At 47.9% G+C, this 115,343-nt stretch carries 88 protein-coding genes and 1 pseudogene (2 of these 89 running past the window's edge); 58 read left to right on the top strand and 31 right to left on the bottom strand.

Features of this window, described 5'->3' with window-relative positions:
* Together kdsR and ACPYIV_RS04085 are read right to left on the bottom strand one after the other, a co-directional pair.
* Window positions 1-153, bottom strand: partial view of a 3-ketodihydrosphingosine reductase gene (kdsR, locus tag ACPYIV_RS04080; protein WP_301704727.1) — the 5' end (the start) only. 663 nt of this gene lie to the left of the window's left edge; 153 of the gene's 816 nt are visible here — the first part of the coding sequence; its start codon is at window positions 151-153; its stop codon lies beyond the left edge, outside the window.
* A gap of 407 nt (window positions 154-560) precedes the next feature.
* Window positions 561-785 carry a hypothetical protein gene (locus ACPYIV_RS04085; protein WP_293733439.1) on the bottom strand — a complete coding sequence of 75 codons (225 nt, stop codon included), beginning with the start codon at window positions 783-785 and terminating at the stop codon, window positions 561-563.
* 243 nt (window positions 786-1,028) lie between these two features.
* On the opposite strand from ACPYIV_RS04085, the gene ACPYIV_RS04090 reads away from it, so the two are divergent.
* The 7 genes from ACPYIV_RS04090 to ACPYIV_RS04120 all read left to right on the top strand — a co-directional run bounded on the left by ACPYIV_RS04090 (window position 1,029) and on the right by ACPYIV_RS04120 (window position 9,202).
* On the top strand, window positions 1,029-1,286 hold the full coding sequence (locus tag ACPYIV_RS04090; protein ID WP_293733438.1) for a hypothetical protein: 258 nt from the start codon (window positions 1,029-1,031) through the stop codon (window positions 1,284-1,286).
* 146 nt (window positions 1,287-1,432) lie between these two features.
* Entirely contained in the window at window positions 1,433-2,734 is a 1,302-nt protein-coding gene (locus ACPYIV_RS04095; protein WP_301704729.1) for a phenylacetate--CoA ligase family protein, read from the top strand.
* Window positions 2,735-2,754: 20 nt separating this feature from the next.
* The gene (locus ACPYIV_RS04100) at window positions 2,755-3,180 is read left to right on the top strand and encodes a hypothetical protein (protein ID WP_005639303.1); all 426 of its coding nucleotides are present in this window, start codon (window positions 2,755-2,757) and stop codon (window positions 3,178-3,180) included.
* Window positions 3,181-3,246: 66 nt separating this feature from the next.
* Window positions 3,247-4,056: an outer membrane protein assembly factor BamD gene (locus ACPYIV_RS04105; RefSeq protein ID WP_293733436.1), complete on the top strand. Its 810-nt coding sequence runs from the start codon at window positions 3,247-3,249 to the stop codon at window positions 4,054-4,056.
* Between the two features lie 27 nt (window positions 4,057-4,083).
* Window positions 4,084-4,416: a DNA-directed RNA polymerase subunit omega gene (locus tag ACPYIV_RS04110; protein ID WP_005643800.1), complete on the top strand. Its 333-nt coding sequence runs from the start codon at window positions 4,084-4,086 to the stop codon at window positions 4,414-4,416.
* 98 nt (window positions 4,417-4,514) lie between these two features.
* The gene (locus ACPYIV_RS04115; protein ID WP_293733435.1) at window positions 4,515-4,976 is read left to right on the top strand and encodes a DUF4293 domain-containing protein; all 462 of its coding nucleotides are present in this window, start codon (window positions 4,515-4,517) and stop codon (window positions 4,974-4,976) included.
* A gap of 314 nt (window positions 4,977-5,290) precedes the next feature.
* On the top strand, window positions 5,291-9,202 hold the full coding sequence (locus ACPYIV_RS04120) for a hybrid sensor histidine kinase/response regulator transcription factor (RefSeq protein ID WP_425885679.1): 3,912 nt from the start codon (window positions 5,291-5,293) through the stop codon (window positions 9,200-9,202).
* Here the strand turns inward: ACPYIV_RS04120 and ACPYIV_RS04125 are convergent, their stop codons facing one another.
* The 3 genes from ACPYIV_RS04125 to ACPYIV_RS04135 all read right to left on the bottom strand — a co-directional run bounded on the left by ACPYIV_RS04125 (window position 9,203) and on the right by ACPYIV_RS04135 (window position 12,049).
* Window positions 9,203-9,865, bottom strand: a complete 663-nt coding sequence (locus ACPYIV_RS04125; protein ID WP_293740450.1) for a porin family protein — start codon at window positions 9,863-9,865, stop codon at window positions 9,203-9,205.
* The gene (locus ACPYIV_RS04130) at window positions 9,862-11,670 is read right to left on the bottom strand and encodes a PBP1 and LysM peptidoglycan-binding domain-containing protein (RefSeq protein WP_293733432.1); all 1,809 of its coding nucleotides are present in this window, start codon (window positions 11,668-11,670) and stop codon (window positions 9,862-9,864) included. Before ACPYIV_RS04130 ends, ACPYIV_RS04125 begins: the two co-directional genes overlap by 4 nt.
* A gap of 97 nt (window positions 11,671-11,767) precedes the next feature.
* The gene (locus ACPYIV_RS04135) at window positions 11,768-12,049 is read right to left on the bottom strand and encodes a hypothetical protein (RefSeq protein ID WP_293733431.1); all 282 of its coding nucleotides are present in this window, start codon (window positions 12,047-12,049) and stop codon (window positions 11,768-11,770) included.
* Between the two features lie 314 nt (window positions 12,050-12,363).
* Between ACPYIV_RS04135 and ACPYIV_RS04140 the strand changes: the two are divergent.
* The 20 genes and pseudogenes from ACPYIV_RS04140 to ACPYIV_RS04235 form a co-directional block, all read left to right on the top strand.
* Window positions 12,364-13,482, top strand: a pseudogene (locus tag ACPYIV_RS04140) (AAA family ATPase); the annotation flags it as partial.
* 158 nt (window positions 13,483-13,640) lie between these two features.
* Complete coding sequence (locus tag ACPYIV_RS04145) at window positions 13,641-15,722, top strand: tetratricopeptide repeat protein (RefSeq protein ID WP_425885682.1); 2,082 nt, start codon at window positions 13,641-13,643, stop codon at window positions 15,720-15,722.
* A 174-nt stretch (window positions 15,723-15,896) separates the two neighbouring features.
* The gene (locus ACPYIV_RS04150; RefSeq protein WP_300762033.1) at window positions 15,897-16,268 is read left to right on the top strand and encodes a DUF3244 domain-containing protein; all 372 of its coding nucleotides are present in this window, start codon (window positions 15,897-15,899) and stop codon (window positions 16,266-16,268) included.
* A gap of 52 nt (window positions 16,269-16,320) precedes the next feature.
* Complete coding sequence (locus tag ACPYIV_RS04155; RefSeq protein WP_301705615.1) at window positions 16,321-16,515, top strand: TIGR04149 family rSAM-modified RiPP; 195 nt, start codon at window positions 16,321-16,323, stop codon at window positions 16,513-16,515.
* Window positions 16,516-16,614: 99 nt separating this feature from the next.
* Window positions 16,615-17,778, top strand: a complete 1,164-nt coding sequence (locus tag ACPYIV_RS04160) for a 6-bladed beta-propeller (protein WP_300762032.1) — start codon at window positions 16,615-16,617, stop codon at window positions 17,776-17,778.
* A gap of 15 nt (window positions 17,779-17,793) precedes the next feature.
* Window positions 17,794-19,344 (top strand): vitamin K epoxide reductase family protein, encoded by a 1,551-nt coding sequence (locus ACPYIV_RS04165; protein WP_300762030.1) that lies wholly within the window; start codon window positions 17,794-17,796, stop codon window positions 19,342-19,344.
* Window positions 19,344-21,536, top strand: coding sequence for a peptidase domain-containing ABC transporter (locus ACPYIV_RS04170; RefSeq protein ID WP_425885685.1), 2,193 nt, complete (start codon window positions 19,344-19,346; stop codon window positions 21,534-21,536). The genes ACPYIV_RS04165 and ACPYIV_RS04170 overlap by 1 nt, the downstream gene beginning before the upstream one ends.
* A complete protein-coding gene (locus ACPYIV_RS04175; protein WP_425885687.1) occupies window positions 21,533-22,477 on the top strand; it encodes an HlyD family efflux transporter periplasmic adaptor subunit in 945 nt (314 codons plus the stop codon). Before ACPYIV_RS04170 ends, ACPYIV_RS04175 begins: the two co-directional genes overlap by 4 nt.
* A gap of 50 nt (window positions 22,478-22,527) precedes the next feature.
* Window positions 22,528-22,992, top strand: a complete 465-nt coding sequence (locus tag ACPYIV_RS04180) for a hypothetical protein (protein WP_293732533.1) — start codon at window positions 22,528-22,530, stop codon at window positions 22,990-22,992.
* A 165-nt stretch (window positions 22,993-23,157) separates the two neighbouring features.
* Entirely contained in the window at window positions 23,158-23,646 is a 489-nt protein-coding gene (locus ACPYIV_RS04185; protein WP_425885689.1) for an HU family DNA-binding protein, read from the top strand.
* A gap of 24 nt (window positions 23,647-23,670) precedes the next feature.
* A complete protein-coding gene (locus ACPYIV_RS04190; RefSeq protein WP_005647236.1) occupies window positions 23,671-23,868 on the top strand; it encodes a hypothetical protein in 198 nt (65 codons plus the stop codon).
* 22 nt (window positions 23,869-23,890) lie between these two features.
* Complete coding sequence (locus ACPYIV_RS04195) at window positions 23,891-24,730, top strand: D-Ala-D-Ala carboxypeptidase family metallohydrolase (protein ID WP_425885691.1); 840 nt, start codon at window positions 23,891-23,893, stop codon at window positions 24,728-24,730.
* Window positions 24,731-24,798: 68 nt separating this feature from the next.
* On the top strand, window positions 24,799-26,157 hold the full coding sequence (locus ACPYIV_RS04200; protein WP_425885693.1) for a gliding motility-associated C-terminal domain-containing protein: 1,359 nt from the start codon (window positions 24,799-24,801) through the stop codon (window positions 26,155-26,157).
* Window positions 26,135-27,112: a lytic transglycosylase domain-containing protein gene (locus ACPYIV_RS04205; RefSeq protein WP_293732537.1), complete on the top strand. Its 978-nt coding sequence runs from the start codon at window positions 26,135-26,137 to the stop codon at window positions 27,110-27,112. The genes ACPYIV_RS04200 and ACPYIV_RS04205 overlap by 23 nt, the downstream gene beginning before the upstream one ends.
* Window positions 27,113-27,123: 11 nt before the next feature.
* A complete protein-coding gene (gene uvrA, locus ACPYIV_RS04210) occupies window positions 27,124-29,976 on the top strand; it encodes an excinuclease ABC subunit UvrA (protein ID WP_293732538.1) in 2,853 nt (950 codons plus the stop codon).
* A complete protein-coding gene (locus ACPYIV_RS04215; protein ID WP_293732539.1) occupies window positions 29,973-30,191 on the top strand; it encodes a hypothetical protein in 219 nt (72 codons plus the stop codon). The genes uvrA and ACPYIV_RS04215 overlap by 4 nt, the downstream gene beginning before the upstream one ends.
* A 3-nt stretch (window positions 30,192-30,194) precedes the next feature.
* Window positions 30,195-30,803 carry an IMPACT family protein gene (locus ACPYIV_RS04220; RefSeq protein ID WP_293732540.1) on the top strand — a complete coding sequence of 203 codons (609 nt, stop codon included), beginning with the start codon at window positions 30,195-30,197 and terminating at the stop codon, window positions 30,801-30,803.
* A gap of 48 nt (window positions 30,804-30,851) precedes the next feature.
* Window positions 30,852-32,045, top strand: a complete 1,194-nt coding sequence (locus ACPYIV_RS04225) for a sodium:proton antiporter (protein WP_293732541.1) — start codon at window positions 30,852-30,854, stop codon at window positions 32,043-32,045.
* A gap of 70 nt (window positions 32,046-32,115) precedes the next feature.
* Entirely contained in the window at window positions 32,116-33,465 is a 1,350-nt protein-coding gene (nhaA, locus tag ACPYIV_RS04230; RefSeq protein ID WP_425885698.1) for a Na+/H+ antiporter NhaA, read from the top strand.
* A gap of 2 nt (window positions 33,466-33,467) precedes the next feature.
* On the top strand, window positions 33,468-34,355 hold the full coding sequence (locus ACPYIV_RS04235; protein ID WP_425885700.1) for an aldo/keto reductase: 888 nt from the start codon (window positions 33,468-33,470) through the stop codon (window positions 34,353-34,355).
* 5 nt (window positions 34,356-34,360) lie between these two features.
* Here ACPYIV_RS04235 and ACPYIV_RS04240 read toward each other — a convergent pair whose 3' ends face one another.
* Window positions 34,361-35,722, bottom strand: a complete 1,362-nt coding sequence (locus ACPYIV_RS04240) for an MATE family efflux transporter (protein ID WP_425885702.1) — start codon at window positions 35,720-35,722, stop codon at window positions 34,361-34,363.
* A 157-nt stretch (window positions 35,723-35,879) separates the two neighbouring features.
* Here ACPYIV_RS04240 and ACPYIV_RS04245 point away from each other — a divergent pair, with 157 nt between their 5' ends.
* On the top strand, window positions 35,880-41,414 hold the full coding sequence (locus tag ACPYIV_RS04245) for an alpha-2-macroglobulin family protein (RefSeq protein WP_425885705.1): 5,535 nt from the start codon (window positions 35,880-35,882) through the stop codon (window positions 41,412-41,414).
* Window positions 41,415-41,558: 144 nt separating this feature from the next.
* On the opposite strand, the gene ACPYIV_RS04250 is transcribed toward ACPYIV_RS04245, so the two are convergent.
* Both ACPYIV_RS04250 and ACPYIV_RS04255 read right to left on the bottom strand, forming a co-directional pair.
* Entirely contained in the window at window positions 41,559-42,032 is a 474-nt protein-coding gene (locus ACPYIV_RS04250) for a GAF domain-containing protein (RefSeq protein ID WP_293732546.1), read from the bottom strand.
* Window positions 42,033-42,043: 11 nt separating this feature from the next.
* Window positions 42,044-42,166, bottom strand: a complete 123-nt coding sequence (locus ACPYIV_RS04255; protein ID WP_293732547.1) for a hypothetical protein — start codon at window positions 42,164-42,166, stop codon at window positions 42,044-42,046.
* A gap of 283 nt (window positions 42,167-42,449) precedes the next feature.
* Here ACPYIV_RS04255 and ACPYIV_RS04260 point away from each other — a divergent pair, with 283 nt between their 5' ends.
* From ACPYIV_RS04260 to ACPYIV_RS04305, 10 genes are all read left to right on the top strand, one after another.
* Window positions 42,450-43,091, top strand: coding sequence for an AAA family ATPase (locus tag ACPYIV_RS04260; protein ID WP_425885708.1), 642 nt, complete (start codon window positions 42,450-42,452; stop codon window positions 43,089-43,091).
* A gap of 172 nt (window positions 43,092-43,263) precedes the next feature.
* A complete protein-coding gene (locus ACPYIV_RS04265; RefSeq protein WP_005644098.1) occupies window positions 43,264-44,034 on the top strand; it encodes a sulfide-dependent adenosine diphosphate thiazole synthase in 771 nt (256 codons plus the stop codon).
* A 153-nt stretch (window positions 44,035-44,187) separates the two neighbouring features.
* On the top strand, window positions 44,188-44,592 hold the full coding sequence (locus ACPYIV_RS04270) for a DUF6769 family protein (protein WP_425885711.1): 405 nt from the start codon (window positions 44,188-44,190) through the stop codon (window positions 44,590-44,592).
* Between the two features lie 104 nt (window positions 44,593-44,696).
* Window positions 44,697-45,887, top strand: coding sequence for an efflux RND transporter periplasmic adaptor subunit (locus ACPYIV_RS04275; protein ID WP_425885713.1), 1,191 nt, complete (start codon window positions 44,697-44,699; stop codon window positions 45,885-45,887).
* Between the two features lie 102 nt (window positions 45,888-45,989).
* On the top strand, window positions 45,990-49,121 hold the full coding sequence (locus ACPYIV_RS04280) for an efflux RND transporter permease subunit (protein WP_425885715.1): 3,132 nt from the start codon (window positions 45,990-45,992) through the stop codon (window positions 49,119-49,121).
* A gap of 48 nt (window positions 49,122-49,169) precedes the next feature.
* A complete protein-coding gene (locus tag ACPYIV_RS04285) occupies window positions 49,170-50,351 on the top strand; it encodes a TolC family protein (RefSeq protein ID WP_425885717.1) in 1,182 nt (393 codons plus the stop codon).
* Window positions 50,352-50,575: 224 nt separating this feature from the next.
* Window positions 50,576-51,121, top strand: coding sequence for an RNA polymerase sigma factor (locus tag ACPYIV_RS04290; RefSeq protein WP_293732563.1), 546 nt, complete (start codon window positions 50,576-50,578; stop codon window positions 51,119-51,121).
* A 6-nt stretch (window positions 51,122-51,127) separates the two neighbouring features.
* Window positions 51,128-52,393: an outer membrane beta-barrel protein gene (locus tag ACPYIV_RS04295; protein WP_425885719.1), complete on the top strand. Its 1,266-nt coding sequence runs from the start codon at window positions 51,128-51,130 to the stop codon at window positions 52,391-52,393.
* 163 nt (window positions 52,394-52,556) lie between these two features.
* Entirely contained in the window at window positions 52,557-54,860 is a 2,304-nt protein-coding gene (locus ACPYIV_RS04300; protein WP_425885721.1) for a GH92 family glycosyl hydrolase, read from the top strand.
* 3 nt (window positions 54,861-54,863) lie between these two features.
* Window positions 54,864-57,158 (top strand): GH92 family glycosyl hydrolase, encoded by a 2,295-nt coding sequence (locus ACPYIV_RS04305; protein ID WP_425885723.1) that lies wholly within the window; start codon window positions 54,864-54,866, stop codon window positions 57,156-57,158.
* A gap of 262 nt (window positions 57,159-57,420) precedes the next feature.
* Here the strand turns inward: ACPYIV_RS04305 and ACPYIV_RS04310 are convergent, their stop codons facing one another.
* Entirely contained in the window at window positions 57,421-59,166 is a 1,746-nt protein-coding gene (locus ACPYIV_RS04310; RefSeq protein ID WP_293732556.1) for a GAF domain-containing sensor histidine kinase, read from the bottom strand.
* A gap of 41 nt (window positions 59,167-59,207) precedes the next feature.
* On the opposite strand from ACPYIV_RS04310, the gene ACPYIV_RS04315 reads away from it, so the two are divergent.
* Window positions 59,208-59,750: a UpxY family transcription antiterminator gene (locus ACPYIV_RS04315; RefSeq protein WP_301842504.1), complete on the top strand. Its 543-nt coding sequence runs from the start codon at window positions 59,208-59,210 to the stop codon at window positions 59,748-59,750.
* On the opposite strand, the gene ACPYIV_RS04320 is transcribed toward ACPYIV_RS04315, so the two are convergent.
* A complete protein-coding gene (locus ACPYIV_RS04320) occupies window positions 59,742-61,229 on the bottom strand; it encodes a cobyric acid synthase (protein ID WP_425885726.1) in 1,488 nt (495 codons plus the stop codon). The two genes, ACPYIV_RS04315 and ACPYIV_RS04320, sit on opposite strands and share 9 nt — an antisense overlap.
* 908 nt (window positions 61,230-62,137) lie before the next feature.
* Window positions 62,138-62,650 (bottom strand): GNAT family N-acetyltransferase, encoded by a 513-nt coding sequence (locus ACPYIV_RS04325; protein ID WP_425885728.1) that lies wholly within the window; start codon window positions 62,648-62,650, stop codon window positions 62,138-62,140.
* 167 nt (window positions 62,651-62,817) lie between these two features.
* Here ACPYIV_RS04325 and ACPYIV_RS04330 point away from each other — a divergent pair, with 167 nt between their 5' ends.
* From ACPYIV_RS04330 to ACPYIV_RS04365, 8 genes are all read left to right on the top strand, one after another.
* Window positions 62,818-63,408, top strand: a complete 591-nt coding sequence (locus ACPYIV_RS04330; RefSeq protein WP_293732560.1) for a hypothetical protein — start codon at window positions 62,818-62,820, stop codon at window positions 63,406-63,408.
* 1 nt (window position 63,409) lies between these two features.
* Window positions 63,410-64,279 (top strand): DUF2764 domain-containing protein, encoded by an 870-nt coding sequence (locus ACPYIV_RS04335; protein ID WP_293732561.1) that lies wholly within the window; start codon window positions 63,410-63,412, stop codon window positions 64,277-64,279.
* Between the two features lie 3 nt (window positions 64,280-64,282).
* Window positions 64,283-66,040 (top strand): V-type ATP synthase subunit A, encoded by a 1,758-nt coding sequence (locus tag ACPYIV_RS04340; RefSeq protein WP_293740275.1) that lies wholly within the window; start codon window positions 64,283-64,285, stop codon window positions 66,038-66,040.
* A gap of 16 nt (window positions 66,041-66,056) precedes the next feature.
* Window positions 66,057-67,370, top strand: coding sequence for a V-type ATP synthase subunit B (locus tag ACPYIV_RS04345; RefSeq protein ID WP_293734733.1), 1,314 nt, complete (start codon window positions 66,057-66,059; stop codon window positions 67,368-67,370).
* Window positions 67,371-67,453: 83 nt separating this feature from the next.
* The gene (locus tag ACPYIV_RS04350; protein ID WP_293734732.1) at window positions 67,454-68,077 is read left to right on the top strand and encodes a V-type ATP synthase subunit D; all 624 of its coding nucleotides are present in this window, start codon (window positions 67,454-67,456) and stop codon (window positions 68,075-68,077) included.
* On the top strand, window positions 68,074-69,894 hold the full coding sequence (locus ACPYIV_RS04355; RefSeq protein WP_293734731.1) for a V-type ATP synthase subunit I: 1,821 nt from the start codon (window positions 68,074-68,076) through the stop codon (window positions 69,892-69,894). The genes ACPYIV_RS04350 and ACPYIV_RS04355 overlap by 4 nt, the downstream gene beginning before the upstream one ends.
* Before the next feature lie 77 nt (window positions 69,895-69,971).
* Window positions 69,972-70,424, top strand: a complete 453-nt coding sequence (locus ACPYIV_RS04360; RefSeq protein ID WP_115501072.1) for an ATPase — start codon at window positions 69,972-69,974, stop codon at window positions 70,422-70,424.
* A 135-nt stretch (window positions 70,425-70,559) separates the two neighbouring features.
* The gene (locus tag ACPYIV_RS04365) at window positions 70,560-72,998 is read left to right on the top strand and encodes a DPP IV N-terminal domain-containing protein (protein ID WP_425885732.1); all 2,439 of its coding nucleotides are present in this window, start codon (window positions 70,560-70,562) and stop codon (window positions 72,996-72,998) included.
* A gap of 80 nt (window positions 72,999-73,078) precedes the next feature.
* Here the strand turns inward: ACPYIV_RS04365 and ACPYIV_RS04370 are convergent, their stop codons facing one another.
* Window positions 73,079-73,363, bottom strand: a complete 285-nt coding sequence (locus ACPYIV_RS04370) for an HU family DNA-binding protein (protein ID WP_293734729.1) — start codon at window positions 73,361-73,363, stop codon at window positions 73,079-73,081.
* A gap of 1,859 nt (window positions 73,364-75,222) precedes the next feature.
* Between ACPYIV_RS04370 and ACPYIV_RS04375 the strand changes: the two genes are divergently transcribed.
* From ACPYIV_RS04375 to ACPYIV_RS04385, 3 genes are read left to right on the top strand one after another with little or no spacing between them, the layout of a single operon-like run.
* A complete protein-coding gene (locus ACPYIV_RS04375; protein WP_293739383.1) occupies window positions 75,223-75,609 on the top strand; it encodes a BlaI/MecI/CopY family transcriptional regulator in 387 nt (128 codons plus the stop codon).
* Window positions 75,610-75,653: 44 nt separating this feature from the next.
* Entirely contained in the window at window positions 75,654-77,141 is a 1,488-nt protein-coding gene (locus tag ACPYIV_RS04380) for a M56 family metallopeptidase (RefSeq protein WP_425885735.1), read from the top strand.
* An 8-nt stretch (window positions 77,142-77,149) separates the two neighbouring features.
* On the top strand, window positions 77,150-78,391 hold the full coding sequence (locus ACPYIV_RS04385) for a DUF4934 domain-containing protein (protein ID WP_425885737.1): 1,242 nt from the start codon (window positions 77,150-77,152) through the stop codon (window positions 78,389-78,391).
* Between the two features lie 54 nt (window positions 78,392-78,445).
* Here the strand turns inward: ACPYIV_RS04385 and ACPYIV_RS04390 are convergent, their stop codons facing one another.
* Complete coding sequence (locus ACPYIV_RS04390) at window positions 78,446-78,694, bottom strand: hypothetical protein (protein WP_425885739.1); 249 nt, start codon at window positions 78,692-78,694, stop codon at window positions 78,446-78,448.
* Between the two features lie 230 nt (window positions 78,695-78,924).
* On the opposite strand from ACPYIV_RS04390, the gene ACPYIV_RS04395 reads away from it, so the two are divergent.
* Complete coding sequence (locus tag ACPYIV_RS04395) at window positions 78,925-79,905, top strand: Gfo/Idh/MocA family protein (RefSeq protein WP_293731634.1); 981 nt, start codon at window positions 78,925-78,927, stop codon at window positions 79,903-79,905.
* A 158-nt stretch (window positions 79,906-80,063) separates the two neighbouring features.
* On the opposite strand, the gene ACPYIV_RS04400 is transcribed toward ACPYIV_RS04395, so the two are convergent.
* The 9 genes from ACPYIV_RS04400 to ACPYIV_RS04440 form a co-directional block, all read right to left on the bottom strand.
* The gene (locus ACPYIV_RS04400) at window positions 80,064-82,565 is read right to left on the bottom strand and encodes a beta-N-acetylglucosaminidase domain-containing protein (protein ID WP_425885741.1); all 2,502 of its coding nucleotides are present in this window, start codon (window positions 82,563-82,565) and stop codon (window positions 80,064-80,066) included.
* 343 nt (window positions 82,566-82,908) lie between these two features.
* Window positions 82,909-84,606, bottom strand: coding sequence for a DUF3857 domain-containing protein (locus ACPYIV_RS04405; RefSeq protein WP_425885743.1), 1,698 nt, complete (start codon window positions 84,604-84,606; stop codon window positions 82,909-82,911).
* Window positions 84,607-84,765: 159 nt separating this feature from the next.
* The gene (locus ACPYIV_RS04410; protein ID WP_425885745.1) at window positions 84,766-86,733 is read right to left on the bottom strand and encodes a DUF3857 domain-containing protein; all 1,968 of its coding nucleotides are present in this window, start codon (window positions 86,731-86,733) and stop codon (window positions 84,766-84,768) included.
* A gap of 188 nt (window positions 86,734-86,921) precedes the next feature.
* On the bottom strand, window positions 86,922-88,013 hold the full coding sequence (locus ACPYIV_RS04415) for an AMP-binding protein (protein ID WP_425885747.1): 1,092 nt from the start codon (window positions 88,011-88,013) through the stop codon (window positions 86,922-86,924).
* A 12-nt stretch (window positions 88,014-88,025) separates the two neighbouring features.
* Complete coding sequence (locus tag ACPYIV_RS04420; RefSeq protein ID WP_293731639.1) at window positions 88,026-89,054, bottom strand: o-succinylbenzoate synthase; 1,029 nt, start codon at window positions 89,052-89,054, stop codon at window positions 88,026-88,028.
* A 6-nt stretch (window positions 89,055-89,060) separates the two neighbouring features.
* Window positions 89,061-90,125: a PDDEXK nuclease domain-containing protein gene (locus tag ACPYIV_RS04425; protein ID WP_425885749.1), complete on the bottom strand. Its 1,065-nt coding sequence runs from the start codon at window positions 90,123-90,125 to the stop codon at window positions 89,061-89,063.
* A gap of 35 nt (window positions 90,126-90,160) precedes the next feature.
* Entirely contained in the window at window positions 90,161-90,985 is an 825-nt protein-coding gene (gene menB / locus ACPYIV_RS04430) for a 1,4-dihydroxy-2-naphthoyl-CoA synthase (protein ID WP_293731641.1), read from the bottom strand.
* An 80-nt stretch (window positions 90,986-91,065) separates the two neighbouring features.
* Window positions 91,066-92,730, bottom strand: a complete 1,665-nt coding sequence (gene menD / locus ACPYIV_RS04435) for a 2-succinyl-5-enolpyruvyl-6-hydroxy-3-cyclohexene-1-carboxylic-acid synthase (RefSeq protein ID WP_425885752.1) — start codon at window positions 92,728-92,730, stop codon at window positions 91,066-91,068.
* A 375-nt stretch (window positions 92,731-93,105) separates the two neighbouring features.
* Window positions 93,106-96,969, bottom strand: a complete 3,864-nt coding sequence (locus ACPYIV_RS04440; RefSeq protein WP_425885754.1) for a TIM-barrel domain-containing protein — start codon at window positions 96,967-96,969, stop codon at window positions 93,106-93,108.
* 218 nt (window positions 96,970-97,187) lie between these two features.
* Between ACPYIV_RS04440 and ACPYIV_RS04445 the strand changes: the two genes are divergently transcribed.
* From ACPYIV_RS04445 to ACPYIV_RS04465, 5 genes are all read left to right on the top strand, one after another.
* Window positions 97,188-98,732, top strand: coding sequence for an acyl-CoA carboxylase subunit beta (locus ACPYIV_RS04445; RefSeq protein ID WP_293731648.1), 1,545 nt, complete (start codon window positions 97,188-97,190; stop codon window positions 98,730-98,732).
* A gap of 12 nt (window positions 98,733-98,744) precedes the next feature.
* The gene (accC, locus tag ACPYIV_RS04450) at window positions 98,745-100,256 is read left to right on the top strand and encodes an acetyl-CoA carboxylase biotin carboxylase subunit (RefSeq protein ID WP_425885756.1); all 1,512 of its coding nucleotides are present in this window, start codon (window positions 98,745-98,747) and stop codon (window positions 100,254-100,256) included.
* A 115-nt stretch (window positions 100,257-100,371) separates the two neighbouring features.
* The gene (locus ACPYIV_RS04455) at window positions 100,372-100,899 is read left to right on the top strand and encodes a biotin/lipoyl-containing protein (protein ID WP_293731738.1); all 528 of its coding nucleotides are present in this window, start codon (window positions 100,372-100,374) and stop codon (window positions 100,897-100,899) included.
* A 148-nt stretch (window positions 100,900-101,047) separates the two neighbouring features.
* Window positions 101,048-102,109: a DUF4925 domain-containing protein gene (locus tag ACPYIV_RS04460; RefSeq protein WP_425885758.1), complete on the top strand. Its 1,062-nt coding sequence runs from the start codon at window positions 101,048-101,050 to the stop codon at window positions 102,107-102,109.
* Between the two features lie 159 nt (window positions 102,110-102,268).
* Window positions 102,269-103,306 carry a DUF4925 domain-containing protein gene (locus ACPYIV_RS04465; RefSeq protein WP_301705608.1) on the top strand — a complete coding sequence of 346 codons (1,038 nt, stop codon included), beginning with the start codon at window positions 102,269-102,271 and terminating at the stop codon, window positions 103,304-103,306.
* A 561-nt stretch (window positions 103,307-103,867) separates the two neighbouring features.
* Here the strand turns inward: ACPYIV_RS04465 and ACPYIV_RS04470 are convergent.
* From ACPYIV_RS04470 to ACPYIV_RS04485, 4 genes are all read right to left on the bottom strand, one after another.
* A complete protein-coding gene (locus tag ACPYIV_RS04470; protein ID WP_293731652.1) occupies window positions 103,868-104,953 on the bottom strand; it encodes an LptF/LptG family permease in 1,086 nt (361 codons plus the stop codon).
* A 12-nt stretch (window positions 104,954-104,965) separates the two neighbouring features.
* A complete protein-coding gene (gene tgt / locus ACPYIV_RS04475) occupies window positions 104,966-106,096 on the bottom strand; it encodes a tRNA guanosine(34) transglycosylase Tgt (RefSeq protein WP_425885761.1) in 1,131 nt (376 codons plus the stop codon).
* A gap of 73 nt (window positions 106,097-106,169) precedes the next feature.
* Complete coding sequence (locus ACPYIV_RS04480; RefSeq protein WP_293731654.1) at window positions 106,170-107,765, bottom strand: 4Fe-4S dicluster domain-containing protein; 1,596 nt, start codon at window positions 107,763-107,765, stop codon at window positions 106,170-106,172.
* Complete coding sequence (locus ACPYIV_RS04485) at window positions 107,765-108,697, bottom strand: DUF362 domain-containing protein (RefSeq protein ID WP_293731655.1); 933 nt, start codon at window positions 108,695-108,697, stop codon at window positions 107,765-107,767. The genes ACPYIV_RS04480 and ACPYIV_RS04485 overlap by 1 nt, the downstream gene beginning before the upstream one ends.
* Before the next feature lie 98 nt (window positions 108,698-108,795).
* Here ACPYIV_RS04485 and ACPYIV_RS04490 point away from each other — a divergent pair, with 98 nt between their 5' ends.
* Window positions 108,796-109,590 carry a hypothetical protein gene (locus tag ACPYIV_RS04490; RefSeq protein ID WP_293731656.1) on the top strand — a complete coding sequence of 265 codons (795 nt, stop codon included), beginning with the start codon at window positions 108,796-108,798 and terminating at the stop codon, window positions 109,588-109,590.
* A gap of 152 nt (window positions 109,591-109,742) precedes the next feature.
* Window positions 109,743-109,967 (top strand): winged helix-turn-helix domain-containing protein, encoded by a 225-nt coding sequence (locus ACPYIV_RS04495; RefSeq protein ID WP_008148574.1) that lies wholly within the window; start codon window positions 109,743-109,745, stop codon window positions 109,965-109,967.
* A gap of 542 nt (window positions 109,968-110,509) precedes the next feature.
* Here ACPYIV_RS04495 and ACPYIV_RS04500 read toward each other — a convergent pair.
* The 5 genes from ACPYIV_RS04500 to ACPYIV_RS04520 all read right to left on the bottom strand — a co-directional run.
* The gene (locus tag ACPYIV_RS04500) at window positions 110,510-111,511 is read right to left on the bottom strand and encodes an IS3 family transposase (RefSeq protein WP_425886495.1); all 1,002 of its coding nucleotides are present in this window, start codon (window positions 111,509-111,511) and stop codon (window positions 110,510-110,512) included.
* On the bottom strand, window positions 111,496-111,873 hold the full coding sequence (locus ACPYIV_RS04505; RefSeq protein WP_425883291.1) for a transposase: 378 nt from the start codon (window positions 111,871-111,873) through the stop codon (window positions 111,496-111,498). The genes ACPYIV_RS04500 and ACPYIV_RS04505 overlap by 16 nt, the downstream gene beginning before the upstream one ends.
* Window positions 111,874-111,975: 102 nt before the next feature.
* Window positions 111,976-113,619, bottom strand: a complete 1,644-nt coding sequence (locus ACPYIV_RS04510; protein WP_425885765.1) for an efflux RND transporter periplasmic adaptor subunit — start codon at window positions 113,617-113,619, stop codon at window positions 111,976-111,978.
* A gap of 4 nt (window positions 113,620-113,623) precedes the next feature.
* A complete protein-coding gene (locus ACPYIV_RS04515; protein ID WP_370648548.1) occupies window positions 113,624-115,039 on the bottom strand; it encodes a TolC family protein in 1,416 nt (471 codons plus the stop codon).
* A gap of 55 nt (window positions 115,040-115,094) precedes the next feature.
* Window positions 115,095-115,343: the 3' portion of an efflux RND transporter permease subunit gene (locus tag ACPYIV_RS04520; protein ID WP_303024387.1), read on the bottom strand. 3,498 nt of this gene lie beyond the right edge of the window; 249 of the gene's 3,747 nt are visible here — the last part of the coding sequence; the start codon falls outside the window, past its right edge; it ends in the stop codon at window positions 115,095-115,097.

The following is a 115,343-nucleotide window of genomic DNA, read 5'->3' on the forward strand; positions in this document are numbered from 1 at the left end:
CATCCGGATCATCCGGATGCCTTCAGGGGTATTATCCGTTTCTTTACGGCTTGTCCCGTAAACGGTATAGCCTTGTTTCGCCAATAGGGTAGCTGTTATCTGGCCAAAACCGGAAGAAGCGCCGGTTACCAGTATGATGTCTGTATTCGCCATACTCAGGATTGGTTTGGACTATGATGAACTAGTTTAATATCGATAAGGTCATCAAGAATTGATGCGTGTAAAGATAGGCCGGTTAAAAACCGGGTTAGTCCGGACAGTATACCGGATAAAATGTGTAAGTGTTTCATGTATGAACTTTATGCTTACAAATATACTGCTTAATTATATATAGTAGGGTCCGTGTCATCCTTTTTTAATGCCTTATCGATATACTCAACTAGTTTTCTGTTTTTAAATCTTACGGTGTATTTATATTTCATTATCAATAAAAATATGATATCGATCAATATAAGGATGATGATGACAAGTAGAAGTATCACTGCCGGATTCACACCTATTACTTCTGCATTAAGCATATCCTCGTATATGGAAAGAATGGATATCATATCATTTATCTATTAGTTTGTTTTATGTTCTACGTTGGCCGGATTTGGAAACTGGACTATTTTCACATTCTTGTTATTCTTGAATGAATCCGTTTTTGTTAAATCCGGAGACTGCACGTATCCCTGCGGTACGTTTTCCATTAAGACAGCTTCACATGCATCTATTACTTTCTTTATAATATTTGTATCTACAGATGTCTTATCTGCTATTGCCTGAATAAATTCTACTTTGTTCATGTTGTAAATTTTGAGTCGTCTATCTTATTACACACAAAGGAAAAGATGTTATGGTGGATATGCAACTATTTTCCCGGGTAACATGTCTCAATTTGTCACAAAGGTGTGACAAATAGTCCCCGCAAAAAGGTTTATGCCCTGTTTTACAAGTTCAGGGACTATTTGTCATAGGTTAAAACTTTTTGTCATCTTATTTTGTTTTGGATTTGTTTTATTTGTAATGCATATAAAAAATTGGAAATAATGAATACGTATTATTTATCTTCGGGGCAACTCCTGGAACCGTCCGAATCATCTTTGTCCATACCTGCTAAAATCGGAGCGAATGTAGAGATATGGATATATAATCGTTTCGGATGCCTGATTTTCCATATTGTGGAAAGATGCTTGTCTGATAAGTGCGTTTGCTTCTGTGAAGGTCAAAACTGGAAGGAAGTGGCTTCGATTGCCGTAGTCAGCATAGACAAAGTAAACTATGTTTATAAGATTAAAAAGGCCTGAACCAATCAGGCTTTTTTTATTTGAAAGTCGAAGCAATAAACAAGATGTGCGCAAAAGGAGAACCAAAAAGAAGGTTTCTTTGCAAAAAAGTTATTACTTTGCAACTGATTTAGACTACTAACATTAAAAGATAACGAACTGATACCATGATTTGGAACGAAACTATCGAATGTATGAACCGCGAGGAAATGCGGAAATTACAGAGTATCCGCTTAAGGCGGGTTGTTGAACACGCTTATCATAACTCTCCTTTCTACCGTAAAAAAATGCAGGAAATGGGGATAACGCCGGAAGACATTCATTCTATTGACGATATAGTGAAGCTCCCGTTTACCGTTAAACAGGACTTGCGCGACAATTATCCTTTCGGATTGATGGCCGTGCCGATGTCGGAGATTGTCCGGTTGCACGCTTCTTCCGGAACGACGGGAAAACCGATCGTCGTCGGCTATACCCGGAAAGATTTATCTATCTGGGCTGAAGTGGTGGCACGATGCCTGACTGCTTATGGCCTGACAAAGAACGATTCCGTACAGGTCTCATACGGTTACGGCTTGTTTACCGGAGGCTTGGGAGCACATGCCGGAGTCGAGAACATCGGTGGGACGGTAATTCCGATGAGTAGCGGTAACACCCAGAAACAGATTCAGTTGATGCATGACTTCGGGGCTAAGGGCTTGGCTTGTACTCCTTCTTATGCGTTGTATCTGGCCGAAACGATCCATTCGTCCGGCATTCCTTTGGAAGAATTCAAATTGCGCGTCGGTGCTTTCGGTGCTGAACCTTGGACGGAAAATATGCGTAAAGAATTGGAAAACAAATTGAATATCAAGGCGTATGATATCTATGGCCTGACGGAAATCTGCGGTCCGGGTGTCGGAGGCGAGTGCGAGTGCCAGAACGGTACGCACTTATGGGAAGACCATTTCTTTCCTGAAATAGTAGATCCGGTTACCCTGAAACCTGTAGAACCGGGACAGCATGGAGAATTGGTTTTCACGACATTGACGAAAGAAGGCATGCCGATGATCCGTTACCGTACGCGTGACCTGACGCATCTGATTTATGAGAAATGCGAATGCGGACGTACGGCTGTGCGTATGGGACGTATCCTCGGACGTAGTGACGATATGTTGATTATAAGGGGTGTGAACGTATTCCCGTCTCAGGTGGAATCGGTTATTCTCGAAATGCCGGAATTCGAACCCCATTATCTGATTGTGGTCGACCGTGTGAACAATACAGACACATTCCAGATTCAAGTGGAAGTGCGCCAGGAATGTTATTCGGACGAAATGAACAAGATGATTGCCCTGAAGAAGAAAATCGCAAACCGCATGCAGAGCGTGATCGGTTTGCAACCCGATATAAAGATTGTCGAGCCACGCAGCATCGAGCGGAGTATGGGTAAAGCCAAACATGTGATCGATAATCGTAAATTAGTATAAACCCCTAAAGTTTAAATGCTATGTTAATTAAACAGTTATCTATCTTTCTGGAGAATAAGAAAGGCCGTTTCACGGAAGTTGCAAAAATATTAGGCGAAGCCGGCGTAAACATGTCCGCTTTTACGGTTGCCGAAAATTCAGACTTCGGCATCTTGCGTCTGATTGTGTCGGATACGGATACAGCTATCAAGGTTTTGCGCGACCGTCTATATGCGGTGAGTGTGGCCGATGTCGTTTGCCTGCATTGTCCCAATCAGCCGGGAGCATTGGCTAAAGCAATGGATATTATTACTTCAGCTGGAATATTTATTGAATATATGTATGCTTTTTCTCAGGGCGAAGCGGCCAATGTGATCATTCGTCCCGACAATGTAGAGAAGTGTGCGGAGGTTCTGAAGGCCAATAAACTGGAGCTTATTGCGGCCAGTGACTTATATAAGTTGTAAATATTAACGTTAAGCGCTTCGTTTATTTGTCGGAAAACTTTAACTTTGCGCGCTAAAAGTATGTGAATGAAAAAGGTTGTATATTTATTGATGATGATCACAGTACTGTTATCTTCCTGCGGGGAGTATAATAAGATACTGAAAAGTACGGACTACGAGCTGAAATATTCGTATGCAAAGAAGTATTTCAATGCAAAACAATATTCGAAGTCTGCCACTTTATTAGATGAATTGGTACCTGTATTCAAAGGTTCCGCTAAAGCTGAAGAATCTTTGTATTTGCTGGCACAAAGCTATTACGGCCAAAAAGACTATCAGACTGCTTCGCAATACTTTAATACCTATTATACGACTTATCCGAAAGGCGAATACACCGAGTTGGCCCGCTATTATTCGGGTTATGGATTGTATCTGGATTCACCGGACCCCCGCTTGGACCAGACACAAACGTATGAGGCTATTAATCAGTTGCAGTTGTATCTGGAGTATTATCCGCAAAGCGAACGGGCCAAGGAAGCCCAGAACATTATGTTCGAATTGCAGGAAAAGCTCGCCTACAAGGAACTACTGGCAGTCCGGTTGTATTTCAACCTGGGTACCTATATGGGAAACAACTATCTTTCATGTGTGATTACCGCGCAGAACGCACTTAAGAACTATCCGTATTCCAAATACAGGGAAGAGTTTATGTTCTATACCATTCGTGCCAAATATGAACTGGCCATAGTAAGTGTGGAAGAAAAGTTGCAGGGACGTTATCGCGAAGTTGTGGATGAATATTACAACTACATGAACGAATATCCCGAAGGCAAGTATGTAAAACAAGTTCAGAAGTTCTACGACTATGCCAGCAAGCGAATAACAGATACGTATTAACGAAAACAACTAATCAATAAAGTAAGTATGGATTACAGAAAGACTAACGCTCCGTCGAATACGGTTACCCGCGACATGATGAAACTTTCGTCAGACACGGGCAATGTGTATGAAACCGTTGCAATCATTGGTAAACGTGCTAATCAGATTTCTGTTGAGATGAAACAGGATCTGGAAAAGAAACTTCAGGAATTTGCTTCCTATAATGATAACCTGGAAGAAGTTTTTGAAAACAGGGAACAGATCGAGATTTCACGTTACTATGAAAAGCTCCCGAAACCGACTTTGATCGCAGCTAAGGAGTATGAAGATGGCAAGGTGTATTATAAGAACCCTGCAAAAGAAAAGAATAACCTTTAATAAATTGAAAATTGAGAATTGAGAATTGAAAATTATCGGGTGGTCAGTCGCTCTGTATTTTTCAATTTCCAATTTTCAATTTTTAATTTTCAATTATCATGTTACAGAGAATACAGACTGTTTATTTACTTATTATAGTGGCATTGACGATTGCCATTCTGTTTTTACCGCTTGCCGTGTTGCAGTCGGGCGACCAGTTGTTTACGTTTGATGCAACAGGCATCAGCACGATGGCGGCTCAACCGGAGCTTGTTTATCCTACATGGGGGCTGTTTGCTTTGGCAATCGTAATCTCTTTGTTGGCGCTATTGACTATCTTCCTGTTTAAGAAAAGAATCCTTCAGATACGTCTATGCGTGTTTAATGCGATTTTAATGTTGGGCTTTTATGGTCTCTTTGCTTTCTTTTGCTGGAACCTGGATAATCAGAAGGAGATTTTTTCGTTGAACCTGAAGATTGCTCTTTCTTTTCCTCTGGTTAGCCTGATCCTGGATTACCTGGCTATACGCAATATCGGGGCGGATGAGGCATTGGTACGTTCTTTGGACCGCCTGAGATAATAATTTTTTGATTAAAGTATAAGAGAAGAGGATGTCTCATCACTGGGACATCCTCTTTTTTTGGCCTAAATCTGATAGCCTAAAGACTATATCTACCTCTATTTGTAATGATAAATTCTAATGTTCCTGAAACAAAACTTGTTTTGTAGAGTTAAGCCTCAGGTTTTATGGGAAAAAGCGACGTTTTTGTTTTGGGAGGAGCCTGCTGCCCATTCTTAGCTTATCTTCTTTGCAAAGGTATTAGGAAGCCTTGATCTCTATGTTTGATATCGTCTAAGATTGTTCAAGAATCATCTTTTTATTATATTTGCTACATGAAAAAGCTGCTTGTCATATTATTCAGTCTATTCTTATGTATATTTTCTACACGAGCGGAATCTCCTGATTATTATTTTAAGCAAATATCCTTGAAAGACGGCCTTTCACAGTCGACTGTCAATTGTGTGCTGAGTGACCACCAGGGCGTGATCTGGATCGGGACGAGCTTTGGCCTGAACCGTTTCGACCGCGAAAGGATCATGTCTTATTATAATGATAAGGACAATCTTTTTTCTATTCCCGGGAATGATATTATTTTCTTGACAGAAGACCTTCAGCATAATATCTGGATCGGGACCGATAGAGGACTGGCACGCTATGACCGCAGCAAAGACAGGTTTGTACGCATCACATTTGCCGGTTTGCCTTTGCATGTCCACAGTTCGGTAGTGACGGATAGCGGAGTCCTGCTTTTTGGAGCGGGAACAGCTTTCGGATATTCTTATGCCGATAACCGGATTACATTTCTACCGGTAAATGGACCGGAAAGAGTTACCTCTTCTTTTACGCACGCCTGTATGTACGACCAACAAAAGCAGATCGTGCTGCTTGCCTGCCGCCGTAACGGATTGTGGTGGTATCATCTCACTACAGGCAAGCTGGAACGGGTCCCCTTTATTCCTGCAAAAGAAATCACGAGCGTATGCCTGGCTTCTTCGGGGGATATCTGGCTGTCGGTATATGCAGACGGCGTATATGGATATACCCGTGACGGCCAGGAACGTTATCATCTGAATACGGGCAATCTGTTGAACAACGATGTCGTCCTGGATATAAAGGAAAGAGACGGCGAACTGTGGTTGGCTACTGATGGAGGGGGAATAAATATCTATGACCCGGAGAAACAAACCGTCTGTGTGATTGCACATATTCCCGGTGATAATAATTCGTTGCCGGTCAATTCATTCGGTTGCCTGTATGATGACCAGGAGAAAAATATGTGGGCAGGCAGTATCAGGGGAGGCCTGATTGGCATGAAGGAGATTTATTTTTATACGTATGGAGATGTTCCCCTGAACTCGGCTGATGGCTTGAGCTACAAGACCGTGACGAGCCTATATGAAGACCGTGACCATATATTGTGGTTTGGAACTGACGGTGACGGCATCAACCGGTTTGATCCGCAAAAAGAGGAATTCCGGCACTATCCTGCGACATTTGATAAAAAGGTGGTTTCGATTATTGAATATAATGAAGAGGAGCTATTGCTTTCGATATTCAGCCAGGGGCTGTATCGCTTTCATAAAAAGACCGGAGAACTTCGGGAATATGTGGTTGCCGATGCCGGAAAATCCCGCCGTCTGTTCCGTGTCGGACTGGCTATTCATTTGGATCGCTTGGATAAAGAGCATTTCTATATTTACTCCGATAGTGTCTATTTGTATAATCAATCGAAGGGACGATTGGAGGCAATCGGATGTAAAGAGGAAGGTATTGTGCTTTCCGCTCTTATGAAAGTACCCGGAGATCAGCCTGTCACCTATTTGCGCAGTTTATCCAATCTGTTGGTTTTGGATCACCAAGAACGTTCCATACATGTTTTTTATACTCCGCCTGACTCTATCGGGACGATTGGAGCCGCGTGCCTGGATAAAGAGGGTTGTTTCTGGCTGGGGACGTCTTCCGGCCTGTACCGGTATGATCCGGTTACAAAGTATACTTCAGCTATAGAGGGGAACCGTTTTGCCGGTACCAGTTCGTTAGGCTTTGACAAGCAAGGAAGGCTTTGGATCGGAACCCATAACGGTTTGTATGCCTATATTCCCGAAGAGAAGAAAACAGTCGTTTTCGGTGAGTCGGATGGCGTTTATGCCAATGAATATCTTTTCAAACCTCCTTTGCTGGCAGCATCGGGCGATTTGTATATGGCGGGTGTGAATGGTTTGGTCTATATACGGAATAATGTGCCTTTCCCTGAGGAAGCGGATCCCTCGATCAATTTGCTGGATGTGGAACTCAATGGGGTCTCTGTCGGTTCGGATGTGATAGGGGATGGGGACAAACTATCGGTTCCCTGGAATTATACCTCTTTGAATGCCCGGATTATCGTGAAAGAAAATGACCTGATGCGGAAGAAACTGCTCCGTTATTACATAAAAGGCAGCCTGAATGAAATGATCGAACGGTCCAGTCATACGATTTCTTTCCATGCCCTTTCTGTCGGTGAATATCATATTTGGGTGTCCTGCAATAAAAGGAATGGCGACTGGAGCACTCCGGTCCAGTTATTGTCAATTACTGTGACGCCACCCTGGTGGAAAACAACCGGGTTCCTGATTTTGCTGATCTTCTGTATTTTGGGCGGATCGGCACTGGTAGCCTGGTTGGTGGTATTGAAAAAGGAACGTAAGATGGTCTGGGCGATCAAGGAACATGAACGGAAAACGTATGAAGACCGGGTCCGCTTTCTTATCAATATCAGCCATGAACTCCGTACGCCTCTTACCCTTATATATGCACCACTGAAACGCTTGCTTGCTTCGGGAGAAGTGAAGGATGATAAGTTGTTGCATTTGCTGACCGGTATTTTCAGACAGACGCGCCGGATTAAAGACAATATCAATATGGTGTTGGATGTCCGGAAAATGGAGATCGGAGGCGAATCGTTGACTCTGACTAAGCAGCCCGTCAACGACTGGCTGCAGGAAGTATCCGGAGATTTTAAACTTGAATTCCAGGTTCGGAATATCCGGTTGGTCTATGATCTTGACGAGTCGCTGGGTGAAGTGCCTTTCGATGTCTCCAAATGTGAGATCGTTTTGTCTAATCTGTTAATGAATGCGCTGAAGTTCAGTGAACCGGACACCGTTGTCGTCTTGTCTACACGCCGGAAGCCGGATTATGTCCGTATCTCCCTCTCGGATGAAGGCATCGGGTTGGACCATTTGGAGATCGACCGCCTGTTTACCCGTTTCTATCAAGGCGAGCATGACCGGAAAGGGAGCGGGATCGGATTGTCGTATGCACGGATGCTGGTGGAAATGCACGGCGGAAATATCGGTGCCCAGGCAAATGAAAGGAAGGGGGCAACCTTCTTTTTTGAGCTGCCTTTGGAGAACACCTCCGTCCCTATCGAGGCAAAGCCCTATATGGATCGGTTGCTTCAAACATCCGATGTCGAGATACCTGAAACCGTATATCCGGTTGCCGGATATACGGTTCTGGTCGTGGAGGATGAACCGGAACTGCGTAGTTACCTGAAAGATGAATTAAGCGGATATTTTAAAAAAGTTTTTGTTGCGGAAGACGGACGGCAGGCGCTTGAAAAGATCCGGGCGAATCTTCCCGACCTGGTAGTCAGTGATGTCATGATGCCTTATATGAACGGGTTCGAATTATGCCGCCGTATAAAGAGTGATGTGGAAATCAGCCATATTCCGGTCATCCTGTTGACGGCACGTACCGATAACGAAAGTACCGTGCAGGGATATAAGTTAGGAGCCGATATGTACGTCCCGAAACCTTTCGATCTCGCTTTCCTTCTTACGGTCCTGCGCAATCAGTTGAAGAGCCGTGAAATTATCCGGAACCGTTATAAGGAAGCCGAACAGGTCGTATCGCCCAAGGCCGATACGATCAGCAATGCCGACGAGCAATTCATGCGCAAACTGAATGAACTGATCAGCAGCAACCTCACCAATCCGGACCTGGATGTACAGTTCGTTGCCTCCCGGATGGCGATGAGCCGTGCTTCGCTTTACAACAAGCTGAAACTGCTTGCCGGCATCAGCATTGGCGATTATATCAACAAGTTCAGGATGGCCGAAGCAGTCCGCCTCCTTGCCGATAAGGATATGAGCATACAGGAAGTATCGGAGAAAACCGGTTTCTCCCACCAACGTTATTTCAGTACTGTCTTTAAACAGATATATGGCGAGACGCCTTCCCAGTTCAGGCAAGAGTTATGATTAAAAAGCAGGAATCATATACGTGATCTTAGCCGATATCACCTGCGAAGACGATTTGGAGAAGTAATCCTCTTTGCGGCTGTTGAATATGTCTCCGAGGGCATAGTAGTAGCGGCCTTCCAGCAGGAAGGAACCGATACCCGTATGAAGCTCGATACCCGGTCCGCCGCATAACCCCCAGTCGAATTTCTTTTCGACGGGCATATCATGCTGCGCGTTCTCCGTGTTAGGACTCGCCCCGTTCAGGTTCTCATCCGTTTTCTCTCCGAAGGCATACCCGATTTTAGGCCCTAAGTTGACAAACACCCTGAAGCGCTTGCTACCGAAATAGATATGTGTCAAGATCGGAAGTTCGATATAATTGATCGTCCGGCTATATTTATATTGTGGTTGGTCTTCAAATTTCTCATCCCATCCATGTTGGGTGAAATTCAACTCGGCCTGCAATCCGAGGTTTTTCTCCGTTATCCACCGGAGCGAAAGGCCGCCTGTATAGCCCATCTTCATTTTCTGCTGCACCTTGGTCTGGGCAAAACTGACTTTGGAAAAAGTAGTACCGAAGGAAGCGCCGAGAGACAATTCCTGCTTGAACTTATCCTGCGCCCGGACACCGCTCAGGGCAACAAGGCTTATCATTGCTGCTGTAATAACTTTTCTGATCATCTTACTTCATTCCGGGTTACATTAAAATCACTCTGATAATGGACAATGAAGATATTTGTGTTGATGAAGCCTCCCCAGTTGTTTACGCGATGAAAATCGAAACCGGTCTGTACGCCCTGGTAATGGATTTTGTCCAGATTGTTCTCGAAGTTGGAGCCGTATTTGTTGATTGCCCCAATGAAGAACATACCCGTGTCGAATCCTAAAATGCCATATTTAGGAAATATATTGATCAAACTCTTGCTGTACCAGTTTTTATATTTTGTATAGAAGTTTGCCACCTCTCTCGACAGGTTGTCTGCATAGAAGTTGCTGTATATGTAGGTGTTCAACGCATAGAAATCTTCCAGGCACTCGCGAGTGTACGTCTGCCATTCGGGATATCCGAACAAAGTCAATCCGAATTCAGGCTTTGTTTCCGCCAGCATACGCAACGGAGATTTGATCTTGTTCAGAGCTTCCAGCGTACCCGAAGTCGGCACGATCACGTTTCGTTTATCAGCCTTGAGAAGGGCTTCGACATCGGCTGTCAGGGTTTCACCGTTGTAATTGATTTCACTGAACGGTATGTTCCGCTGCTTCATCTCGGCTTTGAATGTTTTGATAAATTCGGTTTTGTCCTTGCCGTCATTGATGTTCAGCAAGATTATGTTGTCTTCGGCAAACAGGTCGCATCCGCCTTGTGCCGCTTTGGCATACAAGTAGGAGTGAGGCGTATTTACCTGATAAACGTATGCATTCGACAGCACATCGTCGTTCTTCGACGTAAAAGGAATCACATATTTGATGTTATTCTTCTGGGCGAATTCCGCAACCGGTCCGATTTGGTCGTTTTGTACGGCTCCGATAATGAGGTTGGCATTCTTCAAGGCGTCCTCTTTCAGGATCTCTTTCAGTTTCTTCGTCCCGTTACCCGTATCATAGACCGACAGGTCGACGGAGCAGCCCGTATTTTTAAGACTGTCCACCGCCAGCAACAAACCTTCATAATATTCGATGAAACGCTGCGTCTCCGTAGAAGGAACCGCTTCGTTCGTCATAAACGGCAATAGCAGAGCCACTTTGACGCTGTTGACGTGTTCGATGCTTTTCGGTTCCGAAAGCAATGCGTTCACGTCCCTCTCCGAAAGCGTGGCGGTTGCCGGTCCGGTCGTCACATGTTCTTCGGCCTGCACGGGGATTTTAATAACCATACCCGCTTTAACCCCTTCTTTCAGTTTCGGGTTAAGCTTGAGCAACTCGTAACTGGAAATATTGAATTTCCGGCAGATCCGGTACATGGTTTCTTTTTTCTGGACGGTATATTCGATCTCTTTGGTAACGGTCTTGGCTTCTGTTACCGGCAAGTCTTCCACCTGTGTCGCCGGAATACGGATCGTCTTGCCGATCGTAAAGGTGGAAGTAGACAGGCCGGGGTTCGCTTTCACGATGGCGGTAGCCGGGACTGTGTACCGGATGGATAATGAATACAAGGTTTCTTTGGGCTGGATCGTATGGAATATATAGTTTTCTTCCTGCTTTTTAGCAGTGCCTCCAACCATGTCTCGCTGCGGAATTTTAAGGGTGGCGCCAGCCTTGATCCCTTCTTTGCTACCCGGATTCAGCCGGTAGATATCATCAGGCGCAACCCCGTACATAGTAGCGATTGCATAAACGGTTTGCCCCCTCTCTATCGTATGGAAAAATACATCGTTGTTGTCCTGCCCGTTCGTAATAACCACTTGCGACCTGTTGTTTTGTGCATAAACAGTAACACCGGCCAGGCTCAGAAAGAACGTCAATACGTATATGTTAATCTTATTCATTTGCTGATTTGGATTATTTAGGGGCAAAGATAACAACAAAAAACGAGAGTAATAAAAGATAAATTGCTAAAGTGTTTTATCCGGCATTCCCGACATCCTACTTATTGTAAAAAACGCCATTAAAACAGCCCGTAGTTCCCTTGTCAAGTGTCTTTCTTACGATTGTTCCCGGAACGGAAAAAGTAGTTTTGGGGACGTCTTGCCCATGAGTTGCGCAGAAAATTTCCATGACGACCGTCTTCATCGCCATGAAGTCAATGTTCATACATAGTGAACACGGCAGCTCACGGCAACGAAGACGGTCGTCGTGGCGATGAAGACGGTCGTCATGGAAATCCGCTACCGGAATCCCGGAAAAAAGCCTTGTTCTCCTTGCCATATTCCCGTGTCCTTGTCTTGTTTTCTCAAATATTCGATTCTCCGGGAGTTTAGCTTTTCCGGAATGCAAGGAATCGGGGAGAATCAATAGACAGATGCAACGTCGTTTGGGTGAACCAGGCAACGGATTAGTCCGTGTGTTAGTAAAAATGCCAGATCGGTAGATAAAAGACAGATCGGAACTGCAATTGTTTTCTCTTGAAATAGGAAAATGGAGGGTTATTGTAGAAAATGATATAATCACCCCGGATGTTTCGGATATCCATAAAAAAACGTATCTTTGTGTGTGAAGTGTTTTAATTAAAATCCGTAATCATGAGCAACAAGATTTATCCTATCGGCATCCAAAACTTCGAGAAGATTCGGAGAGACGGCTATTTCTATGTGGACAAGACCGCCCTCGTCTACCAACTGGCAAAAAGTGGAAGTTACTATTTCCTTAGCCGCCCGCGCCGTTTCGGGAAGAGCTTGTTGCTATCTACTTTGGAAGCCTATTTCGAGGGTAAGAAAGAATTATTTGCCGGATTAGCCATCGAGGAGTTGGAAAAAGATTGGGAACGATACCCGGTCCTGCATCTTGATCTGAATGCCCGTCAATATGAAAATATAGGATCACTCTTGGAAGAATTGAATAAATACCTTGAAATATGGGAACAGTTATATGATAGCCCATTCGGAGATCGTAAACCGGAGGAACGTTTCTACCAGGTGATTCGCCGGGCTTATGAGAAAACGGGACAACGCGTTGTGATTTTGATAGATGAATATGATAAACCATTGTTGCAGGCAATCGGAAACCCTGAATTGCAGGAAGCCTACCGCAGTTTGTTGAAAGCATTCTATGGTGTAATGAAAAGTGCGGACGGTTATATCCGTTTTGCGATGCTGACAGGTGTGACCAAGTTCAGCAAAGTGAGTGTTTTCAGTGACCTGAATAATTTGAAGGACATTTCGATGCGCAGGGAGTTTGTTGATTTATGCGGCATTACAGAGAATGAGTTGCATGAAAACTTAGAATCGGAATTGCATGAACTGAGCGACTCTCTAAATATGGATTACAACCAGGTTTGCCAAGAGATGAAACGGCGTTACGATGGTTATCACTTTGCTGCTGATACGGAGGGACTTTATAATCCTTTCAGCCTGTTGAATACTTTTGATGCGAAGCAATTTGGCAGCTATTGGTTTGCAACCGGCACCCCTTCCTATTTAGTAGAACTCCTGAAACGCACCCATTACGATTTGGATCGTATGGCGCATGAGGAGGTTGATGTTGAAATGTTTGGCGGTGCGGAATCGTTTGATTCTGATCCGCTTTCTGCTTTTTATCAGAGCGGCTATCTGACGATCAAAGGGTATGACTCCCGTTTTCGGATTTACCGGTTAGGTTTTCCTAATTTGGAAGTAGAGGAGGGTTTTGTCAAATACCTTCTTCGATCGTCAAAATCGGTGTGAATTTCTCATCCGAAACCCGTAATATCGAGAGGTGGGTGGTGGAAAGCTGATATTGTCACCAAAATGTCACCAAAAAAATAAGACGATATGAGTGGGTATTGGTAATTTTGCATTTGTAACATAACAAACGCAGTACGATGAAAAAACTCATATGCTCAATTTTTCTATTGTTGATTTTAAGCCTGGTCGCTTGCCGGCAGCATCCCCATGTTCTCCCTCTTTTGCATGAGGCAGAAACGCTCATGCCGGATCATCCGGACAGTTCGTTAATATTGCTGGAATCCGTCCCATCTCCGGAAAAACTTTCCGCGGAAGACTATGCTACGTGGTGTTTGTTGATTACACAGGCACGGGATAAAAATTATGTGGAGCATACATCGGATTCGCTGATCGATGTGGCGGTACGCTATTTTGAGAAGCGAAAGGATCCGCATCGGAAGGCGCAGGCTTATTATTGCCAGGGGCGGGTGTTGTCGGATCTGAATGCTTCGGAAGAGGCGTTAGATGCTTATCTGAAAGCAAAAGAACAGGTTGAGAAAACAATGGATTTTGATTTGAAAGCCCGTATCTGTAACCATTTGGGTTCATTATATTGGGATAATCGAAGTGACAGGAAAAGTTTGGCTTGTTATAAAGAAGCGTATCAAGTTTATGAACAGATACAACATATGGTTGGAGCTGTAAGTGCTTTGCAAAATATAGGAGCATGTATGCGTAGTTTGGGGCAATTAGACAGTGCTTTCTTTTATTTGGATAAAGCCTTAAACATAGCAGAACAAAAACATTTAATTACTCAACTGGCTTATCTGTATTCTTCTTTAGGCAATCTTTATGAAGAGCAAGGCAATTATAGAAAAGCGTTGACTTATAACCAAGAGTCATTGAAGTACCCGAGAACGGAAGATTCGTCATCATCGTGGTATTATGCGATCGGGCAACTTTATAAAAAGCTGCAAATGCCGGACTCCGCCTTGTTTTATGCTGAAAAGTCGCTTGTGAGTACCAACTTGTATGTAAAATGCAGTGCAAATCGCTTGTTGTACGATTTGTCTGTCGAGGGGCATCGCTATGAACAAGCTTGTCAGTATAACGAATCTTATTTATCACTCCGAGATTCTATAGAACATCTGTATCAACCTCAAAAATTAGCCAAAGCAGAGGCATTGTATAATAAAGAGCGGTTGGTCAACAAGCAAAATCAGCAAATACAAAAAGTTCGTGATGTCCGTAATCTTTTATTAATCTGTTTCCTGTGTGCCAGTCTTGCTTCAGTCTGCATTTATATGGTTTGGGAACGGAAAAACAGGAAGCAAAAGCTTAGGCTTGAAGAATTTCGGAAGCGATTACAAGAAACCGTCGAACAGTTGGCGAATAATCAGCAAAAAATTCAGGGAAAAGATATTTTATTGGAAGATATTCGTGGACAATTGAACAAAAATGAAAAAGAGACGAAAGAGTATAATGAGAAAATCGTAAGTTTAAAGAATGAAAATTCCGTTTTTCAGGCAGAATATCAAGATAAACTGGAAAAAAAGAAAGAAGAAAATAAAGAGCTGCGGGGACGGCTGGAAGCTGCATTAAAAGAGAAACAAACACTGGTAGAAAAGGAAAACCAGTTGCTATCTGATAGGCATGAGCAATTGGCTGCTTGGCAGAAGGAGAAAGGCAATTTGGAAAACGAAATTGGTTGTATCACGGGTAAGTATAACAGTTTACAGGAAGAATTTGGTTTGTTATCCCGAGAATTGGGAGAAAACAAGCGGAATGCAGAGCAGCTTAGTCTGGAATTGGAAGAACTGCGTGGATTGAGGGAAAAGCAGGCATTGCGTGAAAGCGAAATTGTGAAGGGACTTTCGTTAAGGTGTGAAATGTATGAAAAATGGAGAAGTGCGTTGATTGCACAGAACCCTTATTTGGTTAAGTTTGTCAGAAAATCCCATCATCACGAATTTGATTCAAAGGACTGGGAGGAATTTTTCTTAAACTTTGAAAAGGTATTTCCTGAATTTGTCGATCATTTGGACGATTTGTATCCTATGGAGCCTCGTTGGCGTCAGATATGCTGTTTGGTCAAATTGGGCATAAAGAATGGTCTAATTTCTGAAATATATGATTTGAAGCCTGATACGATTACAAGTATAAAAGCGGAGATTAAAAAAGCTCACTTTTCTGTGTTTGGCAAACAGTCTTTAGATAATATAATGAAAAGGTGGTATTGATAATCGGGTTTTTATAGTGAAAACCCCGATTGTGTATAGGGCATAACGATTTGGTGCGCTTTTATTTTGTTGATATTTATATAGATAAGAAAAACTGTTATTATTTTATCTAATCGGGTTTTTATTGTTTTGCTTCCCTTAAATTTGCTCCTGTTGAATTAAAAAAGATGTACCATGAATAATTTGAAAAAATTGATATTGATTTTTATTTATGTATTGTTGGCAACATGGACATTGCCTGACTTGACGTTTGCAAAGATAATGGATTCCCGCGAAATAGAGATACGGGCGAAAGAAAAAAAGAATGATCCTCGTAGTCTTCTTCCTGTGCGGGCTTGGGTTGACGGCCAAATGATTTATGTGTCGTTTTGGGATTTGCCAAGTACGGCAACAGTAATTATTACAAATGTAGAGAGTGGTGAAAGCATAACGAAATCTTTTTTATCTCCGGAAACGGTTTCTGTTCCAATAAATAATGAAAATGGAACTTATGAGATTCAGATTAGTTATGAAGAAAAGGTTTTTACAGGAGAATATAAATTGTAGTGAATGAAAATGGGCTTTAAGCTCTATTTTGTTAATTAAATATTATACGATCATGAGAAAGTTATCTAAAATGAATCTGAAAGCAAATGCAATTCTTTCAGATAGTGAGATGAAGAGAGTTAAGGGGGGCATTGAATGTTACAGATCAGGTAGCAATAGCTCCTTTACAACTGACAGCAGAGCAGTTGCAGCTGCTTGGATGGATGCTTGGTATTCATTAGGGCATGATGTGAGATGTTACTATTAGAGTAATTTGTAAAAAGCTTCAGATTTACCAATATGAATTTAATATAATTTCTCATTGGTGAGTTTGAAGCTAAATTGTTGTTGATTTTAGTAGTAAGGTATGAAAATATTTTTTTGTTTGTGTAGTTTATTATATTCACTTTTGGGTTTAGCTCAAAATAAACCTTTTATTGTTGATCTTAAAAATAGTAATGAAGATGCATCTTTAAACGTTTTATTTGATAAAATAGAGTATGTTTCATTGGAAACAACACCGGAATGTTTATTGAAGCCCGGAGCTTATTATTATGTGACAAATAAGTATATTGTCGCGATGAATGCTTTTTGGCAAACTTATCTATTTGATAGAAAAACCGGAAAGTTTATTCGAGGATTGGATCGTGAAGGTGGTGGTCCGGATGAATATCGTCGTTGGATTGTTTATTTAAATGGGTTGAATGAAAAACGTAATATTCTTTATGCTAATGATATTGATAAATGGAAAGGCTATGATATAGAGACTGGTGAGATGGTAGATATTATAAAGAAGCCAAGTATAAACAATGACATTGTTACAGCATTTAGTCCGTGGGCAATAAATTCAAATCAATATATTGGAAATGTTTCAGTTGAGTTTTGTGAGAAAGGATATAGGCTTGTTGTCTTTAATAAACAGGGGGTTATCTCTAAAGTGTATAAAAATGAAAACATTCTTGGAACGGATGTTTTGTCAGGTGGTGGACTCTTGATATTTTATAATTATAAGGGAAAGCTTTATTTTTCACGAATAGGTTTTAATGCTATGACTTACGAGGTTCGGGATAAGCGGATATTACCTCATATTATTTTTCGGACTGGGAATAAAGAGATTCCAGATTTACAACTTGATGGCTTTCCTTCATCTGTTGCCAGTGACCAAATTAATATATTGTGGGTTGGTGAAAGTGATCGTTTTATCTTCTTTAAATATGCTAAAGGATATTCGGAAATGACAACTTATAATTGTGCTTTTGATAAAAAAAATAAAAAAATATATATTCCTCATAGCAAAAAAGCTAATGAGTTTCATTATGGATATACAAATGACACAGATGGATTAACTTCTGTTATTTTACGTGGTATGAATGAAAATGGAGAAGTTTATGGTGTTTTGGATGTACAAGCATTAAGTGAGTATGTTAAACTAAATGGAGAGAGAGGAATGAGCGAGAGAGGTAAACGCCTTGTTTCAAATCTTATGGAAGATGATAATCCTATAGTTGTAATAGCTACCCCTAAAAAATGATATATAAAATAAACGATGATTAGTCAAGAAAAATATTTATATAAAACTATTGATCTGTTTCTAAATATACTGAATGTTAGGCATACTAATTATTTTTTAAAACATTTTATATTACAGTATCCATATGCTAACAGCTTGTATGGAATTTCAGCACTCTTATCAAGATATAATATGTATAATGAGTGTTTCGAAGTTGATAATAATGATCTTATTTCTGATTTAACTTGTCCATTTATTACATGTAATGAAAATGATTTAGTTCTTGTACTGGAATTTTTAGATCATGGAAAAATAAAAATATTTACTAAAGGTTGTTTTGAAATTGTATCTATAGAATCTTTTTGTAAAAAGTGGAATTCCATATGTTTGACAGCACAGGTATCTTCTAATTCTATTGAACCACGTTATCGTTCAAATAGAATTAAAGATTTGAAATTTAGAATATTTGTGATTTTATCTCTTCTTTTTTTAATATGTGCCTCTTTTTATTTGATAGGAAAAGGTGTAGAGCTATTTTTGCTGTTCGTAACTAATTTTTTAGGATTGTTGGCGTCTTTTTATTCAATTTTAAAAGAGGAGAATTTAGATAATAAAATAGCAAATAAAATATGTTCTTTGTTTAAAGAAAATAATTGCTTATTGATTCTTAACTCAAAATTTGCAAAACTATTTGGTCTTTTTGATTGGAGTAAAATAGGTTTGTCTTATTTTTTATTGAATATTTTTTTGCTGTTTTTTGGAAGTGATATTGTTGCGAGTATGACTTCTTTATCAATTCCTGTTACTTGTTATTCTATGTGGAGTATAGGATATCAAATATTAAAAAAAGTATGGTGTCCATTTTGTTTGATTGTAGTATTGTCTTTATGGTTATCTTTTGGGATTATTATTTATTTTCATACATATATAAATGGAATTAATGTTGGCAATTATTTGTTTATAACAGGATTGTATGTGTTTTTGTATTTTTGTGTGGATGTAGGTTTTGAAAAGTATTCAGATAATACTCTTATAAGTAGCTATAATTTATACTTAAATAAATTTAAAATGAATGATGATATTTTCAAAACATTGTTGATGAAAGAAAAAGAATATACAGATATTTTGAATGTGACTAATATTGTCCAAGGTGATATAAAAGGAAAACATTGTATTTCTATTCTGATTAATCCATATTGCCAATCTTGTATTCATATGCCGTCTATTATTGACATGATATTGCAAAAATATAAAGAAGGTGTTTTTATACAATTTATATACTACCCTTTTAATCAGCAACATGCTTTTGTGTGTAAATTTTTTATGTATTTGTATTTTGATTTAAAAATGAAAATGAGTGATATTTTGTTGAAATGGCTAAATGAAGGGATCGGAAATGAAAAAAGGTTTTTTTTAAAGTATGTATTTGATTTGAATCAAAACAAATTTAATATAGAATTAAGTAGACATATGGAATGGATTCAGGCGAATAAAATTAATCATACCCCGATGGTTGTATTAGATGGACGTGCTTTGCCGGAATATTATGGTTTAGATAATCTGCTGGATTTAGAATTGGATATGTGATGAAAAGTTTTCCTTTTTATAATCAACCGGATTTGATGGATTGTGGTCCGACTTGTTTACGTATGATCTCAATGTATTATGGAAAAAATTATTCTGTCCGATATTTACGTGAACATGCTTTCATTACTCGTGAAGGTGTTTCGATGAAAGGAATTAGTGATGCTGCCGAGTTAATAGGCTTTAGGACAATGGGAGTAAAAATTTCATTGGGACAATTACGGGATGAAGCTCCGCTACCTTGTATATTATATTGGAATCAACGTCATTTTGTTGTTTGTTATACAGTGAAAAGAGGAAAATTCTATATTGCTGATCCTGCAAATAAGAAGTTGTCTTATAATGAAGTTGAATTAAAAAAGTGTTGGTGTGACAGTATGTTAGAAGGAGAGGAAGTGGGAGCAGCTTTATTGTTAGAGCCGGGCCCTGACTTTTACGATCGCGAAGAGGAGGATATGCGGACAGGGAAAGGCTTGTCTTTTTTCTTCCGTTATCTGACACCTTACCGGCGTGAACTGTTTCAATTGGTATTGGGAATGCTGACGGCCAGCATCCTGCAACTGATCCTGCCGTTCCTGATGCAAAGCATGGTGGATACGGGTATCCGGGATAGCAATCTAACCTTTATCACCTTGATACTGATTGCTCAGTTGGTGATCTTCGTGGCTAAACTTTCTGTGGATTTTATCCGTAGTTGGATTCTGCTGCATGTCAATACCCGGATCAATATCGCGTTGATCTCCGACTTTCTTGCCAAGCTGATGCGGTTACCCTTGCATTTTTTCGATACGAAAATGGTGGGCGACATCATGCAGCGCATCGGCGACCATAACCGTATCGAGACGTTTATGACAGGTTCGTCCATCTCGACGCTTTTTTCGTTTGTCAATTTTATCGTGTTCGGCTTTGTATTGGCCTATTATGACCTGACGATATTGGGCCTGTTCTTAGTCGGCAACGGGTTGTATGTGGCATGGATATTGGCTTTTATGAAGTACCGGCGCGAATTGGACATCAAGCGGTTCGCTCAGGCTGCGGGCGAACAGAGCAACCTTTTCCAGCTGGTGACCGGCATGCAGGAGATCAAGCTGAACAACTGCGAGACGGAGAAGCGGTGGGAATGGGAACGCATCCAGGTGAAACTGTTCAAGATAAGCATCAAAGGTCTGGCCTTGGAACAATATCAACAGCTCGGATCGGTGTTTTTTAACCAAACCACCAATATCCTGATCTCCTTTTTAGCCGCCCGGGCTGTTGTTTCGGGAGAAATGACGTTAGGTATGATGATGTCGTTGACCTATATCGTGGGGCAACTGACGGCTCCGATCGAGCAGTTCATCGGCTTTGCGCGTGCGTTCCAGGATGCGAAGATCAGCTTGGAACGGCTTGGCGAGATCCATCAGAAGGAGGATGAGGAACAGACGCTTGCTTTGAAAACGAACAGGATCCCGGAAGACCGGACGCTACGGATCGGGGATGTGTGCTTCAGCTATGACGGGGCTGACCGGGACTATGTGCTGGAACATGTGAGCCTCGCGATCCCGGAACATAAAGTGACGGCTATCGTAGGGGCGAGCGGCAGCGGGAAGACGACGCTTGTCAAGTTGCTGCTTGGTTTCTATGAGCCTAACAAAGGGGAAATCCGGGTGGGGAATGTCTTGCTGAAGGATTTGAACCCGCATGTGTGGCGTGCGCATACGGGTTGCGTGATGCAGGACGGTTTCATTTTTTCGGACACGATCGCGCGTAACATTGCGGTCGGGGCGGAATCGATCGATAAGGATCGTTTGCTGCATGCCGTTACGGTGGCGAATATCCGGGAGTTTATCGACTCGTTGCCGTTGGGCTACAACACGAAGATCGGTATGGAAGGAAACGGCGTGAGCCAGGGACAACGGCAGCGTATTTTGATTGCCCGTGCGGTGTACAAGAATCCGGAGTTTATCTTCTTGGACGAAGCGACGAATGCCTTGGATGCCAATAACGAGAAAGAGATCATGGAGCACCTGCACCAGTTTTACCGGGGCCGCACGGTGGTCGTGGTGGCGCACCGGTTGAGTACGGTACGGGATGCGGACAACATCGTTGTCTTGGACAAAGGCCGCGTAACCGAAGAGGGAACGCATGAGGAACTGACGGCGAAACGCGGGATATATTACAAATTAGTCAAGAACCAATTGGAATTAGGCAATTGAAAGAAGGTAAAGACATAGAGCTGCGCAGTGAAGCGGTGCAGGAAGTGATGGGGCATGTGCCGGCCTGGATCGTGAGGTGGGGGATCACGGTGTTGGCTCTTGTGGTGCTTGCGCTTGTCGTGGGGAGTTTTTTCTTCCGTTATCCGGATGTGATCGAGGCGGAGATGAGGTTGACAAGCCGGAACCCGGTGACGGAGGTCGTGGCGCGCACTTCGGGGAAGGTGAGTAGCCTGTATGTTGTCGACGGCCAGGAGGTGAAAGAGGGTTTGCCGCTGGCGGTGGTGGAGAACACGGCGGTGACGGAAGATGTGCTGCGGTTGAAGAAGCTGTTGGTGCGTTATGCCGGGGAGCCGGAGCGGCTGAGTTATTACTTGTTGCAGGATGTATGGCAGTTGGGGGATATCCAGTCTGCTTATACGATTTTGGCGTCGAAAGATCCGGCGTCACGGGATTACCGGGCTGCGTTGGGGCAGTTGTTGGCGGCGGTACGGCGTTGGGAAATGGATTATTGCATAGAGGCTTCGGCTTCGGGACGGGTGCAGCTGCTGCGGCAAGGATATCCGAACCTGTATGTGCAGGGTGGCGACCTGTTTGCGCGGATCGTGCCGGAGGAACCCGGCGAATGGATCGGCCTGGCGTCGATGCCGGTCGCGAGTTCGGGAAAGGTGCGGAAGGGGCAGCGTGTGATCGTGCGGTTCAGTAATTTTCCGGACCAGGAGTTCGGGATCGTGGAGGGTCGTGTGTTGTCTGTCTCGATGGTTCCGCTGGAAGACAATTACAGGGTGGAGATTGTTTTCCCCGGCGGACTGACCACCAATTACGGAATCTGTCTTCCTGTAGCCCAGGAAATGAAAGCCACGGCTGGAATCGTAACAGAAGATATTCGTTTGATAGAGCGATTCTTCCAGCCACTGAAAAAGATCTTGCGGGAAGGTATGTAAGTGGCTTTCCGGGCGTGAGGGATCAATTTTCCCCCTCCCGGAAGTTATTTATGAAAGAACAATTGATTGCGCTGTTTGGTGGCGCAAAGCCTACCGTTCGTCTGTATCATGAGTTATTGAAGTGTATGCCTCTTGAAGAAAGAGGCATTTTTTTTGACCGGACGTTCGGGCTTGCCCTGTCGGGTTGGACGGATCTGGCAACGCCTTACCGGTTGTTTTTGGTGCGCCTGATCAAGGCGAACCGCCAGCGTTTTGTGGATTATGTCCGGAAACAGACGGTGCTCGGTGAGTTTCTGCATGGGATGGACGAGTTAAATCTATTCCTGAAGGTACTTAATTTATTGGTGGATCCGTATAAAAATCATAAATCTTCGTATACGGAAATTTCTTTTTCTCTTTTGCTGGCTTTTGATATGGATGTGTCCGTCAAGTATTTGGCCGACAAAATCCGGTATGCCCGGATGGATTCGTTCGATTTTGCCGACCTGATGGAGAAAAGCAGTGAGATGGAATAGTTGAAAGGTGAAAGTTGAAAGGTGAAAGGTGAAATACCGCTTGTCGCACCTTTCACCTTTCACCTTTCACCTGCCTTGTCTCACTGCTTTTTTAACGGTTTGCGGGTACTCTATCTTTGCAGTGTGATCAAAAACAAATTATTAATCATTTAAAAATTAAAGATTATGGCATTGAAGTACAAATTGGTTCAGAAAAGAAATTTAGGTAAGGATCAGGCAGAAACTCCTGAAAAGGTGTATGCACAGATGGTCAGTGGTGACTTGGTGACGTTTGAAGAACTTATCGAAGAAGTGGGTGACAGTACTGTTGCCGGGAGTGCCGGTGTAAAGGCTGTATTGGATCGTCTGAATGTGGTTTTGGGGCGTCATTTGCGTAATGGGCGTCGCGTGAATGTGGGCGAATTGGGAACTTTTCGTCTGAACTTCGGATCGCAGGGTGTAGTTGGTTCCGGTGATTTTAATACGGGGCTTATCCGTGAACCTCGTGTGCGTTTCCTGCCGGGTAAGGCGTTACGTACCATGAAAAGCCGTACAAGTTTCGAACGAATCATGCCGGAAACGGCCGGGTCGGCTTCAGGCGGGGGGAGAGGAAGAAAGACCGGGAGAACTCTGAAATTTATGATTTATGATTTATGCGTTGGTAGTAATGTATAAATCATAAATCTCAAATCATAAATTATGAAGAGGTTGACGGTTCAGTTGACGATGGCAATCCTGCTCACAATGAGCGGGATTGTTTTGCTCTTCTGCGGATTTTGGATCGATCCGCAGGGGAAGGTGGATAACAGCGTGTTGGTGGCTTTCGGGGAGATCAGCACGTTTGCGGGGGCACTGTTCGGGGTGGATTACTCTTATAAATTGAGAATTAAAAATTGAAAAATAAAAAATGAAGATTGAGATGAAAAAGGGAGAGAGGTTGAGTGAGCATTTCAGGTTGGAAGAGATGTGTTATAGCAGGACCGGGATGGAAAAAGGGATTGATAATACACCGGGAAGGGAGGCGCTTGCGGCGTTGAAGTATTTGGTTACGGGGTTATTGGAGCCGCTGCGGAAGTTGTATGGCAAGCCGGTTGTGGTGACAAGCGGGTTTCGTAGCGAGGAGGTTAACCGGTTGGTGGGAGGTGTACCCGGTAGCCAGCATACGAGGGGGGAGGCTGCCGATTGCTACGTGCCGGACACAGCGGAATTGTTAGCTGTTTTACGGCAGTCGGGGCTTGAATTCGACCAGGCGATTCATTACCGGAAGCGTAATTTCCTGCATTTGTCGCTAAAGAAAACCGGTAAAAACCGGATGCAGGTGCTTTTACGTCTCTTTGCGCTGGTTTTCCTGTTGTCGGGATGCGGCCTGAGCCGGCAGAACCATCGACAGGAGTCGGCTGTCCGTCTGGATAGCATCCGTTCTTCAAACGCGGAGACGGAGGTGCTGAAAAAAGATATCCGCCTGATCGATACGGTTGCCTGGAATTTGCAACGGATTGTTTATTTCGCTCCCGACAGTGCCGGTAAGCAATATCCGAAATCCGTTACAACGTTGCAAATGGATCGCAGCAGGCAGTTAACCGATACCGGAAAAATTGTGGCATACCGGCAAACGGACTATGCCGGTCGGCATACGGCGGAAACATTTAGCCGGGCGGAGGCCTGCCGGACAAGCCGTTCACCGGGTTATTTGTTCTGTGGCGTTGCTCTTTTATTAGCCTTGAGTTTCTTTCTTTATAAAAGATTGAAGTCCGGATAATACAATAAAAAGCTATATATCTCCGTATAAATCCGTATAAAATAGTAATTTTGTAAGCTAATTAGGTTATGTATATGCTAAGAATTAAAATTAGGAAACTGGGTGGATTGATTTGTTTCTTGTTTGTGGTGTTGGCCATTCAGGCACAGCAATATACGGTGACAGGAGGAAGCGGGACCCCTTATTTGCTGGAAAATCAAGGGAATCGTATATGGGTTTATCTGGTGTATGGAATGGATAATGTGGAGGTTAGCTATACATCTTCGTCCCCCAGTCATCAGTGGTATCGGTATAAGCAAAAAGCATTGGACCGGGAGCCTGTTCCGTGTGAACAGAATGGATCGACATCTGTTATCAGAAATATAGAGGAAGGAACCGGTTATTATGTAGAGGATCCGGCTTCCGGTTTAAACGGTTGGTACGTGTGGATTATCGATTATAGTAAATATGCTTTTAATGTCGAAAGTATTACAGTCAAAGGGGATTGTAACGGTTTCTGGCTGGAAGGTTCTCCGGCTATCCCGGTCATGTATTATTACACTCCTTCGGGAAGCCGGATGACGGTGAAGCGGGAGTTCGAAGTTTCTTATCAGACATTAGAGTGGTCTGAGGACAATAAATTATTCTCTCCTAAAAATGTGCAAAGAACATTGTCGGAAGGACCTTATTCGGCTCTGATTAATAATAATGAAGCACCTTTGCCATTATGCGATACGGAAGTCACGCTTTCCGGTGATCAATTTGCAAAACATTTCGGAGTGGAGAAATCGATCACTTCGGATACTTATCAGGCGATAGCGGTCGAGCTGCACGTAGATACGACTTTCATAATGGATAATGCAGAGAATATGACAGCGGGAGAGGGGGAATATCTTTCCGCTCCGGCAACGGTCACTTTCAGAGCATATGCAAATGATCCGGTAGTAGCCCTTTATAGTTGGAAAATATATAGAAGCGATGTGGAGAACGGAGCTGCGAACCCATTGCTGGAGGACAGGAGCGATGAGACCGATTTTACTTTTACGGAGAAAGGGGAATATACGGCGGTAGCGACTGTCAGTAATGCGACAGGCGAATGTGAAGCGGTTTCCAACTCGATTGAAATCAAGATAGCAGAATCCGATCTGCAAATTCCGAACGCATTCTCGCCCGGAACTACACCCGGTATCAACGATGAGTTTCGCGTCGCCTACAAGTCGCTCGTGACCTTCAAGTGCTGGATATTCAACCGGTGGGGTGTGCAGATGTATCATTCTACCAATCCGGCTGAAGGCTGGGATGGAAAAAAAGGAGGAAAGTATGTCGCTCCCGGTGTCTATTTTTATGTGATAGAGGCAGTGGGATCGGATGGTATTAAATATAATAAAAAAGGTTCTATAAATATTCTTAGACCTAAGAAGATTGATGATGAAATTATTGAGCAATAATAGTATAGCAGGTTTTGTGGTGGGAAGTGCTGTCTGTTTGACAGCCTGTCTCTCCATCGGTTCGAATGATTCGGAAAAAGTGAAGGACCAGCGTCCGGTCGTTTCTTCGGTGACCATGTCGCCGGATATTCCTTCTTCCGCCTCTTTTTGCGGAAAGGATATCGATTTGACACGTTATAATATGCATGAAGGTTTTGACCGGGAATTGAGTAGTTTCACCTATTTCCATTCAACTACCATGTTGCTGGTTAAGCGGGCAAACCGCTATTTCCCGATAATCGAACCGATCCTGAAAGCCAATGGGATTCCGGACGATTTCAAGTACCTGGCGGTGATCGAGAGCCATCTCGATCCGCGTGTCTCGTCACCGGCAAGGGCGGTAGGGACCTGGCAATTGCTGGAAGGTACGGCCAGACAGTACGGGCTGACGATAACGCCTACTGTCGACGAACGTTGCGACGTGGCGAAAGCAACCGAAGCGGCTTGCCGTTATCTGAAAGCGGCTTATGAGAAATATGGAGACTGGGCGATGGTAGCCGCTTCCTATAATGCCGGTATGGGGCGTATATCCGGAGAACTTGTCAAGCAGGAGGCCGATAGTTCGTTCGATCTTTGGCTGGTGGAAGAGACTACACGCTACGTTTATCGTATCATGGCTATCAAGCAGATCTTCGAAGCTCCCTATAAATATGGGTTCGTCTTGAGGGCGCAGGATTTGTATAAACCGATCGCATGCGAGAATATTGCTGTCTCGGCTGATATTCAGGAACTGTCCGACTTTGCCAAAAAGCATGGTGTCACGTATGCCGACCTGAAACGTTTCAATCCCTGGTTGCGCGATCGTAAATTGCTGACGGCGGGAAAAACATATACTATCCAGATACCGAAAGAATCCGATATGTATTATAAAACGCCTAACACCTATGTGCATAATCCGGCCTGGGTGGTGAAATAAGTAAACTGAAAATGATGAACGATAAGAATGCTTTGGAAGGCGGCCGCATTTCCGTTTTAGGCGCGCGCGTCCATAATTTGAAGAATATAGATGTCGATATACCTCGTAATAAGCTCTCTGTGATTACCGGTATGAGCGGTAGTGGTAAATCGTCCTTGGCTTTCGATACGATTTTTGCGGAAGGACAACGCCGTTATGTGGAGACTTTCTCCGCTTATGCGCGCAATTTTCTCGGAAATATGGAACGGCCGGATGTCGATAAGATCACCGGACTGAGTCCTGTTATCTCGATCGAGCAGAAAACAACAAACAAGAATCCGCGATCCACGGTAGGGACGACTACCGAGATTTATGACTTTTTCCGTCTGCTTTATGCAAGGGCGGGAGAGGCTTATTCTTACCTGAGCGGCGAGAAGATGGTGAAGTACACCGAGGAGCAGACGTTGGAATTGATCCTGAACCAATACAGAGGAAAAAAGACCTATCTGCTTGCTCCGCTTGTCCGTAACCGTAAAGGACATTATAAGGAACTTTTCGAGCAGATGCGAAAGAAAGGATATCTGAATGTCCGGGTAGACGGTGAGATGAAGGAGATATTTCATGGCATGAAGCTCGATCGGTATAAGATGCATAGTATCGAAGTCGTAATCGATAAACTGATCGTTTCGGAATCGGACGAACGCCGTTTGAAAGAAAGCCTGCGTATCGCAATGAAGCAGGGGGATGGATTGGTGCTCGTGCTGGATGCCGGGACAAACGAAGTACGCCATTTCAGCCGCCGCTTGATGGATCCGGTGACAGGTTTGTCTTACAGTGAACCGGCTCCTCATAATTTCTCGTTCAACTCTCCGCAGGGTGCTTGCCCGAAATGTAAAGGATTGGGACAGGTTAATTTGTTGGACATGAACAAGATTGTGCCCGATGCGTCGCTCAGTATTTATAGTGGTGGTATCGTGGCGCTGGGAAAATATAAAAATTCCCTGATATTCTGGCAGATCGAAGCAATTTGCGAGAAATATGGCGCAACACTGAAAACTCCGATCAAGGACATCCCGGAAGAAGCGATCGATGAGATTATGAACGGGACGGACGAACGCCTGCAAATTAAAAACGATTCGCTGGGTACTTCCAACTATTTCTTGTCGTATGAAGGGGTTGCCAAATATATCCTGATGCAACAGGAGAGCGAGGCTTCCGCTTCCGCACAGAAATGGGCGGGACAGTTTATTCGTATGGCAACCTGTCCGGAATGTAACGGGCAGCGGTTGAACAAGGAAGCGTTGCACTATAAGATCGCCGGAAAGAACATCGCCGAACTTTCGGCAATGGATATTTCCGAACTGTATGAGTGGTTGGACGGCATCGAAGATAAGTTGAATCCTAAACAGAGGCAGATCGCTGTCGAGATATTGAAGGAGATCCGTTCCCGTCTGAAGTTCCTGTTGGATGTCGGATTGGATTATCTCGCGTTGAACCGTGCTTCGGCTACTTTGTCGGGGGGAGAGAGCCAGCGCATCCGTTTGGCAACTCAGATCGGTAGCCAGCTGGTCAATGTGCTTTATATCTTGGATGAACCGAGTATCGGGCTGCACCAGCGGGATAACGTCCGTTTGATCAACTCGTTGAAAGAATTGCGTGATACGGGTAACTCTGTTGTCGTAGTCGAGCATGACAAGGATATGATGCTGAATGCGGACTATGTGGTCGATATGGGACCGAAGGCTGGCCGTCTGGGAGGAGAAGTGGTATTTGCCGGAACTCCCGGCGAGATGCTGAAAGCCGATACGCTTACTTCCGCCTACTTGAACGGAAAGACCGAGATTGCCGTTCCGAAAGAGCGGCGGAAAGGAAACGGACAGTTTATCACGATAAAAGGGGCGAGCGGGAATAATCTGCGGAATGTGGATGTGACGTTCCCGTTGGGTACATTGATTTGTGTGACGGGTGTATCCGGTAGTGGAAAGTCTTCTTTGATCAACCGGACTCTGCAACCGATCTTAAGTCAGCATTTTTATCGTTCCCTGGAAGACCCGTTGCCTTACAAGTCGATTGAGGGGATAGACAATGTCGATAAGATAGTTAATGTGGACCAATCACCGATCGGACGTTCGCCGAGAAGCAATCCGGCTACTTATACGGGAGTCTTTTCGGATATCCGTAATCTGTTTGTAGACCTGCCTGAATCGAAAGTGCGTGGCTACAAGCCCGGACGTTTCTCGTTCAACGTATCCGGTGGCCGTTGCGAGACGTGCAAGGGAAACGGGTACAAGACGATCGAGATGAATTTCCTGCCTGACGTGCTGGTCCCCTGTGAAGAATGTCATGGTAAACGGTATAACCGGGAAACGTTGGAAGTTCGTTTCCGCGGAAAATCCATTGCGGATGTTTTGGATATGACAATCAATATGGCGGTGGAGTTTTTTGAGAATATCCCGTCGATCCTGTCGAAAGTAAAGGTGTTGCAGGATGTCGGCCTGGGTTATATCAAGTTGGGGCAACCTTCCACGACTCTTTCCGGTGGTGAGAGCCAGCGCGTCAAACTGGCGACCGAGCTGGCAAAAAAAGATACGGGCAAGACGCTTTATGTGCTGGACGAGCCGACGACCGGTCTTCATTTCGAAGATATACGTGTCTTGTTGGGGGTTTTGAACAAGTTGGTGGATAAAGGTAATACGATCATCGTTATCGAACATAACCTCGATGTCATCAAATGTGCCGACTACCTGATCGATATGGGGCCTGAAGGCGGCCGTAACGGCGGACAGGTCCTTTTCACCGGAACTCCCGAAGAAATGGTAAAAACGAAAACAAAGAGCTATACGGCTCCATTTTTGAAAGACGAATTAAAAAGTTATAAGAAATGAAGAATCCTATTCAAATGATTAAACAATGCGTGGAGAAGGAAGAACCTTACTTTCTGCTGCGTGGACAGGATATATGTGCGTTAAAAGCTATCGAAACCTATTATGAGGAGGTGAAGAAGCAGGTAAAAGATCCTTACTTTATTGAGGAGATAGAAGAGATTATGAAAGATTTCCGGGCTTTCCGGGAAGAACAGGAAACCCATATACCGGATTAAAATATGGCGGACGACAGTTACAAGACCATTAAACAAGTAGCTGAAGGATATTATACGGAGAAGCGCAGCCGCTTTATTTCCTATGCGATTCCTGTGCGTACGGTGGAGGAGGTGAAAGAGCAACTGAACAAATACCGTAAACAATATTATGACGCCCGGCATGTCTGCTGGGCCTATATGTTAGGGTCCGAACGCCTTACTTTTCGTGCGAACGATGATGGCGAACCGTCATCTACTGCGGGTAAACCGATTCTGGGGCAGATCAATTCGAACGAGTTGACGGATATCCTGGTCGTCGTGATCCGCTATTTCGGGGGGATCGAATTAGGGACGAGCGGCTTGATTGTCGCTTACCGGACAGCTGCCGCCGAAGCGATTGCAGCTGCCGGGATAGAAGAGCGCACTGTTGATGAAGATATCACCATTGCATTCGAATATCCTTATCTGAACGGGATCATGCGCATTGTTAAAGAAGAGAACCCGATGATTGTCTCTCAAAAGTTTGAAATGGATTGCGAAATGACCCTTCGCATCCGCAAAGGAGAGGCTGAACGATTGAAAACACGGTTATTAAAGGTGGAAAGTGCCTATATTCCCAGAACCGAATTTTAATCAAGTTGTTATATTATTATAATTCTAAACAAAAATAATTGGTAAATAATGAAGAAGATTCTCTTATTTTCTTTTTTCCTGATGTTGGGGTTGGTTGTATCTCAATTCCTGCCGGCGATGGTAGGTGAGAACTATTCGTCGGTGAAGACGGCATCCAACACCCTTCTGTATGTGTGCCTTGCCTTTATCATGATCAATGTCGGGCGGGAGTTTGAAATGGATAAAAGTCGTTGGCGGTCCTATACAGAGGACTATTTTATTGCAATGGCGACAGCCGCTTTCCCTTGGATCTTCGTGGCGTTATATTATATGTTCGTGCTGCTTCCCGATATCTATTGGAACAGCGGAGAAGCCTGGAAAGAAAACCTGTTGTTGAGCCGGTTTGCAGCTCCGACTTCGGCGGGAATCCTGTTTACGATGTTGGCGGCGGCAGGATTGAAATCTTCCTGGGTATATAAGAAGGTGCAGGTGTTGGCGATCTTCGACGACCTGGACACGATCCTGTTGATGATCCCTTTGCAGATCATGATGGTGGGTTTGCGCTGGCAATTGGGTGTTATCATCCTGATTGTGATGGTTCTGCTGATCATCGGATGGAGAAAGATGGGTAGTTATAATATGCGGCAGGATTGGAAGGCGATTCTTTTTTATGCCGTCTTGACCTGTGGAATTACACAGGCGGTTTATTTGGTGTCCAAATATTTCTATGGCGAGGATGCAAGCATCCATATCGAGGTTTTGTTGCCGGCGTTTGTATTAGGAATGGTGATGAGGCATAAGCATATCGATACGAAGATAGAGCATAATGTCGCAACATCCGTATCTTTTCTCTTTATGTTCCTGGTGGGTGTCAGTATGCCGGTCTTTTTCGGTGTGGACTTTGCCGCACAGTCTGCAGAGGCGACAACGATAACCGGAGCGCAGCCGATGATGTCCTGGCCGATGATTATCCTGCACGTCGTGATTGTTTCGTTCCTGTCCAATATAGGAAAACTGTTTCCGTTGTTTTTTTATAGGGAGAGACGGAAACGTGAACGTTTGGCGCTGTCTATCGGTATGTTTACACGCGGTGAAGTAGGGGCTGGAATCATCTTTATCGCGCTTGGTTATAATTTAGGCGGTCCGGCGCTTATGATTTCTGTGCTTACCATAGTGTTTAATTTAATTTTAACCGGTATATTTGTCGTGTGGGTTGAAAAACTGACCCGCAGTGCTTACGAACTGGAGCAAGCTGGTAAGTAAGAGATCAGTCGTTAGGAAAAACTCAAAGGAAGCGGTAAGCAAGCCGCTTCCTGTAATATATTAAACCAATATGGATAGAACCATTAACGTTATCCTTAAACCTTTGCGTCGCTTTGCTATGCAAAAAGCGAACGCGAGTATCTTGTTATTCATGGCTACGATCCTTGCCATGCTATTTGCCAATTCCCCCTGGGCAGAGTCGTATCACCACATCTTATCTCATCCGATCGATTTGAAGATAGGCAATTTCACTCCTTTCATGCATCATGGAGAGGCTATGCCGATGCTGGCTTTTGTGAACGATGCTTTGATGGCGGTGTTCTTTTTCGTGATCGGACTGGAAATCAAGCAGGAAATTTTGATCGGAGAGTTGAGTTCGATACGGAAAGCGCTGCTTCCGATTATTGCGGCCTGCGGCGGGATGATCGTTCCGGTATTGTTTTATTTTCTGATTTGCCATTCGGCACCTGAAGTGCGGGGTGTGGCCATCCCGATGGCGACCGATATCGCCTTTGCCTTGGCTGTCTTAGGTCTGCTGGGGAAACGGGTCCCACTCAGTATGCGTATCTTTTTGACGGCATTGGCGGTGGTGGACGATATCGGCGGTATTATTATTATCGCATTGTTTTATAGCGGGGAGATTGCATTCGAGCCGCTTCTGATCTCGCTTGCTCTGTTGGTGTTGCTGTATTTAGGAGGGAAGATGAGGGTGAATAACATCATCTTTTATTATATAGTGGGCTTTTTCGTGTGGATGCTGTTCCTTGAATCGGGTATTCATCCGACGATTGCAGGCGTATTGGTCGCATTCACCGTTCCAGCCCGTCCGGTTGTCAAGCTGGATGATTTTACCTGTGAAATGACTGGCTATCTGAATATGTTGGATTATACCGAAGTGCGCCATTCCCGGCAGGCGGCGGTTCTTTCGCCGACACAGATACAGGTGCTTAATAATATCCACTCATTGGCGGATAAAACGATCAGCCCGTTGCAGAGCATTGCAGACAAGCTCCATCCGTTAGTCAATTATCTGATCTTGCCGCTCTTCGCTTTTGTTAATGCCGGCGTCACTTTTGGAGATATACAGATTAATTCGTTGCCCGGTATTCCGTTGGCAGTGTTTGCCGGCCTGTTTGTCGGGAAATCGCTGGGCATTTTCCTGTTCACGTATCTTTTTGTCCGTTTGCGTCTTGCAACGATGCCGGAAGGTGTGAGCAAAAGGAATCTTTTCGGGGTGTCGATGTTGGGGGGTATCGGTTTCACGGTAGCTCTTTTTATCGCCAACCTCTCTTTTGCCGGAATGTCCGGTGTAGGAGCGGAGTTGTTGAACCAGGCGAAGCTGGGCGTATTTGCCGGTTCGTTCATTTCAGGTCTCTGCGGTTATTTGATCTTAAAGAAAGTATTACCTAAACAAGTATAAAGATGGACAGACGCAAATTTATTCAGACAGGAGTAGCCGGAGTAGCCGGTTTATCTTTAGCACGCACGGGATTTGCCAATATACAGTTGGCTGTACCTTCGAATGTATCGGTCGACAGGGTTAAACTCGGAAAGACCGGATTGAAAGTCTCCCGCATTGCCATGGGAACCGGGACGAAAGGCTGGAACTACCAGTCCAACCAAACCCGGCTGGGGATGGATAACTTTGTGAAGATGGCCCGTCATGGCTACGAACGCGGCATCCGCTTCTTCGATATGGCCGATATGTACGGTTCGCAACCGTTCGTCGGAAAAGCCCTGAAAGAGTTACCCCGCGAAAAACTCACCCTGATGACGAAAATGTGGACTTACGACGAGGGATCGGAAAAACGCGAACCGGTCATCAAAACCCTCGACCGCTTCCGTCAGGAAGCCGGTACGGACTATTTCGACATCCTCTTGCTGCACTGCATGACGAAAGGCGACTGGGCGGAAACCCGTAAGTTTTATATGGACGGCCTGGCGAAAGCCAAACAGGATGGGATCGTGAAAGCTGTCGGCGTCTCCTGCCACAACTGGGATGCGATGGCCGAAGCCGTCGACAATCCGTGGTGCGACGTTATCCTCGCCCGCCTGAACCCGTTCCAGAGCCACATGGACGGCACGACCGTAGCCGTCAACGAACTACTGGGCAAGGCCCGCAAGAAAGGCAAAGGACTTATCGGTATGAAAATTTTCGGTGAAGGCAAACATATCTCCGATGCCGAACGCGAACGCTCCATCCGTTTTGCCGTCACCGAAAGTAACCTGCACTGCATGACCTTGGGGCTGGAATCCATCGCACAGATGGATGACGCGATCGAGCGGGTGATGCGGAACGCCAAAGGGTAGTTACCTCATTCCACCGTCCTGCATACCTTGTGCCGATACTGATAATCTACCGTCAACGCGATGAAGATGATCAGTTCGGCACACGGGACTGCCAGCCATAACCCCTTTACTCCCAGTAAATAAGGGAGGGTCAGGAAGCATATGCTCATCAGGATAATCCCTCTTAACAGCATGAAAAACATCGCTTTTTTAGCCAATTTGATACTCTGGTAGTACCCGATCCACACAATATTCAAAGCAAAACAGATGAATCCCGAAGCAAAGTAGGGGATTCCCTTCGTTGCAATCTCATAAGCCGGGCAGCCGGGTTCCAGAAACATCGCGACGATATACGGACAAAGCGCATACATCACGACAAAGACCAGCAACCCCGATATAAAAGCCGTCTTCAACGATAACCGGAAGGTCGTGTGCACCCGTGCCGCATCACCCATGCCATAATTGTAGCTGATGATCGGCTGTGCCGACTGTGCGATCGCGTTCGCGATCATAAAAACGATCGGCAGGCAATAGCACGCGACGCTGTAGGCCGCCACGCCATCCTCTTTCAGCATCCGGATAAAGGCATAGTTGCCGACCAGCATCATGCAGGCGATCGCCAATTCTCCCAGCATGGCCGAGGCCCCCAACCGGATCATGTAGCCTGTGTTCCGACAGGTCAGGCGCAGGCTTTTCATGCTCATTTTCAATTTGTATAAATGCAACGTCCTGGAAAAGCCGAACAAGTAGGCCAACACCATCAGCCCGCCGGCCACCTGTGCCAGCGCGGTTGCCAGCGCCGCCCCCGTCAATCCCATCTGCATCGGAAAGACGAAAATATAGTCGAGCACGACATTGATCAGAGCCGGGACAACATTGCACAACATCGCAAACTTGGGCGATCCGTCCAATCGGATGACAAACATCCCGATGTTAGCCAACATGCTGAATATCAAGAATGGTACGATCCAATTCATATACTCGAGCACAGGCGGAAGCAATTGGTCGGAACTCCCTAACATATAAGCCGTCTGTTTATTGAACAGCATCACCAATAACGCTCCCACCGCCATCAGCAGGAGGGAGACTAACAATGCCTGCGTGATATTAATATTAGCCGCCTTAACCTTCCTCTGCGACAAATGAACGGAGGCTACCACCGACGAGCCCACCCCGAAGAGCAGCCCGACTCCGGTTGTCACCATAAAAAGCGGCGCCACGATATTGACGGCAGCCAGCGCGTCGCTCCCGACGCCGCGCCCCACGAATATACCGTCGGCGATCGTAATACACGCCATACAAACCATCCCTAATAACGTCGGGAAAAAGATTTTGCGGAATAGAACCGGAATGTTCATACTACCAAAATCAATACGATCTCTCTGCATAACTCAAGTAACTTTTTATTTCAGTCTGCAAAAGTAGCTCTTTAAGTCCGACCGGAAATTACCATTTGGTAAAAAATAAGAATAATAATGTACACAAAAATGTCTATATTCGCAGATAATCTGTTTGTCAAAAGTGAAACCGTTAAATTCAGGAAATATGGCGAAATATCTGTATTATATCTGTGTCTGCTGTCTCTTATTCTTATTCAGCGGATGTGAAGGAAAAAACAAAGGCGAGGGTGAAGACCTCCCTTTCAGTCCCTATGTGGAGGCGTTTACTTCCGGTACGATTTCAAGATATACACCCGTATATCTGATTTTTAATCAGGAGATAGCGGCTGACAGGATGAAGCCGGACCAGCTCCGCAACCTGATTAGTATCAAACCCGAGACACCCGGCGAGTTTGCTTTCGAGAACAACCGGACGATCGTCTTCAAACCCACCAAAGGTTTCAGGCGCGACACCCGTTACGAGGTAAAGGCAGACCTCTCGGAGTGGTTCGACACGGAACGAAAGGACAAATATTTCACTTTCGGATTCAGCACCTATCCCTTAGTGCTACGCGCAAACCTCCAATCCGTCGATATTAACAAGAAGAATGAAAATGGCTACGATATTGTTTGCTCGCTGTTCACACCGGACAAGGAGACACCCGAAACCGTAGAGACGCTCGTCCGTTTTTCCGAAAAGGCGGATGCCACCTGGCAGCATAGCCCCGACGGGAAGAAGCACGAAGTCTCCATCTCCAATCTGCAGGCCGGGACGGACGGGACACGCGCCTTTACGCTATCCGTCGCCCCGAACAAGATGAAGGTCGCGGAAGAAGAATTACTATCCGTCGACATCCCGGAACTGAACGATTTTTCCGTCTACGAAGTCGAATATGTCTCAGAGCCGGAACGCTACGTCGAAGTCACCTTCACGAAACTGCTCGACGCGACACAGAATATGCAAGGACTCGCTTGGATCGACGGCAATAAGTCCGAAACCGTCAATGCCGAGGGCAATAAGCTCCGCCTTTATCCCGATGTCGGCAGCGAAGGCGCCCTGAACGTCCACTTGAGCCAGAACATACGCAGCAAAAACGGCCTGAACTTGAAAGAAAGTATCATCCGCCAGATCGTAGTCAGTGACGAAAAGCCGGAAGCCCGTTTTATCGGTGACGGTGTGATCATCCCGCAGTCCACACAACTGACCGTCCCCTTCCAGGCTGTCTATCTGCGCGGCGTGGTGGTTCGCATCATCAAGATATTCGAGCAGAACATCGGGCAATTCCTCCAGACAAACAACCTCGAAGGAACAAGCGACCTGATGCGCGTCGGCCGCTTAGTCGCTCGCAAAACCATTTTCCTCGATGAAGATGCCACCCATGACCCTGGTCGCTGGAACACCTACGCGATCGACCTGAAAGAACTGATCGACCCCGAACCCGGCGCCATCTACCGCGTCGAACTGTCGTTCAACCGGGACTTGTCTGCCTATCCCTGTGAAGACTTCGTGAAGAAAAGCAAGGAGCAACTGCTTGCCGAAGATGAGATCAAGTTCAAGGAAGAGAGTAGCCGTTTCGACCAAGGCGGCTACTACTACTATAACGGTGACTTCAACTGGTCGGACTACGATTACAGCAAGCGCAACGATCCCTGTTCCAATAGCTACTACTACAATACGACCGTCGGCAAGAACGTCCTCGCCACCAATCTCGGCCTGTTGGCGATGGCAGGCGAAGATAACGAAATGACCGTCTTCGTGCATAACATCCTCAGCACTGCTCCGGAGAAAGGCGTCAAAGTCGCCGCCTACAACTACCAGCGCCAGGAATTAGCTTCCGGCATGACAGATGACAAAGGGCAGGTGCGCTTCTCCTTGAAAGACAGCAAACCTTTCTACCTGACCGCCTCCCTCGGCCAGCAACGCTCGTACCTCCGTGTGGACGACGGTTCCGCCCTGTCGTTAAGCTCGTTCGATGTCTCCGGCGAAGTCGTGCAGAAAGGTATCAAAGGCTTTATCTACGGCGACCGCGGCGTATGGCGTCCGGGCGATACCCTGCACCTCGGCTTTATGCTGAACGATCGCAACCGTATGCTCCCCGCAGGCCACCCTGTCATCCTGGAGCTCTACACCCCCCTCGGCCAGCTCTACCTCCGCACGACACAGACGAAAGGCGAACTCGGCCTCTACGCTTTTGACCTTCCGACCGAGCTCGACGCCCCGACAGGCGCTTGGAACGTCAACGTTAATGTCGGCGGCGTCACTTTCACGAAGCGCCTGCGCATCGAGACGATCAAACCGAACCGCCTGAAGATCTCCCTCAGGATGCCCGAAAAAAATTTGCTCCGGGGTGAACCCCTCAATGCCGCTATGCACGTAGAATGGCTACAGGGAGCGACGGCCCGCAACCTGAAATACGATATCCAAGGAACCTTTATCCCGACCTCGACAACCTTCGCCGGTTATAAGAAATTCTATTTCGACGATCCCTCGAAAATCTTCAACAGCGAAGAAAGCAAACTGATCTCCGGCACGACCGACGATGCAGGCAACGCCACCATCAAGGCCCGTTTCGAAACTGGCGCCACAGCTCCCGGCATGCTGTTGGCGAACTTCGTCACCCGCGTGTACGAGGAATCCGGCGATTTCAGCATCAACGCCAACCGCGCTTTCTATTCCCCCTACCGCCGCTACGCCGGCATCCGGTCGCCCCAGCAAGATGAAGAGCCATTGAAGACCGGGACCGGATATCAATATGAAGTAGCCTCCGTCGGTTACACAGGCCAGGCGGAAGCCAATACCGAACTCGAAGTGAAGGTCTACAAAGTCAATTGGTACTGGTGGTGGAGTTCCGACAACGGAAGCCTGGCGAACTACGTTTCCAATTCGTACAACAAGCCCGTGAAATCGTTTACTGTCCGCACCGGAGCAAACGGAACCGCAACCTTCAACCTGAAATTCGCCGATGCCGATTGGGGAACCTACTTCATCTCGGTAAAAGACAAGGAAAGTAAACACTCTACCGGTGTGATGAACTACTTCGACTGGCCTTACTGCGAAGGGCGGCGCGACGCGGACGGTGCTTCATCCGCCAATATGCTCACCTTCAAGACCGACAAAGATACGTATGCGCCCGGCGAACAAATTGTCGTCACCTTTCCGTCCGTAAAAGGCAGCCGTGCAATTGTCTGTATCGAGAACGGCACGCACGTCCTCTCGACCACCGAATATCTATGCGACGACCAGCAGACTACCGTCAAGCTCGCCGTTACCCCCGATATGCAGCCCAATGCGTACCTATATATAACACTCTTGCAACCGCACGGCGTGACGAAAAACGACCTACCGATCCGTATGTATGGTGTCGTCCCCTTCACCGTGACCTCACCCGAAAGCCACCTGAGCCCGGTTATTAGCATGGCGGACAAGGTCAAGCCCGAAGCCCCCTACAGCGTGACCGTCTCAGAGAAGGACGGCCGTGAGATGGCCTATACGCTGGCGGTTGTCGATGAGGGCCTGCTCGATCTTACCCGCTTCCGCACACCCGATCCCTGGCAAACGTTCAACGCCCGCGAGGCATTGGGTGTCAATACCTGGGATTTGTATAACTATGTGGTCGGCGCCTATGGCGGCCGAATCGAGCAATTGTTCAGCATCGGCGGCGACGACGCCCTGAATAAAGGCCCGAAGGCAATCGTGAACCGCTTCAAGCCCGTCGTACAGTTTGCCGGCCCCTTCCTGCTGAAAAAAGGGGAAAAACGGCAGCACACCTGTCAGATGCCGAACTACAACGGCCGTGTACGCGTCATGGTCGTTGCCGGCAACGGTGAAGCCTACGGCAACATGGAGAAAAGCGTACTCGTGCGCAAGCCCGTTATGCTGCTCGGCACGCTCCCGCGCGTCATCGGCATAGGAGAGGAGATGGCCGTTCCCGCCACCGTCTTCGTTACTGAAAAAGGGGTGGGCGACGTGCAGGTCACGATTGCCTGCTCCGGCAACATGGCAGTCGTCGGCGAGGCTACCCGTACGCTGCACTTTGAAGCGGCCGGCGACAAGCTGGCGCAATTCCGCATCCGCGTGAAAGATACCCCCGGAGTCGGGCATGTGAAGATCACGGCTACCGGTGGCGGCGAAAAATCCGTATACAAAACCGATATCGAGATCCGCTCCGTGCGCCGCCCGCAAGTCAAGGTAACGCCCGTGATGCTCGAAGCCGGAGAGAGCTGGAAAGGCATGGTCGGTCTCCCCGGCACGGACGGCACGAACTCCCTTAAGCTTGAAATGTCGGATGTACGGCCCGTCAACCTTTCCACGCGTCTGTCCTACTTGTCGGGCTATCCGCATGGCTGTCTCGAACAGATCATCTCGAAGGGCTTCCCACAACTATACGTAAGCCGGTTTGCCTCGTTGACCGCCGGGCAGGAGCAATTGACCGAAGGGGCCGTGAAAGAGACGATTCGCCGCCTTCGTTCCTACCAGATGGTAGACGGTGCTTTCTCCTACTGGCCCGGAGGGACAAGCAGCAACGCTTGGGGTACGGTCTACGCCGCCCACTTCCTGCTCGAAGCCGGGAAGAAAGGCTACCTCGTCCCCGGAGGCATGAAACGGGACGTGCTGAACAACCTGAGCCGCACCGCTCGTAACTGGAAACCGCAGGCCTCGCACTATGCTGAATCCGAAGAAATGACACAGGCCTACCGTCTGTACGTCCTCGCCTTAGGGCAAGCCTTCGAGGTGGGAGCCATGAACCGCCTGAAAGAGAGTAAGATGCTTACGCCAATGAGCCGCTATCTGTTGGCGGCCGCTTATGCTTTGGCCGGGCGCCCGGATGTCTCGAAGGAGCTGATCGCAAAGACAACCGCCCTGACAACCGACTATTCCGAATACGACCAGACGTTTGGCAGCGACCTGCGCGACCAATCCATCCGTCTCATGACGCTCTGCCTGCTCGACGATGGCAAGGAAGCGGCTCTCCTGGCGGATGAAATTTCCGCAACGCTCGCATCCGACGACTGGCTGAGTACTCAGTCCACCGCATTCAGCCTTGTCGCCCTTTCCGATTATATGAAGAAATACAAGGTGTCCGGCTCGATGGACTTCTCCTATGCCTTGGATGGCAAGACGGAAAAGGTTTCCACCACCCGGAATATCTGGACAGGTACTATGCTCGACAAAGCGTCCTCTTCCGCCTCATTAGAATTGAAGAATACCGGAAAATCCACCCTGTTCGCCCGCCTTATAGCCGAAGGAATCCCCGCCCAAGGGAAAGAGGAAGCCTATGCAAACGGCCTGACCCTCGCCGTCAGCTACATGGACCGCAACGGCCGCCCGGTGAATGCCTCCGCTTTACAACAAGGTACGAACTTCACGGCAGTAGTGACCGTCGCGAACCCGTCACCGCGTGGATATAGCCACTTAGTGCTGACCGAGATCTTCCCGGCAGGCTGGGAGATCCTCAATACCCGCTTCCTTTCAGGTGGTGCGACAGACACCCTCACGACGGGCGTCAGCTACCAGGATATCCGCGACGACCGCGCCTATAGCTACATCGACTACCTACCTGCCGGCAAACAGGTGACGGTACGGATCAACCTATGCGCCGTCTATCCCGGCAGCTTTTATCTGCCCCCGGTCTATTGCGAAGCGATGTACAACCATCTGATTCGGGCGAATACGGAGGGGAAAAGGGTGGTAGTGGAATGATCCTTCATGAGGAACCGGCTTTGCCGGAGAAATAACCAACCGTCTGTTTCAGCAAACGGTTTGAAAGAAGGAAAAGATAATCCATCTTCCGTCAGTTGAAAGCTGACGGAAGATGGATTGCATTGGTTGACAGAAAAGGTGAGATTACATTGGTAAAAAGGCACAAAGTTTTTCCAGATTCTCTGCATCCGTCCCGTCAAACTCATTTAGCTTGTCGCTATCAATGTCCAACACTGCAACAACTTTTCCATCCCTGACCACCGGCACGACGATCTCCGACCGTGAATCGGAGCTACAGGCGATATGCCCCGGAAACTGTTCCACATCCGGCACGATAATCGTCCGCGCTTCCTTCCAGGCTGTCCCACATACGCCTTTTCCATAGCGGATGCGCGTGCAGGCAAGCGGACCCTGGAACGGGGCGAGCACGAGCATTTCCTCTTTCACTACATAAAAGCCTACCCAGAAGAAACCGAAAGTCTGTTTCAGGGCAGCGGCGACATTCGCCATATTAGCGACGATATCCGTTTCGCCCGACGTGAGCGACTGCAATTGGGGAAGTAGCGCCTCGTATTGTTCCAGCTTGTTCCCATCGCTGATTATTAAATTTTCTGCCATCTTTTTATACTTTATAAGAAAACAAAAGTAATCTTTTTTTCGGATTCTCCGTGCCTTTGCAGCATTCCGATCGCTGCACGACCACCGCAATTGTTACTGCTCTTATCCTGATAAACCAGTTCAGGTAGTTTCATTCTAAATAAATTTTATTTACCTTTGTCTCATAACATGATACGAATGAAAAATGAGAACAAAAGCAGAATATTTCGAATTACTTCGTTGCTACAAACAACAAATGGCAGAGCAATATGGTATTATTCGTTTAGGAATATTCGGCTCTGTTTTTCGTAATGAACATGAGGCAGACAGTAATCTGGATATATTTGCCAGGCTTACAGCCTTTAGACACACATAGCAGATTATTATTAAATTAAAGGACGATGCATTAGAAGACATCTAAATATAGAATTGGTAATTATGGATAACAAAATCATACTGACCATCGGCCGGCAGTTCGGAAGCGGTGGTCGCGAGATAGGGCAGAAGCTGGCTAAAGAGCTGGGCATCGGCTATTATGACAAGCAATTGATGGCGCTTGCCGCAAAAGAAAGCGGACTTAGCGAGGAATTTTTCGAGAAAGCGGACGAGAGGGCTTCCAGCGGCTTGGCTTATGCTTTTACGATGGGTTATTCGTATATGGGGCTGTTCCCGCCGTATGCCGATGTGCTGTCTAACGACCGTTTATTCCTATACCAGAGCGATACGATCCGTAATCTGGCGGAAAAAGGTTCATGCGTGATCGTCGGACGGTGTGCCGACTATATTTTGCGTGACAATCCCGACTGCCTGAGCTTCTTTATCCATAACAACAAAGAGAACCGTATCCAGCGGATCATCGAAAGCCAGGGCCTGACGGTAGAACAGGCAGAGGAACTGATGGTGAAAACAGATAAATCGCGCGCCGCTTACTATAATTATTATACGAATAAGGAATGGGGCGTTGCCTCGACCTACAACTTTTCGATAGATGTCTCCGTGTTGGGGATAGACGAAACAGTCGCATTTATGAAGAGTTTTGTAGAACGGAAAATGAACAGGCGTCCGCCACATTTCGGATAATTTATTATCTTTGCAACCGACTTATCATAGGGGTGCCTTACTATACAGGCTGAGATTATACCCATTGAACCTGCCGGATAACGCCGTGAAGGGAAAAGGTAGAATTACTAAATAAAGGGAAGCGTTACCTCTATGTGCTTCCCGATGTTTAAACTCTAATTATTATTTTGTAATGGAACAGATTGTTTCAACAGGAATTATCGACTCTTACTTTGCGAAGTTGAAGAGTAATTTGTCTATTGATGTCGCTATTGTCGGTGGTGGTCCTTCGGGTATCGTTGCCGCTTATTATCTGGCTAAGGCCGGAAAGAAGGTGGCTTTGTTTGACCGCAAGTTGGCTCCCGGTGGAGGTATGTGGGGCGGCGCCATGATGTTTAACGATATCGTGGTTCAGGAAGAAGCCATGCCGATCGTGCGCGAGTTAGGTGTAAGCTATAAGGACGCCGGCAACGGGACCTATATCATGGACTCCGTACATACGACTTCCGCTCTGATCTATAGCGCGACGAAAGCGGGTGCAACTATTTTCAACTGCTATTCCGTAGAAGACGTTGTGTTCCATAACGATGCCGTAGCCGGTGTGGTTGTGAACTGGGCTCCGGTGATCCGCGAAGGTATGCATGTGGATCCGCTGACGATTATGTCAAAGGCGGTTTTGGAAGGGACCGGCCATGATTGTGAAATTGCCCGCGTGGTAGCGCGCAAGAACGATATCAAGCTGAACACTCCTACAGGTGGCGTGATCGGCGAACGTTCGCTGAATGTCGAGTTGGGCGAGTCCACAACAGTCGAAAATACAAAGGAAATCTATCCGGGCCTGTTCGTCTCCGGTATGGCTGCTAATGGTGTGAGCGGTAGTTTCCGCATGGGACCGATCTTCGGCGGCATGCTGATGAGTGGCAAGAAAGCTGCCGAGCTTATTTGTGCCAAGTTAGACAAATAAGAGTTTGTATTTCTATACATGATAATATATCAAAACAACCTTGTCCCTGCATTAATCGCGGTGGCAAGGTTGTTTATTTAAGTATGAATGCATTTAATTAAGGAGGCATAATTGCATAGTAATTAAAAACTTCTTATTTTTGTGTTCGGAAGTATGAGAGCTAAAAAGAAAATATACCAGTATGTGATGCTGCTTGTTAGTATCGTGATGCTCATATCGGTAGTCGTACCGCACCATCACCATAGTAACGGGTTGCCGTGCTATAAATCGCTCTCTGCCGAAGCTGCTCATGGCGGGCATGGAAGCCCCGAATCACATGATTGCGGATGCAACGGGCATAACATTGCACTCTACACTTCTGTCTTTTCACAAGTGACGGATGGAAATGTGAACCAGTTTCTTTTCCCTTTGCTTGTGTTGTTTGATTATATAAATCCTCCTGTTCCGGTCTTTTACAAACTCTTGTTCGAGAATGACCGGGCCTACTGCATCGAGTCCTTGCATGATACGTGGATAACATCTGCGTCGGGGCTTCGTGCGCCTCCATTTTGTGTATAATTGATGATTGAAGAGGTCGTATCGGGTATGTTAATTCCTGCCTTTGATGCAACTTCCTATCCCTTTTATTTATTATCGAATATACAATAAACGAATTTATCAGAATGAAAAAAATATATTTAGTGTGGGTGGCTTTCGCCTACATTCTGGCTGGTTGCAGTGGCAATACTGCGACACATGGAGAGCATGAACATGAAGCCTATGAACATGAGGAAGGACACGAACATGAAGAAGATGGACATGAACATGAAGAGGCCGAGGAAGGACATGCCGGTGAGATTTCTTTCAAGAAAGCATTAGCGGAAGCTGTCGGTTTGCAGACGCGCAAAGTAGAGCCGGGCGCTTTTACAGATGTGATCAAGACAAGCGGGCGGGTGATGGCTGCACAGGGAGAGGAGTCGACTGTGGTAGCTACGGTTCCCGGTGTAGTGACATTCGGTAACCTGTCGTTTGTCGACGGAACGGCTGTCCGCAAGGGACAGGCTATTCTGAGCCTTGCTTCGAGCAGTTTGTCTGACGGCAATGTGGCGGCTAAAGCCAAATATGCATATGAGAATGCCAAGAAAGAATATGAACGTATGGAAGCCTTAGTAGGGGATAAGATCGTTTCCGCGAAAGATTTCGAACAGGCGCGCCTGAACTACGAAAATGCAAAGGTCGCTTGGGATGCAGTTGCCGGCAAGCAGACAGCTAACGGTGTATCGGTTGTTTCGCCAATGAATGGTTATCTAAAGAACTTGCAGGTGAAGGAAGGCGATTATGTGACGGTCGGCCAGCCATTGGCAACGATCTCACAGAATAACCGTTTAGTGTTGCGTGCGGAGGTTTCGGAGAAATATTACAACTATTTGCCTTCTGTCCAGTCTGCTAATTTCCGTACACCATACGATAATGCGACTTATAAACTGTCTGATCTGCGTGGACGTTTGCTTTCCTATGGAAAGGCTTCCGATGCCAACTCTTTTTATGTTCCGGTTACATTCGAGTTTGACAACAAGGGGACAATTATTCCCGGATCGTTTGTCGAAATTTATTTGCTTACCGCTCCGATGCAGAACGTGATCAGTGTGCCTGTTTCCGCCCTTATCGAGGAGCAGGGCATTTACTCTGTCTTTGTCCGTGAGCACGAAGAAGCCTATAGGAAAGTACCTGTGACGCTGGGTGCCGACAACGGCTCCGAAGTGCAGATCCTGAGCGGCCTGAAAGCTGGCGACGAAGTGGTGACGGTCGGCGCTTACCAGATCAAGTTGGCTTCTGCTTCTAATGCAATTCCTGCACATACACATAACCATTAATAATGTGCCGATGGGCTAATATGCCAATGTGCCAATGTGCACAGGGTAAATATGTTTATCCATTTGGATATTGGCACATTGACAAATTGAATAATTATTTCTATGCTGAATAAGATAATATATTACTCGCTGCATAACAGGTTGGTTGTGTTGATCTGTTCCCTGCTGCTGATGATTGCCGGAACGTACACCGCTTTCCATACGGATGTGGATGTGTTTCCGGATTTGAACGCGCCGACCGTTGTCATTATGACGGAGGCGAATGGCATGGCACCCGAAGAGGTGGAACGTTTAGTGACTTTCCCGGTGGAAACGGCTGTAAACGGTGCGATGGATGTACGCCGTGTCCGCTCGTCTTCTACGACGGGTTTCTCTGTCGTGTGGGTTGAGTTTGATTGGGGGACGGATATTTACCGGGCCCGCCAGATCGTTTCGGAAAAGCTGGCGGTTGTCGGCGAGAGCCTGCCGGAGAATGTCGGGAAGCCGACGCTGGGTCCGCAATCTTCTATCTTAGGGGAGATGATGATTATCGGGCTGACGGTTGATGATTCGACGGGCGTTGGCAGAGACGTCCGTCCGTCCGTCTCTACGGTGGCAACGACACAAATGGATCTACGCACGATTGCCGACTGGACCATTCGTCCGCGGTTGCTCTCGACGGGAGGTGTGGCACAAGTCGCCGTGATCGGTGGCGATATCAAGGAATACCAGATATTGCTCGACCCCGCCCGTATGAAGCATTATGGTGTCAGCCTGAACGAAGTGCTGGCCGTTACCCGTAACATGAACCGGAATGCCAATGGGGGTGTCCTCTATGAATATGATAACGAATATATCATCCGGGGTGTCCTCTCTACCGCGAATGCCGGAGAGATCGGTAAAGGTGTTGTTAAGACCGTCGGAGATTTCCCCGTCCTGCTGGAAAATATCGCAACGGTGAAGGCTGGCGGCAAAAGCCCGAAGCTCGGAACCGCTTCCGAACGGACGAAACCTGCCGTGCTGATCACGGTCACCAAGCAGCCCAACACCAGCACGATCGACTTGACGGAGAAACTGGATGCGATCATGGCCGACTTGCAGAAGAACCTGCCTGCCGATGTGCATGTCTCGACCGATATATTTCGTCAGAGCCATTTCATCGACAGCTCTATTAATAATGTAAAGAACAGTTTGTTCGAAGGTAGTTTTTTTGTCGTCATCGTCCTGTTTCTTTTCCTGATGAATATCCGCACGACGGTGATTTCGTTGGTTGCCTTGCCTCTTTCCCTGCTGGTTTCGATACTGGCGTTGCATTATATGGGATTGACCATAAACACCATGAGCTTGGGTGGTATGGCGATAGCGATCGGTTCGCTGGTCGATGATGCGATTGTCGATGTGGAGAATGTATATAAGCGGATACGGGAGAACCGTTTGTTGCCCCCCGGTGAGCAGCGTTCCATTCTGGAAGTCGTGTACGATGCATCCCGCGAAGTGCGAATGCCGATCCTGAATTCGACTTTGATTATCGTAGTCAGCTTCGTCCCTCTTTTCTTCCTGCACGGGATGGAAGGGCGTATGTTGGTGCCGCTGGGGATTGCTTTTATCGTGGCGCTTTTTGCCTCTACGGTCGTGGCGTTGACACTGACTCCGGTGCTGTGCAGCTATCTGCTGAACCGGAAGTCTACGGATAAGAAAGTAGAGAAGGAAGCCTGGGTAGCCCGCAAGCTGAAAGAGATATATGGTAAAGCTCTGAATGGAGCATTGACACATAAAAAGATTGTGCTGGGATGCACGATCGGCCTGTTTCTTGTTGCATTGGGGACATTCTTTACGTTAGGGCGCAGCTTCCTGCCGCCGTTCAACGAAGGCTCGTTTACGATCAACGTAAGTTCTCTTCCGGGTATTTCCCTCGAAGAATCGGACGGGATGGGACGCCGGGCGGAAGAATTGCTGATGCAGGTTCCCGAGATACAGACGGTTGCCCGCAAGACCGGACGCGCCGAACTCGACGAGCATGCTTTAGGTGTGAACGTGTCGGAAATCGAAGCTCCGTTTGTCCTGAAAGACCGTAGCCGCGATGCCGTCATGAATGACGTCCGTAAGAAACTTTCCACAATCAGCGGCGCCAACATCGAAATAGGACAGCCGATTTCCCACCGCATTGACGCCATGCTCTCCGGTACGGAGGCGAATATTGCAATCAAGCTGTTCGGTACGGACCTGAACCTTATGTTTACGGTCGGCAACCAGATCAAGGAATCTATAGAGGGAATCCCCGGCTTGGTGGACTTGAAAGTGGAACAGCAGATCGAACGTCCGCAACTTACCATCACGCCGAAGCGCGAGTTGATGGCGCAATACCGCATCACGTTGCCGGAGTTCGAAGAGTATGTCAATGTCATGTTAGGCGGCGAAGCGGTCAGCCAGGTCTATGACGACGGCAAGACATTCGACTTGACGGTAAAGACTTCGGATGAAAGCCGTGCCACGATGGAAGATATCCGCAACCTGATGATCGATGCGGGCGGTAAGAAGGTTCCATTGAGCTATGTCGCCGAAATCCGTTCCGTGACAGGCCCTAACACGATCAACCGCGAGAATGTGCAACGTAAGATCGTGATCAGCGGTAATGTTTCCGAGCGCGACCTCCGTAGCGTTGTCAACGAGATACAACAGAAGGTGGATGCTTCCATCCGGTTGCCTGAAGGCTATCATATCGAATACGGCGGACAGTTCGAGAGCGAGCAGGCTGCCAGCCGTACGCTGCTGCTTACCTCGTTGATGTCTCTGTTGGTGATCTTCCTGTTGCTCTATAATGAGTTTAAGAATGCGAAGGAGAGCGGGGTTATTTTGTTGAACCTGCCGTTGGCGTTGATCGGGGGCGTGTTTATCCTGAAGCTGACTTCGGGCGAGGTAAGCATCCCGGCTATTATCGGTTTCATCTCCCTCTTCGGTATTGCCACCCGTAACGGTATGTTGCTGATCAGCCACTACTCGCATTTGCGGACTATAGAGAATATGTCGCTCCGGCAAGCCGTCCTGCAAGGTTCGATGGACCGTCTGAACCCGATCCTGATGACGGCGCTCAGCTCGGCTCTCGCCTTGATCCCGCTTGCGCTGAACGGCGATTTGCCAGGCAACGAGATACAAAGCCCGATGGCCACCGTCATCCTGGGAGGTCTGTTAACATCCACCTTCCTGAACGGCTTCATCATCCCGATTGTTTATTTATTAATGAATAAAGAGAAATAACATGGGATTACTTATGAATCATTATTCAAATAATAAAGCAATATACAAATGAAACAATTCATATTAACAATAGTATTCGTTTCTTCCGCAATAGCAGCCGGGGCACAAACATCCATCGAGGAAGTGCTCCGGAGCGTTGAGGCCAACAATAAGGAATTGCAGGCCAACCGACAGATGGTGACCGCACAAAAGCTGGAAGCCAGATTAGACAACAACCTTCCCGACCCGTCCGTCTCCTACACCCATCAGTATGGAAATAAGGAAGGAATGGGAATACAGGGCGAGCTGGTCGCTTCGCAATCTTTCGACTTCCCCTCCGTCTATATACAGAAGAACAAATTATCGAAGGCGAAAGGAGAGGGCTTCGACCGCCAGAGTGCGGAACTCCGCCAGCAGATTTTGTTGCAAGCCAAAGAAGTCTGCCTCGATCTGATCTTGCTGAACCAGCAGAAGCGTCTTTTGGATACCCGCCGGCAAAATGCCGAACAACTCTCCGCCCTCTACGAGACCCGTTTGCAGAATGGTGATGCCAATGTGCTCGAAGTAAATAAAATCAACCTCGAACTGCTCAATGCAAAGAATGAAGCCCGCATGAACGAAGCCGCCCGTGTAACCAAGCTGCATGAACTGGCGATGCTCAACGGCGGTATCGAAATGAACTTCACCGATACGGCCTACCTTCCGGTTGAAGAACCCCTATCTTTCGTCGACCTGAAGCAGGAAGCTATTCCAGCCAACCGCCAGTTGCTTTCTTTGCAGAGCGAAAAGGCGGCAGCACTACGCCAGTTGAGTGTCAGCAAATCTCTGAATCTGCCCGGCTTCGAGCTTGGCTACCGTCTGAATACGGCTGCCGGAGGCGAACGTTTCAACGGTTTCTTAGTAGGCGTCAGCATCCCGCTGTTCTCCAACCGCAACAACGTGAAACAGGCGAAAGCACAGAGCCTTTACACCGATTTACAATTGGAAAGCCAGACGACAACGGTGGAAAACGAATTGCTCCGGCTCTATAACCAGTCGCTTGCCCTCAAGACTTCTATCGACGAGTATAGCGAAGTGCTGAAAAGCCAGGACAACCTGTCGCTCCTGAACAAAGCGATCCAGGCAGGGCAAATCTCGATGATCGAATATTTTGTTGATGTCACCACACTCTATCAGAGCATGCAGAATCACATGCAACTGCAGAACGAATACCAGAAGGTGATGGCGCAACTGTATAAGTTCAAGCTATAGAAAAGAAGCGGGATTATATTCTACCTGAAAGTCCTCCTTTTACTTCCGGTTGTTTCCCGTAACTGAAACTCTTGTTTCATGCCTATGAAACTTTTGTTTCATTTGCGGGAAACTTATGTTTCAATGGCACGAAACTTTTCCTCCATCATAATATATTTTTTTCTTCCTTCATGCAAGGTTTTATACACCCCTGCATTTACTATATAAAAGCACTATAAGAATTGATGACAGAAACGGAGTTGACCGATAGATGCAAGACTGGAGACAATCTCGCCCGCAAAGAGCTGTACGAGCGCTTTGCGGAGAGGATGTTATGCTTGTGCTACCGCTATGCCGGTGACGAGGAGACGGCTCACGATCTTCTGCATGACGGTTTCCTGAAAGTCTACTCATCCATCTCTTCTTTTACTTATAGAGGCGAAGGAAGTCTTCGGGCTTGGCTGAGCCGTGTGTTTACCAATGTTTCATTGGAGTTTCTCCGCCACCGGGACCTGCTCCGTGACGGGATGTCGCTGGATGATGTTTCAGACCTGCCGGACGAGTCGGAGCCGGATGCAAGTGTGCTATCGATGGAGATCCTGATGAAGTTTGTAGCGGAACTGCCTCCCGGCTATCGTACCGTGTTCAACTTATATGTGTTTGAACACTGGAGCCATAAAGAGATTGCACACAGCCTGCATATCAATGAGGCATCGTCAGCATCCCAACTGAACCGTGCCCGCCGCCTGCTGGTAGCCCGCATCAAAGAAGAATTAAAGAAAATCGGATAAAGAGACATGAACGATAAGAATGACATACTGCAAATGCTTCGCAACCGGGAAGATGAATTCCATCTTCCTCTCCGGAAGGACGGCTGGAAAAAGCTGGAAGCAGAACTTCCGCCGCTCATGGCCGTAGAGGAAATGACTGGGGGGCGGACGAAACCAGCACGCCGCAAGTTATACGCTTGGGTAGCTGTGGCTGCTATTGCCCTGTTGTGTCTGATGATACCGGTTGTCGTTTCGCACGATGAAGAACCGGAGGAGGTAGCGGCGGTAGAATCTCCTGTTGTACCGTCGCCGGAAAAGAAAAAAGAGGTTACGCCGGTATTGCCGCAGGAGATGATTCCTGCAAAAAACGTACAAGTACGCTTTTTCCCTTATATCCAAATGCCCGATAGCCTGATGCCGGAACTTTATCGGGTGGAATTGCCGGAAATGGTTGTGATAGCCGGAAACGCAGCGGATAGTGTTGGCGAAACGGAACAGGCCACCCCGAAACACGGTGATTCCGGCCCGCAGCCGGACAGGCGGAATCACCTGCCTTATCGTCCCGTAGAGGAAAAGAAGAAGATATTTGATTTTAACCGCTTTGCTTTCGGCATCCACACCGGCAGCAATCAGGTAACGAATATGGGAGGAGGTTTCGAGCACCACGAAGAATGGGTCAGCCAACCGGATCATCCGGGGCCGGAAGAGAAACCGGAAAACCCGGATAAAAAACCAACGGAAGAGCTCCAGACAAAAGCCGCGACGGGCGGAGGCGGGGGAAGTTCGGAGAACTGGAATACAGACTATTATTATCGCCATCATATTCCGATTACCTTCGGTGTCTCGGCTCGTATGTCCATTACCCGACGGATTGCTTTGGAGACGGGCCTGTCATATACTTATTTGTATTCGGAAATCCTCGAAGAGAGGAAGACGTATGACGGTTCACAGAAGTTGCACTATGTGGGTGTTCCGCTAAAGCTGAGCTGGACGTTTTATAGCTGGAAGAATCTTTCGCTCTATGCCTCCGGCGGCGGGATGATCGAATATTGCGTGTCGGCAAAGAAAACGGGTGAGGATTTAAGGATTAACCGTTGGCAACCTTCCTGGAATGCAGCTGTCGGCATGCAGGCGGAACTTCGTAAACCGCTTTCGCTGTTCGTCGAACCGGGTGTGAGCTATTATTATAATATGAATCCGCAATATCGCAACAGCTTGATCCGTTTTGAAAGTATGCGGACCGTGCATCCGTTTACCTTCACCTTGCAAGTCGGAATCCGGTTCACTTACTAATGCCAAGGCTCATGCAGCGGCCTGTGATCATGGAGACCGCAGCATCTCCCGTCACGTTGATGGCAGCTTTTATTGATTTTTGAGAAAAATCCACATTACTTGCTTTTACGTAAGGGATTGTTTGAGTTATCTTTGTAAGTAGATATTAATTACATCAATAAATATGAAGAAAAGAAGTATATGGGCTTTGGCCTTTATCGCCGTGCTGACCTGCCTGAGCAGTCCTGCCCTTGCGGAGGGGTTTGACCCGGTAGAGTATGTTAATCCTTTAATGGGAACACAATCGTCTTATGAGTTATCGGCCGGTAATACCTATCCGGCTATTGCACGCCCTTGGGGTATGAATTTCTGGACACCGCAGACCGGTAAAATGGGTGACGGGTGGGCATATACCTATACCGCCAATAAGATACGCGGTTTTAAACAAACCCACCAGCCGAGTCCCTGGATTAACGACTACGGCCAGTTTTCGATTATGCCGGTTGTCGGTACCCCCGAATTCGATCAGGATAAACGGGCCAGCTGGTTCTCCCACAAGAGCGAGATCGCCAAACCGTATTACTATGAAGTCTATCTGGCCGAACATGACGTAAAGACCGAGCTGACGCCGACTGACCGTGCCGCCATGTTCCGTTTCACTTTCCCCGAAAACGATCATTCTTATGTCGTAGTGGATGCTTTTGACAAAGGTTCCTACATCAAGGTGGTCCCCGGGGAAAACAAGATTATCGGTTATACGACCAAGAATAGCGGCGGTGTGCCGGATAACTTCAAGAACTATTTCATCATCGAATTTGACAAGCCTTTCACCTACGAAGCTACTTTCGCCGATGCCGCTTTGAAAGAAGGCGCACGTGAACAGAAATCCGACCATGTAGGTGCCGTTATCGGCTTCAAGACTACAAAAGGCGAGATCGTACACGCTAAGGTCGCCTCTTCGTTTATCAGTTTCGACCAGGCTGCCCTCAATATGAAAGAATTGGGGAATGATAGTTTTGATACATTGGTACAAAAAGGCAAGGAGGTATGGAACAAAGAACTGGGCAAGATCGAAGTGGAAGGCGGTACTTTGGATCAATATCGGACATTCTATTCCTGTATGTACCGTTCGCTTCTGTTCCCCCGTAAGTTCTACGAAATAGATGCGGCAGGAAAAGTAGTGCATTATAGCCCGTATAACGGGGAAGTCCTGCCGGGCTATATGTTTACCGATACCGGTTTTTGGGATACGTTCCGTAGCCTGTTCCCGTTCCTTAACTTGATGTACCCGACGATGTCTAAGGAGATGCAGGAAGGCCTGATCAACACCTATAAGGAGAGCGGCTTCTTCCCGGAATGGGCGAGTCCCGGACATCGTGGTTGCATGGTAGGCAATAACTCTGCTTCCGTTCTGGTGGATGCTTATGTCAAAGGTATAAAGGTGGATGATCTCGAAACCCTGTATAAAGGTTTGATCCACGGGACGGAAAACGTTCATCCTACGGTATCATCTACCGGCCGCCTCGGACATGAATATTACAACAAGCTGGGCTATGTGCCTTATGATGTAAAAATTAACGAGAATGCCGCCCGTACCCTGGAATATGCCTATAACGACTGGTGTATTTACCAGATAGCAAAAGACCTGGGACGTCCAAAGAAGGAACTGGACCTGTATGCCAAACGTGCGATGAACTACAAAAACCTCTTTGATAAGGAAACCAAGCTGATGCGCGGCAAGAATAAAGACGGTAAGTTCATGGCTCCGTTCTCTCCGTTGAAATGGGGAGATGCTTTCACGGAAGGCAATAGCTGGCATTATACCTGGTCTGTTTTCCACGACCCGCAGGGATTGATCGATCTGATGGGCGGAAGAAAAGAGTTTATCACCATGCTGGACTCCGTATTTGCCGTACCGCCTGTATTCGACGATAGCTATTACGGACAGGTTATCCATGAGATCCGCGAAATGCAGATAATGAATATGGGAAACTATGCGCATGGCAACCAGCCGATCCAGCACATGATATACCTGTACAATTACGCAGGCGAGCCTTGGAAAGCCCAATACTGGCTACGTCAGGTGATGAACCGTATGTACACTCCGACACCGGACGGCTATTGCGGCGACGAAGATAACGGGCAGACTTCCGCCTGGTACGTCTTCTCCGCTCTCGGTTTCTATCCGGTTGCTCCCGGAACAACGCAATATGTATTGGGTGCTCCCTTGTTCAAGAAAGCTATCCTGCATTTCGAGAACGGGAAGAATCTGGTTATCAATGCGCCGGAGAATAGCGACAAGAATATCTATATCGAGTCGATGTCGTTCAACGGGAAAGAGTACACCAAAAACTACCTGGAGCATTTCGAACTCTTGAAAGGCGGTGTCTTGGATATCAAGATGGGAGACAAGCCGAACATGAACAGAGGCGTGAATCCGGAAGATTTCCCGTATTCATTTTCAGTAAATGAAAAACAAAAGAAATAAGTGATGGAGATACTAAAGAAAACAGGAAAAGTCTTATTGGGCGTTGCGATCGGAGCCGCCATAACGTTGGTTATAAGTAAGTATTACGGCAAACAATCGGTAGTGGGCAATCAGTCGAAAGAGCCGGTGGAATATGTCAACCCCTATATGGGAAACATCAGCCACCTGTTGGTCCCGACCTATCCGACCGTCCATCTGCCTAACAGTATGTTGCGCGTCTATCCCGAACGTGGGGATTTCACGGGAGACCAGTTGGGCGGATTGCCCGTTATCGTGACCAGCCACCGGGGAAGTTCAGCTTTCAACCTGAGCCCCTACCAGGGCGATGAGGCGGGATTGAAGCCGGTTATCAAGTATAGCTATGACCGCGAAAAAATCGTGCCATACCGCTACCAGGTATATCTGGACGATGCCAATATCGAGGTCGATTATGCTCCTTCCCACCAAAGCGCGGTTTATAGCATCACGTTCGAGAAAGACGGGCCGGCTTACCTCGTGTTCAATAGCCGTAACGGCGAGTTGAAATGCGATGGCAACATGGTCAGCGGTTTTCAATATGTGGATAAGAAAACGAAGGTCTATCTTTATGCCGAAACAGATATGACGCCGGAGAAATCCGGTGTCCTGACCGGCGGAATCGTAAAATATGGCGAGTCGTCCGTTGAAGGCAAAGATGCCGCTTTGGCATTGGCTTTCGGAGACCGGAAGAAGATTGGCATACGCTATGGAATCTCTTTTATCAGTACCGAACAAGCCCGGAAGAACCTGGAGCGTGAGATCAATTCCTATGATGTAAATGCGATTGCCCGGATCGGACGGAATGAATGGAACGACGCTTTAGGCAAGATCCAGGTAAGCGGAGGGAGTGAAAACGACAAAACCGTTTTCTATACATCCTTGTACCGTTGCTACGAACGTCCGGTAAACTTGAGCGAAGACGGCAAATATTATAGTGCTTTCGACGGAAAAGTACACGACGACGGAGGCCATTCGTTCTATACCGACGACTGGATCTGGGATACTTATCGTGCCACCCATCCGCTTCGTATCCTGATCGATAGAGAACGTGAAACGGATATTATCAATTCATATCTCCTGATGGCCCAACAGATGGGCACGAACTGGATGCCGACATTCCCCGAAGTGACCGGCGATTCCCGCCGCATGAACTCCAACCACGCCGTTGCTACCGTTATCGATGCTTGGCGGAAAGGCGTCCGCGGCTTCGACCTCGAAAAGGCGTATGAAGCGGCCCGCAAAGGGATAGAAGAGAAAACACTGATTCCTTGGTCGGCCGCCCCTTCCGGATGGTTAGATGAGTTTTATAAGGAACACGGCTATATCCCGGCCTTGAAACCGGGTGAGAAAGAAACGGTAGCTAACGTCTCCCCCTGGGAAAAACGCCAGCCGGTAGCCGTTACCTTAGGTACGGCCTATGACGAATGGTGCCTCTCGCAGATTGCATCCGAACTGGGCAAGAAAGAAGACGCCGAATATTTCCTGCGCCAGTCCTATAATTACCGGAACCTCTTTAATCCGGAAACCCGTTTCTTCCATCCGAAGGATAAGGACGGCAAATTTATCGAAGACGTCGATTACCGCTATTCCGGCGGCTTGGGGGCACGCGATTATTATGATGAGAACAACGGATATGTGTATCGTTGGGACGTACAACACAATATCGGCGACCTGGTTTCCCTGATCGGAGGCAACGAAGTCTTTACGGCCGCGCTCGACTCGATGTTCGATACGCCTCTCGGTATGTCCAAATGGCAGTTCTATTCATTCTTGCCCGACCATACCGGTAACGTCGGTATGTTTTCGATGGCTAATGAACCGAGTTTGCATATCCCCTACCTGTATAATTATGCCGGGCAGCCCTGGAAGACGCAGAAACGCATCCGTGTCTTGCTCGACCAGTGGTTCCGTAACGACCTGATGGGGGTTCCGGGCGATGAAGACGGTGGCGGTATGTCTGCCTTCGTGGTGTTTAGTATGATGGGCTTCTATCCGGTAACACCGGGATCCCCGACTTATAATATCGGTAGTCCGGTCTTTTCGGATGTGAAGATCGACCTCGGAGGCGGCAATGTGTTCGAGATCGTAGCCGAAGGCGCTTCACATGACAACAAATACGTGCAATCGGTCACGTTGAATGGCGAAAAACTCGACCAACCTTGGTTCGACCATAGCCGGATCACCGCCGGCGGCGTCCTCTCTCTGAAGATGGGGCCGAAAGCGAATAAGGAATGGGGAGTTGGAAACCCTCCGCCATCGGCCGGCCCGATGAAGGAATAAGAATTTGATCCCCGAACCGGGGTGTGAACGTCCCGCCGTCCAATCCCTGAACAGGGGCTGGATGGCGGGACGTTGCCATTGGAGCCAAGGTGCGAGGCCTGAACGGCCGGCTATTTGCCACTTGAACGAAAGTCCGAGTTGTGAACGGCCGGCCGTTTCCTTCCGAGCCGGATTTTGTTTTTTCCGGCGGCATGGACAATCGGCCGGGCAATGGTAGGCAAGGCGCGTTTGAAACCGTGGTTATGCAGACAGGGCTTTTCTCTTAAAGCGGTAGCGTGAACCAGAAAGTGGAGCCGGAACCTTTTACTGAATCGACGCCGATCGTACCGTTCAGGCTCTCGATAATCGTTTTGCTGATCGTCAGCCCTAAACCGGTTCCTTGCTTGAATTCGTTTATCTTAATGAAGCGTTCGAATATGCGCATCCGGTCTTTTTCGGAAATACCGATTCCCGTGTCCTGCACACTCACGCGCAAGTTCTTTCCTTCCTGTTTGTAGGAAATCGTAATGCTCCCCTTCTCCGTAAATTTAATTGCATTATTTACAAAGTTGGATACGACCTGCATGATACGCTGGGGATCGGTTTTCAGTCGTATGGAAGGTTGCTCTTTGTCGAATATCAGTTTTACGTCCGGCTTCATCTTGAGCAAATTGGCAAGGTAAACTTCTCCGCAGATTTCTTTGATATCCGTTTCGGTGATATGATAATTGAGCGTGCCTGATTCTATCTTGGAGAAATCCAGGATATCGTCTATCAGGTGGAGCAGCAAATCATTATTTTTATGGATAATCTCCAGATACTCTTTCCGCTCGTTTTCGTCCGGTGTCTCGGCTACGATATCGGAAAAACCGACAATTGCATTCAGGGGAGTACGGATCTCATGGCTCATGTTCGCCAGAAAAGCGGATTTCAGTTTGTCTGCTTCTTTTATGCGGATCAGTTCGTTTTCTCTTTCCCGTCTTTCTTCCGCTTTGTGGTAGTTTTCCGTATCGTCGAAAACAATATACAGATACCCGAATATCTTGTTTTGAAAGTCTTTTAAAGTAATGCCTTTTACTTGCAGGTGCTTCTCGTTGTCTTCGATAATGGTTGCATAATATCGGATGTCTTTGACGGAATGGAAATTATAGTTCAATGTGAAAGTGACATCTTCCCCGTTCCGAAGTTTGTGATTAACCCATTCCGGAATATTCGGGTTGCGAAACATATTGACGCCGACGGCGCTCTCGCGTGTCGTACCGAATATCTTCAAATCGGCATCGTTCAGGTCGAGCAATGTACCGTCGATATCATAGAGTTCGACCCCCAAAGAAAGCTTCTCGAAGATGATCCGGAATTTGGCTTCGCTTTTGAGCATCAGGTTTGCCGAATGTTCCATGATATGCTGGGCATGTTCCCGTTCGATCGCTATGGATACGATATCTGCCAATACCCGCAGGTTCTCGATATCGAGGGCGTTCCACTTAATATATTTTATGACAGAGTCCAGGCCGATAAATCCATACACTTTTCCCTCGCTCGAAACCGGAAGGACCAGGAGGGAGAGAATATCCTGGAGTTTCAGCAAGCGCTGTTCGGCCGCCGCAACCGCAGGCATTTTTGCCGTGTCGTAGATGATGATGTCTTTCCCGGCCTGAATCTGTTCTATCCACCAGGGAATATCATCTTTTGATAATTGCCTCAACAGGTCTTCCCGCATGGAAACAATACCGTCGGAAGTCACTTCATGAGTAAAATCGACAATGGAACTTTGTTCGTCAAAAATACCGATATACACACGCTCTACGTCAAAGAAATGCAGGATATGCAACAATGCTTTATCAATGACTGCTTCGTCGTTATTGCTGAGCAAAAGGGACAGGACATCTGATATTGTTTTACGTAAAACAATCATATTGACCATCATTTTGTTGGAACTGGCGGTGGAATCACTTTCTGACTGTTCCTTCTTTAGCCGTTCGATCTCAGATATCAGGTCTTCTTGTGAATAGTGTGCATATTTATCCATATGTAAAATATGTAAGGTGCAAAAAAATGTTTTGCAAATGTATGAAAAATAGTCGTATATTTGTGTACGTTATGGAAAAGAAAGAGTTTAAGATTAATGCTGATAATACAAGCTGGTATGTGTTGTACACCGCTCCCCGCGCGGAAAAGCAGGTGAGAGACCGGATCGACGCACTCGGAATCGAGTGTTGGCTTCCGCTTCATCGTACGCCCCGGGTTTGGTCTGACCGTGTCAAGATAGTGGAACTTCCTTTGTTTAACTCTTATTTGTTTGTGCGGTGTACCGACCCGGTGTTAAGAGACTTGGTCCGGGTGTATGGCGTGGCCCGTATCGTCTATTATAACGATAAACCGGCTGTTGTCCGCCAGAAAGAGATCGATGCCATCCAGGAATTTCTCGAACAGGCGTCCGAGCATGCTTTATGCCCTGGCGAAGAAGTTGAAATCCTTTGCGGAGCCATGAAGCATGTTTCCGGTAAGGTGAAAAGGATCAAAAAGAATCACCTGGTTCTTTACCTCGAGCAATTGGGCGCCACCGTCTGTGTAAAACTGGACGATGTTGCCCGGGTGGATCGTTTAAAGTAGTTGCCGGTAGATATACTCCATATCGACATGTCCCCTGACCAAAGCTGCCAACTTGTCGTATTGTTCTTCTTTGAATGCGGCATAGTCGAAAGGGGCGTTTTCCGTTTCTTTATTAAATCCTTCTGCAAGGTTGTCCAAGACTTCGGGATTGTCCAGTATTCCGTGCATATAGCTTCCCCAGCACGTGTTATCCAGATAATAGCCGTCCGTCCGCCCGTCGCCGAGCTTGGCGACCGGACTTTCGGGAGCGTTACCAAGCAGCGTCGTCCGTCCCATGTGTATCTCGTAGCCTCGGCAGGGCGTCCCTGCATCCGCAGGCAGGAAGGCGAAGGTGCTTTGCCGGGTTACTTTTTCCGGTTCGATAATCGTGCATTGCGGCAGCAACCCCAACCCGGGGACGGCGGGCAGGTTCCCCTCGATACCGTCCGGGTCTTCCAGGCGCGCGCCCATCATCTGATAGCCTCCGCAGATGCCGATGACCTTTTTCCCGTTTTTGTGGGCGCGGATGATCGCTTCGGCTATACCGCCTGCCCGCAGGCTTTGCAGGTCCGATAGCGTATTCTTGGAGCCGGGGAGCAGGATGATGTCCGCTTTCTCTATCTCGTTGATATTATTAGTATAGTAAGCATTGAAGCGCGGGTCCATATCCAGCACGTCGAAATCGGTGAAATTGGACATCCGTTTCAGCAGGATGATCGCCACGTTGATCTTTCCGTCCCGGTATGTATTATGCTTCATATCGAGGGCGACCGAATCTTCTTCTTCGATCTTGATGTCGCGGAACCAGGGGATCACGCCGACTACCGGTACACCGGTCAGGTCCTCGATAATCTTTCTCCCGTCGTCAAAAAGGGAGGCGTCTCCCCGGAATTTATTGATAATAATCCCTTTCATCAAAGCCCGTTCTTCCGGCTTCAGGAGGGAGATTGTTCCGTAAACAGATCCGAAGACGCCGCCCCGGTCTATGTCGGCCACTAAAAATGTAGCCGCTCCCGCCTCCCCGGCCATCCGCATATTGGTGATGTCGCGGTCGCGTAAGTTCAGTTCGGAAATGCTACCGGCTCCTTCCAGTACGATCGGGCTATAGCGGCTTTCCAAGCGGTGGAAGGCTTCTATCGCTTCTTTGAACAACTCCTCTTTCCTGTTCTGCATGCCGAAATAGTCCTTGGCCGACATATTTCCGACCGGCCGGCCGTTGAGTACGACTTGCGAACTTTTATCGTTTGTCGGTTTCAGCAACACCGGGTTCATATCCGTATGCGGAGCGATCCCGCAGGCTTCGGCCTGCACTACCTGGGCACGTCCCATTTCGCCGCCCTCCGGAGTCGAGTAGGAGTTGAGCGACATATTCTGTGCCTTGAACGGTGCCGGATGATATCCGTCTTGTTTGAATATACGGCAGAATGCCGCATTGATAACGCTCTTGCCCGCATCAGAACAGGTTCCGACAAACATGATCGGTTTAAGGTGCTGTTTCATTTCTGTAAATAGTCTTTTGCAATTAGGGTTGCAAAGCTAATTAAATCGATTGACAATTGACAATTGAGAATTGACAATTATTCGGACGAATGCCGTATTTGCTCTTTAGGTGACCATGAGTTGCGGAATGATAAGTTTCAAATTTTAGGAAAATTGCCTTTCTCCAAAATAGGGGGGGCTTATTGTCAAAAACATCATAAAACAGTCTTGAGACGAGATCAGAGAAGGTCTTTGCTAACTTGTTTTTGAATTAAACAGAGGGTCTGAAAGTGGTTTCTCTCCGTGAGGTAGGCAAGAATTTCTCATGACGACCGTCTTCGTTGCCACGAACCCGGACTTCATCCTATATGAGGACGGTCGTCATGGCGATGAAGACGGTCGTCGTGGAGAAAAACTGCGCAACTCGTGGAAATAAGGTACCGGATCACCGGATATTTCCCCCGTATACAGGCCATTTTCCCGTACCGTTCCTCTTCTCTCTCTAAATAATCGATTCTCCGGGAGTTGGGCTTTTAAGAAATGTAAGGAAAAAGAGTATAAAGGTAGCAAATATCCAGCTATTTTAGCGGGGTAGGCAGACTGTTCTCTTATGTGTCACGAAAAACTTCATTTTGGTGGATAAAAGACAAATGAGATCAGGCCGATTTTTATCCTGAAATAGAAAAAATGGGGGTTATTGTCAATATTGTGTTGTATGTAAGTATATTGGAGTTTGACCATTAGATAGTACGGGTTAATCGTGTGTTTTGGTTTCTGGGTACCCAGAAACCAAAACACACGAATGTGAGGAAAGGCATTCCTTTATTTTTCTTTAATGAGGTCTTTTATATTTCCAATGGCAAAGATTAAGCATTACCGGATTAAGCGGATAACATTGTTTCCACTGACGAACCTTTGTAAAGCCTATTTCAGTATAAGATATTATTCACCTCCATCCTCATAATGTAATCATTCATATAGTATCCGTTTCCGATATGGAAATCACGAGTTGCATGTTCATGGAATCCCATGTGCTTGTAGAAACCTACTGCCGGGTTGTAGCGGTTTACGTTCAGTTCGATTGCGAAAGGACCCGGATGGATTGTTTTCAGGTAAGCAACTCCCTGTTCGATTATGAAACGGCCGATTCCCGAACCGTGCAAGGATGGCAAAGAATATATTTTTTGAAATTCATATAAATCTTTTTCTACGGTTTCGATGGACAGATAGCCGGAAGGATCGCCGTTTGCATAAATAATAAAGAATTGGTGATGAAGCTCGTTCATCTGTTTTAGTAAATTTTCATGACTGTACATCATGTCAAACATATAATCCAGTTGTTCACGGGAAAGGATGGAACTATAAGTCGGTTCCCAGATTTTAGATGCCAGATTTTGGATCAATTGGCAGTCATCAACGGTTGCTTTTGTAATAGAGAACATATTTTCTTACTTTTAGACTAACAAAAGTAAAAAAAATAAGGATATATTCGCAACAATTATTTTTTAAGATTGATTTTATGTATAGATGAATGTTAATTCAAAGAAAAGAATAACTTTGTAGGCGTTTTATACCTACTGTGGGGAACAATTTAAAAAAATATATAGAAATGGATACTAAGATTCAGGAACTGACCGACAAGATCTACAAAGAAGGAGTAGAGAAAGGTAACGAAGAAGCAGGGCGAATCATTGCCGATGCAAATGCTCAGAAACAGGCTATTTTGACTGAAGCAGAAGCGGAAGCAAAGCGTATTGTGGCTCAGGCTGAAAAGCAGGCCGCCGAGTTGAAAAAGAATACGGAAGCCGAGTTGAAGCTGTTTGCCACCCAATCTGTAGAAGCGCTGAAGAGCGAAGTGGTAAATCTTATTACCGGAAAAATCACCTCTTCCAATGTGAAAGCGATCGTTTCTGATACTGCATTTATGCAAAAAGTGATTCTGGAAATGGCAAAGGAATGGGTGGTGAAGGATGCGATTACGATCCAAACGGCCGATGCCGATGCTCTTACCAAATATTTCGAAGCCAATGCTAAGAGCCTTTTGGATGGTGGTGTGAAGATAGAGAAAGTAAGTGGCCATGATGCCTCTTTCACGATCGTTCCGTCTGACGGCTCGTATAAAGTAAGTTTTGGTGAAGACGAGTTTGTTGCCTTCTTCAAAGAATTCCTTCGTCCCGGGTTGGTAGAAATGCTGTTCTGATATGGGTAAGTATTATTGCTTAATCGCAGGACTCCCCAACATCGCGCTCGACGATAGTAAGTTGACCTGGTCCGTCTCTGAATTCAGGCAGGAACTGGACGGCATACTGACGAAGGCCGATAAGAAGCTGATCGATCTGTTCTTCCTCAAGTTCGATAATAAGAACCTGATCGCTCATGCCAAACAGCCGGATCGTGATCCGGACCCGCGGGGATGTATAACGTATGATGAATTCAACGCTTTGTACAAAGCATTGAAGGAAGAAGAAAAGCCACCCAAGAATGACCGGATGCCTCCTTATTTCAAGGAGTTTTTTAAGCTTTATCTCGAAAGCGAAGGAAAAGAAAACAAACAGGAAATTCCGTGGGAAGACCGCCTGGCAGCCCTCTACTATGCGTATGCCATGAAAAATTCGAATAAGTTCGTCCGCGATTGGTTCTGCTTGAACCTGAATATCAACAATATGCTGACGGCTATCACTTGCCGTAAACATGGCCTCGATAAAGCCGGATATATCGTTGGGGATAATGAAGTGGCCCAGGCGCTCCGTACATCCAACGCACGCGATTTCGGGTTGGGAGATACGGTGGATTATTTGCCCGACCTGCAACGTATTGCTGAAGAAAACGATCTCATGGTACGCGAGAAGAAGGTGGATTTGTTGAAATGGCAATGGCTTGAAGAGCATACATTTTTTAAACCATTCGACATAGAGAGTGTATTTGCCTATCTGCTGAAGCTGGAAATGATCGAGCGCTGGGTAACGCTTGATAAAGTGACCGGCGAAAAGACTTTCCGTGAGATCGTCGGAGCGATGAAGAAAGGCAGCGAGAATGCCCTGGAAGAATTTAAAAGAAACAATGATAAATAAATTATGGCTACGAAAGGAATTGTAAAAGGAATCGTTTCCAACCTTGTTACCGTAGAGGTGGATGGACCGGTTTCTCAGAATGAGATCTGTTACATTTCCGTAGGAGGCGTGAAGCTGATGGCGGAAGTTATTAAGGTAATAGGTAAGAATGCTTTTGTACAGGTATTTGAGAGCACTCGCGGTATGCGGGTGGGCGACGAAGCCGAGTTTGAAGGACATATGTTGGAGGTGACATTGGGACCGGGTATGTTGTCACGCAACTACGATGGTTTGCAAAACGACCTCGACAAGATGGAAGGCGTTTTCCTCAGACGTGGAGAATATACTTTCCCGTTGGACAATGATAAGTTGTGGGATTTCAAGCCTCTTGCCAAAGTGGGCGACAAGGTGGCCGCCGGTGACTGGCTGGGTGAAGTGGACGAAAACTTCCAGCCTCATAAGATCATGGTCCCCTTTACCTTTAAGGGCGAATATACGATCAAGAGCCTGAAAGAAGCAGGACAATATACCATCAACGAGGTGATAGCCGTTCTGACGGACGAAGCCGGTAAAGATGTGGAGGTAACGATGATACAACGCTGGCCGGTAAAACGTGCCATCACCTGTTATAAAGAAAAACCGCGTCCTTACAAGTTGCTCGAAACGGGTGTCCGTACGATCGATACGGTAAACCCGATCGTGGAAGGCGGTACGGGATTTATCCCCGGCCCGTTCGGAACCGGAAAGACCGTGCTTCAGCACGCCATCTCCAAACAGGCGGAGGCCGATATCGTGATCATTGCCGCCTGTGGTGAACGTGCGAACGAGGTGGTGGAAATCTTTACCGAGTTCCCCGAACTGGTCGACCCTCATACAGGCCGTAAGCTGATGGAGCGTACCATCATTATCGCCAATACGTCAAACATGCCTGTGGCCGCCCGTGAAGCATCCGTGTACACGGCCATGACAATCGCCGAATATTACCGGAGCATGGGATTGAAGGTGCTTTTGATGGCCGACTCGACTTCCCGTTGGGCACAGGCCTTGCGTGAAATGTCGAACCGTCTGGAAGAACTTCCCGGACCGGATGCCTTCCCGATGGACTTGTCCGCAATCGTGGCTAACTTCTATGCACGTGCCGGCTATGTACATTTAAATAATGGTGAAACAGGTTCCGTAACCTTTATCGGTACGGTATCGCCTGCCGGTGGTAACCTGAAAGAACCTGTGACGGAGAATACGAAGAAGGTGGCTCGTTGTTTCTATGCATTGGAGCAGGAACGTGCCGACCGTAAACGTTATCCGGCCGTAAACCCGATCGATAGTTATTCCAAATATCTGGAATATCCCGAATTCCAGGAATATATTGCGGGGCATATCTCTCCGGCCTGGATCGATAAGGTGAACGAGATCAAAACCCGTATGTTGCGCGGTAAGGAAATTTCCGAACAGATCAACATCCTCGGTGATGACGGTGTACCTGTGGAATATCATGTGATTTTCTGGAAATCGGAATTGATCGACTTCGTGATCCTGCAACAGGATGCGTTCGATCCGATCGATGCGGTAACCCCTCTCGCGCGTCAGGAGTTCATGCTGGACAAGGTGGTGAAGATTTGCCATACCGAGTTCAAGTTCGATACTTTCCTCGAAGTAATGGAATACTTTAAGAAGATGATCAACATCTTTAAGCAAATGAACTATTCCGAGTATGAGAGCGAACAGTTCAAGAAGTTTAACGACCAACTTGACGCACTCCTCGAAGAGAACGTAGGCAATTAAAAAAACGAAGTTTTTTATGAAAGCATTTCAAAAGATATATACAAAGATTACCCAGATTACAAAAGCTACCTGTTCGCTGAAAGCAACGGGAGTAGGGTATGACGAGCTGGCTTCTGTCGACGGCAAGTTGGCTCAGGTGGTAAAGATTATCGGCGACGAAGTGACCTTGCAGGTTTTCTCCGGTACGGAAGGCATCCGTACGAATGCCGAAGTCGTATTCATGGGGAAGGCTCCTTCCTTGAAGGTGGGTGACCAGTTGGCCGGCCGTTTCTTCAATGCGTATGGTGATCCGATCGATGGCGGCCCTGTTCCTGAAGGTAAAGATGTGGAGATCGGTGGCCCGTCCGTGAACCCGGTGCGCCGCCAGCAACCTTCCGAGTTGATCGCTACGGGTATTGCCGGCATCGACTTGAATAATACGCTGGTAACCGGACAGAAGATCCCGTTCTTCGCCGATCCCGACCAGCCGTTCAACCAGGTAATGGCGATGGTAGCCTTACGTGCCCAGTCTGATAAGATTATCCTGGGCGGTATGGGTATGACGAATGACGATTACCTGTTTTTTAAGAATACGTTTAGCAATGCCGGTGCGCTGGATCGTATCGTCAGCTTTATCAATACGACGGAAGACCCGTCCGTGGAACGTATTCTGATCCCTGATATGGCCTTGTGTGCGGCTGAATATTTTGCCGTGCAGAAAAACGAAAAAGTATTGGTGCTTTTGACTGACATGACCAACTATGCGGATGCTTTGGCAATCGTGTCCAACCGTATGGACCAGATCCCGTCGAAGGACTCCATGCCGGGTTCCTTGTATTCGGATTTGGCTAAGATTTACGAGAAAGCCGTTCAGTTCCCTGCCGGCGGTTCGATCACGATTATTGCCGTGACAACTTTGTCTGGTGGCGATATTACACATGCCGTACCTGATAATACGGGTTATATCACCGAAGGTCAGTTGTACCTGCGTAAGGATAGTGATGTCGGCAAGGTAATTGTCGATCCGTTCCGAAGCCTGTCCCGTCTGAAGCAGTTGGTAACCGGAAAGAAGACACGCGAAGACCATCCGCAGGTGATGAATGCCGCCGTCCGTCTGTATGCCGATGCCGCCAATGCGAAGACAAAGATGGAGAACGGTTTCGACCTGACAGACTACGACAACCGTACGTTGGCTTTCGCAAAGGATTATTCCGAAAAGCTGCTGGCTATCGATGTCAACCTCGATACGACCGAAATGCTCGATGTGGCATGGGGCTTGTTCGGCGAGTATTTCGAACCTGCCGAAGTGAATATCAAACAGGCGTTGGTCGATAAGTACTGGAAGAAATAAAAGATTTATGATTTATAATTTATGATTTATTATCGACTCATAAATCATAAATCATAGATCATCGACTCATAAATGTTTAGAAAATGGCAATAAAGTTTCAATATAATAAAACCTCTCTTCAGCAACTGGAAAAGCAACTGAAGATGCGTGAGCGCTCCCTGCCGACGATCAAGAGCAAGGAAAGCGCCCTGCGTCTTGAAGTGAAGCGGACCAAAGATGAAGTGACGAAATTGGAACTTCAGCTTGAACAGGAGATACAGAGTTACGAAAATATGGTGGCTTTGTGGAACGAGTTCAATCCCGAACTGATTGCGGTCAAGGATGTGTCTCTTTCCACCAAAAAAATAGCCGGTGTGGTGATCCCTGTGTTGGACGAGATCGAATTCGAGATCGGCCGTTACAGCCTGTTCAATGCCCCTGCCTGGTTTACCGACGGTATCGAATTGCTGAAAAAGTTGGCACGTACCGGTATCGAAGCCGAGTTTTCGGGTATGAAGCTGGAGTTGTTGGAGCATGCGCGGAAGAAGACCACTCAGAAAGTGAACCTTTTTGAGAAGGTGCAGATTCCGGGTTATAAAGATGCGATCCGCAAAGTGAAACGATTCATGGAAGACGAGGAAAGTCTATCCAAGTCATCACAAAAGATCATGCGGTCTAATCAGGAAAAGCGTAAAGCGAAAGAAGAAAAAGAGGAGGCTGAAGTATGATAGTAAAGATGAGCAAATATGCCTTTATGGTATATCATAGAGAATATGATGCATTCCTCACCACTCTCCGCGAACTGGGTGTTGTGCATGTGAAGGAAACGAATTCGATTCTGGATAATGCGGAATTACAGGCTTTGTTGGCCGAACGGAAACAGGTGGACACGGCTATCCGCTATTGCAAGAGCCTGAACTCCCAAACGAAAGGAGTGGCTCTCGCTCCGGCACGTGAACTGACGAAGGCCGAAGGGCTGAAGCTGGTAGGCAAGCTCGAAGAAATGCAGGAAAAGCAGGTCCAGTTGCAAGCGGCAAAAGCCTCGTTGGAAAAGGATATCGCTTATATGGATATCTGGGGTGAGTTCAGCTATGCAAATATAAGGCGGTTGAAAAAGGCCGGCTTCGACGTGACGTTCTTTAGTTGTCCGACTTCCAAATACGAACCGAAATGGGGAGAAGAGTATAATGCTTTTTTAGTCAATAATTTCCAGTCGGTTACTTATTTCGTGACGGTCACCAAGACGGGAACGCCGATCGATATCGATGCCGAACGTCCGAAAATGCCTGACCGGGGATTGGCGAAACTTCATCTTGCTATGGAGCAATTGCTGGATAATATCAAGGCATTGAACAATCAGTTGAAGGAGTATGCGGCCGGGCAATACAATACATTGCTCGAGTTGGAAAAGAATATCCAAAACGAATTCAACCTTTCCAATACATTGGTGCAGACGGATCGCGAGGCAGGCGACAAGTTGATGATCTTGGAAGGCTTCGTCCCGACTGAAGATGCTCCGGCAATGGAAGAATCCCTCGGAAAAGACGGCTACTATTTCCAGCCGTTGGAGATTGAAGAGGGCGACAAAGTGCCTATCAAACTTCGCAATAACAAGTTCAGTAAGCTTTACGAGCCGATCACGAAGATGTTCTCGCTTCCGAACTATGCGGAGTTCGACCCGACACCCCTGTTCGCCCCGTTCTTCATGCTCTTCTTCGGGCTTTGTTTCGGAGACGGTGGCTACGGGTTGCTGGTGATTCTCGTATGTACATTCCTGAAACGGAAAGTGAATCCGGATTTCAAACCCTATTTGACATTATTCCAGTATCTGGGTTTGGCGGCTCTGATTGTCGGCTCTTGCACGGGATCGTTCTTTGGCATTTCGTTGGTAGACGTTCCGGCTTTCTCGAAGGTGAAAGACTACTTTGTGAGTAGTGATAACCTGATGACCTTCTCTATCGTCATCGGTTTGGTACAGATCATATTCGGAAAGACGGTAGCCGCCTTCAAGATGAAAGCGCAGAAAGGGATCAAGCATAGTATCGCTCCTTTCGCCTGGGTATTCGTTATCACCTCCTTAGCCCTGGCATTCGGATTGCCGATGCTGAATCTGCAACTTCCGGAAATCGTCAAGACGGTCTTTATCGGTATTGCTATTGCCGGCTTGGTGGTGGCCTACCTCTACAATTCGCCGGGAAAGAATATCTTCCTCAATTTCGGGACAGGGCTTTGGAATACCTATAATATGGCATCCGGGTTGTTAGGAGATACTTTGTCGTATATCCGCCTGTTTGCGATCGGTTTGACGGGAGCTATCCTGGGGGGCGTGTTCAACCAGTTGGCCGTCGATATGACGGAAGGGATGAATATCGTATTGCGTGCGGTGTGCATGTTGCTGATCCTGTTGATCGGCCATTCGATCAACATCGGGCTTTGTACGATCAGTTCGCTTGTCCATCCGCTTCGTCTGATTTTCGTCGAGTATTATAAGAATGCCGAGTTTGAAGGGGGCGGAAAAGAATACACGCCGTTCAAAAAGGCTTAGCAAAAAAGGGGAGGAAAGCTTCCCTGTAAAAAGTAAATTAAATAATAACAAAAGAATAAATTAAAACAATTTTCATTATGGAACCAATTTTATTAGCTTACATTGGAATCGCGTTGATGACAGGTCTGACTTTCATCGGAAGTAGTTATGGTGTGACGATTGCGGGTAACGCCGTTGTCGGAGCAATGAAGAAAAATCCGGATGCGCTGGGTACGTATATCGCATTGAGCGCCTTGCCTTCTTCACAAGGTTTGTACGGATTCGTAGGTTATTTCATGATGCAGAAATTCCTGGTCGATAGCATTACGATGTTGAACGCAACCGCTATCTTCGGTGCAGGTCTGGTGTTAGGTTTTGCCGGTCTGTTCTCTTCTATCCGTCAGGCAGAAGTTTGTGCAAATGGTATTGCTGGTGTTGGAGCCGGTCACAATGTGTTCGGCGCTACTATGGTGATGGCCGTATTCCCAGAATTGTATGCAATCCTGGCTTTGCTGGTTGTTATCCTGATCGGTGGAACTCTTCCGGTATAATTAAATAAACAAACGAAAGAGGCTGTATATAATGTCAATACTTTATATGCAGCCTTTTTATTTATGTAATCGTTCAAGGTTAAATCATCATTTATCTTCGACGAATAATAACTTATATATAAAAAACAACGTCAAATGAAAAAACAACTACTCTTGGTGATGCTTTGTGCCGGGATGTTCTGCGGTACGGAAGCTCAGGGGCAGGAGACGGAGCGCCTGTCCGGATATGTTCAGGCCGAACGTTTCACGAAAGAGAAACTGAACACGATGCTGTTCTCCACATCCGTTGATCCTCACTGGTTCCAAAAAGGTAATAATTTCTGGTATGAATATAAGACCAGCAACGGCAAATTCTGGTATGTCGTCGATCCGGTGGCAAAGACGAAACGTCCGCTTTTCGACCTCGACGATATTGCCGCACAGATAACCGAGATCGTCAAAGATCCGTTCACCGCCCAGCAACTCCCCATCCAGAAGCTCGAAGCAGGGGAGGATGGACGTACATTCACTTTCCAGATCACTTCCTCGCAAGATGCTAAAAAGGACAGTACCGACAAGGATAAAGGGCCGAAGAAAGAAATCTTCTTTTTCTCGTACGACTATCCCACACGTAAGCTGACCTGGCTTGAAGACAAGAAGAAAGAAACGGAATATCCCGATTGGGCCTCTTTCTCGCCCGACGGCAAAACGGTCGTGTATGCAAAAGACCTGAATCTCTACCGTATGTCCCGCGAGGACTACGAGAAGTTGAAGAAAGACGATAAGGATAGTACGGTTACGGACATACAACTCACAACTTTCGGCGTGAAGGATTTCGGTTTTGGCCAGCCCTATAGCTTGCTGAATACCGACACATTATGCAACGGCAAGCGTAAAGGCGTCTGGGGCATTGTCTGGTCGCCCGACTCACGTTATTTCGCCGTGACGGTCAGTGACGAGCGTGCCGTGAAAGACCTCTGGGTAATCAACTCGATGGCTTCGCCCCGCCCGACGCTGGAAAGCTACAAATACCAGATGCCCGGCGAGAAGGAAGCGCCCGTCGAGCACCTGTACCTGTTCGATATGAACGACAATAGCCATAAGGAAATCCGGACGTCCGCATTCAAAGACCAGACATTGCGCCTGGCACATAAGCCGTGGATGCAGAAAGACCGTGACCGGAAAGAGGTGGCGAGCGTTTGGTTGGGTGACAATAACCGCTTCTTCGTCACCCGTTCGAGCCGCGACCTGCACCGCATCGACATCTGTTCGTATACGGTCGGCCAGGATTCGATCCGCCCGATTATCGAAGAACGCATGAATACGTATCAGGAAGTCCGCCCGCTGGCGGCCGTTGGTAATGGCAAGGAGCTGATCCAGTGGAGCGAACGCGACGGCTGGGCGCACCTCTACCTCTATGACGGCGAGGGCAACCTGAAGAACCGCATCACCCGCGGCCCCTGGCATGTAGACCAGATCGTAAAAGTGGACGAAGCCAAACGCCTCGTTTACTTCTTAGCTAACGGGAAAGATAAAGATGAAAATCCCTACTACGAACACCTGTATCGCGTGGGCCTCGATGGTAGCGGCCTGCAACAGGTCACTCCGGGCGATTACTTCCACATGGCAAGGATAGATGATGATGCCGCTTTCGTGGTCAACAACTATTCGCGCGTGAACACCATCCCGCGCACGGATCTGATGGACGCGAGCGGCCGGAAGCTGATGACACTCGAAGAAAGCGACTTCTCGCAGCTCTTAGCCGCCGGTTACCAGTTTCCCGAACCTTTCAAGGTGAAGGCGGCGGATGGTGTGACGGATCTCTACGGCGTGATGTATAAACCGTTCAACTTCGATTCGACAGCCTTGTATCCGATCATCGATTATGTATATCCGGGCCCGCAGGTCGAAGCCACCGTTTATCCGTTCAGCCGTATGAGTGTGCGCACGGATCGTCTGGCACAGGCCGGTTTCGTCGTGATCACGGTCGGGAACCGGGGCGGACATCCGAGCCGTTCGAAATGGTATCATAACTTTGGCTACGGCAACTTGCGCGATTACGGGTTGGCGGACCAGAAGGCGGCTATCGAGCAATTGGCCAACCGCTATCCGTTCATCGACATCAACCGTGTCGGCATCCACGGCCATTCGGGTGGCGGGTTCATGTCTACGGCTGCCATCCTGCAATATCCCGACTTTTTCAAGGTCGCCGTTTCGTGTGCCGGAAACCATGATAACCGCATCTACAACCGGTGGTGGAGCGAAACGCATCACGGCGTGAAGGAAGTGGTCAGCGCAAAGGGCGATACGACTTTCGTCTACAACATCAAGACGAACGAAGAGATCGCTCCGCGCCTGAAGGGGCATCTGATGCTCGTACACGGCGACATCGACAACAACGTTCATCCGGGCAATACCCTGCGCGTGGCAGATGCCCTGATCCGTGCCGGCAAACGCTTCGACATGCTGCTTTTGCCGCAACAACGCCACGGCTTCGGCGATATGGACGAATATTTTTACTGGCGTATGGTCGACTACTTCTCCCGCAACTTGCTGGGCGAACAGGAAACATCGGTGGATATTCCGAAACGATAATCGTTTTTTAATAATAATAAGAGAGTGCGTAAGATTCAGTATTTTTCCGAACCTTATGCACTCTCTTATTATATGTAATTTTATTTTCCTGTATTCAATTTTTGAATCAGAGTTTCACTGGCCTTGAATTTTACCGACGTGCGGGCACGTATCTTACATTCTTCGCCTGTACGGAGATTACGTCCCGGACGTTCTGTCTGGTAATGAGGCATCAGTTTGCCAAAGTAATGAATGTTCACTCCTTCACCTTCTGAAAGTTTTTCGGTTATCAGTTCGATATATGAATTCAGAAATTTCTTTGCGGCGACGTCCGTACATTCCATCCGTTGTGCCAGTTCCTTAATCAGAGTTCTTTTTGTAGTCATATAATAGTTCGTTTTATTGTTATTGTTTTTCTACCCTGTCCCCGGGTGGATTTGTCTAAGATGAAAAAGCGCGGGACTTTTGCTTTAATACTATCGCTAATCCTGATTAGTATAAACATAGCCCACGCTTAACAGATACGATAAAACGTTAGGAACTGATTGTTTAGTTACTTCTCCCGGATGGCTTGAAATTGTCTAGATTTCTACTTAGGGATAATACTAAAATCGCTTATTATGGAAAATATTGTCTTATTAATTCATAGGCATTTCTATTAGATTGTCCGGTAGTCCTCCGAAATCGGGCGTTATTATAAAATAAAAAAGCGTGAGGACTGTTGTTCGGACTTAAGTAGAGGTTCTAGACAACCCGCCATGCAGTACTATACAACAGTTTGCTCACGCCCTTATGCTATATACTATACGTAGGTATATAATCAAAACATGAGCATTTTTGTTTATAATCCTTCTATGGCTTGAAATTGTCTAGATTTCTACTTAAGGATAAACGAAAACGCTTTATATAAATCACAAAATAATGTTTCCTTGACGCTTCAAGGTACAATTGTCACGACAAAGATAGAAAACATCTATGAAAAACCCGATTCATTTCATTAAAAAAGCTCATCTTTCTTTACAGGTTTCGAGAATTTTATAAGGGCGTGAATTTATAATTTCCAATTCTCTATAGCAAATAATAATGTCTAGATTTCTACTTCGATGAATTGTTTTTACCTCTATACCTGATCACTTTTTCAACGAGATGCTCGGGATTTGTGACTGAAAGATACAATTTTGCATTTAATAACCAAGTGCTGTTTTAATTTGTTTACGAATCCGGCGGTGGAAAAGAAATACGAAAAAATCCGCTTCTTAACTTAAAAAGGTCCGGGAATGAGGGAATACACGGGATGGCGGTTGTGGTGGCGGGAAACAGGTGTATAGTGGGAGCGGGATGCTTTTGTTTGTAAAAGTTTTACTTGATTATTATGGAGAATTAGAATATTACTTTCGCGTCTTTGGTGGTGTGACAGGGGGAGGAAGAGGGAGGCTTTCGGATGATATTCCGTAGATGGATGGGTTTGCTGAAAGAGACTAAACGGATAAGAAAAAAAAGAATGGGTCGGGTGTATTAAAAAATGTTATCATTGAATATTTTAATAATTCTTATCATGAAATAATTATATGGAGGTCTCCAAAAAGATGAAAATAAGCGCAGATCGACGTTGATTATAATGGTAATTCGCATCTGCCCACGCTTGTATTTGCGATTTGGTTGGGGACGTCGAGGGCTTAAACGTTTAGTTCGCCCGGACGTTTTTCTGCTGCTTTACTTGAAATCGGTTTGAAAAAACGTTCCATGAAGATTTTATATTTCTGGTTTTTAATGTTTTAAAGGTGTGAAAGCGTCGTGCTTTTGCATTTTTAGAGTTTTCAAGCTCCAGTTTCACTAAAAAAAATAGTTCATAAACTAATTAGGGCAACCGCACCAAATCCAGCAGTAACAATTTTTTATTTCTATGGAGAGAAAAACCCGTTTTTGTCCCGAATAATTCTTTCTTAAGTGCCTGCTAATTCTGTAATCGGTGTCAGTGACTTTATAATCAGTGGTTGTGATTATATAATTGCTGGCACTGATTTTATAATCACTGGCACTGATTACAGAATTGATAGGCACTCTGATGTTTTTATGCCTATGTAGATAAGTTTTCTTGTAGAGGGGATAGTTTATTCCTTATATTATGTAGTCCATAAGATCGTATTGCTTAAAAATGAATTTGGTTCGGTCGCCCTGTAAACTAATTGGAATAGTTTGTAAACTAAAATTTTTAGTTACATTTGTTCCGAACAAATAAAATACCATGAAACGACTGACTGCAAGAGAAGAAGAAATCATGGGCTATTTCTGGACGAAAGGCCCATTGTTCGTCAAGCAACTGCTCGAGTTTTACGACGAGCCGAGGCCCCATTTCAATACCCTTTCCACGATCGTGCGCGGATTGGAGGATAAAGGTTTCCTGGCGCATAATACGTTTGGCAATACCTACCAGTACTACGCCGCCGTGACGGAAGCCGACTATAGCCGGGGCACGTTGAAGAACGTCATCGCCAAATATTTCAACAACTCCTACCTCGGCGTCATCTCTTCGCTGGTGAAGGAGGAGGAGATTTCGGTGGATGAACTGAGAGAACTCATTGATTCAATAGACAAGGGGGATATGTCAAAACCTCCTTGCCCTCGTGCTTGACTCCTTTATTTATTCTTAATTATTCACTATTAATTTTTTTAGACGTGGGAATATTTTTAGTCTTCATAATGAAATCCACTTGCTGCTTAGCAGTGTTCTACCTGTTTTACCGGCTGCTTTTGAGCCGGGACACGTTTCACCGTTTCAACCGGATGGCGCTGCTTAGCGTGATCGCTTTTTCCATTGCGATTCCTTTTATACGGCTTGTGGCGGATGAGCCGGCCGTCGTGCAGCGTACGGTGTTGGACATCGAACGGCTGTTGCAAATGGCCGGGACGCCTGCACAGGAGGAGGCGGGTGAGTTGCCGTTCTGGCTGGCGGCCCTGTTTATGGTCTATGCCGGCGGATGCCTCTTTTTCGCGGGCCGGTTCCTCTATTCCGTCTGGCATATCGTCCGCCTGATCCGTTCGGGTGAGGTGGCCGTACTCGGGAACGGGGCGCGGCTTGTCGTGACCGACCGCACGGTCCCGCCGTTCAGCTGGATGAAATATATCGTTATCTCCCGTATCGATATGGAGGAGAGCGGAGCGGAAATCCTGGCGCATGAACAGGCGCATATCAGGGCCTGCCATTCACTGGATATGTGGCTCGCCGGATGCTGCGTCATCCTGCATTGGTTCAATCCTGCCGCCTGGCTGCTGAAACAGGAGTTGCAGAACGTACACGAGTACGAGGCGGACGAGAGCGTGATCGCGCATGGTGTCGACGCAAAGCACTATCAATTGTTATTAATAAAGAAAGCGGTCGGCGCACAGCGTTTTACCTCTATGGCCAACAGCTTCAACCACAGTAAACTTAAAAAACGAATTACTATGATGTTAAAACAGAAATCAAATCCCTGGGCACGCCTGAAGTACCTATACGTACTTCCGCTCGCAGCCGTTACGGTTGCCGCTTTCGCCCGTCCTGAAATCTCCAGCCGGTTGGAAAGAATCTCCGATGTGGAGCTTGCCGAAGTCCTTACGTCCCGACAAGACAAAAAAAAGATGTCGCAGGCGCAAAAAGAAGAGGCCGCCAAAAAGCTGAAACAGGAGTCCGAACAATTGAAGCAAGAGTCTGTACAGATTAAACAGAAATCCGAACAAATGAAACGGGAATCCAAACAAATGAAACGAGATTCCGAACAGCTGAAGCAAGAAGCAAAAGCGATGAAAGAGGTGGCTCGCAAAGAAAAAACGCAAATCGAGATGACGGTCAACCAGGAGCCTCGCGAGGATGTTGTCGTTATCGGCTACGGCTCGATGGAGCAGCAGGATGGAAAGGTGTTTGACATAATAAAAAAAGACACGCTCCTTTTGCGCCCTTTGGAATTTAAATCGAATATGCGTCCTGCCGGAGGTGCCCTGTATGCCAAGCCGGACCCGCTTGTTATAGTCGATGGTGTCGAATATACGGGAACCTTAGATAAAATCGATGCCAACAAAATCGAATCGATGAGTATCTTGAAAGACGAGAGGGCCCAAGAAATGTATGGAAGTAAAGCGGCCGGAGGTGTGATCCTGATCACGACAAAGCGAATGTCAATAAAATAAAGAAGAAAATGAAGAATCGTGGATTTCAGTTTATGGCAGCGGCATGTCTTTTTCTTGCCGCTTGTAGCGGAGGCGAGACGGAGGTGGCAAAACTCGATGTGATCCCTTTGGGGGAAGCTTTCGACAATCAGACGGAGTTGAAGACTTCCGACTGTTTCAAGAAAATACGTTATGTCGCATTGGAAACGACAGATAGTTGCTTAGTGGGACAGGGAGCCTATGCTGCCGTCTTGAATGACTGGATTGTGGTAACTTCCGGGCGGGACCGTTGTCAGTTGTTCGACAAAAAGACGGGCCGTTTTATCCGTTCGATAGGCCATGTGGGCGAAGATCCCGAAGGATATTCGACTGTGCATGGGGGATGGCAGAACCCGTATACCGGCAAATTGAACTTTGCGGGTTGGAAGAATAAAATCGTTGTTTACGGGGCGGACGGCAAATTCGACCATATCTGGACTCCAGCCATCCCAGCCGGACAGTTCCCGGCAATGGCAGCGTTTGATTATCTGGATGCAGATCTTATCGCCGGCTATTATTCTGCTACCGACAGCCTGCCTGCACGTATCGCGTTGTTCCGTGGCGATGAAATTGTCCGCGTGGAATCACTGCTGACGGAGCAGAAAGGGGAAGGGGTGATCACTCCGAACGATATTGCTTCCATCTCGGTCTTGAAAGATGGGGGAGACGGTTTGGTGATTATGAAATATAAGGATGACAAGTCGGCCGTTTATTCGCTTGGCAACAGTTGCTTCTGGCATACAGGCAAAGACCTTTATTTTCGCCAGTCCTACAACGACACGATCTATCAGGTATCGGCCGTGAAGGAGTTGCAACCTGCGCGCGTGCTGGATTTAGGTGCTCATCGCTGGCCCTACAGCGAGCGTTTCGAGGATAAGAAGGATGCCATTTACCCGACAAAATTCATGGAAAGCGAAGATGTGATCTTCTTCTGTTTTATAACGAATGTCTATAACGACAAACAGAAGACCTATAATGCCCTCTATCGTAAAGCGGACGGAACCGTCAAAGTCAGTCCCCTCGACAACAAGATAACCGACGATCTGAACGGTTTCCTTCCCTTACAACCCATCTCTGTCTCCGCCTCCGGCGAATTTGCCGCCCTTCTCCCTTCCGAAGAGGTCGTAACCTGGTTCGAAGATAACACCGACAACACTGATATCCCTGCCGGAGTGGCTGCCTTGAAGAAGGTCGGGGAGGAGGATAATCCGGTGGTGGTTATCATGGAGTAGTTACTTTTGGCTTGATCCAAAAGTAACCAAAAGATCAAGGCTTAACCGTCCGGTCTACTCCGGGCAAAGGTTCCGCTGTCGCCTGCGAAACTCGCTTCGCTCAGACAGCGCAGGCTCCGGACGCTCCACCTTTATCCTCCGCTTAACGACCGTCCGCTTAGGCCTTTCCGAGAAAGCTGCGCTTTCTCTTGGGATTGCCGACACCGACAGTTCTTTTGCGGCCCCGTGTGGGGCACGGGGACAAGTCTGTTCCCGCACTTGATGCGGGATCGCAGGAGAACTGCCGGTATCGGTAATCTCCAAAGAGCCGCCAGGCTCTATCTCCGGCCTAAGCTGGTGAGCGTTAAGCGCAGTGACCGGAGTGAGCGTCCGGAGCGTCTGCTGTTTGAGCGAAGCGAGTTTCAGACGCGACAGCGAACGAAGGGAACGGAGTAGCGAAGCAGGTTCGGCCTTGATCTTTTGGTTACTTTTAGATCAAGCCAAAAGTAACAATACTTTTCGTATCTTTATCCACTCAAAACAAATACAGTATTATGGAAAACTTTAAAGTCGGAATTATTGGAGCCGGGCATATTGCCCGCAAGATGGCGCATACGTTGCGCGATATGGAAGGAGTGGAATCGTATGCCGTCGCTTCCCGTAACTTGGAAAATGCCGAAGGGTTCGCCCATGAGTGGGGTTTTACACGGGCTTACGGATCGTACGAAGAACTGGCGGATGATCCCGAAGTGCAGCTGATTTATATCGCCACCCCGCATTCCCACCATTTTGAGCAGGCGCGGATGTGCCTTGAAAAAGGCAAACCGGTCTTATGCGAAAAAGCATTTACCGCCAATGCAGAGCAAGCGGAAGCGCTCATACGCCTGTCGAAAGAGAAACAGGTTTTCCTGACCGAGGCGATCTGGACACGTTATATGCCTTTCTCTGTAACGCTCCGTGACCTGGTCGACGGCGGGACGATCGGGCGTGTGATGATGCTGACAGCCAATATCGGCTATCCGATTGCCGAGAAGGAACGCATCGCCAAGCCGGAACTTTGCGGCGGCGCTTTGCTGGATATCGGCGTTTATCCGATCAACTTTGCAAGGATGATTTTCGGCTCGGAGATCACCGGGATCACTTCTGCTTGCGTAAAAGGGGAGACGGGAGTGGATTTGCAAAGCAGCATCACTTTCGTATATAGGAACCACCGGATGGCCGTTTTGCAAATGACCGCTTTCTGTGCGAATGACCGGCAGGGAGTTATTTCGGGGGATAAAGGATATATAATCGTCGACAATATCAATAACCCACAGCAAGCGGTCGTCTATTCGATCAATCATGAGGAAGTGGCTCGCTACACCTGCCCGCCGCAGATAACGGGCTTCGAATATCAGGTGCAGGCATCCATCGATGCGATTCGCGAGGGAAAGATTGAAACGCCCTATATGCCGCATGCGGAAACATTGCGTATTATGCGGTTGTTGGATGATCTGAGATCGGAATGGGGGGTGAGGTTTCCGATGGATGAATAATAGTGTAAGGAAAAGGCAGTGTGTCAAAATGCCCTTGTTCCCGCGCTTGACGCGGGATCACAAAAGGACAGACCTTATCAATCAGATTTTTATAGGGTCGGTTTTAATGCGACCCCGCGTCAAGCGCGGGGACAAGTACATTTCGACACACCTCCTTTTTATAAGATTTCGTGAATGCGAACTTCTGTTTGTCCTGCATTATGCAATTCCAGGGTCTTTACGCTTTCTAATGCTTCCTTTTTTAGCTTAATATAATTTGCCGGGCCGGAATAAAGCACTTGTTTCACTTTCCCTTTCAGCGGTGTGCCTTCCACCACAACTTGGCTGCAAGGGGAGCCGGACAGATACAGTTCGAGCGAACCGCTTTTGTTTTCCTTGTCAATCGTGATGCGTGAACCGGCAGCCAGCGTATGAACAGATTCCAGATTTTTGTCATACATCAGGCGGACAGGATCGATGGAGGTATCTTCCTTTGTTGTTACTGCAAATTCGTACAGATAGATTTGCATCTGTTTGTCCGTCGTGTTCCGCATACGGATATAGCGTGCTTCGGGAGCGATCTTTTCCAATTTGAAGCGAGCCTGGTCGGTTGGAATATCGGCGATGGGGGTCCACTGTTTGCCGTCGGCTGACCATTCAAATATCCGTCCGCTGTTTTCACTCTTCGGCAGACTGAAGTTGAAAGAGGTTGCCTCTTTTTGTAATTCCCAGGCGAGGCCGAAGGATTGTCCCGGCTCGATGCGCAGCACCTCGTTCAGGCGGTTGTAGCCGATCAGGTCTTTGCCTTCCTTCAACGGCTGGTATTTCAATTGTTCGATATCTGTCAGGATGGAAGCCTTGCTCATTTGTGCGGCTGCTGCATCTGTCCGGTCTGCGAACAACAGGTTGCGCCCAGCTTGTAAATAAATTTCCTGTACGAAAGGAGTCAGGACACGCGAGCCGACTTTCACACCTTTCTGGTACGGATTCTGGTTATAGGTCCGGTCGATCGTGCGCATGCTGTCGAGCAACGACGTGAGCGACAGGTAAGACTGCCAGGTAGTAGCGCGATCCTTGTTTCGGTCTGCCTCGGCGACAGCGAGAGCCGTCTGTCCTGCCTTTCCTAAGAGATGGAACTGCATCAGCCACGGTTTGATTTCGTCTATCAGCGCTTTGTTGCGGCATGTCCCGATGGCAGCCGGGGCGGCGGTGATTTCGGCGAATAATTGGTTCATGCGGTCGGAGGCTTCTGCGTTATAGCTTTGTTTGCGGAAGTCACTTAAGAAAGCATCCGCATCTCCGGCATAGCGGACAGATTCGTCGCGGCGGTAGCGGTGACCGTTAGGCCCCGGATCGCAGTTGTTCTCGCAGAATGTCCGGAAGGCTTCAGGTGCTTCCGGCAATACGTAACGGCAAGCTTCGGCGAAGTCGCTTTCGGGGTTGTAGGCTTCCATGTTCCAGGCATAATCGGCAACTCCGTAGAGGGCCACTTTGGAGGCTTCCGCCCGTTCCATCGGGTTGGCGACGAAACCGGACATGGCATGTATTGCATCCGGATCGAGCCCGTAGGCCGGTCCCATCAGCAGATGGTCGCGGCAATAGTCGCTCACGGGGAAATTCCACCAGACGTATGACGGGCGTTGGATGCGTTTGTTCACCCATTCCTGCCCTTCGAGTGTGATATCGTGGATCACGCTGTTGCCTGTCCACATCACATGGATCGCCGGGTCGAGCGTTTTACCGAGCACATCTAAGTAGTCGCTTCCCGCCCAGGCACGGTTGTATTCGGTCGGGCACATGATCAGCGGGCTGACGCCTTCTTTCTTCTCGATAAACTCCTTCTGCAGGAAGTTGAGCAGGTCGGCTTGCTTGTCCGCTTTGGCCCCTTCACCGGAGATATCGTCGAAGAAGACGGCGAAAGAGCGGACACCGAGGTCGTACATCATGCCGAACTTGTTCAGCACATTCATCCGGTCTTCATCCGTCCATTGGATGTCTAATCCCGGGTGGATCGCCCAGACGAAATCCACTTTGTTGGCGGCGGCTTCCTGCACGAGGTCTTTGATCTGTGCCGCTTCCTTCTCCGGATAAGGCTTGCGCCAGTTCGGGGAACTATGGTAGGGATCGTCCTTCGGCCCGTAGATATAGGTGTTCATCTTCATCTTGCCATAGAAACGGAGCTGTTCGATGCGGTCGGCATGGCTCCAGGGATCGCCGTAAAAACCTTCGACAGTGCCCCGGAAGGCGACGTCGGGATAGTCTTTGATGACGCCGAGCGGAAGTGTCGTGTTGCCTTGCCCGTCGGTTTCGGCCAACTGTTGCAGGGTTTGCGCTGCGTAGAACAAGCCGCGGCTATCGGAGGCTGCAATGTCGATTTCTTTTGGTGTGATGGATAAGATGTATGCGCCGGAGCGTTTCAGCTCGGGTGTCTTGTCTTCCATTAGTCTTATTTTGAGCGGTAGCGCTTCGGGGCTGTTGGTGATCGACAGGGCTTTCCCGATCAGCCGCATGGCATCTTCATCCGGGCTTTTCATACCGGAAAGGGCAAAGCCGTGAGGCGCTTTCAGCCGGTTGGTCGACAGTGTGACCTCCTGCGGCTGCGGATGAATGGCCGGCAAGGGGTTTTGTGCTTGCAGGGCACCCCCTAAAAGGAGGGCGGCGGTTAGATTTAGTAGTTTCATATTTGAGTTATTTAGGTGATTAATTAATGATTTATCTGTTACTTTTGGATCAAGCCAAAAGTAACCAAAAGATCAAGGCTTAACCGGCTGGGCTACTCCGGGCAAAGACTACGCTGTCGCCTGCGAAACTCGCTTCGCTCAAACAGCGCAGGCTCCGGACGCTTCGTCTTTGCCCTCCGCTTTACGCCCATCCGCTTAGGCCTTTCCAAGAAAGCTCCGCTTTCTCTTAGGATGGCCGATACTGCCTGTCGTTCTGCGATTCCAATAGAGCCGTTCCGGCTCTATTTCCGGCCTAAGCCTTGACTTTTTGGTTACTTTTGGGCCAAGCCAAAAGCAACTGTCTTTACCGGACCGAAAACAACAACGTCTTCCCGTTCACATCGCTCCACTCTGTCAGGAGCTGGCGCAGTTCCTTGTATTCGGCAGGCGTATAGAGTTGTTTGTTCAGTTCAAGGCTGCGGGTGACGGTTACCGTACGTCCGTTTGTCTTGACGGCGATGGTCAGTTTGCCGGCGGCATTGCTGATCGTCTTATCGGCCTGCGGTGTGCGCAGCTGCATGTTTTCGGGACATTCGATCGTGTATGTGTAGATTTCGCTGACAGGGCGCGGGATCAAGATGTTCTCTTTCCGCTGACTATTCAGATAGCCATAAGGCAAGTGGGAGAAGCCGGAAGCATCGTCAGGCAGTATGATCGTAGCATATCCGTTTTGTACGTTTAGGGAAGCCGGGGTTCCCATGTTGCCTGTCGTGAAATAAGGTAATATCTCTTTCCCTATGGATCCTTTGGTCATAGTCATCAAATTACCATCTTTTTTGAATGTCAGTGTGATGTCATTCTTGATCTGGTAATCTTCAAGAGTAGGAACGGCAACGGCGACGGGCTGTCCGGTCGTCAGGCTGAAAAGCGGAGTCCGGTCGAAGTTCACCGTTTGCGGTCGTCGGGTGGAAGAGGGAGAGAAGAGATACATTTCGCCGTTCACCATGCAGGAGACAAGCAGTTGGTCGATCGCTTTCAGGGCCAGCCCTTTTTCGGCATGAGCCTGGTAGGTAGCCATCGGTTCGGCCTTAAAGCCGGCTCCGGCGAGCAATCCGGCGAGCAAGTTGGCTTTTTCGGCTTCGGTCCCGTAAGCGGTGCTCATGACAGCATCGGCAGGGCGGAGACGGTAGCCGGTCTGATCCAGCGTCAGCCTGTTGCTTGCAACATGATTGGTCGTGTATTCGAGGATGGCTTGCAGCTTGTCTTCATCCTTATCCTTGCCTTCGGTCAGGCTTTCCGCCAAAGTCGTGAGTTGTAGATCGCCGGCCGGATTGAATTGTTTGGACAGGGTGGCCAATGCTTCCCCCTCGGATGCATACGTTGTGGCAGCTAAAAAAGGAACGTCGCCATTCCGGACAGAGACGAACGGGGCGCGTGAAGAAGCCGGGAGGTTGCGCAATGTCCAGGTGGTCGTGCGGACACCGTTGCCTTGCTTGACGGACGGCTTGGCGTTGTTGTTTGCCAGCGTGAAAGCGACTTCTTTGGTTTCCGGTGTCACGATGGAAAGAGTGTATTCCTTGACGGGAGAAGTCTGGAGCAGCTCTTCGAAAACGTCTACTTCCGGCAGATAGCCCGGCCGGGAAGTGACCGTATAGTCGAGGTAGATCGTCGCTCCCAACTCCAATCCGGTGTGGACAACTACCATTTCTTTCAGGTGGTTGTAAGCCGGGGCGTCGGCCGCATTGCGGGGAAGAACTTCCACGAAAGCGTTGTCCGGCGTCTTGATGATCGTGCCGTCTTTCTGCCGGGTGTAAGACGAGTTGATCTTCAGTTCCTGGTACTGCGGGTTGTAGACGATGAAACTTTCCCCGTATGTGCCATTCATGGCTGTATGGGTGAATAGCGTCAGTTCCATGTTGTAGCGGAACTCCTGGCTGCCGTCGGCACGGAGTGTCCAGGTCTTTGCCAGTTTCTTATATTCGGCTTCCGATGCTCCAAAGGCTGTCGTAGCCATAAGCAGCAGGCAAAGGAGGAAGGCGAGTTTATGTTTGTTTTGTATCATTTTGATTTATGATTTATGATTTATGATTTTAGATAGGGTACCATTCCTTCTAATAGATAGGGTACCATTCCTTCTAATAGATAGGGTAACATCCCTTCTAAGGGATAGGGTATCATCTATTCTAAGGGATAGGGTACCATCTATTGGAAGGAATAGGGATCATCTTTTTATGACGATATATTCTCCAAATGACTTATGGGCATTCACGGCGTTGCGGAAGCCGTCCCAGTCGCCTGCTTCGTACACGCGTTTCTTCAGTGCCAACCTCTGGTGCAACAGTACTTTGCCGCCCTCTTGGCGGAGGGATCCTTCGAAGTCGGCGGCAGGGCTTTGCGCACGGTCTTCTTTCCCGTCAATCGCCAGCTTATAGCCTGCGGGAAGCTGGATCGTTTCGTCCAGTTCGACTAAGCGCGAGCAGGCGTCCTTGAAACCATATTGGCGTTCTTTGAGGTCGGTGTCGATGCGCAGGTAGCTTTTCACCTGGTTGTAAAGGTTGTTCATCACCATCGGCTTGAACAGCATTTCCCCTTCGCCGGGAAGGGCGTAACCGGGGATTTCATAACGGAATGTCATCTTGATCGGTGCAGCCTGGTAGTTCTTCGGGTCTTTGCCGTAGTCTACGCTGATAAGGCGCGCTTTGGGCGAGACGGCAAGAAGCTGGCTTTCCAGTGCAGACTGCCATTGGGACTGCCAGCCGGTGGTGAAGATGCGGCGGATGTTGCTGTCCGACTGCCCTTCGGCTGTGATGGTGAACTGTCCGGTCAGCGTGCCTTTGGCATCTAAGCGGTTGTCGGCCTTGATGCGGACGTAGTGGTTCTCGGGCGCGGAAACCGGTGTGAGGCAAAGGTCCGAACCTTCGGGAACGCCCGGCAGGTAGTTCTGCTGCTGCTCGGCGCTGCTCCACAATTCGCGACAAAAGGGGACCCAGGTCGGATCGAGCGGCATATAGGTCCCGCTGGAAAGTTTCACGACGGCGACACAGTGGTTGAAGTGGTCGGCCGGGATGCTTTCCACGCGGCTGCCTGCCATCGTCATAGCCGGATAGGCTTCGAAGCCTGCCATGCGCAGGAAGGCAACCAGGGTGCCGGCGATGTCTTTGCAAACGCCGCAACGGTCCGTGTAGTTCATCGTCAGGTTATGCAACGTGTAGCCTTCGCCTTTACCCATCGAGATGCCGGAGTAGCGGATGTTGTCGGCGACCCAGTGGGTGAGGACGGCTATCTTTTCCATCTCGGTCTTCTTGCCCCGGATCAGTTCGTCCACCTTCTTCTGTGCTTCGGGGATGGCGTTGAAGCTGCCGTAGTCTTCGTTCACCTTATTGAACCAAAGGGATTTGTCCTGCCAGCGCGGTGTGCTGGACATCATCAGCTTCGGCGCAGCGTCGAAGAGGTCGACCATGTTCGGTTCGCGTTTGGCTGGCATGATGTCGGTGCTGACGAACGTATAGGCCTTCCGGCCGTCTTCGTAACGCATGGAAGAGGAGCATTCGCCTTGGTAGAACTGGAACTGCATCTCTTTCTCCATCGGGATATTCACTTTATAGACCTTGCGGACGGTCGGTTCGGTCGCCCAGAAAGGGACGATGTCGTAGAACTGGCCGCGCATGGGCGGGATGAAACGGGATTCGTCGTCACCTGCACCGTCAGCCAGCAGGGCATAGGTGAAACCTTTCTTGTCGATTTGGTAATCGATGATATCGCCCGGGTCGAGGCGGCCTATTTCCATCATGATCTGTCGTGCCCCCCAGTAGATGGCGCGGGCGGGAGCGGCGTAGTCCTGTTGCCGGGTGATGTCGAGGTTGACCACGTCGCCGTTGGCTTTGTAGATGGTGACGCGATGGAACTCGGCGTGTGCCGTCAGCGGGTCGTAATCGTATTTGAGGATGCGATTGGCGACAGCTCCGCGCGTGTTCATGACTTTGACGATCTTGCAGACGGTGAAGGAACCGGAGCCGGTGGGCTGCACGGTCACAGCGGTACTGTCTAACAGGTTTACACAGTCGTAGCCTGCGTATACTTCCGGCTTCTGTAGAGTCGGATCGGGTGCCGTCCGGCAACTTTCCCCACTTTGTCCGTGGGCGGACGCGGTGGCGAGGAGGGCGGAGGCGAGGATTGATAAGTACTTCATAAACTATAGTGTTTTTTTAAATGTTTATTCTGCTACTTTTGGCTTGATCCAAAAGTAACCAAAAGATCAAGGCTTAACCTGCTTCGCTACTTCGTTCCCTTCGTTCGCTGTCGCAGCAAAACTCGCTTCGCTCAAACAGTTGCTGCTCCGGGCGCTCACTCCGGTCACTTCGCTTAACGCTCATCAGCTTAGGCCGGAGGTAGAGCCTGACGGCTCTGTTGAGGATTGCAGAAAGCAGATCCTTTATACAATTGCTTTGCCAGCTTCCTGCATGCCGCCCGGTCGATCTTTCCGCTACCGGTGAGGGGGATTGCTTCGACCCGGAGGATGTGCTTCGGACGCTGGTATTTGGGCAATATTTCAAATATCTTTTCTTCCAGTGATCGGAAAGGCTCGTTTCCGATGGTCGGAACAATCAATAAGACCATTGCCTCCCCGAACTTCGGGTCCGGAACGGATGTTATGGCAAAGTTAGCAGAAATAACGGGACGCAAGGCTTCTTCCACGCTCTCCGTCTGTATTTTGATGCCTCCGCTGTTGATGATGTTGTCTTTCCTTCCCAAGATGCGGAAACGGCCGTCCGGGAGCAATTCGGCTACATCGTTCGTGACGAGTGTTTCATCGGCGACGAGCGGGGCGTCTATCACCAGTGTATCGTCTGCCGAAAGCGATAGCTTGACAGAGGGGAAAGGCGTGTAATAGGGAGATGCGTCGGGCCCGTTCAACCGCCGGAGGGCGATGTGCGAGAGCGTTTCCGTCATTCCGTAGGTGGAGTAGACATGTATAGGCAATTCCTGTATACGGGTTTCCAGTTCGTGGTCGATGGCACCGCCTCCGATGATCAGGATATCGGTCCGGCAGAGGCGTTCCCGTTCTTCCGGGACTTGCAGCGTGTTGTAGACTTGCAACGGGATCATGGCGGCGAACCGGAGCGGCGTGTCGACGTCTGCCATCGGATGGCCGGAAGGTTCGTGCACGATCAGGTCCAACCCCGCTACGAGTGAGCGGACGACCATCATCTTCCCGGCGATATAGCGGAGCGGCATACAAAGGAGCGCTTTGTCCCCTTGCCGCAACCCCAGGTAATCGCAGGTGAGACGGGCACTGTTTATCATCTGTTCCTTGCGAACCGTGATCCGTTTAGGGGTGCCTGTCGAACCGGAAGTCTGTACTTCCAGATAGGGAGAAGCAGACTCCCAGTCAGAGAGAAAGGCTTTTAAGTCTTTCTCCGGCTGAGAGCTGATAGCTGAAAGTTGTGAATGGCTACTTGTCGTGTCCATCTTTATATTATATTATATTCTTAATCTCAATTCTCCATTTTCAACTACCAACGGCATGTCGATGTTGTCGGTGAAGAGGGTGCCGGTTCCCAGCCCTTGCGGAAGCGGATTGTCAAAAGTCGCGCACCATTGGGCGATGGCGTTCAGGCCGATATTCGATTCCAAAGCCGAAGTAGCCCACCAGCCGATCTGCTGTTCCTGGGCTTCTTTGATCCATTCGCTACATCCGTACAGGCCTCCGTGAAGGGACGGTTTCAGGATGATATATTGCGGGTTGATGAAAGAGAGCAGCTCTTTCTTTTTCTCCGGCGTGTTGCAGCCGATCAGTTCTTCGTCGAGGGCGATGGGAACGGGGGAAGAGGCGGCCAGGAGTGCCATATCATCCCATTGTCCGGCGCGGATGGGCTGTTCGATCGAGTGCAGGTCCAGTTCTGCCAGGCGGTTCAGTTTCGCCATCGCTTCATTTGGCGAGAAGGCGCCGTTGGCATCGACGCGAAGCTCGATTTCGTCGGCGGAGAATTGTTCGCGGATTATACGCAGGATTTTCAACTCCTTTTCAAAGTCGATCGCTCCGATCTTCATTTTGATACAACGGAAGCCGGATTCGATTTTATCGGCAACCTGTTCCGTCATCTCTTTATAGCTGCCCATCCAGATCAGCCCGTTGATCGGAATACCTGCTTCACCACGCGAGAAAGGTGTGTCCCAAAGGGCTATACTATTGGCTTCGAAGCCTAAGAGCGCAGTTTCCAAGCCGAACAGGATGGAAGGATAGTCACGAAGCCCTTCTATATCGATCCGGCCTGTGTTGACGAACTTCTGGCAGGCTTTTGCCAGTACTTCCTCATATTCGGGAATATCGTCGCAACTCAGGTTAGGCAGCGGAGCACATTCTCCAACCCCGTAACGCTCAGGATCGTCTTTTGAAGAAAGAGCCAGGAACCAGCTTTTCCGTTTCGTATACGTTCCGCGTGAAGTGCCTGCCGGTTTCTTGAAGTGCAGATCTTTGGGATAAATCTTGATTCTGTAGTGTGTAATCATCTTTGATTATTTTTGATTGTTGTTTAATACAAATTTATTTAATTGATTTTTCAGTTCCTGGATATCTGGCAAAGCTTGCCGGATATTTTCGGGAAGTTCGTTATAAGTATAAGAACTGACTCCTATCGGTTTATTGATATCTCTCAATGAGAATTCAACCTCATAATTGTCTTTTCCTTTACAAAGAAGTATACCGATTGTCGGCCGGTCGTATTCATCGCGTACCAGTTCGTCGATTGCGGAAATATAGAAATTGAGTTTTCCGACAAATTCAGGTTCGAATTCTCTTGCTTTCAGCTCGATGACGATATAGCCTTTTAGGCGGGTGTGATAAAATAAAAGATCCAAATAATAATCCTTTTTACCAACTTTAAGGAGATATTGTCGTCCCATGTAAGCAAAGCCTTTCCCTAATTCAAGTAGAAATTGGGATATTTGCAGGACAAGTCCGTTCTCGATATCCCGTTCCGCTGCTTTTTCGGATAATTGGAGAAAATCAAAATGATAAGGATCTTTTAGCAATTCATTTGCCAGTTCACTTTGCGGAGGAAGGAGTGTTTTTGTGAAATTGTTGATCGACTTCCCTTGCTGGTTGAACAGGTCTTTTTCGATATGATATTCCAGAATGGCACGGCTCCAACCGTTCTCTATGGTCTTGTGGATGTAAAAAAGGGCTTCTTTGGGAGTTTTGATTCTGGTTAGGATTAGGTCGTGATGTCCCCACGGGACTTCAAAAAGAGGGCTGTCATACAATTCTGCCACAACTTGTGGCAGAATTGTATGTTCTTGACTATAGAATAGATAAAAGCGTTTGCATTTCCAAAGATTACGTGCTGACAATCCCTTTATATCCGGAAATTCAGCCTGCAAGTCTTTGCTTAGCTGTTCTATAAACCCGCTCCCCCACAGGGAAGCCCGCTGCTTTTCTACAATTTGTTCGCCAAGGTTCCAGTAAAGACGGATTAATTCGCTGTTTACTGCAATCGCAGCTTTGATTTGGCTCTTCCGGATATTGGCTTTCAGTTCGGTGAGCCATAGGCGATAATCCTGTTGGTTGGATAAATGTTCCATTCTTTTTTATTTATTGATAGTTAAGTAATCGGTTTTTAAGGGAACTTCGGATAATCTTCGAAGCGGGGACGGCGTTTTTCGAGGAATGCTTTGCCGCCTTCCTGGGCTTCGTCGGTCATGTAGTAGAGCATGGTGGCGTCGCCTGCCAGTTCCTGGATTCCGGCTTGCCCGTCCAGCTCGGCATTGAGGCCGGCCTTGATCATGCGGAGGGCGAGCGGGCTGAGCAACATCATCTCTTCGGCCCATCCGACATATTCGTCTTCGAGCTTATCTAAGGGGACAACCTTGTTCACGAGACCCATGTCGAGCGCCTCCTGTGCATTGTACTTGCGACAGAGGAACCAGATCTCACGCGCTTTCTTCTGGCCGACGATACGGGCCAGATAAGACGAACCGAACCCCGCATCGAAACTCCCCACGCGAGGACCCGTCTGTCCGAAAATCGCATTCTCGGAAGCAATCGTCAAGTCACAAACCACGTGCAACACATGTCCGCCACCGATCGCAAAACCGTTTACGGCAGCGATGACCGGCTTCGGAATGGAGCGGATCTGTTTTTGCACATCGAGCACATTCAGACGTGCCACACCGTCTTTGCCGATATAGCCGCCGTGGCCTTTCACATGCATATCGCCTCCGGCACAGAAGGCGGTATCACCGGCTCCGGTCAGCACAACGACACAGATATCCGGCCGTTCGCGGCAGATATAGAGGGCGTCGCTCATTTCCGTCGTTGTCGTCGGGGTGAAAGCGTTGCGATAACGTTCGCGATTGATGGTGATGCGGGCAATCCCGTTGTAGAAATCGAACAGGATTTCTTCATATTCTTTGATGGTTGTCCATTCTCTTTTCGTTTCCATAAAATGAATTTTAAGTTATAAATTATCAGTTATTGACTGTTGAAATACCGATCATGACCGGCGTGCCATCCGTATTGTTCTTATTTCTTTAGTTGGTGGTAATATTCTTTAAGCAGCCGCACATCTTCGGCAGCGTCCGTGAAGACTTCCATCAACATCGGCCGGCTGTAGGCTTCAGGTTGGGTGAAAGTCGCCATTGCTTCCGTCAGTTCGCCTTCGTTATGGACGGGAAGGTAGGCGAATCCCCGTTCTTCGGCCCATCCTTTGGCAGAGGTCTTGTGCGTGGCGGTCACGAAGCGGTGCGTTTTGTCTTCCATCTTCAGTCCGGGCAGTGCCTGAAAGATCTCGCCGCCTCCGTTGTTGAGCAGGAGGATGCGCAGGTTGCAGCCGAAGTTGGTATTCCAAAGAGCGTTCATGTCGTAGAAGAAACTCAGGTCGCCGATCACCACGAAATTCAGTTTATCCGAGCAGACGGAGTAACCGATGGCGGTCGAGAGAGACCCTTCTATGCCGCTCGTCCCCCTGTTGCAGCAAACTTCGACCTCTTCGGGAAGCGTGTATAGCTGGGCGTAGCGTACGGTCGAACTGTTACCCAAATGGAGGGCGGCAGGCGCGGGAAGCGATTTGACTAACGCTCCGATCGCAGCCATCTCCGAATAGGCAAATTCCGGCTCAGGCAGGTCGCGGGTGTTGTTCTCCCAGATACGGGGAAACTCCGTCGTGCGGTTCTCCAGCAGGTAGGCGATCTTCTCGAGAAACTCGAACGGGTCCATCTCGATAACGGTCGTCAGGGAGCCGTAAAGGTCCGCCACCCCGCCGTCGAGCGAAACATGCCAATGCTCGCGGGGCGGATGCTTGCGGAGGAATTGTTTGAGGCGTTTCGATACGATATGTCCGCCATAGGTAATCAGCAGGTCGGGAACCATCTTCTCCAGCGTCTCTTCCGGCAGGGCGTAGAGGGCGGCGTCGAAGTTCTTTACCGGGATGCCGGGGATGATCTTGTTTCCCGTGTGTTCCGTCAGCCAGGCGAAATGCTTGTATAGCAGTTTGGAATATTTCTTTTCAAAGAGATAGATCAGGCTCATCTGTCCGGCGACGATCATGCGGCGGTTGTAATTGTTCAGCCGTTCGATGAGTCCGGTGTATTCGCGGTCGTAGACGTTCAGTCCTTGGTAGCGGGTGATGACGCGCACCTTCGGCAGTTCTCCGGTCGTGAAGCGGAACAGCGGTTCGGAGATCGGTACGTTGATATGCACCGGCCCTTTCCCATGATGGTTCAGTTCGAGCAAGGCTTCGTTGATGAGGCGGTTGCAATGCCACTCGTCCTCGTCGGTATGTATCTCCGGCAGGTTGACGGATTTCTTGACCAGCGAACCGAATACACCGGGTTGCGGAAGCGTCTGCCCGTCCATCTGTCCGATCCAGGCGCCGGGGCGGTCTGCCGAGATCACGACCAGCGGCACTTGCTGATAGAAAGCCTCCGACACGGCGGGATGAATATTGAGCAACGCACTGCCCGATGTGCAGCAGATAGCTGCCGGGCTACCACCATGCAAGGCCAGTCCGACGGCGAAGAAAGCCGCGCTCCGTTCGTCCGTCACCGGATAGCAGGAGAAGAACGGATGGTTGGCAATCGTATGCACGATAGGAGAGTTGCGGCTGCCGGGACACAAAACGATTTTCTTGACGTTATGTTCGATGAGCAGGGCTACAAGCTGCAGGATGTTTTTCTTATCTGAGTACATAATGTGTTTATTTGCTGCGATACGATGGTTCGCATGCTTTTTTTGCAAAGATAGCATCAATGGCGTAAAAAACATATATCTTTGTTGCACTTCCTTCGCATGATTTCCAATATAGATCTTTATATAACTTGTTTTCGGCGTCGTCAGGAATATATTTGACGTCGTCGGGTATTTACACGACGTTGCCAAGAATATGTTCGGCGACGTCGAGAACAGATTACACTGGTACAAAAATGCAGATGAATGGGATGGAAACAGTGAATCTATGGGAAGGAAACAGGCCGGAATAGTAAGTATGAAAAGAAAAAGGCTTCGCCTGCCGGAGAGTTCCGGGGCGAAGCCTTTCTGCTTGCTTCTATTTCAAAAGTTACTTGTTCAGAACTTCTGCATGTTCAGGTTCTTGTCCACCAGGACGCCGTCGATTGCTTTCAGGTTGAATTTAACCTTGCGTTTCGCTTTCAGCTTGATGGTGAAGAGGGCTTCTGAACCTTCGAGCGTCTTTTTGTCACCGAGGTTGACAAAAGTGGGATAGAGTGCCTTTTGGCCGCTGGTATGCAGACGGTCGTAAGTCAGGTTTTCCATCGCACCCAGACCGGCAGGTTCGATGCCGGCAAATTCATAATCCTGCTGGTCGTACGGCAGGGCGAAGCTCAGGGCGTTGACTGCCTGGAGGCTGTCGCCTTTGACGGTGATCTCAACAATCTCGCCGGCGTTGTACGTCTGTTTCGGAGTGGAGAGCGAGAGTGTTCCGGCTACGCGGTCCGTACCCGGATCTTCAATGCCGTCCTCCAATTGGGTTGCCACAACCGAGATGTCGTAGGCGTCGATCAGGCCGTTGCGGTTGATATCGCCTGCACTGACATAGTCGAAATCGCTGTCGCCGCGGCGCAGGCCTGTGTAGTTCATATACGAGGTCAGGTCGTTAGCATCGATCTTTTTGTCGTTGTTGATGTCGCCCGGCAGATAGCTTTCCGTTCCCGGAACCTTGAATACATACAGTTCGCGACCGGAAGCATAGTTTCCGACGCCTTCCGTGATATGCAATTTGATGTAGCGGGCTTTCGGCTGGTCTTTGAATGTGAATGTTTTCACGTCGCCGTTGCGTTCCCAGCGGAACGAGTCGGCAGCCGTCCAGTTTTCCTTATCCATGCTGTAAGCCACGTCGCCGGCAAGGATCGTACCGTTGCCGCCATCCTGACGGGACAGGTAGTTGAACTTATCCAACTGGTTGATCGTACGCAGGTCGATGATCATGTCGAACGGCATTGCGTTCTTGCGATACTTCGTGTGGAACATATCGCCCAGCTCTGCAAAGTCGAACAGACGGAAGATTTCGAAGCCTTCCTGCTCTTCGGCTGTCACTTCGCCACGGATACCTTTGATGGCAAATTCCAGCGGGTTGGACTTTGTCTTGACGGAGAAATCAGACCAGTCGGAATGGCCGTCCTTGTTGACTGAGCGGATCTTGAACGAATAGTCTGTTTCGGCAGAGAGGTCGTCGAACAACAGTTCGGTGTTCTTGATCTGTGTATAAAGCATGCCGCCCGTTTCTATTTCGTAGAAGTCGGCGCCGGAAACTTTGTTCCAGGTCGGTTTCAAGGTGTAGGCTTCCGTGTTCTCGTCCGTCACCAGAGCGGTCGGAGCGGTCAGCGAGCCGGTAGAGACGCGGTGGGTGTCGGGCATATCGAACTTATAGCCGTCGATAGTGACAACTGTTCCATTTGCGGTAATGTCAGCCGGAGCCAGTTTGACTAACAACTGCGGGTTCTTGGTGATCGTCACCTTTTCGAATTCGCTTCCTTTGGTGGCGAACTTGTTCAGGTTCGGAGTGGCGTCGTAGAAATAGACGTTCGTACCGTTCAGATATTCGTCCATCGAACGGGCGGCGGTCAGTTTCACTTTGGAGGAACCGACTTTGGCGGTGATCTTCTTCGGCTGTTCCGAGAGGTTGATACGTAGTTCGGTTGTTTTATCTTTCACGAAACCGTCGAAGTCGCCTTTTGTCGGGTGGATTGTGATGGTGACGTTGGAAGAACCACTCATTTCCGATTCGATCAGCGTTGTTGCGCCTTCACCTTTCAGATAGGCTTGAGTTTTGCCATCATCGTCATATTCTGTGAATGAACTGTTGCCAAACGGATAGAGTTCGTAGATACGCAGGTTTTTGTCGATTTCCTTTACATTATTATTAGGATTCGTCATCGGGATGATCGCGCCGGCTTTCACAAATACGGGGAGTTTCCAAAGCGGTGATGCGAAGTTGTTGACAACACAGCCGCCCGTGTATTTCTCACCGGTGAAATAGTCGAACCATTCGCCTTCAGGCAGATAGATGCCATCGCGGATGTCGTTACCCTTTTCGTCCATCGCTGTCTCCTGATAGATCGGGGCAACGAGGAAGTTCGGGCCGTACATAAACTGATATTCCGTAGCCTTGCCGTATGTATAAGGATTCGGGTCTTCGAGGAACATGGCGCGAATCATCGGCTTGCCGTCCACTGCTTCGCGGGCGATGCTGTAAGCGTACGGCATCAGGCAGGATTTCATCTTCAGATACCAGCGGTTGATGGAAGTAGCCGGTTCGCCCAAGGCGTGCGGATATTTCTCGTTCGATCCCCAGCCGTCCATGTTCAGCTCCATCGGTGTCCAGGTTTTCCACTGGAAGTCGCGGGTGTTCATCGCCAGGTTCTTGCCGCCGAAGATACCGTCCATGTCGGACGTGATGTTCGGTTGTCCGGAAAGACCGGAACCGATGTAGGTCGGGATGTGGAACCGGATATATTCCCATTGTCCGCCCGTCTGGTCGCCCGACCAGACACCGGCATAACGTTGCGTGCCAGCCCAGCCGTCGAGCGAGATGATGAACGGACGGGCATCGTTTCCGTAGTACGGCATGATATGTCCGACGTCGGCCACGCCGTTCAGCCCGAACGAGTAGCCCCAGCCGACCCATGCCACGTCTGTCTTCAGGACACGGACGCCTGCATCGCGCACCTCTTTTACGATGTCGCGTTGCAACAAAGCGCTGATGCTGTCTTTCGGGTGCAGGTCGGATTGTGTCCAGAGCCCTATCTCGACACCGTTTTTATGGGCGTAGTCGGCGAGGCTCTTCAGGTTCTGGATATTACCGTCCAACGTTTCGGTTTGTCCGTAACCGGCTCCGTAGCCGTCGTTCGGCAGCAGCCAACCGAGCGGCATATCGTGATTCTTGTAGCGGTCGATCACGGCGCGGGCGGAGAACTGGTAATTGTTCTTTTCGCCGTTCAGCGATTCCTTGATACCTCCGTTGTCTTTCTGGCTTTCCTTGTAGCGTTTGCCGTCTTCGAAGAGGATGCCCTTTTCGTCTTCTTTCCAGTAGTCGCGGTTGTAGGCATTCAAATGTCCCTGGTAGAACCCGAACTTGGGCAGCAGCACCGGGTTTCCGGTCAACTGGTAGAAATCGTTCAGAAGTGCTACGGGGCCGTCGTTAACCATATAGAAAGCATCCAGATAGTCCGTATCGTGAGAGAGTTTCACCGTGCCCTTTTCGGCAGCGCCGAAGTCATATTTTCCCTGTTTGAAAGTGTACCACATGAAGCCGTAGCCATTTGTGGACCAATAGTAAGGAGTAGGCGAGGCCACGCCGCCGTCTGTCCAGCTGTTCTGGTTTTCGATGGCGATTGCTTTTCCCTTATGCGAGAAGCGTCCGTTTTGCACACCGCCGCCATAGAAATATTCGCCGGGGTTTTCTTTCAGCGTGAGGATCGTTTTGCCCTTTTCGTAAGTCACCGGCTTGGCTTCTTCAAAAGCGACCGTGTTTGTGGCGAGGTTGGTGACTTTCAGCAAGCCGGTCGATTTATCCAGTTGGAGTTTGACTTTCCCGGTTGTGATGGTCACTTGCCCGTTCTCGTCCATGATATCCAGCTTGGAAACCGGACGGCGGGGATTGTTTACGAGGATCTGGGCTTCCGGTTTCGCCTGCGGGTCGCGCAGGATGCCGCCGCTTGTGTCCTGGAACATACGGAAGATGTTGTCTCCGTAGAAGTCGAATGTCATCCGCTGGTTGTTGGAAAACACGACGTCGACCGTAGTCGGGTTGATACGCTGTACACCTTTGATTGTTTGCGCCTGCTGGGCGATGGCGGTTACATGATCGGTGCCGGTCACAGCCATTAATGGAGCAGGGGAGAACATCAATGGCATAGCGAGGGCGATCAAGATCGCCTGTTTCTGTTTACGATTAGCCATTAAGCGTTTCATGTTTAAATTAATTGATTTATTAGGTTTTTATATTCTGAGACAAAAGTACATAAAAATTCTATTACTTTTCCCTGGATCTTTTGGTTACTTTTGGATCAAGCCAAAAGTAATGTAATAAATATTACCTATCAGTTGATAGATAAACCTTATCCTTGCATTTAATGTTAGTATATTATAAATGCTTACATTGCACGAAACACAATTAAACCGGAAATTCCATGAAAGAGAAAATCGATCAGTTGGCGGCGCTCAATCACCAGGCAGAGTTAGGTGGTGGAGAAGACCGGATCGCCAAGCAACATGCGGCAGGAAAGTTGACTGCCCGTGAACGTATTGAACTGCTCCTTGAAAAAGGAAGTTTTGTCGAAGTAGATAAGTTTGTCACCCACCGTTGCACCGAGTTCGGACTGGAAAAACAGCGTCCGCTGGGAGATGGGGTGGTAACCGGCTACGGGATGATAGGCAAACGTACGGTTTTTGTCTTCGCCCAAGACTTCACGGTCTTTGGCGGTGCCCTCTCCGAAACGTATGCGCGTAAAATTTGCAAGATTATGGATATGGCGATGCAGTTGGGTGCTCCGGTGATCGGCCTGAACGATTCGGGCGGGGCGCGTATCCAGGAAGGCGTCCGTTCGCTCGCCGGATATGCAGAGATATTCCTGCGCAATTCGCTGGCTTCGGGTGTGATCCCGCAGATCAGCGCCATCATGGGCCCGTGTGCCGGTGGAGCCGTTTATTCGCCTGCGCTGACCGATTTTATCTTTATGGTGAAAGATTCCAGCTATATGTTTATCACAGGCCCGGAAGTCGTGAAGAGCGTGACGCAGGAAGAGGTGACCATGAACGAACTGGGCGGCTCGGAAGTGCACAGCACGAAATCGGGTGTCGCCCATTTCACGGCCGACAACGACATGGAATGCATCCTGAAGATACGCGAACTCATGTCTTTCCTCCCCAACAACAACATGGAGGAACCTCCGTTTGTCCCGACCACCGACAGCGCGAACCGCATCGACGAAAATCTGAACAACTTAGTCCCGACCAATCCGAACCAGCCCTATGACATGCGCGAACTGATCCTTTCGGTTGCGGACGACAACAACTTCTTCGAAGTGCAGGAAGAATACGCCCGCAACATCCTGATCGGCTATATCCGCCTGAACGGGAAGACCGTCGGTGTCGTCGCCAACCAACCGGCAGCCCTCGCCGGGACGCTCGATATCAATGCGTCGGTCAAGGCCGCCCGCTTCGTCCGTTTCTGCGACGCGTTCAACATTCCGTTGCTGACATTCGTGGACGTGCCGGGATTCCTTCCGGGTGTGAACCAGGAGTATGAAGGCATTATCCGCCACGGAGCCAAACTGCTCTATGCCTATTGCGAGGCGACCGTCCCGAAAGTAACGGTTATCACCCGCAAAGCCTACGGAGGCGCCTACGACGTGATGAGTTCCAAACATATCCGCGGCGATATCAATTTCGCCTATCCGACGGCCGAGATCGCTGTGATGGGGCCGGACGGCGCCGTCAATATCCTTTTCCGCAAAGAGTTGAAGAAAGCCGAGGATGTCGAAAAGAAACGTAAGGAATTGCAGGACGATTACCGCGAGAAATTCGCCAATCCGTACCGTGCCGCCGAGTTGGGATATGTCGACGAGATCATCGAACCGTCGGTAACCCGCCCGCGCCTGATCCGCAGCTTCGAGCTGTTAGCCAACAAACGGCAGTCCAATCCGCCGAAGAAACATTCCAATATTCCACTTTAAAACGCAGCCGTTATGATTAAGAAAGTATTAGTAGCCAATCGCGGCGAGATCGCCATGCGTATCTTTCGTACCTGCCGCGTGATGAATATTCCCACCGTTGCCATCTATACCCATGTCGACCGTGGCGCCCTTCATGTCCGGTATGCCGAAGAAGCCTACTGCATCTCCGAGGATGTGGCCGACACTTCCTACCTCAAACCCGAACTGATCCTCTCGATCGCCAAGAAAACGGGAGCCGCCATCCATCCCGGATACGGTTTCCTGTCGGAGAATGCCGATTTTGCCCGCCGCTGCGAGGAAGAAGGCGTGATCTTTATCGGTCCGAGCGCCGACGTGATCGCCCGCATGGGAGTCAAGACCGAGGCGCGTAAGATTATGGCTGAAGCCGGTGTCCCGATCGTTCCCGGAACCAAGGAACCCGTTGCCGGCCTCGAAGAAGTGCGCCGCGTGGCAGCCGAAGTCGGTTACCCCATCATGCTGAAAGCCCTTGCCGGAGGTGGTGGAAAAGGGATGCGCTTAGTGCGCGACGAGGCAGGGTTAGACGAAGCCTTCCGACTTTCCCGGTCGGAAGCCGCCAACTCGTTCGGCGACGATGCCATCTATATTGAGAAATATATCGAACATCCGCACCATATCGAAGTGCAGGTCTTGGGCGACAAATACGGTAATGTGATCCATCTCTACGACCGCGAATGCTCCATCCAGCGCCGTAACCAGAAAGTGATCGAAGAATCCCCGTCGCCCTTCGTCAAGGAAGAGACGCGGCAGAAGATGCTGGAGGTTGCCGTCGAAGCCTGCAAGAAGATCGGGTACTACAGTGCCGGGACACTTGAATTTATGATGGATAAGGACCAGAATTTCTATTTCCTCGAAATGAATACCCGCCTGCAGGTGGAACACACCGTGACCGAAGAGTGTACCGGCGTCGACCTCGTGCGCGACATGATCCTCGTGGCCGCCGGAAATCCGCTTCCCTATAAGCAGGAAGACATCGAGTTTCGCGGAGCCGCCATCGAATGCCGCATCTATGCCGAAGACCCGGAGAACAACTTCATGCCGTCGCCCGGAATCATCAAGGTTCGCGAAGCCCCCGAAGGGCGTAACGTCCGTTTAGACAGCGCCGCCTACGCCGGTTTCGAAGTCTCCCTCCACTACGACCCGATGATCGCCAAGCTGTGCGCCTGGGGCCGTAACCGCGAGTCGGCCATCTCCAACATGGTGCGCGCCCTCCGCGAATACAAGATCTTAGGGATTAAGACGACGATCCCGTTCCACCAGCGTGTGCTGCACAACGCGACCTTCCTCTCCGGCAACTATGACACGACCTTCATCGACACCAAGTTCGACAAGGAGGACCTGAAACGCCGCCAGAGCAATGATCCGCTTGTAGCCGTGATCGCTGCCGCTATCAAACATTTCGAGCAGGAGAAGGAAGCTGCCGCACGGGCAACGACCGTCCCGCTCGTCGGAGAATCCCTGTGGAAGTATTACGGCAAATTACAGATGACTGCCAATAATTATTAAAAATATCCTTGTCCCTGCATCGTATGCGGGGCCGCAAAAGGACTGTCTGATAAAGGCAGTGCCCATGCGATCCTGCGTCAGGCGCGGGAACGAGGTAAGTAAGGAGGAATTTATTATGTCAGCAAAAGCATTAGCGACTTATTTCGCAACAGTAAACGATATACCCGATACCGAATTCAAGGTCGAAATCCTCGAAGACGGTCCGGTAAAGAAAGTTTCCGTCAACGGTAAGATATACGAAGTGGATTATAATATGGGAGGCGACACGATCCATTCGATCATCCTGAACCATAAATCGCACGGCGTCCAGATCTCGAATATCGGCAACGACGTCTATGAGGTAAAGAATAAAGGCGATTATTTCCAGGTCCAGGTGATCGACGAATTGAAGAAGATGCGCCAATCCCGCATCCGTTCAGCCGCCGCCGGCCGCCAGGTGATCACCGCACAGATGCCGGGCGTGATACTCAAAGTCCACGTCAAGCCCGGCGAAGAAGTTCAAGCCGGAACTCCGCTCTGCGTACTCGTCGCCATGAAGATGGAAAACGAGATCCGCAGCCCGATCGACGGCGTCGTGAAGGAAGTGTATATTAACGACGGCGACAAAGTTTCCGTCGGCGATAAAATGTTAGTGGTAGAATAGTTTTTTTGTTCTTTTTGTGGTTTTCATGGTGGTGAAAGGGAGGATTTGGAAAGATTCTCCCTTTTGATTGTTTTATTTTGTTTTGATCATTTAAAATCATTAACTTGCGCGCTGTTTAATATAGTTTAATCATTTAAAAATGTATATTATGAAAAAGAGTTTATTCTATTTAATGGCCTTATTTTGTGCCTTAAATCTTTTTTCATCTTGTGGAGACGACGATGAAAAAAAAGATGAACCAACACCGGAGGACACAACTTGGAAAGCTGTTGCTGGTTCGTATACTGCAGACAAACTTAAGTTGACTTATAATGGTCAAGAACTTAATAATCAATATGTTATGATCGAAGCCGTTTCGGCAGAGAAAGCAACTGCTACCCTGAAAGGAATGGTTGCAGGTGTGGACGAAGTGAAAGTTGACCTCGTTATGTCGAAAGCTACAAAAGCGGAAGAAGTAATTGCCAATTATAGTCTGGAAGGAACTGCAACAGTGGAAGGTAGTCGTACAGTGTCTGTTACTGGAAATGTGAATGCAGGTGTCCTGACTTTAGCCGTTGCCATCAAAGTCGATTCTCCCCTTATTGGTACGTGGGTATTCCCGCCTTATGTTCCGTCTGATATAAATGGAGATGGTAAAATTGATGCAAATGATTATAATGTAATGGGAGGTAGTTTCTTCATGAGCCTGACTACCGAATCAGGAGAGATAGCGTTTGGAGGACAGACTATTCCGGATTATCAATTCTGTGCGTTTGCCGATCAAAAAGCAGAGGCGGCTATTGCAGAAGTAGCGCCGGAGATTACATTCCTTGAAAACGGAAATATAACAATTTCCTTTACGAAAGAGGGAAAAGCAACTAAGTTAGAAGGTCTTATGGAATATTACGTAAAAGATAAAATGTTATATGTAACCCTTGACATTACCGCATTGATGGGAATGCTTAAATCGGAAGACAATACATTGGCAGAGCTCATAGCAATGGCTCAAAATGGTATTCCTTTAGTACTTGAAGAAGAGGATGGCGAATATAGTATTTTGATCAATAATACGCTCGCAACATCTTTGGGTACGCAACTGGCTCCTGTAATGGAATTAATAGCCGGCATTATGCCTGATAAAGCAGAGATGATCGGTCAGATCGGAACTTTGCTTCCTGTTATTATGGCTGACAAAGATTTTATGGTAGGAATCAATTTGTCTAAAAAATAATCATATATAATTAATCCAATATTATAGATTGAATTGTCTATTTTTATGATAACGCCGGTTATTTTTTCGGAATAACCGGCGTTAACTTTTTTGTGTTGTTTGTTTCATTTGGATTACTTACCTTCACGCCGTTTTTATGTATAATTTAAAAAGAAGATTATGAAGAAAAATCTATTTTTTGTGTTTACGATGCTTTGCGCATTGAGTTTCTTCACTGCTTGTAGTGATGATGATGACAATAAGACTGATGACAGTTGGAAAGCTATTTCTGCGACTTATACAGCAGAAACATTGAATTTAAAGTTTGGTGGTGCCGAAGTGACTGGCCAATCTGTAAAAGTAAATGCAAGTTCGGCTGAACAAGCAGCTATTACATTAGCAAATCTGATTCCGGGTGAGGCTGAAGTGACGATTGATACAAAGATGGTGAAAACAGGTGAAAACTATACATTGGAAGGTAACAATGCGAATGATTTGCGTACTGTATCTGCTAAAGGTATTGTTGAGGCCGGAGTTCTGACTTTGGATGTGACTTTTAAAATCACAGCTCCTATTGCGGGAACTTGGAAATTAGCTGAAGTAGTTAAAGATGAAAACGAAACTTTTGTATCGGGTCCTGTGTCTATGGTTTGGGAAGCTGCTGAAGGTACTATGCTTGGATTTTTGCCTGTGACTTCTATTCCTGCAGTGGCTGAAGGTTTTGGAAGTTTAGCTTTGGTACAGGTTCTTCAGAGTGTTACGTTCCAGGAAGATGGGCAGATTGTAGCTTCTATTTCTAAAGCAGGAATGGATTTGGCTAAACCGGTCACACCTGTTTGGGAAACGTCGGAAGCAGGATATGCTTCATATAATGTGACGGATAAGCAAATCCTTGTCTTTTTGGATATTACTAAGATTATGGGAAGCCTAAAGAGTAAGGCTGGCATAGAAGATCTTCCGTTAGAACAAATTATGGCTTTATTACAAAATGGTATTCCTGTTAATTATGAAATTGGTTCTGATGGTAAATCTGCCCGTGTGTATATTGATAAAGCGTTAGTAAGTCAGATTGTTCCTTTATTACCTACGTTAGCAGAACTTATCGGTGATGATGCTTTAGGAGGAATGGGACAATTAGTTAAGACAATGCTGAAAGCTTTTCCTGAAGCGATGGAAAAGACAACAAAATTTGAAGTTGGATTGAAATTGGTAAAATAATTCATTAATTTTTAAATAGAAAAAGGATGCGTCGATTCGATTGCATCCTTTTTTATTTATAATATATCTTTTTATTGGGTGTAAAGGAATAAGCAGGAAGAACCAAACCAACAGGTATTCCTTTTTTTGCGATAAGCAGCGGATTTCCGTGCAATAGGCATTCTTCTCTCCATACGGTATTTGAAGCCGGATTTCAGAAAAACTATATAAACTATAATATTTACTCCCGCTTCAATTTGAAGTGGGTTTCTGTATAATATATATCTGATATGAGGTTAAGGTTTGATTTATAGTAATTTGAGCTTTGTATTTGCAATTTAGCCTTTATCTGATTTTCCTTTATCATGAATGTTTCACGGACAAACTATTTTTATTAAATATAAATCCAACATAAATGGGTGAATTTTGTCCGTGAATAAGGAGAAAAAGTTTTTAATAATTAGTTGCTTATTGATGTAATTATCTGTTTATTAGTTTATTGAGTGCGTATTTCATGAAGTATGCACTCAGATTACAGCGGTGGAAGTTTTGGAAGTTTTTACAACTTTCTGCTCCCGTCTCTTACCTCGGTGCCTTCTGGTACAAATAAATCGCAATAAACGTGTACAATATATTCGGGATCCAAGCGGCCATAGCAGGGCTGAGGCTCCCGTTGATGGCGAAGGTCGATGTGACGGTGGTGAAGAGGATGTAAGAGAAACTCAATGCCAGCCCGATACCGATGTTCAATCCCATGCCACCTTTGATCTTGCGGGAGGATAGCGAGGCTCCGATGGAGGTCAGGATGAAGGCGGCCATGATGGCGGCAAAACGTTTGTGATATTCGATCTGGAACGTCTGGATATTACCGATCCCCCGTTTCTTTTGGCGGTCGATGTAGGTGGACAGTTCGGGAGAGGTCATCGTCTCGCAGTCGTTGACCGAGATGAGGAAGTCCGAAGGGACGATTGTCAACGTGGTGTCCATGCGGCTCCCCTCGGTGATATGCTCGCGCATCCCGTCGAAGTCGCGGATCATATAATCAATCAATGTCCAATTGTAGAGCGAATCATATTTGATGGAATTTGCCGTAAGACGTGAAATCATCTTCTTGTCCTCGAAATGCTCCAAAGAAAAACGGTAACCCATTCCGGAGCGTGCATCGTAGCGGTCGAAATAAGCGATTACCCCCGGCTCGATCTCCAACTGGGCGGAACGGACATAATCCACCTTCTTATTCTTGATATATTTGTTCTGAAAGTCGATACGCGTGGCATTGGCAGGCGGAATGATATAAGCATTCAGCGCAAACGTACTGAGTGCAATGATCCCTGCCGAAATCGCGTAAGGCAACATCAGTCGCCGGAAACTCATCCCGCTCGCCAACATGGCAATGACTTCCGAATTGTCTGCCAACTTCGAAGTGAAGAAGATAACGGCAATGAAAGTAAACAACGGACTGAACAGATTCGCAAAATAAGGAATGAAGTTCATGTAATAGTCGAAAACGATCGCTTTCAACGGCACGTCCGGACTTAGGAATTTATCGATCTTTTCATTTATATCGAAGACAACCGAGATAGCGATAATCAGGGCAATCGCGAAGATGTAAGTACCCAAGAATTGCTTGATGATGTACCAGTCTATCCGTTTCAGTTTGAATTTCATGTGACAGCTTGCTTATAACCGGTTAGATAACTGACGGACCATCTCACTTTTCCAGGAGGTGAAATCGCCGGCAATGATATGTTTGCGTGCCTCTTTTACGAGCCACAGGTAAAACGCGAGGTTATGGATCGATGCCAGTTGAAGCCCCAGCATCTCGTTCACCTTGATCAGATGGTGCAGATAGGCCTTGCTGTAGCGTGTGTCGATAGCCGAATGGGCATCCGGATCGATGGGAGAGAAGTCGCTCTCCCATTTCTTATTACGCAAATTGATTGTGCCGAAGCGGGTAAATATCTGTCCGTTCCGCCCGTTGCGTGTCGGCATGATGCAGTCGAACATATCGACGCCCCGTTCGATCGCTTCCAGAATGTTGATCGGCGTACCGACTCCCATCAGGTAGCGGGGCTTGTCCTTCGGCAGTATCTCGTTGACCACTTCGATCATCTCGTACATCTTTTCAGTCGGTTCGCCTACTGCCAGGCCGCCGATCGCATTGCCGTCCGCGCCCTTTTCCGCTACATTCTCGGCAGCCTTTCGACGCAGTTCCGGATAAACGCAACCTTGTACAATCGGGAAAAGGCTCTGCTGATACCCATATTTCGGCTCCGTAGAGTTGAAACGTTCGAAACAACGGTCCAGCCAACGCTCCGTCAGGCCGAGGGATTTTTTCGCATACTCATACTCGGCATCGCCCGGGCAACATTCATCGAAAGCCATAATGATATCGGCCCCGATGATCCGTTGGATATCCATTACCTTCTCCGGGGTAAAAAGATGCTTGGAACCGTCGATATGCGAACGGAACATAGCGCCTTCCTCATGTAACTTGCGGTTTTCGGAAAGCGAGAAGACCTGGAAACCTCCGCTATCCGTCAGGATCGGCCGGTTCCATGTATTGAACTTATGCAGTCCGCCTGCCTGTTCCAATATCTCCAGTCCGGGGCGGAGATACAAATGGTATGTGTTTCCTAAAATGATTTGTGCATCGATATCTTCCTCCAACTCGGTCATGTGGACACCTTTTACCGTGCCCTGCGTACCGACCGGCATAAAAATGGGCGTTTCAATTACTCCATGATCAGTGGTAATCAGACCCGCCCTTGCATTTGATTTTGTGTCGTTATATTGTAATTCGAATTTCATGGCTGCAAAGATAAAGAAAAGGCCTAACTTTCACAAGTAAGGCCTCATAATATAGTCGGTTATATATCGTTAATCAAAAACCGAAATCGTCGACCTCGACTTCTTTGACTTCCTCTTCTTTGGGCTTTTCGACGAATTTGTGCTCTACGTTTGATTTGACGATGATGGCACGCATCGGACGTACCGGGCAAATCGATTCGCATCCACCGCATCCGATACAGAGGTCTGGGTTGATTTGCGGGATCGTCAGTGTCCCTTTGTAAGGAACCATGTGTACGGCCTGGGTTGGGCAATGTTCGGCACAGGCGCCGCAATCTTTCTCTTCTGTATTAACGACACAACGGCCTTTGAAGAAAGTGGCAATGCCGACCTGCGTCGTCGTCTTCTCTTCGACTGTCAGAGGTTTGATTGCGCCGGTGGGACATACGTCGGAACAGACCGTGCACTCATAATTACAGTAACTGCTGATATAGGCCAAACGCGGTTTCAGCATGTAATCCAAACCGTATTCCAACCCTGTCGGGCGCAGAACTTGGCTCGGACAGCGGACGACACATATTTGGCATCCCGTACATTTATCTTTGAAACGTTCCAGGCTGATAGAACCAGGAGGCGTGAGGGGAGGCCATTTCTTTCTGCCTTTCCTGTTCATTTTCCCTTTGCCCCCTCCTTCGGCAATCGCTGATACCAACGGCAGCGAGGCGGCGACTGTTACACCTGTGGCCAGGAATGTACGGCGGCTGTTGGCGACTATCGGCTGGCTGGAATGTAATTCCTGTACAGTCGGGATATTGGTTGTCGTTTCCACCTGTTTCATACCTGGAAGTTGCAGCCGGTATTGCAGGCCGCCTTTGGCACAGGAAGAAACACAATTGAAGCAATCTACGCAACGGGACGTATCGACCGTCAGGTTTTTACTGTCGATCGCTTCCGCCTTGCAGGTATGTTCGCAGTTTCCGCAATGCGTACAGGCTTCCTTATCGAAAGTTATGCGGAAGAGCGAGTAGCGCGAGAACAGGCTCAACAAGGCTCCGACAGGGCAGATCGTATTGCAGAACAGCCGTCCGCGGAAAACAGTCATGACGATGAAGACAAGCAACGCAACTGTTGCCGCGATCAGACCGGAGGTTGCCACGGTGCTGATCGTCACATGAAACAATGAGTAGTTGTCCACTTTCATCAGCAGGTCGGCAAGAATGTTATTTCCCCACATCACGACCGGACGGAACAGGCTTGCCGCAATACGCCCGAAGTTACTGTACGGGTCCAAAAGCAGGCACAACCCGCTAAAACCGAAAACAGCCATGACTGCCGTAATCGCTAACAGCACATAGCGAAACCAGTTCATCGGCTTGTGATACGTAAAACGGCGGCTTCCTTTCTTCTTTTTTTTGCCGATGCAAAACAGCCGGTTGATGATATCTTGGAATACGCCTGCCGGACATATCGCGGAGCAGTAAATACGTCCGAATACAAGTGCCAGCAAGAGCTGAAACACGATCAGGCCGACCATCCCTCCCAACAGGGCCGGCATCAGTTGCAGATGCAGCAACCCGTGCACGCTATCCGGTAAAACTCCCGAGAAGTCTACGAAAAACAAAAGTATGGGTACAAAAAAGAGGATTGCGAGCAAAACTCTCAATCCCTTTAGGTAATTTCGTCTCTTCATCAGATCTTAATACGTTTGATGTTTATTTTTTTCAGATCGGTGGAACCTAATTTAAGCGCTTCCCCTTTGCTCAGATGCCCGACGGCTGCCATATCCAACTTCTTTACCTGGTTGAACAAAGCGAGGGCGGCCGTATCGACAGCGACGATATTCGGAGAGACGATCATCGACTTCAAGGTAGCCACGTCGGCTGCACTTTTTCCCTGTGGACCGTTCTGATGCATCATTCGGTAGGCATCCACGATATGCAGTACCGGTTTCTTCTGCCAGGTACAGATATCGGCGATACATTGCTGCAAGTCGTTCTGGTGGAAGAAGCGACGGTCCCAAACGATCCCCATCATGTTCTTCATCGCGCATGACAGCTTGGCTCCTCCATGGTTTTTCAGAATGGGAACATTGATCCAGGCATCCGCTTCGATCAGCGACTCGTGTATCTTGGCGCTTTTCAGCGTCACGCCGCCGGGAATGGCTACTTCTTTGAAATATTTCTCATCGTTACCCGGCATGATGATACCGCCCGCTTCCTTTACGGCTGCGGCGATACCGCTTGTCTCGTAACATTTCTGCCAATTATCGCACGTATGGTCGAACACCGTCACTTTTTCGGCTCCTGCTTCGAAACATTTCTTTACGAGCGCCTTTATCAGCCCCGGATTCGTATTCCCGGCCAGTTCCGGCGTACGGTCCCATCCGATATTGGGTTTGATAACGACCTTTTGTCCTTTCTTGATATACTTGCCGATGCCGCCAAGCGCTTCCAACGCCTTGTCGAGCATGGCTTCCGGTTCACCACCCATTACTGCTACCAGGTCGGGCGCTTGTTCTACTGCTACTGTATTCGAGGAGAGAGCTGCCTGCAATCCTTCAAAATTCAGAGATAAGGCTGCACCTGCTACAACACTGGTCTTAAGGAAATCACGACGTTTCATCTTGTTCTATTGGTTTTATGTAGTTTATAAAAGTTTTAACAAAGGTAGATAATCTCTAATATATTCAGTATATTTGACACTAAAAAAAATCATAAAAGATGGATTTATACGCTTATGTTTCAATAGAATCCTTTGTGCACGGCTGTAAAAAGCCGAAGACACCGGGAACATTTACCCTGCGTGTGCCCAATTTGATGTATGCCAGACCGGATGAAGTAACGGGCTACGGTTTATCCCTGCTTCGCCGTTCGATAGTTTTGTATGAAGAACAAAAAGGTGTCAAACAGGAGTTTAGCAAACAAAATATTCCTTTTTTTCGGGAGAACCGCCGGATGCTTATCGGGCCGGAGATGGAGATGTACGCTCTTTCCCTTTATCAAAACCCGGAAATTCCTTCCGGCGTGATGGAAAAGAAGTCTTCCTGTTTGCGGTTGGCTTTCGATTACGGGGCGCTGGGTGAGTATAGTTTGTCGGAGGATAAATACTTGCTTCGTTGCAAATACAATGAGGAAGAGAACCTAAACGCGTTTGTCTCGCAGATGGGACAGGAGTATGACAAATTCTTTTACAATGAAGAGCATACCGGGTTCAAGCGGGATTCACGTTTCTTCTCGATGCTTTGCAATGCCTGTCTGGAAGTAAGGGAACCCCGTTGGGCTTCCGAACAGGAATGGAGGCTCGTGCAATTTTGCGATCCGGCAGAAGCCGGATATGATTTTATCGGTGGTAACCTGATTCCCTATGTGGATTATGCGATCCCGTTCGAATGTCTCCGCCGGATCGCTTTGACGGACCTGACGAAGAATAGTCTGACCTATAGCTCCCTGGCGGGATTTCTCCAGAGTATGGAGTTGCCTCCTGACCGATATTTGGAAGGGATGTTGGAGGAGTAGGATTACTCCTTTTTCTTTCATTTTAATGTTGATTGACGCAGTTTTGCTAAACTTTTCGGGGGATGGAAGTGTTCACCTTTTAAAGCGAAAGAATAATTTGGCTTTCTGAAGAAGTGGTGAGGAAAAATATTATATCAAATAAGTGAGGTGCTATGACTAAGAATGATGTTGTTTCAGAGGCTGGTCAGATCTGGTCTTTGTTATCAGAAAGAAAAATTTTGTCAGTGAAGAGGATTGGGGAAATGACTCACTATCATGAGTCTTTAGTCTGTTTGGCTTTAGGATGGTTAGTAAAGGAAAATAAAGTCCGCCTGTTTGAAAAAAGCGGCGTACTGCATGCAGAGCTGAATATTTCGATTCCTGAAATGTATTATTAGACAGGTAAAAAAAATCCCAGGGCAAGTCTGAATCTTCTCCGGGATTTAAAAACAAAAATACCCTCCGGCTATCTTGATTTAGCCGAAGGGTATTTTGTTTTGAGCCGTTATTGCCGTTCCGGGCGACTGGCCCGAATGTTTAACCGGTTACAGGGGTAACTTCAGGCGGGCTGTATGGCGTTTGAAAGTTTCATGCAGTGAAACTTGGAGTTTCATTAGAAAGAAACTTTAGTTTCGTGCCTTGAAACTTTTGTTTCGACCACAGACACTTTTGTTTCATTGGGTGGAACTTGAAGTTTCACTGCATGGAATGTCTTTTCCTGATTTAGCTAGACACTTTTTTTGTTTATAAACGTAATCAATAGACAGATCTTAGAAAGTAGTACTGATAGAGTAGTCACATCTTAAATCTTCATACTGATAATATAGACAAATATCCTCTGCCTTTAGCCGTATTAAGTAGTCACATGCTGGATTTGCAGAGCCCGTGCTTGCTTGTTCGGCAAGACAAATTGCCCCTCGCATGGGGCAGTTTGTCTTCGTCAGATGCGCTGGCATGTGCCCTCGCCCGGACTTGTTGTTCGGCTTTGCAAAGATATTGTATCCATCTGTTTTTCTCTACTTTTTATCGAAGCTTTTTTCTTTTGCCAGATCTTTATCTGTACTCCCTCTTCCTTATGCACTACGCCGGGAGTTTTATAACCGACACTCATGTGCGGTCGGCGGTAGTTGTAGAAGTGGATGTAGCGCCCAATCACACTTGTGGCATGTTCGAGGCTATCGAATACCCCTTGTTTATAGAGGCGTTCCACTTTGATTATCCCATTGACACGTTCCGCCACGGCATTATCCGTGGGCTTGTAATCCTCTGTCATGCTGATGGCAATGCCATAGTGTTGAAGCCGCTCCACGTAGGCATCGCAACAATACTGTACTCCACGGTCTGAATGGTGTATCAGACCTTCCAGATTCTCACTTCCTGTCATCTCCACGGCCTGGTCTATGGCCTGCTGCAATGCTTCAAGCGTAGCGGATGCACGTAGAGTGTTTGCTAGGCGCCATCCCACTATTTTATGAGAATAAGCATCCGTAACCAGATGCAGGTAACAGACATCTCCACCGGCAAGCGGTATATATGTAATATCGCTAACCCACAGTTGATTGGGCGAAGTTGGAACAAAGCCTTTTATCAAGTTTTTCCACTTATGGTAGCGGTGGTTGGAATTGGTTGTGCTCCTGCCTTTGCGGGGAGGAAGCATCAGACGGTGCCGGCGAAGCAGCGTATAGAAGCTGTCGCGACCGGGCATGAACTTCTCTCCGAAGAGGGCGATGAGCATGATCCACAGCTTGTAACCACCAATACCGGGATCCTCACTACGTATCTCACGTACGGTATCCAGCATGAGACGCTCATTCTTTACCTGGACCTCAATGTCTGCCTTGGACTGGTAATAGGCTTGACGACAATGGCCAAACAGACGGCAGGCGGGTGCAACTTTTATTTTGCCCTGCCCGACCAGTTCCGTTACTATTTGGCCCCAGATTTTTTTCTGATGGGAATGTTAAAATACTCTTCTGCACGCGTAATCATTAAATCACGGGCTTCGGTTTCCAACTGCGAGAAGGCAAGCGCCTTCTCTAACTCCTTAACGCGCTTCTTGAGTTGCGCATTTTCATCCTGGTAATCTTCTTTGCTTCGATTGCTCATATCCGTAGGGGCTTGACAAGGAGCTAAAGATACCTCTTTTACCTCTGATTCATACTTCGCCAACCATTTATTTAACAAAGTTATACCACTAATACCATGTTGTTTGCAAAAACGAGTTTTGCTCATACCTGATAGATAATAAGATTGAAGAAGATGCAATTTCTCTTCTTCGCTGTAATGCTGATGTTTTTCCCGCATAGTTATTACACATTTTATTGTTTTTGAATGTGTCTACCTATATCAGTATAAGACAGAACTCGGAGTTTCACTGTTGAAACTTTTCCGGTGTACTGCAACCGCCTACTTGCGGTATTTGCAGCAACCCGGCAGCTGGTCGTAGACGGTTTGATCCGCTTTATAAGTATCGGTGTCGTGCCCTGCTTTGGCAATTGTTTTGCTGATGGCGTCGACAGAAGTTTTGGACGGATCATATTGCAGGTGTATCATCTGTTTCTCCTTGTCCCAATGGGCCGATAAAACACCGTTTACGCTCTTGGCCGCCGTTTCGATGCGCTGTTTGCACATATCGCAGGAACCTTTGACGCCGAACATGGCATGCTCGCCTGCCGTTTCCGCTTGTGTAGCGGAGGTTCCGTGCGCAGCATGCCCTTCATGGCCGTCCATCGTATGTCCTGCATGGCCGCTCATCGGTTGCGCTTCGCCGTCGTTGTTCATCATCGACTGTTTCCCTTCGAGCTGGGCGCTGGCGTCTATCGAGAATACGCCGTTGGTTACAATCTCTTCTCCCTCGGACAATCCTTTCAAGATGACGTAGGCGTTGCCGAGTGACGGCCCCAACTCGACTTCGCGCATCAGGAAAGTAGGCGTGGAGGTATCCGATTGCTTGACATAGACGATAGAACGCTTTCCGGTCCAGAGGACGGCGGTTTGCGGCACGACGATCCGGTCCTTATAGCCTTGAAGGGGGGCACTGACTTCGGCGGTCGCATACATTTCAGGTTTTAGCTCCATCTGGCTGTTGGGGACTTCCACCCGGACACGTGCCGTACGGGTGGACGGGTTGATGATCGGATCGATAAAAGCGATTCGCCCGGTATAGGTCTTGCCGGGAAGGGCCTGAAGGGTGAAATGGACCTGGTCGCCTTTGTTCAAGAAAGGCAGATCCACTTCGAAAGCGTCGAACATAGCCCATACTTTTGACAGGTTCGCGATGTCGAACAACACGGCCCCCGAAGCAACATAATCGCCTTGGTTTACCCGCTTGGTCATCACGATCCCGCTTACGTTCGCTTTGATCTCGACGAGCGGGGAAACGGTTCCCGACTGTTCGATCGCTTCTATCTGGGCATCCGTCATCTTCCAAAGGCGGAGTTTCTCGCGGGCTGCCCGGATAAGAGCGGGCTGCTGCATCTTGATGGCTTCCAAATGTTCCTGTTGGGCGGTGAACAGTTCGGGGGAATAGAGAACGGCAAGTGTCTGCCCGGTATGTACGCTTTCACCGGTAAAGTTGATATTCAGTTGTTCGATACGTCCGCCGACGTGCGCTGTTTGGGATTGAAGGCTTTGTTCGTTCGGGGCGATCTTGCCATACAGGCGGACGGCTTTGACCGGATTTTCTTTGCTTATCCGCGAAGTCTGCACGTCCGCCAGGGCGGCTGCCTCTTCGGATAGCTGGATTGTGTTGGGGTCGGAGTTTTCTCCGCCACCGCCACTTTTACGGACCGGGATCAGGTCCATTGCGCAGATCGGGCATTTGCCGGGTTTATCCTGGCGTATCTGGGGGTGCATGGAGCAGGTCCAGACACCCGTCTCGTCTTGTACGAGGTCGTGACTGTGCCCTTCGTGCGTCTCATGTCCTTCATGGGTAGCCGGGGTGGCGTCTTTAGATGGGCTGAACAACAGCCAGCCTGCCCATAAGCCTGCGAGGGCTATTACTATATATTGAACCGGTTTGTTTCTTATGATTTCATTTATCTTTTTCATCTTGTTATTCATTTACGGAGGTTGATACTAATTTTTCCAGTCCGGCGACCAGCGTGTTGTATTCGGCAACCGCTTCGCTCTTTTTAAGGCTGTAATCCAACAATTGGCGTTCCAATTGGATGATGTCCGTGAGGGAGGTCGTCCCGGCTGAAAATTCGCGGAGCATCAACTGCCAGGTCGACCGGGACAAGTCCTGCTGCTTGGCGTACAGGTCTATTTTGCGCGAAGCATCTGCCATTTGTTGTTTTAATGCGATATATTCGGCGTGAAGCTGGTTAAGCGTATCTTCGTATTTCAACTCGCTTGCCTGCCGGTAATGCCTGCTTTCTCGTTGCTGGGCGTTATATTTCCGGCGGAAAATCGGAATGCTGATCTTGATCATCGGCATGACCATATCCATCCCGTTCATGTTGCTCATCCCGGACATCCGGGCCATCTCCTCGGAGTTCTTTGCCATAATGGAATATTGCAGGCCGATGCCGAACATGGGGAGGCTCATCTTCTTGTCCATTTCAGCTTTGGCCTTGTACGCGTTCGCTTCCGCTTCGAGCATGGAGAGCATCGGGTTGGAGAGGATGATGCTGTCCAGAACCGCATTGTCTTCTACGGAAAACAGTTTTTGTGCCAGCGAGTCGGACGTTTGTACCGGCAGATCCTGGTCTCGGTTCAGCAGGCTGTTGAACCGGGCTTCGGCTGCTTTCCTGTTCGACAGGAGGGCTTCGAGGTTGTTTTCCAGTTCGGCCATTTCGATCTGGATACGAAGGACATCGGACATGCTGCCGGATGAGCCGCTACCCATCGGGCCGCCTCCCATGCCGGACATTGCCTTGCTATCACCCGGCGACGCAGGTGCAGGGGAGGGAGCCATATTCCCCATACTTCCCATACCGTTGTTTACCGTTGCTTGGGGAAGAGGGGAGATGACCGGTGAGGTGGCTGCTGACGATACCGGAACACCCGGTGAAGAGGATGCGGTATAGCGGTTCAGTGCCAACTGTTCCAACTGCTTTAACAGTGCGAGGTTGGCTGCCGTGTTTTTATACTGCTCATTCAGGTTGTTCAATTGGTACCACTGACTTTTGACCTCGTAGAACAGGTTGTTGCGGCTTTCGCGGAATTGTTCGTAGGCCATGCGTGCCATTTCGGTCGCCTCGCTGCGGGCTGCTTTGCGTGTCCCGAACCAGGGGAACATCTGCATCAAGGTGAAGTCGGCTACCTGTTTGCCGGATAGCTGCTCCATCGGTTTGAAAAAGAATCCTATTTCGAGTTCGGGATCGGAGAAAGCTCCCGCCTGCGGTATCTTTTCCAGGGATGCTTTGTAAAGGGCAAAGCTGGAATTTACCGACGGGTTATTGCGGGCGGCCGTTTCCAGGTAATAGGAAAGGCTGTCTGCTGTCTGTGCTCGCGATGGCAGGAACATCAGGATTGCCGGTAACAGCAGGGCTGTCCGGATGAAGGTCATATTGCGGATGGATTTATACTGTTTCGTTTTCATCTTGTTGACTGTTTAATTTCTTTTGCTCTTTCTTAATCACACTTTCCCGCCACCAGCACTGGAATACTGGGACGACAAACATGGTCATCGACTGAATCAGCATACCGCCGAATGTCGGGATCGCCATTGGGACCATGATATCGGCTCCCTTTCCGGTCGAGGTGAGGACGGGGAGCAGGGCGATCAGGGTGGTCGCGGTCGTCATGGCTGCGGGGCGTACCCGCTTGAG

Origin of the sequence: Parabacteroides vesiculifaciens (assembly GCF_049860805.1) — a bacterium.
In the GTDB taxonomy this organism is placed as follows: Bacteria; Bacteroidota; Bacteroidia; order Bacteroidales; family Tannerellaceae; genus Parabacteroides.

Excerpts from the sequence above, each read along its gene's own strand:
- ACPYIV_RS04085 (WP_293733439.1), bottom strand. The coding sequence starts at position 785 with ATGAACAAAGTAGAATTTATTCAGGCAATAGCAGATAAGACATCTGTA.
- ACPYIV_RS04090 (WP_293733438.1), top strand. The coding sequence starts at position 1,029 with ATGAATACGTATTATTTATCTTCGGGGCAACTCCTGGAACCGTCCGAA.
- ACPYIV_RS04095 (WP_301704729.1), top strand. The coding sequence starts at position 1,433 with ATGATTTGGAACGAAACTATCGAATGTATGAACCGCGAGGAAATGCGG.
- ACPYIV_RS04100 (WP_005639303.1), top strand. The coding sequence starts at position 2,755 with ATGTTAATTAAACAGTTATCTATCTTTCTGGAGAATAAGAAAGGCCGT.
- ACPYIV_RS04105 (WP_293733436.1), top strand. The coding sequence starts at position 3,247 with ATGAAAAAGGTTGTATATTTATTGATGATGATCACAGTACTGTTATCT.
- ACPYIV_RS04110 (WP_005643800.1), top strand. The coding sequence starts at position 4,084 with ATGGATTACAGAAAGACTAACGCTCCGTCGAATACGGTTACCCGCGAC.
- ACPYIV_RS04115 (WP_293733435.1), top strand. The coding sequence starts at position 4,515 with ATGTTACAGAGAATACAGACTGTTTATTTACTTATTATAGTGGCATTG.
- ACPYIV_RS04120 (WP_425885679.1), top strand. The coding sequence starts at position 5,291 with ATGAAAAAGCTGCTTGTCATATTATTCAGTCTATTCTTATGTATATTT.
- ACPYIV_RS04125 (WP_293740450.1), bottom strand. The coding sequence starts at position 9,865 with ATGATCAGAAAAGTTATTACAGCAGCAATGATAAGCCTTGTTGCCCTG.
- ACPYIV_RS04130 (WP_293733432.1), bottom strand. The coding sequence starts at position 11,670 with ATGAATAAGATTAACATATACGTATTGACGTTCTTTCTGAGCCTGGCC.
- ACPYIV_RS04135 (WP_293733431.1), bottom strand. The coding sequence starts at position 12,049 with ATGGCAAGGAGAACAAGGCTTTTTTCCGGGATTCCGGTAGCGGATTTC.
- ACPYIV_RS04145 (WP_425885682.1), top strand. The coding sequence starts at position 13,641 with ATGAAAAAACTCATATGCTCAATTTTTCTATTGTTGATTTTAAGCCTG.
- ACPYIV_RS04150 (WP_300762033.1), top strand. The coding sequence starts at position 15,897 with ATGAATAATTTGAAAAAATTGATATTGATTTTTATTTATGTATTGTTG.
- ACPYIV_RS04155 (WP_301705615.1), top strand. The coding sequence starts at position 16,321 with ATGAGAAAGTTATCTAAAATGAATCTGAAAGCAAATGCAATTCTTTCA.
- ACPYIV_RS04160 (WP_300762032.1), top strand. The coding sequence starts at position 16,615 with ATGAAAATATTTTTTTGTTTGTGTAGTTTATTATATTCACTTTTGGGT.
- ACPYIV_RS04165 (WP_300762030.1), top strand. The coding sequence starts at position 17,794 with ATGATTAGTCAAGAAAAATATTTATATAAAACTATTGATCTGTTTCTA.
- ACPYIV_RS04170 (WP_425885685.1), top strand. The coding sequence starts at position 19,344 with ATGAAAAGTTTTCCTTTTTATAATCAACCGGATTTGATGGATTGTGGT.
- ACPYIV_RS04180 (WP_293732533.1), top strand. The coding sequence starts at position 22,528 with ATGAAAGAACAATTGATTGCGCTGTTTGGTGGCGCAAAGCCTACCGTT.
- ACPYIV_RS04185 (WP_425885689.1), top strand. The coding sequence starts at position 23,158 with ATGGCATTGAAGTACAAATTGGTTCAGAAAAGAAATTTAGGTAAGGAT.
- ACPYIV_RS04190 (WP_005647236.1), top strand. The coding sequence starts at position 23,671 with ATGAAGAGGTTGACGGTTCAGTTGACGATGGCAATCCTGCTCACAATG.
- ACPYIV_RS04195 (WP_425885691.1), top strand. The coding sequence starts at position 23,891 with ATGAAAAAGGGAGAGAGGTTGAGTGAGCATTTCAGGTTGGAAGAGATG.
- ACPYIV_RS04200 (WP_425885693.1), top strand. The coding sequence starts at position 24,799 with ATGTATATGCTAAGAATTAAAATTAGGAAACTGGGTGGATTGATTTGT.
- ACPYIV_RS04205 (WP_293732537.1), top strand. The coding sequence starts at position 26,135 with ATGATGAAATTATTGAGCAATAATAGTATAGCAGGTTTTGTGGTGGGA.
- uvrA (WP_293732538.1), top strand. The coding sequence starts at position 27,124 with ATGATGAACGATAAGAATGCTTTGGAAGGCGGCCGCATTTCCGTTTTA.
- ACPYIV_RS04215 (WP_293732539.1), top strand. The coding sequence starts at position 29,973 with ATGAAGAATCCTATTCAAATGATTAAACAATGCGTGGAGAAGGAAGAA.
- ACPYIV_RS04220 (WP_293732540.1), top strand. The coding sequence starts at position 30,195 with ATGGCGGACGACAGTTACAAGACCATTAAACAAGTAGCTGAAGGATAT.
- ACPYIV_RS04225 (WP_293732541.1), top strand. The coding sequence starts at position 30,852 with ATGAAGAAGATTCTCTTATTTTCTTTTTTCCTGATGTTGGGGTTGGTT.
- nhaA (WP_425885698.1), top strand. The coding sequence starts at position 32,116 with ATGGATAGAACCATTAACGTTATCCTTAAACCTTTGCGTCGCTTTGCT.
- ACPYIV_RS04235 (WP_425885700.1), top strand. The coding sequence starts at position 33,468 with ATGGACAGACGCAAATTTATTCAGACAGGAGTAGCCGGAGTAGCCGGT.
- ACPYIV_RS04240 (WP_425885702.1), bottom strand. The coding sequence starts at position 35,722 with ATGCAGAGAGATCGTATTGATTTTGGTAGTATGAACATTCCGGTTCTA.
- ACPYIV_RS04245 (WP_425885705.1), top strand. The coding sequence starts at position 35,880 with ATGGCGAAATATCTGTATTATATCTGTGTCTGCTGTCTCTTATTCTTA.
- ACPYIV_RS04250 (WP_293732546.1), bottom strand. The coding sequence starts at position 42,032 with ATGGCAGAAAATTTAATAATCAGCGATGGGAACAAGCTGGAACAATAC.
- ACPYIV_RS04255 (WP_293732547.1), bottom strand. The coding sequence starts at position 42,166 with ATGAAACTACCTGAACTGGTTTATCAGGATAAGAGCAGTAACAATTGC.
- ACPYIV_RS04260 (WP_425885708.1), top strand. The coding sequence starts at position 42,450 with ATGGATAACAAAATCATACTGACCATCGGCCGGCAGTTCGGAAGCGGT.
- ACPYIV_RS04265 (WP_005644098.1), top strand. The coding sequence starts at position 43,264 with ATGGAACAGATTGTTTCAACAGGAATTATCGACTCTTACTTTGCGAAG.
- ACPYIV_RS04270 (WP_425885711.1), top strand. The coding sequence starts at position 44,188 with ATGAGAGCTAAAAAGAAAATATACCAGTATGTGATGCTGCTTGTTAGT.
- ACPYIV_RS04275 (WP_425885713.1), top strand. The coding sequence starts at position 44,697 with ATGAAAAAAATATATTTAGTGTGGGTGGCTTTCGCCTACATTCTGGCT.
- ACPYIV_RS04280 (WP_425885715.1), top strand. The coding sequence starts at position 45,990 with ATGCTGAATAAGATAATATATTACTCGCTGCATAACAGGTTGGTTGTG.
- ACPYIV_RS04285 (WP_425885717.1), top strand. The coding sequence starts at position 49,170 with ATGAAACAATTCATATTAACAATAGTATTCGTTTCTTCCGCAATAGCA.
- ACPYIV_RS04290 (WP_293732563.1), top strand. The coding sequence starts at position 50,576 with ATGACAGAAACGGAGTTGACCGATAGATGCAAGACTGGAGACAATCTC.
- ACPYIV_RS04295 (WP_425885719.1), top strand. The coding sequence starts at position 51,128 with ATGAACGATAAGAATGACATACTGCAAATGCTTCGCAACCGGGAAGAT.
- ACPYIV_RS04300 (WP_425885721.1), top strand. The coding sequence starts at position 52,557 with ATGAAGAAAAGAAGTATATGGGCTTTGGCCTTTATCGCCGTGCTGACC.
- ACPYIV_RS04305 (WP_425885723.1), top strand. The coding sequence starts at position 54,864 with ATGGAGATACTAAAGAAAACAGGAAAAGTCTTATTGGGCGTTGCGATC.
- ACPYIV_RS04310 (WP_293732556.1), bottom strand. The coding sequence starts at position 59,166 with ATGGATAAATATGCACACTATTCACAAGAAGACCTGATATCTGAGATC.
- ACPYIV_RS04315 (WP_301842504.1), top strand. The coding sequence starts at position 59,208 with ATGAAAAATAGTCGTATATTTGTGTACGTTATGGAAAAGAAAGAGTTT.
- ACPYIV_RS04320 (WP_425885726.1), bottom strand. The coding sequence starts at position 61,229 with ATGAAACAGCACCTTAAACCGATCATGTTTGTCGGAACCTGTTCTGAT.
- ACPYIV_RS04325 (WP_425885728.1), bottom strand. The coding sequence starts at position 62,650 with ATGTTCTCTATTACAAAAGCAACCGTTGATGACTGCCAATTGATCCAA.
- ACPYIV_RS04330 (WP_293732560.1), top strand. The coding sequence starts at position 62,818 with ATGGATACTAAGATTCAGGAACTGACCGACAAGATCTACAAAGAAGGA.
- ACPYIV_RS04335 (WP_293732561.1), top strand. The coding sequence starts at position 63,410 with ATGGGTAAGTATTATTGCTTAATCGCAGGACTCCCCAACATCGCGCTC.
- ACPYIV_RS04340 (WP_293740275.1), top strand. The coding sequence starts at position 64,283 with ATGGCTACGAAAGGAATTGTAAAAGGAATCGTTTCCAACCTTGTTACC.
- ACPYIV_RS04345 (WP_293734733.1), top strand. The coding sequence starts at position 66,057 with ATGAAAGCATTTCAAAAGATATATACAAAGATTACCCAGATTACAAAA.
- ACPYIV_RS04350 (WP_293734732.1), top strand. The coding sequence starts at position 67,454 with ATGGCAATAAAGTTTCAATATAATAAAACCTCTCTTCAGCAACTGGAA.
- ACPYIV_RS04355 (WP_293734731.1), top strand. The coding sequence starts at position 68,074 with ATGATAGTAAAGATGAGCAAATATGCCTTTATGGTATATCATAGAGAA.
- ACPYIV_RS04360 (WP_115501072.1), top strand. The coding sequence starts at position 69,972 with ATGGAACCAATTTTATTAGCTTACATTGGAATCGCGTTGATGACAGGT.
- ACPYIV_RS04365 (WP_425885732.1), top strand. The coding sequence starts at position 70,560 with ATGAAAAAACAACTACTCTTGGTGATGCTTTGTGCCGGGATGTTCTGC.
- ACPYIV_RS04370 (WP_293734729.1), bottom strand. The coding sequence starts at position 73,363 with ATGACTACAAAAAGAACTCTGATTAAGGAACTGGCACAACGGATGGAA.
- ACPYIV_RS04375 (WP_293739383.1), top strand. The coding sequence starts at position 75,223 with ATGAAACGACTGACTGCAAGAGAAGAAGAAATCATGGGCTATTTCTGG.
- ACPYIV_RS04385 (WP_425885737.1), top strand. The coding sequence starts at position 77,150 with ATGAAGAATCGTGGATTTCAGTTTATGGCAGCGGCATGTCTTTTTCTT.
- ACPYIV_RS04395 (WP_293731634.1), top strand. The coding sequence starts at position 78,925 with ATGGAAAACTTTAAAGTCGGAATTATTGGAGCCGGGCATATTGCCCGC.
- ACPYIV_RS04400 (WP_425885741.1), bottom strand. The coding sequence starts at position 82,565 with ATGAAACTACTAAATCTAACCGCCGCCCTCCTTTTAGGGGGTGCCCTG.
- ACPYIV_RS04405 (WP_425885743.1), bottom strand. The coding sequence starts at position 84,606 with ATGATACAAAACAAACATAAACTCGCCTTCCTCCTTTGCCTGCTGCTT.
- ACPYIV_RS04410 (WP_425885745.1), bottom strand. The coding sequence starts at position 86,733 with ATGAAGTACTTATCAATCCTCGCCTCCGCCCTCCTCGCCACCGCGTCC.
- ACPYIV_RS04415 (WP_425885747.1), bottom strand. The coding sequence starts at position 88,013 with ATGGACACGACAAGTAGCCATTCACAACTTTCAGCTATCAGCTCTCAG.
- ACPYIV_RS04420 (WP_293731639.1), bottom strand. The coding sequence starts at position 89,054 with ATGATTACACACTACAGAATCAAGATTTATCCCAAAGATCTGCACTTC.
- ACPYIV_RS04425 (WP_425885749.1), bottom strand. The coding sequence starts at position 90,125 with ATGGAACATTTATCCAACCAACAGGATTATCGCCTATGGCTCACCGAA.
- menB (WP_293731641.1), bottom strand. The coding sequence starts at position 90,985 with ATGGAAACGAAAAGAGAATGGACAACCATCAAAGAATATGAAGAAATC.
- menD (WP_425885752.1), bottom strand. The coding sequence starts at position 92,730 with ATGTACTCAGATAAGAAAAACATCCTGCAGCTTGTAGCCCTGCTCATC.
- ACPYIV_RS04440 (WP_425885754.1), bottom strand. The coding sequence starts at position 96,969 with ATGAAACGCTTAATGGCTAATCGTAAACAGAAACAGGCGATCTTGATC.
- ACPYIV_RS04445 (WP_293731648.1), top strand. The coding sequence starts at position 97,188 with ATGAAAGAGAAAATCGATCAGTTGGCGGCGCTCAATCACCAGGCAGAG.
- accC (WP_425885756.1), top strand. The coding sequence starts at position 98,745 with ATGATTAAGAAAGTATTAGTAGCCAATCGCGGCGAGATCGCCATGCGT.
- ACPYIV_RS04455 (WP_293731738.1), top strand. The coding sequence starts at position 100,372 with ATGTCAGCAAAAGCATTAGCGACTTATTTCGCAACAGTAAACGATATA.
- ACPYIV_RS04460 (WP_425885758.1), top strand. The coding sequence starts at position 101,048 with ATGAAAAAGAGTTTATTCTATTTAATGGCCTTATTTTGTGCCTTAAAT.
- ACPYIV_RS04465 (WP_301705608.1), top strand. The coding sequence starts at position 102,269 with ATGAAGAAAAATCTATTTTTTGTGTTTACGATGCTTTGCGCATTGAGT.
- ACPYIV_RS04470 (WP_293731652.1), bottom strand. The coding sequence starts at position 104,953 with ATGAAATTCAAACTGAAACGGATAGACTGGTACATCATCAAGCAATTC.
- tgt (WP_425885761.1), bottom strand. The coding sequence starts at position 106,096 with ATGAAATTCGAATTACAATATAACGACACAAAATCAAATGCAAGGGCG.
- ACPYIV_RS04480 (WP_293731654.1), bottom strand. The coding sequence starts at position 107,765 with ATGAAGAGACGAAATTACCTAAAGGGATTGAGAGTTTTGCTCGCAATC.
- ACPYIV_RS04485 (WP_293731655.1), bottom strand. The coding sequence starts at position 108,697 with ATGAAACGTCGTGATTTCCTTAAGACCAGTGTTGTAGCAGGTGCAGCC.
- ACPYIV_RS04490 (WP_293731656.1), top strand. The coding sequence starts at position 108,796 with ATGGATTTATACGCTTATGTTTCAATAGAATCCTTTGTGCACGGCTGT.
- ACPYIV_RS04495 (WP_008148574.1), top strand. The coding sequence starts at position 109,743 with ATGACTAAGAATGATGTTGTTTCAGAGGCTGGTCAGATCTGGTCTTTG.
- ACPYIV_RS04505 (WP_425883291.1), bottom strand. The coding sequence starts at position 111,873 with ATGCGGGAAAAACATCAGCATTACAGCGAAGAAGAGAAATTGCATCTT.
- ACPYIV_RS04510 (WP_425885765.1), bottom strand. The coding sequence starts at position 113,619 with ATGAAAAAGATAAATGAAATCATAAGAAACAAACCGGTTCAATATATA.
- ACPYIV_RS04515 (WP_370648548.1), bottom strand. The coding sequence starts at position 115,039 with ATGTTCCTGCCATCGCGAGCACAGACAGCAGACAGCCTTTCCTATTAC.